Origin of the sequence: Oryzisolibacter sp. LB2S (assembly GCF_040732315.1) — a bacterium.
Taxonomy (GTDB): Bacteria; Pseudomonadota; Gammaproteobacteria; order Burkholderiales; family Burkholderiaceae_C; genus Alicycliphilus; species Alicycliphilus soli.
The window spans coordinates 1,327,501-1,440,400 of the sequence record NZ_CP160388.1 but is presented as its reverse complement, the minus strand read 5'-3'; the positions used below and the strand labels follow the sequence as shown (position 1 = coordinate 1,440,400).

Annotated in this window: 103 protein-coding genes, 6 tRNA genes, 2 rRNA genes and 1 other RNA gene (2 of these 112 running past the window's edge); 52 read left to right on the top strand and 60 right to left on the bottom strand. The window is 67.1% G+C overall.

The window, feature by feature from the left end; genetic code table 11:
- The 6 genes from ABUE11_RS06810 to ABUE11_RS06785 all read left to right on the top strand — a co-directional run.
- Positions 1-185, top strand: partial view of a hypothetical protein gene (locus tag ABUE11_RS06810; RefSeq protein ID WP_367068305.1) — the 3' portion only. The gene continues 130 nt to the left of window position 1, outside the view; only the last 185 of its 315 coding nucleotides appear in the window; its start codon lies off the left edge, out of view; its stop codon occupies positions 183-185.
- A gap of 25 nt (positions 186-210) precedes the next feature.
- Positions 211-1,056: a hypothetical protein gene (locus tag ABUE11_RS06805; RefSeq protein ID WP_367068304.1), complete on the top strand. Its 846-nt coding sequence runs from the start codon at positions 211-213 to the stop codon at positions 1,054-1,056.
- A gap of 184 nt (positions 1,057-1,240) precedes the next feature.
- Complete coding sequence (locus ABUE11_RS06800; protein WP_367068303.1) at positions 1,241-1,651, top strand: hypothetical protein; 411 nt, start codon at positions 1,241-1,243, stop codon at positions 1,649-1,651.
- A 129-nt stretch (positions 1,652-1,780) separates the two neighbouring features.
- Complete coding sequence (locus tag ABUE11_RS06795) at positions 1,781-2,182, top strand: DUF2924 domain-containing protein (RefSeq protein WP_367068770.1); 402 nt, start codon at positions 1,781-1,783, stop codon at positions 2,180-2,182.
- Complete coding sequence (locus tag ABUE11_RS06790; RefSeq protein ID WP_367068302.1) at positions 2,179-3,537, top strand: recombinase family protein; 1,359 nt, start codon at positions 2,179-2,181, stop codon at positions 3,535-3,537. The genes ABUE11_RS06795 and ABUE11_RS06790 overlap by 4 nt, the downstream gene beginning before the upstream one ends.
- Positions 3,534-3,986, top strand: coding sequence for a hypothetical protein (locus ABUE11_RS06785; RefSeq protein WP_367068301.1), 453 nt, complete (start codon positions 3,534-3,536; stop codon positions 3,984-3,986). The genes ABUE11_RS06790 and ABUE11_RS06785 overlap by 4 nt, the downstream gene beginning before the upstream one ends.
- Positions 3,987-3,991: 5 nt before the next feature.
- Here ABUE11_RS06785 and ABUE11_RS06780 read toward each other — a convergent pair whose 3' ends face one another.
- The 7 genes from ABUE11_RS06780 to ompA all read right to left on the bottom strand — a co-directional run bounded on the left by ABUE11_RS06780 (position 3,992) and on the right by ompA (position 7,832).
- Positions 3,992-4,219 carry a hypothetical protein gene (locus ABUE11_RS06780; RefSeq protein WP_367068300.1) on the bottom strand — a complete coding sequence of 76 codons (228 nt, stop codon included), beginning with the start codon at positions 4,217-4,219 and terminating at the stop codon, positions 3,992-3,994.
- Positions 4,220-4,222: 3 nt separating this feature from the next.
- Complete coding sequence (locus ABUE11_RS06775) at positions 4,223-4,723, bottom strand: GNAT family N-acetyltransferase (protein WP_367068299.1); 501 nt, start codon at positions 4,721-4,723, stop codon at positions 4,223-4,225.
- The gene (locus tag ABUE11_RS06770) at positions 4,720-5,013 is read right to left on the bottom strand and encodes a DUF1778 domain-containing protein (RefSeq protein WP_367068298.1); all 294 of its coding nucleotides are present in this window, start codon (positions 5,011-5,013) and stop codon (positions 4,720-4,722) included. Before ABUE11_RS06770 ends, ABUE11_RS06775 begins: the two co-directional genes overlap by 4 nt.
- Before the next feature lie 308 nt (positions 5,014-5,321).
- Positions 5,322-5,699, bottom strand: a transfer-messenger RNA (tmRNA) gene (gene ssrA / locus ABUE11_RS06765).
- 12 nt (positions 5,700-5,711) lie between these two features.
- The gene (locus ABUE11_RS06760; RefSeq protein WP_367068769.1) at positions 5,712-6,377 is read right to left on the bottom strand and encodes an HAD-IA family hydrolase; all 666 of its coding nucleotides are present in this window, start codon (positions 6,375-6,377) and stop codon (positions 5,712-5,714) included.
- 8 nt (positions 6,378-6,385) lie between these two features.
- Entirely contained in the window at positions 6,386-7,099 is a 714-nt protein-coding gene (ubiG, locus tag ABUE11_RS06755) for a bifunctional 2-polyprenyl-6-hydroxyphenol methylase/3-demethylubiquinol 3-O-methyltransferase UbiG (RefSeq protein WP_367068297.1), read from the bottom strand.
- A 79-nt stretch (positions 7,100-7,178) separates the two neighbouring features.
- A complete protein-coding gene (gene ompA / locus ABUE11_RS06750) occupies positions 7,179-7,832 on the bottom strand; it encodes an outer membrane protein OmpA (RefSeq protein ID WP_367068296.1) in 654 nt (217 codons plus the stop codon).
- A gap of 230 nt (positions 7,833-8,062) precedes the next feature.
- On the opposite strand from ompA, the gene gyrA reads away from it, so the two are divergent.
- The 26 genes from gyrA (at position 8,063) to tolA (ending at position 34,296) form a co-directional block, all read left to right on the top strand.
- Positions 8,063-10,693: a DNA gyrase subunit A gene (gene gyrA / locus ABUE11_RS06745; RefSeq protein ID WP_367068295.1), complete on the top strand. Its 2,631-nt coding sequence runs from the start codon at positions 8,063-8,065 to the stop codon at positions 10,691-10,693.
- Between the two features lie 64 nt (positions 10,694-10,757).
- Complete coding sequence (serC, locus tag ABUE11_RS06740; protein WP_367068294.1) at positions 10,758-11,867, top strand: 3-phosphoserine/phosphohydroxythreonine transaminase; 1,110 nt, start codon at positions 10,758-10,760, stop codon at positions 11,865-11,867.
- 116 nt (positions 11,868-11,983) lie between these two features.
- Positions 11,984-13,084 (top strand): prephenate dehydratase, encoded by a 1,101-nt coding sequence (pheA, locus tag ABUE11_RS06735; protein ID WP_367068293.1) that lies wholly within the window; start codon positions 11,984-11,986, stop codon positions 13,082-13,084.
- A gap of 3 nt (positions 13,085-13,087) precedes the next feature.
- On the top strand, positions 13,088-13,972 hold the full coding sequence (locus ABUE11_RS06730) for a prephenate dehydrogenase/arogenate dehydrogenase family protein (protein WP_367068292.1): 885 nt from the start codon (positions 13,088-13,090) through the stop codon (positions 13,970-13,972).
- Positions 13,973-13,983: 11 nt separating this feature from the next.
- Complete coding sequence (locus tag ABUE11_RS06725) at positions 13,984-16,002, top strand: bifunctional 3-phosphoshikimate 1-carboxyvinyltransferase/cytidylate kinase (protein ID WP_367068291.1); 2,019 nt, start codon at positions 13,984-13,986, stop codon at positions 16,000-16,002.
- A gap of 164 nt (positions 16,003-16,166) precedes the next feature.
- Positions 16,167-17,852, top strand: coding sequence for a 30S ribosomal protein S1 (gene rpsA / locus ABUE11_RS06720; protein ID WP_367068290.1), 1,686 nt, complete (start codon positions 16,167-16,169; stop codon positions 17,850-17,852).
- Positions 17,853-17,945: 93 nt separating this feature from the next.
- Entirely contained in the window at positions 17,946-18,242 is a 297-nt protein-coding gene (locus ABUE11_RS06715) for an integration host factor subunit beta (protein WP_367068289.1), read from the top strand.
- A 147-nt stretch (positions 18,243-18,389) separates the two neighbouring features.
- Positions 18,390-18,704 carry a LapA family protein gene (locus ABUE11_RS06710; RefSeq protein ID WP_367068288.1) on the top strand — a complete coding sequence of 105 codons (315 nt, stop codon included), beginning with the start codon at positions 18,390-18,392 and terminating at the stop codon, positions 18,702-18,704.
- Positions 18,694-19,851, top strand: a complete 1,158-nt coding sequence (lapB, locus tag ABUE11_RS06705; protein WP_367068287.1) for a lipopolysaccharide assembly protein LapB — start codon at positions 18,694-18,696, stop codon at positions 19,849-19,851. The genes ABUE11_RS06710 and lapB overlap by 11 nt, the downstream gene beginning before the upstream one ends.
- Positions 19,852-19,869: 18 nt before the next feature.
- Positions 19,870-20,217, top strand: a complete 348-nt coding sequence (locus ABUE11_RS06700) for a helix-hairpin-helix domain-containing protein (protein WP_367068286.1) — start codon at positions 19,870-19,872, stop codon at positions 20,215-20,217.
- An 87-nt stretch (positions 20,218-20,304) separates the two neighbouring features.
- Positions 20,305-23,262 (top strand): monovalent cation/H+ antiporter subunit A, encoded by a 2,958-nt coding sequence (locus ABUE11_RS06695; protein ID WP_367068285.1) that lies wholly within the window; start codon positions 20,305-20,307, stop codon positions 23,260-23,262.
- Positions 23,263-23,628, top strand: a complete 366-nt coding sequence (locus ABUE11_RS06690; RefSeq protein WP_367068284.1) for a Na+/H+ antiporter subunit C — start codon at positions 23,263-23,265, stop codon at positions 23,626-23,628.
- Positions 23,625-25,328 carry a monovalent cation/H+ antiporter subunit D gene (locus ABUE11_RS06685; protein ID WP_367068283.1) on the top strand — a complete coding sequence of 568 codons (1,704 nt, stop codon included), beginning with the start codon at positions 23,625-23,627 and terminating at the stop codon, positions 25,326-25,328. The genes ABUE11_RS06690 and ABUE11_RS06685 overlap by 4 nt, the downstream gene beginning before the upstream one ends.
- The gene (locus ABUE11_RS06680; RefSeq protein WP_367068282.1) at positions 25,325-25,816 is read left to right on the top strand and encodes a Na+/H+ antiporter subunit E; all 492 of its coding nucleotides are present in this window, start codon (positions 25,325-25,327) and stop codon (positions 25,814-25,816) included. Before ABUE11_RS06685 ends, ABUE11_RS06680 begins: the two co-directional genes overlap by 4 nt.
- Positions 25,813-26,094, top strand: coding sequence for a K+/H+ antiporter subunit F (locus ABUE11_RS06675; RefSeq protein WP_367068281.1), 282 nt, complete (start codon positions 25,813-25,815; stop codon positions 26,092-26,094). The genes ABUE11_RS06680 and ABUE11_RS06675 overlap by 4 nt, the downstream gene beginning before the upstream one ends.
- Complete coding sequence (locus ABUE11_RS06670; RefSeq protein ID WP_367068280.1) at positions 26,091-26,462, top strand: monovalent cation/H(+) antiporter subunit G; 372 nt, start codon at positions 26,091-26,093, stop codon at positions 26,460-26,462. The genes ABUE11_RS06675 and ABUE11_RS06670 overlap by 4 nt, the downstream gene beginning before the upstream one ends.
- Before the next feature lie 25 nt (positions 26,463-26,487).
- The gene (locus ABUE11_RS06665) at positions 26,488-27,369 is read left to right on the top strand and encodes an NUDIX hydrolase (RefSeq protein ID WP_367068279.1); all 882 of its coding nucleotides are present in this window, start codon (positions 26,488-26,490) and stop codon (positions 27,367-27,369) included.
- Positions 27,370-27,720: 351 nt separating this feature from the next.
- The gene (locus ABUE11_RS06660) at positions 27,721-28,017 is read left to right on the top strand and encodes a 2Fe-2S iron-sulfur cluster binding domain-containing protein (RefSeq protein ID WP_367068278.1); all 297 of its coding nucleotides are present in this window, start codon (positions 27,721-27,723) and stop codon (positions 28,015-28,017) included.
- 166 nt (positions 28,018-28,183) lie between these two features.
- Positions 28,184-29,305: a bifunctional 3,4-dihydroxy-2-butanone-4-phosphate synthase/GTP cyclohydrolase II gene (gene ribBA / locus ABUE11_RS06655; RefSeq protein WP_367068277.1), complete on the top strand. Its 1,122-nt coding sequence runs from the start codon at positions 28,184-28,186 to the stop codon at positions 29,303-29,305.
- Between the two features lie 2 nt (positions 29,306-29,307).
- Positions 29,308-29,772, top strand: a complete 465-nt coding sequence (gene ribH / locus ABUE11_RS06650) for a 6,7-dimethyl-8-ribityllumazine synthase (protein ID WP_367068276.1) — start codon at positions 29,308-29,310, stop codon at positions 29,770-29,772.
- Complete coding sequence (gene nusB, locus ABUE11_RS06645) at positions 29,769-30,299, top strand: transcription antitermination factor NusB (RefSeq protein ID WP_367068275.1); 531 nt, start codon at positions 29,769-29,771, stop codon at positions 30,297-30,299. The genes ribH and nusB overlap by 4 nt, the downstream gene beginning before the upstream one ends.
- A 60-nt stretch (positions 30,300-30,359) precedes the next feature.
- Positions 30,360-31,544 (top strand): pyridoxal phosphate-dependent aminotransferase, encoded by a 1,185-nt coding sequence (locus tag ABUE11_RS06640; protein WP_367068274.1) that lies wholly within the window; start codon positions 30,360-30,362, stop codon positions 31,542-31,544.
- Between the two features lie 6 nt (positions 31,545-31,550).
- Positions 31,551-31,976 (top strand): tol-pal system-associated acyl-CoA thioesterase, encoded by a 426-nt coding sequence (ybgC, locus tag ABUE11_RS06635; RefSeq protein WP_367068273.1) that lies wholly within the window; start codon positions 31,551-31,553, stop codon positions 31,974-31,976.
- Positions 31,973-32,674 (top strand): protein TolQ, encoded by a 702-nt coding sequence (tolQ, locus tag ABUE11_RS06630; RefSeq protein ID WP_367068272.1) that lies wholly within the window; start codon positions 31,973-31,975, stop codon positions 32,672-32,674. Before ybgC ends, tolQ begins: the two co-directional genes overlap by 4 nt.
- 176 nt (positions 32,675-32,850) lie before the next feature.
- A complete protein-coding gene (locus tag ABUE11_RS06625) occupies positions 32,851-33,276 on the top strand; it encodes an ExbD/TolR family protein (RefSeq protein WP_367068271.1) in 426 nt (141 codons plus the stop codon).
- 21 nt (positions 33,277-33,297) lie between these two features.
- Complete coding sequence (gene tolA / locus ABUE11_RS06620; protein ID WP_367068270.1) at positions 33,298-34,296, top strand: cell envelope integrity protein TolA; 999 nt, start codon at positions 33,298-33,300, stop codon at positions 34,294-34,296.
- A 102-nt stretch (positions 34,297-34,398) separates the two neighbouring features.
- Here tolA and ABUE11_RS06615 read toward each other — a convergent pair whose 3' ends face one another.
- Positions 34,399-35,730 (bottom strand): MFS transporter, encoded by a 1,332-nt coding sequence (locus ABUE11_RS06615; RefSeq protein ID WP_367068269.1) that lies wholly within the window; start codon positions 35,728-35,730, stop codon positions 34,399-34,401.
- A gap of 306 nt (positions 35,731-36,036) precedes the next feature.
- Between ABUE11_RS06615 and cyoA the strand changes: the two genes are divergently transcribed.
- The 7 genes from cyoA (at position 36,037) to ABUE11_RS06580 (ending at position 43,424) form a co-directional block, all read left to right on the top strand.
- A complete protein-coding gene (cyoA, locus tag ABUE11_RS06610; RefSeq protein ID WP_367068267.1) occupies positions 36,037-37,038 on the top strand; it encodes a ubiquinol oxidase subunit II in 1,002 nt (333 codons plus the stop codon).
- Positions 37,039-37,062: 24 nt separating this feature from the next.
- A complete protein-coding gene (cyoB, locus tag ABUE11_RS06605; protein WP_367068266.1) occupies positions 37,063-39,066 on the top strand; it encodes a cytochrome o ubiquinol oxidase subunit I in 2,004 nt (667 codons plus the stop codon).
- Positions 39,059-39,694, top strand: coding sequence for a cytochrome o ubiquinol oxidase subunit III (gene cyoC / locus ABUE11_RS06600; protein WP_367068264.1), 636 nt, complete (start codon positions 39,059-39,061; stop codon positions 39,692-39,694). Before cyoB ends, cyoC begins: the two co-directional genes overlap by 8 nt.
- Positions 39,695-40,054, top strand: a complete 360-nt coding sequence (gene cyoD, locus ABUE11_RS06595) for a cytochrome o ubiquinol oxidase subunit IV (protein WP_367068263.1) — start codon at positions 39,695-39,697, stop codon at positions 40,052-40,054. It abuts the gene before it with no gap.
- A gap of 65 nt (positions 40,055-40,119) precedes the next feature.
- Positions 40,120-40,887: an SURF1 family protein gene (locus ABUE11_RS06590; protein WP_367068768.1), complete on the top strand. Its 768-nt coding sequence runs from the start codon at positions 40,120-40,122 to the stop codon at positions 40,885-40,887.
- Positions 40,888-41,055: 168 nt separating this feature from the next.
- Positions 41,056-42,432 (top strand): tRNA 5-hydroxyuridine modification protein YegQ, encoded by a 1,377-nt coding sequence (yegQ, locus tag ABUE11_RS06585; protein ID WP_367068262.1) that lies wholly within the window; start codon positions 41,056-41,058, stop codon positions 42,430-42,432.
- Positions 42,433-42,533: 101 nt separating this feature from the next.
- Positions 42,534-43,424 carry a plasmid replication/partition related protein gene (locus ABUE11_RS06580; protein WP_367068261.1) on the top strand — a complete coding sequence of 297 codons (891 nt, stop codon included), beginning with the start codon at positions 42,534-42,536 and terminating at the stop codon, positions 43,422-43,424.
- Positions 43,425-43,951: 527 nt separating this feature from the next.
- Here the strand turns inward: ABUE11_RS06580 and ABUE11_RS06575 are convergent.
- From ABUE11_RS06575 to ABUE11_RS06525, 11 genes are all read right to left on the bottom strand, one after another.
- Entirely contained in the window at positions 43,952-44,614 is a 663-nt protein-coding gene (locus ABUE11_RS06575; RefSeq protein ID WP_367068260.1) for a nucleotidyltransferase family protein, read from the bottom strand.
- A complete protein-coding gene (locus ABUE11_RS06570) occupies positions 44,614-45,654 on the bottom strand; it encodes an XdhC family protein (protein WP_367068258.1) in 1,041 nt (346 codons plus the stop codon). The genes ABUE11_RS06575 and ABUE11_RS06570 overlap by 1 nt, the downstream gene beginning before the upstream one ends.
- A gap of 3 nt (positions 45,655-45,657) precedes the next feature.
- Positions 45,658-46,218 (bottom strand): carbon monoxide dehydrogenase subunit G, encoded by a 561-nt coding sequence (locus tag ABUE11_RS06565; RefSeq protein WP_367068257.1) that lies wholly within the window; start codon positions 46,216-46,218, stop codon positions 45,658-45,660.
- 15 nt (positions 46,219-46,233) lie between these two features.
- The gene (locus ABUE11_RS06560) at positions 46,234-47,481 is read right to left on the bottom strand and encodes a VWA domain-containing protein (protein WP_367068255.1); all 1,248 of its coding nucleotides are present in this window, start codon (positions 47,479-47,481) and stop codon (positions 46,234-46,236) included.
- 11 nt (positions 47,482-47,492) lie between these two features.
- Entirely contained in the window at positions 47,493-48,431 is a 939-nt protein-coding gene (locus tag ABUE11_RS06555; protein ID WP_367068254.1) for a MoxR family ATPase, read from the bottom strand.
- A gap of 64 nt (positions 48,432-48,495) precedes the next feature.
- Positions 48,496-49,287: a xanthine dehydrogenase family protein subunit M gene (locus ABUE11_RS06550; RefSeq protein ID WP_367068253.1), complete on the bottom strand. Its 792-nt coding sequence runs from the start codon at positions 49,285-49,287 to the stop codon at positions 48,496-48,498.
- Between the two features lie 186 nt (positions 49,288-49,473).
- Positions 49,474-51,846 (bottom strand): xanthine dehydrogenase family protein molybdopterin-binding subunit, encoded by a 2,373-nt coding sequence (locus ABUE11_RS06545; protein ID WP_367068251.1) that lies wholly within the window; start codon positions 51,844-51,846, stop codon positions 49,474-49,476.
- A gap of 27 nt (positions 51,847-51,873) precedes the next feature.
- Positions 51,874-52,341, bottom strand: a complete 468-nt coding sequence (locus tag ABUE11_RS06540) for a (2Fe-2S)-binding protein (RefSeq protein ID WP_367068250.1) — start codon at positions 52,339-52,341, stop codon at positions 51,874-51,876.
- A gap of 182 nt (positions 52,342-52,523) precedes the next feature.
- Positions 52,524-53,645 carry a CoA transferase gene (locus tag ABUE11_RS06535; RefSeq protein ID WP_367068249.1) on the bottom strand — a complete coding sequence of 374 codons (1,122 nt, stop codon included), beginning with the start codon at positions 53,643-53,645 and terminating at the stop codon, positions 52,524-52,526.
- An 11-nt stretch (positions 53,646-53,656) separates the two neighbouring features.
- Positions 53,657-54,640, bottom strand: coding sequence for a tripartite tricarboxylate transporter substrate binding protein (locus ABUE11_RS06530; RefSeq protein ID WP_367068247.1), 984 nt, complete (start codon positions 54,638-54,640; stop codon positions 53,657-53,659).
- Between the two features lie 142 nt (positions 54,641-54,782).
- Complete coding sequence (locus ABUE11_RS06525; protein ID WP_367068245.1) at positions 54,783-56,489, bottom strand: acyl-CoA dehydrogenase family protein; 1,707 nt, start codon at positions 56,487-56,489, stop codon at positions 54,783-54,785.
- 98 nt (positions 56,490-56,587) lie between these two features.
- Here ABUE11_RS06525 and ABUE11_RS06520 point away from each other — a divergent pair, with 98 nt between their 5' ends.
- Complete coding sequence (locus ABUE11_RS06520; protein WP_367068767.1) at positions 56,588-57,481, top strand: LysR family transcriptional regulator; 894 nt, start codon at positions 56,588-56,590, stop codon at positions 57,479-57,481.
- A gap of 84 nt (positions 57,482-57,565) precedes the next feature.
- On the opposite strand, the gene ABUE11_RS06515 is transcribed toward ABUE11_RS06520, so the two are convergent.
- The 16 genes from ABUE11_RS06515 to ABUE11_RS06440 form a co-directional block, all read right to left on the bottom strand.
- Positions 57,566-57,641, bottom strand: a tRNA-Val gene (locus tag ABUE11_RS06515).
- Between the two features lie 13 nt (positions 57,642-57,654).
- Positions 57,655-57,927, bottom strand: a complete 273-nt coding sequence (locus ABUE11_RS06510; protein ID WP_367068243.1) for an HU family DNA-binding protein — start codon at positions 57,925-57,927, stop codon at positions 57,655-57,657.
- A 336-nt stretch (positions 57,928-58,263) separates the two neighbouring features.
- Positions 58,264-58,833, bottom strand: a complete 570-nt coding sequence (gene pgsA / locus ABUE11_RS06505; protein WP_367068242.1) for a CDP-diacylglycerol--glycerol-3-phosphate 3-phosphatidyltransferase — start codon at positions 58,831-58,833, stop codon at positions 58,264-58,266.
- Positions 58,834-58,880: 47 nt separating this feature from the next.
- Positions 58,881-60,845, bottom strand: coding sequence for an excinuclease ABC subunit UvrC (uvrC, locus tag ABUE11_RS06500; protein ID WP_367068241.1), 1,965 nt, complete (start codon positions 60,843-60,845; stop codon positions 58,881-58,883).
- 108 nt (positions 60,846-60,953) lie between these two features.
- Entirely contained in the window at positions 60,954-61,583 is a 630-nt protein-coding gene (locus ABUE11_RS06495; RefSeq protein ID WP_367068240.1) for a DUF6806 family protein, read from the bottom strand.
- Between the two features lie 13 nt (positions 61,584-61,596).
- Positions 61,597-61,689 (bottom strand) — tRNA-Leu (locus ABUE11_RS06490).
- A 135-nt stretch (positions 61,690-61,824) separates the two neighbouring features.
- A tRNA-Gly gene (locus tag ABUE11_RS06485) sits at positions 61,825-61,900 on the bottom strand.
- A gap of 159 nt (positions 61,901-62,059) precedes the next feature.
- Positions 62,060-62,133: transfer RNA gene (locus tag ABUE11_RS06480), tRNA-Cys, on the bottom strand.
- 52 nt (positions 62,134-62,185) lie between these two features.
- A tRNA-Gly gene (locus ABUE11_RS06475) sits at positions 62,186-62,261 on the bottom strand.
- A gap of 97 nt (positions 62,262-62,358) precedes the next feature.
- Positions 62,359-64,779, bottom strand: coding sequence for an endopeptidase La (lon, locus tag ABUE11_RS06470; protein WP_367068239.1), 2,421 nt, complete (start codon positions 64,777-64,779; stop codon positions 62,359-62,361).
- A 116-nt stretch (positions 64,780-64,895) separates the two neighbouring features.
- Positions 64,896-66,161 carry an ATP-dependent Clp protease ATP-binding subunit ClpX gene (clpX, locus tag ABUE11_RS06465; RefSeq protein ID WP_367068237.1) on the bottom strand — a complete coding sequence of 422 codons (1,266 nt, stop codon included), beginning with the start codon at positions 66,159-66,161 and terminating at the stop codon, positions 64,896-64,898.
- Between the two features lie 98 nt (positions 66,162-66,259).
- Positions 66,260-66,868, bottom strand: a complete 609-nt coding sequence (clpP, locus tag ABUE11_RS06460; RefSeq protein ID WP_367068236.1) for an ATP-dependent Clp endopeptidase proteolytic subunit ClpP — start codon at positions 66,866-66,868, stop codon at positions 66,260-66,262.
- A 116-nt stretch (positions 66,869-66,984) separates the two neighbouring features.
- On the bottom strand, positions 66,985-68,295 hold the full coding sequence (gene tig / locus ABUE11_RS06455) for a trigger factor (protein ID WP_367068235.1): 1,311 nt from the start codon (positions 68,293-68,295) through the stop codon (positions 66,985-66,987).
- A gap of 50 nt (positions 68,296-68,345) precedes the next feature.
- Positions 68,346-68,432: transfer RNA gene (locus ABUE11_RS06450), tRNA-Leu, on the bottom strand.
- A 102-nt stretch (positions 68,433-68,534) separates the two neighbouring features.
- Positions 68,535-71,669, bottom strand: a complete 3,135-nt coding sequence (locus ABUE11_RS06445; protein ID WP_367068234.1) for an efflux RND transporter permease subunit — start codon at positions 71,667-71,669, stop codon at positions 68,535-68,537.
- 9 nt (positions 71,670-71,678) lie between these two features.
- On the bottom strand, positions 71,679-72,821 hold the full coding sequence (locus ABUE11_RS06440) for an efflux RND transporter periplasmic adaptor subunit (protein WP_367068766.1): 1,143 nt from the start codon (positions 72,819-72,821) through the stop codon (positions 71,679-71,681).
- A gap of 126 nt (positions 72,822-72,947) precedes the next feature.
- On the opposite strand from ABUE11_RS06440, the gene hpnC reads away from it, so the two are divergent.
- From hpnC to ABUE11_RS06415, 5 genes are all read left to right on the top strand, one after another.
- Positions 72,948-73,835 (top strand): squalene synthase HpnC, encoded by an 888-nt coding sequence (gene hpnC, locus ABUE11_RS06435; protein WP_367068233.1) that lies wholly within the window; start codon positions 72,948-72,950, stop codon positions 73,833-73,835.
- 2 nt (positions 73,836-73,837) lie between these two features.
- Entirely contained in the window at positions 73,838-74,776 is a 939-nt protein-coding gene (locus ABUE11_RS06430; RefSeq protein WP_367068232.1) for a prenyltransferase, read from the top strand.
- A gap of 62 nt (positions 74,777-74,838) precedes the next feature.
- On the top strand, positions 74,839-75,681 hold the full coding sequence (gene hpnD, locus ABUE11_RS06425) for a presqualene diphosphate synthase HpnD (protein WP_367068231.1): 843 nt from the start codon (positions 74,839-74,841) through the stop codon (positions 75,679-75,681).
- Positions 75,678-76,967: a hydroxysqualene dehydroxylase HpnE gene (hpnE, locus tag ABUE11_RS06420; protein ID WP_367068229.1), complete on the top strand. Its 1,290-nt coding sequence runs from the start codon at positions 75,678-75,680 to the stop codon at positions 76,965-76,967. The genes hpnD and hpnE overlap by 4 nt, the downstream gene beginning before the upstream one ends.
- 23 nt (positions 76,968-76,990) lie before the next feature.
- Positions 76,991-79,030, top strand: coding sequence for a DUF2868 domain-containing protein (locus ABUE11_RS06415; protein WP_367068228.1), 2,040 nt, complete (start codon positions 76,991-76,993; stop codon positions 79,028-79,030).
- A 308-nt stretch (positions 79,031-79,338) separates the two neighbouring features.
- Here the strand turns inward: ABUE11_RS06415 and ABUE11_RS06410 are convergent, their stop codons facing one another.
- Complete coding sequence (locus ABUE11_RS06410; protein ID WP_367068227.1) at positions 79,339-80,619, bottom strand: YihY family inner membrane protein; 1,281 nt, start codon at positions 80,617-80,619, stop codon at positions 79,339-79,341.
- A gap of 62 nt (positions 80,620-80,681) precedes the next feature.
- Here ABUE11_RS06410 and ABUE11_RS06405 point away from each other — a divergent pair, with 62 nt between their 5' ends.
- Together ABUE11_RS06405 and ABUE11_RS06400 are read left to right on the top strand one after the other, a co-directional pair.
- A complete protein-coding gene (locus tag ABUE11_RS06405) occupies positions 80,682-81,101 on the top strand; it encodes a DUF2069 domain-containing protein (protein WP_367068226.1) in 420 nt (139 codons plus the stop codon).
- Positions 81,098-82,525: an FAD-binding oxidoreductase gene (locus ABUE11_RS06400; RefSeq protein WP_367068225.1), complete on the top strand. Its 1,428-nt coding sequence runs from the start codon at positions 81,098-81,100 to the stop codon at positions 82,523-82,525. Before ABUE11_RS06405 ends, ABUE11_RS06400 begins: the two co-directional genes overlap by 4 nt.
- A 28-nt stretch (positions 82,526-82,553) precedes the next feature.
- On the opposite strand, the gene ABUE11_RS06395 is transcribed toward ABUE11_RS06400, so the two are convergent.
- Genes ABUE11_RS06395 through ABUE11_RS06385 form a run of 3 tightly spaced genes read right to left on the bottom strand, consistent with a single transcriptional unit; the run spans position 82,554 to position 84,719 of the window.
- The gene (locus ABUE11_RS06395; RefSeq protein WP_367068224.1) at positions 82,554-84,173 is read right to left on the bottom strand and encodes a PepSY-associated TM helix domain-containing protein; all 1,620 of its coding nucleotides are present in this window, start codon (positions 84,171-84,173) and stop codon (positions 82,554-82,556) included.
- Positions 84,170-84,466 carry a hypothetical protein gene (locus ABUE11_RS06390; RefSeq protein ID WP_367068223.1) on the bottom strand — a complete coding sequence of 99 codons (297 nt, stop codon included), beginning with the start codon at positions 84,464-84,466 and terminating at the stop codon, positions 84,170-84,172. The genes ABUE11_RS06395 and ABUE11_RS06390 overlap by 4 nt, the downstream gene beginning before the upstream one ends.
- A 1-nt stretch (position 84,467) precedes the next feature.
- On the bottom strand, positions 84,468-84,719 hold the full coding sequence (locus ABUE11_RS06385) for a hypothetical protein (protein ID WP_367068222.1): 252 nt from the start codon (positions 84,717-84,719) through the stop codon (positions 84,468-84,470).
- Positions 84,720-84,837: 118 nt separating this feature from the next.
- On the opposite strand from ABUE11_RS06385, the gene ABUE11_RS06380 reads away from it, so the two are divergent.
- Positions 84,838-85,601, top strand: a protein-coding gene (locus ABUE11_RS06380; protein WP_367065164.1) for an IS5 family transposase whose coding sequence is annotated in 2 segments (ribosomal slippage) — positions 84,838-85,153 and positions 85,153-85,601 — 765 coding nt in all. Because the reading frame shifts where the segments join, the coding sequence is not laid out codon by codon here.
- Positions 85,602-85,607: 6 nt separating this feature from the next.
- Here ABUE11_RS06380 and ABUE11_RS06375 read toward each other — a convergent pair.
- From ABUE11_RS06375 to ABUE11_RS06360, 4 genes are all read right to left on the bottom strand, one after another.
- Positions 85,608-88,055 carry a TonB-dependent receptor gene (locus tag ABUE11_RS06375; protein ID WP_367068221.1) on the bottom strand — a complete coding sequence of 816 codons (2,448 nt, stop codon included), beginning with the start codon at positions 88,053-88,055 and terminating at the stop codon, positions 85,608-85,610.
- Between the two features lie 191 nt (positions 88,056-88,246).
- Positions 88,247-90,694, bottom strand: a complete 2,448-nt coding sequence (locus ABUE11_RS06370) for a TonB-dependent receptor (RefSeq protein WP_367068220.1) — start codon at positions 90,692-90,694, stop codon at positions 88,247-88,249.
- Positions 90,695-90,897: 203 nt separating this feature from the next.
- Positions 90,898-91,917, bottom strand: coding sequence for a FecR domain-containing protein (locus tag ABUE11_RS06365; protein WP_367068219.1), 1,020 nt, complete (start codon positions 91,915-91,917; stop codon positions 90,898-90,900).
- The gene (locus tag ABUE11_RS06360; protein WP_367068218.1) at positions 91,914-92,426 is read right to left on the bottom strand and encodes a sigma-70 family RNA polymerase sigma factor; all 513 of its coding nucleotides are present in this window, start codon (positions 92,424-92,426) and stop codon (positions 91,914-91,916) included. The genes ABUE11_RS06365 and ABUE11_RS06360 overlap by 4 nt, the downstream gene beginning before the upstream one ends.
- Positions 92,427-92,533: 107 nt before the next feature.
- On the opposite strand from ABUE11_RS06360, the gene ABUE11_RS06355 reads away from it, so the two are divergent.
- From ABUE11_RS06355 to ABUE11_RS06340, 4 genes are read left to right on the top strand one after another with little or no spacing between them, the layout of a single operon-like run.
- Positions 92,534-92,806 carry a type II toxin-antitoxin system CcdA family antitoxin gene (locus tag ABUE11_RS06355; RefSeq protein ID WP_367068217.1) on the top strand — a complete coding sequence of 91 codons (273 nt, stop codon included), beginning with the start codon at positions 92,534-92,536 and terminating at the stop codon, positions 92,804-92,806.
- 5 nt (positions 92,807-92,811) lie between these two features.
- Positions 92,812-93,126 (top strand): CcdB family protein, encoded by a 315-nt coding sequence (locus tag ABUE11_RS06350; RefSeq protein ID WP_367068765.1) that lies wholly within the window; start codon positions 92,812-92,814, stop codon positions 93,124-93,126.
- 3 nt (positions 93,127-93,129) lie between these two features.
- Entirely contained in the window at positions 93,130-93,942 is an 813-nt protein-coding gene (locus tag ABUE11_RS06345) for a thymidylate synthase (RefSeq protein WP_367068216.1), read from the top strand.
- 8 nt (positions 93,943-93,950) lie between these two features.
- On the top strand, positions 93,951-94,448 hold the full coding sequence (locus ABUE11_RS06340) for a dihydrofolate reductase (protein WP_367068215.1): 498 nt from the start codon (positions 93,951-93,953) through the stop codon (positions 94,446-94,448).
- Here the strand turns inward: ABUE11_RS06340 and ABUE11_RS06335 are convergent.
- From ABUE11_RS06335 to ABUE11_RS06255, 17 genes are all read right to left on the bottom strand, one after another.
- On the bottom strand, positions 94,414-95,010 hold the full coding sequence (locus ABUE11_RS06335) for a DUF2894 domain-containing protein (RefSeq protein ID WP_367068214.1): 597 nt from the start codon (positions 95,008-95,010) through the stop codon (positions 94,414-94,416). The genes ABUE11_RS06340 and ABUE11_RS06335 overlap by 35 nt on opposite strands.
- Positions 95,011-95,019: 9 nt before the next feature.
- Positions 95,020-95,673, bottom strand: a complete 654-nt coding sequence (locus tag ABUE11_RS06330; protein ID WP_367068764.1) for an OmpA family protein — start codon at positions 95,671-95,673, stop codon at positions 95,020-95,022.
- A complete protein-coding gene (locus tag ABUE11_RS06325; RefSeq protein ID WP_367068213.1) occupies positions 95,673-98,240 on the bottom strand; it encodes a DUF802 domain-containing protein in 2,568 nt (855 codons plus the stop codon). Before ABUE11_RS06325 ends, ABUE11_RS06330 begins: the two co-directional genes overlap by 1 nt.
- Positions 98,237-98,908 carry a DUF3348 family protein gene (locus ABUE11_RS06320; RefSeq protein ID WP_367068212.1) on the bottom strand — a complete coding sequence of 224 codons (672 nt, stop codon included), beginning with the start codon at positions 98,906-98,908 and terminating at the stop codon, positions 98,237-98,239. Before ABUE11_RS06320 ends, ABUE11_RS06325 begins: the two co-directional genes overlap by 4 nt.
- A gap of 99 nt (positions 98,909-99,007) precedes the next feature.
- Positions 99,008-100,057, bottom strand: a complete 1,050-nt coding sequence (gene lipA / locus ABUE11_RS06315) for a lipoyl synthase (RefSeq protein WP_367068211.1) — start codon at positions 100,055-100,057, stop codon at positions 99,008-99,010.
- 172 nt (positions 100,058-100,229) lie between these two features.
- Positions 100,230-101,666, bottom strand: a complete 1,437-nt coding sequence (gene ntrC / locus ABUE11_RS06310) for a nitrogen regulation protein NR(I) (protein WP_367068210.1) — start codon at positions 101,664-101,666, stop codon at positions 100,230-100,232.
- A gap of 36 nt (positions 101,667-101,702) precedes the next feature.
- Entirely contained in the window at positions 101,703-102,683 is a 981-nt protein-coding gene (gene glnL, locus ABUE11_RS06305; RefSeq protein ID WP_367068209.1) for a nitrogen regulation protein NR(II), read from the bottom strand.
- 108 nt (positions 102,684-102,791) lie between these two features.
- Positions 102,792-103,289, bottom strand: a complete 498-nt coding sequence (locus ABUE11_RS06300; protein WP_367068208.1) for a hypothetical protein — start codon at positions 103,287-103,289, stop codon at positions 102,792-102,794.
- Positions 103,290-103,504: 215 nt separating this feature from the next.
- Positions 103,505-104,920 (bottom strand): type I glutamate--ammonia ligase, encoded by a 1,416-nt coding sequence (glnA, locus tag ABUE11_RS06295; protein WP_367068206.1) that lies wholly within the window; start codon positions 104,918-104,920, stop codon positions 103,505-103,507.
- Positions 104,921-105,105: 185 nt separating this feature from the next.
- Positions 105,106-105,927, bottom strand: a complete 822-nt coding sequence (locus tag ABUE11_RS06290; protein ID WP_367068205.1) for a molybdopterin-binding protein — start codon at positions 105,925-105,927, stop codon at positions 105,106-105,108.
- A complete protein-coding gene (locus tag ABUE11_RS06285) occupies positions 105,924-106,817 on the bottom strand; it encodes an EI24 domain-containing protein (protein ID WP_367068204.1) in 894 nt (297 codons plus the stop codon). Before ABUE11_RS06285 ends, ABUE11_RS06290 begins: the two co-directional genes overlap by 4 nt.
- A gap of 27 nt (positions 106,818-106,844) precedes the next feature.
- Complete coding sequence (locus ABUE11_RS06280; protein WP_367068763.1) at positions 106,845-107,843, bottom strand: sterol desaturase family protein; 999 nt, start codon at positions 107,841-107,843, stop codon at positions 106,845-106,847.
- A 60-nt stretch (positions 107,844-107,903) separates the two neighbouring features.
- Positions 107,904-108,713: a polysaccharide deacetylase family protein gene (locus tag ABUE11_RS06275; RefSeq protein WP_367068762.1), complete on the bottom strand. Its 810-nt coding sequence runs from the start codon at positions 108,711-108,713 to the stop codon at positions 107,904-107,906.
- Positions 108,700-109,644 (bottom strand): beta-propeller fold lactonase family protein, encoded by a 945-nt coding sequence (locus ABUE11_RS06270; RefSeq protein WP_367068203.1) that lies wholly within the window; start codon positions 109,642-109,644, stop codon positions 108,700-108,702. The genes ABUE11_RS06275 and ABUE11_RS06270 overlap by 14 nt, the downstream gene beginning before the upstream one ends.
- A 131-nt stretch (positions 109,645-109,775) precedes the next feature.
- Positions 109,776-110,513, bottom strand: a complete 738-nt coding sequence (locus ABUE11_RS06265) for a 16S rRNA pseudouridine(516) synthase (RefSeq protein WP_367068202.1) — start codon at positions 110,511-110,513, stop codon at positions 109,776-109,778.
- Positions 110,514-110,594: 81 nt separating this feature from the next.
- A 5S ribosomal RNA gene (gene rrf, locus ABUE11_RS06260) occupies positions 110,595-110,707 on the bottom strand.
- A 121-nt stretch (positions 110,708-110,828) separates the two neighbouring features.
- Positions 110,829-112,900: ribosomal RNA gene (locus ABUE11_RS06255) — 23S ribosomal RNA — on the bottom strand (it continues 805 nt past the right edge of the window).

Below are 112,900 nucleotides of genomic sequence, written 5' to 3'. Positions count from 1 at the left end.
CGGTGATGACCGCCGCATCGACAGCGCCATCCGGTACTCACCACGGCTGGCAGGCCACGAACCGTCCGCACCGCCCAGGCGCACCGGTAGGCATCAAGAAACAGCTTGGCCCTGGTCTGTGGGCAAGCACTGTGGCTCAGCCGAGCGATGCCCGCTATCGCGGCGAGGCCATCACTCATTCCTGATCCCCAACCACCGCAGCCCAAGACCATGAAACTCAACCCCTTCAGCAAAAAGTCCACCACCGGCTACTACGAGCGCATCAAGGCCGAGTGCGTCGAGGTCAAACAGCAGCTCGAAGAAGCACAGGCCGCAGCCGACGCAGCCAAGGCCGATGCCGATGCCAAGGCCAAATACGCCTTCGAACTGGAGCAGCGCGGCAACCAGCATTCCATCTCTGAACCGGAGCGCCGTGCGCGACTCGCAGCCAGCGAAGCCAAAAACCACGCCGACAACTTGCAGCGCAAGGCCAGCACCTTGACGGGCAAGTTCAATGACCTGCGCTCCATCGTCGAAGCGCCGGGCAAGCTGGAACAGCACCGCGCGGCCCTCATCGACCTGCTTCGGCGAAGGAGCAGCCTGCAGGCCGAGCGCGAACAGCAAGTCAAGCTCATCGCCAAGATCGAAACGCGCATCGGCGAGCTCGAGCACCGTATCGCTGCCGAAACCCAATCCGCCAGCGAGGCGATGGCGGCTGACCAGGGCGAGTTCGCCCTGCCCGAGGCGTTGACCAAACTGGATATCGAGCTACGTGTGGCCCGTACCACGCGGGAGAACCTCAGCAGCAGGGTGCAGGCCCTGGATTCCGAGATGGCCACCCTCCCCGGCCAGATCATAGACGCGGAGCGGGCCTTCAAGCATCGCCAGGCCAGCGTCGCGCAAATCGAGCTCAACGAGCAGTTACCACACATCTACAACGCGCTGGCCCGTGCTTCGGTCGCGGCACGCATCGCCGGGTTTCGCACAAGCGGCGAGCACAAGATCGAGATCGAGATTCCACACGAGTACCTCGAAGCTGCCCGCGCGAAGTTGGTGGCTGAGCGACCGAGCGCGTGACTGATGGGGCAGGCGGCGGGCAGTCGTGGCATATCCGCCGTCCGCCTCGGACTGGCGCTTGATCGCTTCCGCCAGTCCGGCTCCGCCCATGCCACGTGAGGCCCACCGGTGCCAAGCACGAAGGGCATCGCGCAAACCGGCTTTTCCCTCCTCCTGATCCCATTTTGAAACTGGAGTTCATCCGATGAGCCATCACATCATTCAACCTGTCGGCCCGCACGCCTTCGACATGCAGGCCGAAGTCCTGCTCTGGTTCGCTGCGGGTCACGAGGTGCTGTGGATTCCCATTGTTGAGGTCGGTGACGAATCCGACGCCATCGCGCGGGCGCAGGCCCAAGCCGAGGCACTCGGCAAGCCCTGCCTGCTGCACTGCATCGAGGAATTCGCCTACCTGCCCGATGGCGTGCGGGGCTGGGTGTTTCCGGCGCATCTGGACGATACCTGCGTCGTCGCCCAGCGCACCGGCAGCGAGGTGATGTTCGGCACGCTGTGCCACCCGGTCACAGGCAAGGCCATCAGCTACCGCACCGATACCGAGTCCGCCGTCGGATTGACGCCGCCGCCCTTGGCCGCGCAGCCACAGAGCACGGTTTGACCTTGGCTTTTGCCCGCCACAGCGCCTGAATGTGGATGTCTCAACCACTGGAGAATTTTCGATGAGCACCCCCCCCACACGGGCACCAGCACCGTGTCGGCGCAAATCGCGGCCTTGCCCTCACTGCCCATGGCCGAACTCTGGGCGCTGTGGGATCAGCACTTTCCCCGGCGGCCTAGCCACCGCAACCGCCACTACGTCGAATCGCGTCTGGCCTACCGCATCCAGGAGCAGGCCTACGGCGCGCTGCCCACTAACCTGCGCAAGATGCTGGTCGAGGCCGGGGCCAAGCATTCCAAGATCAAGAGCGCCGCCGGACGTAGCACGCAGACCTTGTTGATGCCCGGTACCACGCTGATCCGCGAATGGGACGAGCGCCAGTACCGCGTGACCGTCACGCCCGACGGTCTGTACGAACTCAACGGGCAGGTCTTCAAAAGCCTGTCGGCAGCGGCGCGCCACATCACCGGCACGCAGTGGAATGGACCGAAGTTCTTTGGCCTGCGCGGCGGCAAGGGGGCGACGCAATGAGTCGATCCGCGGCTTCACCAACTGTCCCACCCAAGCGCTGCGCGGTGTACTGCAGGGTTTCCAGCGATGAGCGTCTGGATCAGTCCTTCAACTCCATCGATGCCCAGAAGGAAGCTGGCCACGCCTTCATCAAGAGCCAAAGCCACGAGGGCTGGATTGCCGTGGCCGACGACTACGACGACGGCGGCTACTCCGGCGGCACTATGGAACGCCCTGCGCTGAAGCGCCTGATGGCGGACATCCAGATGGGCAAGGTCGACATCGTGGTGGTCTACAAGATCGACCGGCTATCCCGCTCGCTGGCGGATTTCGCGCGGATGGTCGATGTGTTTGATCGCCACCGCGTCAGCTTCAGTGCCGTCACCCAACAGATCAACTCGGCTACGTCGATGGGCAGGCTGATGCTCAACGTGCTGTTGTCCTTCGCCCAGTTCGAGCGCGAGGTCACCGGCGAGCGCATCCGCGACAAGATCGCCCTAGCCAAGGCCAAGGGGATGTGGATGGGCGGGCCGCTGCCGCTGGGCTACGACGTGCGCGACCGGATGTTGGTCATCAACGAGGCCGAGGCCGCTCTGGTGCGACGCATCTTTGACGACTTCATCACCCTACGCTCAGCCACGCTGATGGCCAAGGCCTACGGCGCTGAAGGCGTGCTCACCAAGGGCGGCAAGCCCTTCACCAAGCAGACCATCTACAAGATGCTGCACAACCGTATGTACCTGGGCGAGATCGTCCACAAGGGGCAGAGTTTCCCCGGCCAGCATCAGGCCCTCATCACGCAGGCGCAGTGGGACGCGGTGCACGCGCTGATCGCCACCGATGGCACCTTGCGGCGGCGCGAGACCAATGATCGCCAGAGCGAGCCAGTGTTGCTGCGCGGTCTGCTGTTCACGTCCGATGGCGAACGTCTGGTGCCCAGCTACACGAAGAAGAAGGGCAAGACCTACCGCTATTACAGCCCCGACAAACACCGGCGCTTGGGCGCGTGGGCCAGTCGGCACGGCTCGTTGCCTGCCGCGCCGATTGAGGATCTGGTGACGCAGCAGATCGTGGCGGCGCTCTCCACGCCGCATCAGGTGCAGGCGGTGTGGGATCGGATGCAGCACATCCGGCCTGACCTCACCGAACCGCAGGTCGTGCTGCCGATGCGCAACCTCGCGGGCCTGTGGCGGGAGCTGTTTCCCGCCGAACAGTGCCGTCTGGCAAAACTCCTGATCGAGCGCGTGGTGATGGCCGACGGCGGACTGGAAATCATCTGGCGCGCTCAGGGTTGGCAGGAACTGACCGGGGAATTGTTGCCCGGCACCATCGGCGCGGAATTGCAGGAATGGGAGCAGCAGGAGGTGCAGGCATGAAACCGAAAGTGCAGGCTTTGGGCGGCCCCATCGCCCGCGAGCGCCGGGATGGCGGGCAGGTGACACTCTCCACCTTCATCCCGCTGAAGATCAGGAGGCGCGGCGCCAGCAAGGTGGTTGTGCGGCCGGATGGCCAATTGGACGCGCCGGGCAAGGTCGCCAGCCAGATCGACCAGCCCTTGCTGGTGGCGCTCACCCGGGCGTTCTACTGGCAGCAGTTGCTCGACGACGGCGTGGTCGGCAGTGGCAGCGAGATTGCTAAAGCAGAAGGCCTGCACCACTCGACGGTCAACGAACTGCTGCGCCTGACGCTGCTGGAGCCCGCCATCATCCAGAGCATCCTGGCCGGGCAGCAGCCCCGGTGTATGAGTCTGCTGTGGTTCCAGCGCAATCCGCTGCCGGTGGATTGGGCGGCGCAGCGGGCGGTGGTGGCGGGGTTTGATGCGTGATCGGGTTACAAGCCCTCGATGACCCGGGCCACGTCACCTTGGCATTCGGCGCACTTGCCCACCAGCAGCAAGTCGCCTCCCTTGAGAGTGCCGGTGAAGTTGGTGATCGTTGTTTCGTGACGGCAGTGGCCGCACCAGACGTTGGACAGCAGCTGCTGACGGATGTCGGCGGGAATCGACTCCCAGCGCTGGCGGGCTGGCTTGGTGAAAGCGGGCAGTGATTCGACGGTCATGGTTCAACGTACCCAGCGACGGGCGTCCTTCAAGAGCAGCAGCAGTTGCTGCTCGCGCAGTGGTGACGCGATGAAGCCGAACCGGGTGTAGTACCTCGCCGCTTCTTCATCGATGGGGTGAGTCAGCATCGCCCGGATGCCGGCCTGCTCGGCAATCAGCATCGTCCGCCGGATGGCATCCTGCAACAAACCAAAGCCAATGCCGCGCCCCTGATCCTGCTGCGACACGGCCAGCCTTGCCAAGATCACTACCGGAACCGGATATTGACCCATCCCCTTGCGGATGCGCTCCGGTGCCTCCAGCGTGTCGACCTGCCCGACGGTCAGGCTGAAGTAGCCCGCCACACGACCATCCTCCTCGGCAACGACGAAGGTCTTGGCCGATCCACTGCCTTGTGCCTGGCGGGCGTGGCGCAGTAGCCAGTCGTTGAGGGCTGGCTTGCCGCAATCAAAGTCTTCCAGCCGATGCTGCGCAGCCAGTGGCTCCGGTGCGCGCAACGTCACTTCGTGTCCCAGGGCGCCTTGCGGGCAAACAGGTCGCGCAAACCGTCGTTGGCCTGTTCGGGGCGATCCAGCAGATCCATCAGGGCCTGGTACTGGCTGCCCGAGACCATGAACAATCGTTGGTCCAGCAGGGTTTGCTCGGCGGCCAGGCAGGCGCTGTCGAGGATGAAGTCGGTCAGCGACTTGTGGGCGACCTCAGCAGCCCGACGCAACACCACCTCCTGTTCGGAGGTGGCGCGCAGCCCGAGGCGGGCGGACCGTGCGGAAGGCGACGATGCAACAGCAGTCATAGCAGCACCTCTTTTGTTAGATCAACTGCCGCAATGTTAGTACAAATGACGCACATCGTCTAGTTGCGATGGGGACCGCTGGTCTTGATTGACGATGAACCGCCGCGCGTAAGTTGTTGATTTTGCAAGACCGCCATCTGCGCCTACCCGCAGGCCAAACAGAGAATAGAGACGGCTCTGGCCGAGAAAGTGGCTGATTTCGGGTGTTTGGGCCGGTGGTCACCCGCAGCACGGATGGCCGCAACCCGGCGTGGCGCGGGGATTTCAGGCAAGAAAAAGGGCCTGGAGACTATCCAGACCCTTGTGATTGGTGGAGCTGGCGGGAATTGAACCCGCGTCCGCAAGCCTTTATCGGGCAGATCTACATGTTTAGCGTTCTGATTTGAATCTCGTCGTTCAGGCCGCGCAGACGCACGCTGCCTGAACCACCAGCACCCTTGAATCTCGCCCGGTGTCAAGGTACCCGACACAAGGCCAGCTGATGTGAATTCCCTTGCAGCCGGGAGGTATTGCTACCCCCTTGCCCAGCCCATCAGCGTGCTGTTGCAAGGCTCGCCGGTTTTAGGCGGCGAGTGCGAAACGTTCGTCGTTTGCAGTTACTTTAGTGAATGGAGATTTACGAGCATCACTCAAGCTCGACATGCACCGCTCCAATTCCGAACCCACGTCGAAACCGGGACAGCCCCTTGGTAGGCATTTTAGACCGAAACAATGAATTTCAAGAGATCCAGCGGGGATTCGATCACGGCGTCAGCGCCCCAGTCGGTGGGTGATGCTCCTGCGCCCAGGTAGCCATACATGGCTGCGACAGTACCCATGCCCGCCGCGCGACCCGCAAGTATGTCGCGCTCATCGTCACCCACATAGATGCATTCCTGGGGCGTCAGGCCGAGTTGCTCGGCAGCCGCCAGCAAGGGCGCGGGGTGCGGCTTCATGTAAGGTGTGGTGTCGCCGCTCACGATGGCACCAGCCCCCTGGAACAGCGCCACCCGCTGGGCGATGAGCGAGGTAAAGCGCGCCATTTTGTTGGTGACGACGCCCCACCGCAGCGATCGCTCTGCCAGCGTCGCGACAAGTTCGGGAACGCCGGCAAACACTTCGGTCTGTTCATGGATACGCCGCTCATAGTTCGCAAAGAACTCTTCCCGCAGGCTGGGAAAGTCAGGATGCTCCGGCGTGATGCCAAAGGCCACCGACAACATGCCGCGCGCGCCGGCACCCGCCATGGGGCGGTAGGCCTGCATTGGCAGCGGGCCAAGACCACGGTCGGTTCGCAGTCGGTCTGCCGCGGCGCCGAGATCGGGAGCGCTGTCGATCAGGGTGCCATCAAGGTCGAACAGAACCGCGCGCACGTTTGCAAACATGGTCATGCTCACTCTGCCGGGCGTCGGGTGGCGACAAGATAGTTGACGCTGGTGTCATCGCTCAGCCAGTAACGCCCGGTCAACGGGTTGTACTGCATGCCACGTGCCTGCACCACGTCCAGCCCGGCGCTGCGACAGGCGGCCGCGAGTTCGCTCGGCTGAATGAACTTGGCATATTCGTGCGTGCCCTGCGGCAGCATCTTGAGGACGTACTCGGCCGCGACGATGGCCAGGGCATATGCCTTGGGGTTGCGGTTGATCGTCGAGAAGAACACCCAGCCCCCCGGCTTGACGAGTTGCGCGCAGGCGGCCACGACCGAGTGAGGATCCGGCACATGCTCGAGCATCTCCATGCAGGTGACCGTGTCAAACGCCGCGGGTATTTCCTGGGCGAGCGCCTCGACGCTGACCTCGCGATATTCAATGCCCGGCGTCTGCGCTTCCAGCGCGTGCAGGCGCGCCACGCGCAAGGCCTTGGTCGCCAGGTCAATGCCTGTCACGTGGGCACCCTTGCGCGCCATGGAGTCGGCCAGAATGCCGCCGCCACAGCCCACGTCGAGCACGCGCAAACCTTCCAGCGGTGACAGTTGCTGGATCCACGCGAGGCGCAGCGGGTTGATCTGGTGCAGAGGACGGAATTCGCTGTCGGGATCCCACCAGCGATGCGCCAGGTCCGAGAATTTGGCCAGTTCAGCCGGGTCGGCATTTACGGATTCACTCATGTCCCATTGTCCCATTGGAGTTGCGGTGGGCATAAAAAAAGCCCCGTTGCCGGGGCTTTTGTTGATCGATGGAGATCGATCAGTTGGCGCGCGTGCCAACGACCTCGATTTCCACGCGGCGGTTCTTGGCGCGGCCTTCCTTGGTCTTGTTGTCGGCGACGGGCTGCTTCTCGCCCTTGCCTTCGGTGTACACGCGGTTCTTCTCGATGCCCTTGGACACCAGATAGGCCTTCACGGCTTCGGCGCGGCGCACCGACAGCTTCTGGTTGTAGGCATCGGTACCGATGGAGTCGGTATGGCCAACGGCGATGATCACTTCGAGGTTGATGCCCTGGATCTTGGAGACCAGGTCGTCGAGCTTGGCCTTGCCTTCGGGCTTCAGCACGGACTTGTCGAAGTCGAAGAAGGCGTCAGCGGCGTAGGTCACCTTGCTGGCGGCAGCGGGAGCGGGCTTCGGAGCCGGCGGGGGAGCAACAACCGCGGGAGCGGGTGCAGGAGCGGGAGCAGCCTTCTTCACCAGAGCGCCGTCGCAGCCTTCGGCGGCCGTGGCGGGCGTCCAGTTGGCGTCGCGCCAGCACAGTTCGTTCGTGCCGTTCTTCCAGACCAGCTCGCCCGTGCCGTTTTGCCAGTTGTCAACGACATTGCCGCCGTCGGCAGCCTTCACTTGGGCGCCAGCCGAGGTTGCGATCACGGCAGAGGCCAACAACATAGCCACTTTGTTCAGTTTCTTCATGGTTCTCCTCTTGGGGAAATAAGCCGCAGCCGTGCTGCGAATCGGGGACGCAATCAGTGACCATCACCGAGAACGTTGAGATTGATTGTGCCATACGCGCTTGACGAAAACTTCCCGCCAACCGCCGCGAAACGTAAGACGAGCGCGCATTCGGCGCTATATGTTGCTCTGTTACCACAAGCGCTTGCGCCTAGAATGCCCGTTTCGCCCAGTCGCTTGTGCCTCCCCTTATGACCCAGTTTGCCAAGGAAACCCTGCCCATCAGCCTCGAGGAGGAGATGCGTCGCAGCTATCTGGATTACGCCATGAGCGTGATCGTGGGCCGCGCCCTGCCCGACGCGCGCGATGGCTTGAAGCCCGTGCACCGGCGTGTGCTCTACGCCATGCACGAGCTGAACAACGACTGGAATCGCCCGTACAAGAAGTCGGCGCGTATCGTCGGTGACGTGATCGGTAAGTACCACCCGCACGGCGACATCGCGGTGTACGACACCATCGTGCGCATGGCACAGGATTTTTCGCTGCGCCACATGCTGGTCGACGGCCAGGGCAACTTCGGCTCGGTCGATGGCGACAACGCCGCCGCCATGCGCTACACGGAAATCCGCCTGTCAAAGATCGCCCACGAAATGCTGGCCGACATCGACAAGGAGACGGTGGACTTCGGCCCCAACTACGACGGCAGCGAGAAGGAGCCCCTGGTGCTGCCCACACGCCTGCCGAACCTGCTGGTCAACGGCAGCGCCGGTATTGCCGTGGGCATGGCGACCAACATCCCGCCGCACAACCTCAACGAAGTGGTGGACGCCTGCCTGCACATGCTGCGCCACCCCGAGACCTCCATCGACGAGCTGATGGAGATCATCCCCGCGCCTGACTTCCCCACCGCCGGCATCATCTACGGCATCACCGGGGTCAAGGACGGCTACCGCACGGGCCGCGGCAAGGTGGTGATGCGCGCCAAGGTGCACTTCGAGGACATAGACCGCGGCCAGCGCCAGGCCATCATCGTCGACGAGCTGCCCTACCAGGTGAACAAGAAGACGCTGCAGGAGCGCATGGCCGAGCTGGTGCACGAGAAAAAGCTCGAGGGCATCAGCCACATCCAGGACGAGTCGGACAAGTCCGGCATGCGCCTGGTGATTGAATTGAAGCGCGGCGAAGTGCCCGAGGTAGTGCTCAACAACCTGTACAAGCAGACGCAGCTGCAGGACACCTTCGGCATGAACATGGTGGCGCTGGTCGATGGCCAGCCCAAGCTGTGCAACCTGAAGGACCTGATCGAGGTCTTCCTGCAGCACCGCCGCGAGGTGGTGACACGCCGCACGGTGTTCGAGCTGCGCAAGGCGCGCGAGCGCGGCCATGTGCTCGAAGGCCTGGCGGTGGCGCTGGCCAACATCGATGAGTTCATCCGCATCATCCGCGAGTCTCCCACGCCGCCCGTGGCCAAGGCCGAACTGATGGCGCGCAGTTGGGACAGCCAGCTTGTGCGCGAGATGCTGACACGCACGCGCGAGGACGGCGGCGTGGTCAACGCCGACGACTACCGCCCCGAAGGCCTGGAGCGCGCCTACGGCATGCAGGCAGATGGCCTGTACCGCCTGTCCGACACCCAGGCGCAGGAGATTCTGCAGATGCGCCTGCAGCGCCTCACGGGTCTGGAGCAGGACAAGATCGTCGCCGAGTACAAGGAAATCATGGCGCACATCGAGGACCTGCTGGACATCCTCGCCAAACCCGCGCGCGTCTCGACCATCATTGGCGAAGAACTCTCCGTGCTGCGCCAGGAGTTCGGCCAGACCAAGCTGGGCGCGCGCCGCTCCACCATCGAGCACAGCGCGCAGGACCTCTCCACCGAGGACCTCATCACCCCCACCGACATGGTGGTGACGCTCTCGCACACGGGCTACATCAAGAGCCAGCCCCTGTCCGAGTACCGCGCCCAGAAGCGCGGCGGGCGCGGCAAGCAGGCCACGGCGACCAAGGACGACGACTGGATCGACCAGCTCTTCATCGCCAACACGCACGACTGGATTCTGTGCTTCTCCAACCGCGGGCGCCTGTACTGGCTGAAAGTCTGGGAGGTGCCCGCCGGTTCGCGCAACTCGCGTGGCCGCCCCATCGTCAACATGTTCCCCCTGCAGGAGGGCGAGAAGATCAACGTGGTGCTGCCGCTCACGGGCGAGATGCGCAACTTCCCGGAGGACCACTACGTCTTCATGGCCACCAGCATGGGGACGGTGAAGAAGACGGCTTTGAGCGAGTTCTCCAACCCGCGCAAGGTGGGCATCATCGCTGTGGGACTCGATGAGGGCGACTTCCTGATCGGCGCCGCGCTGACCGACGGCGCGCACGACGTGATGCTGTTTTCCGATGGCGGCAAGGCCGTGCGCTTCGACGAGAACGACGTACGCCCCATGGGCCGCAACGCGCGCGGCGTCAAGGGTATGCAGCTCGAGGACGGCCAGAGCGTGATCGCCATGCTCGTGGCCGAGGACGAGCAGCAAAGCGTGCTCACCGCCACCGAGAACGGCTACGGCAAGCGCACCAGCATCGTCGAATACACGCGCCACGGCCGCGGCACCAAGGGCATGATCGCCATCCAGCAGAGCGAGCGCAACGGCAAGGTCGTCGCCGCCACGCTGGTGCATGCCGACGACGAGATCATGCTGATCACCGACACGGGCGTGCTGGTGCGCACGCGCGTGGCCGAGATCCGCGAGCTCGGCCGCGCAACGCAGGGCGTGACGCTCATCAACCTCGACGAAGGTGCCAAGCTCAGCGGCCTGCAGCGCATCGTGGAGAACGACGCCAACGCCGAGCCGGACGCCGCCGACGGCGCCGCACCGGCCGACTCCTGACCATCTAAAACGATAGCTGTCAGCGCCCCACAGACAAGCCTCAGAGCCGTTTTTTTGCAAGACCATGAACCGTCCCTACAACTTCTCGGCCGGCCCGGCCGCCATCCCTGAGGAAGTGCTGCATCAGGCGGCCAGCGAGATGCTCGACTGGCATGGCAGCGGCCTGGGTGTCATGGAGATGAGCCACCGCGGTAAGGAGTTCATCGCCATCTACGAGCAGGCGGAAAGCGACCTGCGCCAGCTGCTCGCGGTGCCGCCGGAGTTCAAGATCCTTTTCATGCAGGGCGGCGGCATTGCAGAGAACGCCATCGTGCCGCTGAACCTCTCGCGCGGGGCCACGGTGGACTTCGTGGTCACGGGCAGCTGGAGCCAGAAGTCGCACAAGGAGGCGCGCAAGTACGCGGCCGACGCCCATCTGGCCGCCAGCGGCGAGGCCAGCGGCTTCACCACCCTGCCCGCCCCCGCGGGCTGGCAACTCTCGCGCGGCGCGAGCTATGTGCACATCTGCAGCAACGAGACCATCCACGGCGTCGAATTCCACGAACTGCCCGACCTCAAGGCCCTGGGCAGCGACGCGCCGCTGGTGATCGACTTTTCCTCGCATGTGGCATCCCGCCCCGTCGACTGGAGCCGCGTGGGCCTGGCCTTTGGCGGCGCGCAGAAGAACATCGGCCCGGCAGGCCTCACCATCGTCATCGTGCGCGAAGACCTGCTGGGCCACGCCCTGCCGATCTGCCCCAGCGCCTTCGATTACAAGACCGTGGCCGACCACCAGTCCATGTACAACACGCCGCCGACCTGGGGCATCTACATGGCGGGCCTGACCTTCCAGTGGCTCAAGAAGCAGCGCGAGGGCGAGCACACCGGCGTGGCCGCGATGGAGCAGCGCAACATCGCCAAGGCCCGGCTGCTCTACGACTTCATCGACGCCTCGCCCTTCTACGTCAACAAGGTGGCGCACAACTGCCGCTCGCGCATGAACATTCCGTTCTTCCTGGCCGACGAGTCGCGCAACGACGCCTTCCTCGCCGGCGCCAAGGCGCGCGGCCTGTTGCAACTCAAGGGCCACAAGTCCGTGGGCGGCATGCGCGCCAGCATCTACAACGCCATGCCGCTGGCGGGCGTGCAGGCGCTGGTGGACTACATGCGCGACTTCGAGCGCGGCGCGGCATGATCCACTCAAAAAAATGAGCGCGTCGCGCTTGCCACACAAGGAATGCAGTCAATTTATCCACTGAAATCCTTATGAGACAAGCGCGAGCAGCTATCAAAACCATGGCAGACAAACCGATGAGCACCCCACCCCAGGCCAGCCCCGAGCTGGCGCAGCTGCGCATGCAGATCGACTCGCTGGACCACCAGCTGCTCGCGCTCGTGAACCAGCGCGCGCGTGTGGCCGAGCAGGTGGGCGAGCTCAAGAAACGCGAGGGCACGCCGTTCTTTCGCCCCGACCGCGTGGCCCAGGTCATCGAGAAGATCCAGTCCGCCAACCCCGGCCCGCTCAAGAACGCCCATGTGGCCGCCATCTGGCGCGAGATCATGTCCGCCTGCCTGGCGCTCGAATCGCCCCAGCGCGTGGCCGTGCTCGGCCCCGAGGGCACGTTCTGCGAGCAGGCCGCCATCGAGTACTTCGGCGGCGCGGCCGACCTGATGTACTGCGCGAGCTTCGACGAGGTGTTTCACGCCACGGCCGCGGGCAGCGCGCAGTACGGCGTGGTGGGCGTGGAAAACTCCAACGAGGGCGTGGTCGCACGCTCGCTGGACATGTTCCTGCACACGCCCTGCCATGTGGTGGGCGAGGTGAGTCTCCTGGTGCGCCACAACCTGCTGCGCCAGTCGCCCACGGTCGACGGCATCGAGGCCGTGCTGGCCCACCCCCAGGCCCTGGCGCAATGCCATGCCTGGCTGTCCAAGCACCTGCCGCATGCCGAACGCCGCCCTGTGTCGAGCAATGCCGAAGGCGCGCGCCTGGCCGCCACCAACCCGGCCTGGGCCGGCATCGCCAGCGAGCGCGCCGGCCAGCAATACGGCCTGCACGTGGTCGCCCACGCCATCCAGGACGACGCCTACAACCGCACCCGCTTTGCCATCATCTGCCTGCCGCACACGCTGGCCACGCCCGCGCCCACGGGCCGCGACTGCACCAGCCTGATCATCTCCGTGCCCAACCGTCCGGGCGCAGTGCACGACCTGCTCGTGCCGCTCAAGCGCCACGGCGTGTCCATGACGCGCTTCGAGTCGCGCCCGGCGCGCACCGGCCAGTGGGAGTACTACTTCTACATCGACATCGAAGGCCACCCCGCCCAGCCGCATGTCGCCGCGGCGCTGGCCGAGCTGCAGCAGCTGTGCGCCTTCTACAAGCTGCTGGGCACCTACCCGGTCGCAGGCTGAGCCATGTTTGAACAGCTCGGTCTGATCGGCTGCGGCCTCATGGGCGGATCGTTCGCGCTGGCGCTCAAGCAGGCCGGCCTGGTGCAGCGCGTGGTGGGCTACAGCAAGTCGCCCTCGACGACGGAGCGCGCGCGCCAGCTCGGCGTGATCGACGTCGAGGCGCCCTCGGCCCTGCTGGCCGCGGCCGGCGCCGACCTGGTGCTGCTGGCCGTGCCCGTGGCGGCGACGGAGGCCACGCTCAAGGCCATCAAGCATCTGGTCACGCCCCAGATGCTCATCATGGACGTGGGCTCGACCAAGGTCGACGTGGTCCAGGCCGCGCGCAGCGCGCTGCAGGGGCAGCTGGGCAGCTTCGTGCCCGCGCACCCGATCACGGGGCGCGAGGTCTCGGGCGTCGAGCATGCCGACGCCGAGCTCTACCGCGGCCGCCAGGTCATCCTCACGCCCACCGAGCGCACGCTCACGGCCCAGCTGCGCCGCGCCGAGGAGCTGTGGACCGCACTTGGCGCGCGCGTGAGCCACATGTCGCCCGAGTCGCACGACGCCTCGTTCGCTGCCGTCAGCCACCTGCCGCACCTGCTGGCCTTCGCCATGGTGTCCGGCATCCTGGCACAGCCCCAGGCCGACGAGCTGCTGGCACTGGCCGGCCCGGGCTTTCGCGACTTCACGCGCATCGCCGCCAGCGACCCCAAGATGTGGCGCGACATCCTGCGCGCCAACCGCGACGAGGTGCTCACGCAGTCGCAGCACTTCAAGCAGGCGCTGCACCAGTTCGAGGAGGCCATGCTTGCGAGCAGCGAGCAGCCGCTCGAAGACCTCATCACCCTGGCCAGCCACACCCGCGCGCATTGGCGCATGGGCGCGCAGCGCGGCCACAAGGACGCCTGACAGGACGCCTGATGTTTGCCACCGCCTTTCTCGACCTGCCCCCGCTTGCGGGCGCCGCCGGCAGCGTGCAGCTGCCCGGATCCAAGAGCATCTCCAACCGCGTGCTGCTGCTCGCCGCCCTGAGCGAGGGCACGACCGAGGTGCACGACCTGCTGGCCAGCGACGACACGCGCGTCATGCTCGACGCGCTGCGCCAGCTCGGCTGCGGCGTCGAGGAGCCCGCCTCCACCGGCCCGGTGCGCATCACAGGCCTGGGCGGGCGCGCGCCCCATTCGCATGTACAGCTGTTCCTGGGCAACGCCGGAACGGCCATGCGGCCGCTCACGGCGGCGCTCGCGCTGCTCGGCGGCGAGTTCGAGCTCTCGGGCGTGCCGCGCATGCACGAGCGCCCCATAGGCGACCTGGTCGACGCGCTGCGCCAGCTCGGCTGCCAGATCGACTATCTGGGCAACGACGGCTACCCGCCGCTGCGCATCGCCCATGCGGCCGGCCTGCCGGTGCTGGAGCTCGCGGCGCCGATTCGCGTGCGCGGCGATGTCTCGAGCCAGTTCCTCACGGCCCTGCTCATGGCGCTGCCGCTCGTCACGCAGGAGCAGGACATCGTCATCGAGGTCGTGGGCGAGCTGATCTCCAAACCCTACATCCACATCACCTTGGAGCTGCTGGCGCGCTTTGGCATTGCTGTGCACCACGAGGACTGGCAGCGCTTCACCATCCCCGCCGGCAGCCGCTACCAGTCGCCGGGCAGCATCCATGTCGAGGCAGACGCCTCATCGGCCAGTTATTTCATAGCGCTTGGCGCAATAGCGGCGGGCGCCGAGGGCCAAAACGGCATCAAAATCCTGGGCGTGGGCCTCGATTCCATTCAGGGCGACATCCGCTTCGTCGAGGCCGCTCGCGCCATGGGCGCGCAGATCGAGGGCGGCCCCAACTGGCTGCACATCCGGCGCGGCGCCTGGCCCCTGCAGGCCATAGACCTCGACTGCAACCACATCCCCGACGCGGCCATGACGCTGGCCGTGATGGCGCTCTACGCCGAGGGCACTACCGTTCTGCGCAACATCGCGAGCTGGCGCGTCAAGGAAACCGACCGCCTGGCCGCCATGGCCTGCGAGCTGCGCAAACTCGGCGCGAGCGTGGACGAAGGCGCGGACAGCCTGCGCATCACCCGACCCGCCAGCCGCGGCGACTGGCGCGCGGCCAGCATCCACACCTACGACGACCACCGCGTGGCCATGTGCTTCTCGCTCGCGGCCTTCAACCCCGCGGGCCTGCCGGTGCGCATCGAAGACCCCCAATGCGTGGCCAAGACCTTCCCCGACTATTTCGAGGCGCTGTTTGCCGTCGCGCGTGCCGACGCGGCCCAGGTGCCCGTGATCTGCATCGACGGCCCCACGGCCTCGGGCAAGGGCACGGTGGCGGCCATCGTGGCCGAGCAGCTCGGCTACCAGTTCCTCGACTCGGGGGCGCTCTACCGCGTCACGGCACTCGCAGCCGGGCGGGCGGGCATCCCCATCGAGCCTGCATCCGAGGCGCATATCGCGGCGCTGGCGCGTACCTTGCCGGTGCGCTTCGAGGGCGCGCGCATCTGGCTCGGGGCGGACGACGTGAGCGACGCCATCCGCACCGAGGAGGCCGGCATGAACGCCTCGCGCGTGTCCGCCCTGCCCGCCGTGCGCCGCGCACTGATCGCGCTGCAGCACGGCTTTCGCCGGCTGCCGGGCCTGGTGGCCGACGGGCGCGACATGGGCACGGTGATCTTCCCGGACGCGCCGCTCAAGGTGTTTCTCACCGCCACGGCCGAATGCCGCGCCGAGCGGCGTTACAAGCAATTGATTTCCAAGGGAATTTCGGCTAATATCTCCGACCTTCGCGCGGACCTTGAGGCGCGCGACGCGCGGGATCAGTCCCGCACCGTCGCACCGCTCAAACCCGCGCAGGACGCCCTGCTGCTCGAGAGCTCGGCGCTCACGGTTCAACAGGCCGTGGCGCAGGTGCTCGACTGGTGGCAGGCACGCCGCCCCTTCTGAGGCGGTTTCCTGGCCCGCCAAGGCTCCCTCCGCGCCCTGACAGCGCATCGGCCCTGGCGGTTTTGCAACCCTGACCGCGGTTTCACACCGCAACCCCTCCGCAGGCAGTCTTAGAAACGGTGGCAATGGTGCCGCCGGAAACCCGTCTGCGGGCAAGGAACTACATGTCTGAATCTTTTGCCGCCCTGTTTGAAGAATCGCTGCAACGCACCGAAATGCGCCCCGGCGAGGTCATCACCGCCGAAGTCGTCGCCGTCGAGCACAACTTCGTCGTCGTGAACGCTGGCCTGAAGTCCGAGGCCTATGTGCCGATCGACGAATTCAAGAACGACCAGGGCGAGATCGAAGTCCAGGTGGGCGACTTCGTGTCCGTGGCCATCGGCTCCATCGAGAACGGCTACGGCGACACCATCCTGAGCCGCGACACCGCCAAGCGCCTGGCCTCCTGGCTGGCGCTGGAGAAGGCTCTGGAATCCGGTGAGTTCGTCACCGGCACGACCAGCGGCAAGGTCAAGGGTGGCCTGACCGTGCTGGTCAACGGCATCCGCGCCTTCCTGCCCGGCTCGCTGGTCGACACGCGCCCGGTCAAGGACCTGACGCCGTACGAGAACAAGACCCTGGAATTCAAGGTCATCAAGCTCGACCGCAAGCGCAACAACGTGGTGCTCTCGCGCCGCGCCGTGGTCGAGGCCTCCATGGGCGAAGAGCGCGCCAAGCTGATGGAAACGCTCAAGGAAGGCGCGATCGTCAATGGCGTGGTCAAGAACATCACCGAATACGGTGCGTTCGTGGACCTGGGCGGCATCGACGGCCTGCTGCACATCACCGACATGGCCTGGCGCCGCGTGCGCCACCCCTCCGAGGTGGTGCAGGCCGGTCAGGAAATCACGGCCAAGATCCTCAAGTTCGACACCGAGAAGAACCGTGTCTCCCTGGGCCTCAAGCAGATGGGCGACGACCCCTGGATGGGCGTTTCGCGCCGCTACCCCTCGGGCACGCGCCTGTTCGGCAAGGTGACCAACATTGCCGACTACGGTGCCTTCGTCGAGCTCGAGCCCGGCATCGAAGGCCTGGTGCACGTCTCCGAGATGGACTGGACCAACAAGAACGTGGCCCCGAACAAGCTCGTGTCCCTGGGCGACGAGGTCGAGGTCATGGTCCTGGAGATCGACGAGGACAAGCGCCGCATCTCCCTGGGCATGAAGCAGTGCCGCGCCAACCCCTGGCAGGAGTTCGCCCAGAACACCAAGCGTGGCGACCGAGTCAAGGGCCCGATCAAGTCCATCACCGACTTCGGCGTGTTCGTGGGCCTGGCTGCCGGCATCGACGGCCTGGTGCACCTGTCCGACCTGTCCTGGAACGAGCCCGGCGAAGCCGCCGTGCGCAACTACAAGAAGGGCCAGGAAGTCGAGGCCATCGTGCTGGCCGTGGACGTGGACCGCGAGCGCATCAGCCTGGGCATCAAGCAGCTTGACCAGGACCCCTTCACCACCTTCGTGACGGTGAACGACAAGGGCCAGTCGGTGACCGGCAAGGTCAAGACCGTGGACGCCCGTGGCGCCGAGATCGACCTGGGCAACGACATCGTGGGCTACCTGCGCGCCTCGGAAATCTCCCGCGACCGCGTGGAAGATGCCCGCAACGTGCTCAAGGAAGGCGACGAAGTGACGGCCGTGGTCGTGAACGTGGACCGCAAGACGCGCAACATCCAGCTGTCCATCAAGGCCAAGGATGCTGCCGACCAGCAGGAAGCCATGGCCCAGCTGTCGGCCCAGTCGGCCAAGGAAAACGCCGGCACCACCAGCCTGGGCGCACTGCTGCGCGCCAAGCTGGACGGCGCCGACAAGTAAACCCTGGCGAAGCAGCCGCCGGCACCCGTGCCGGTGGCCATCATGGCGGGCGCCCTCCAGCGCCCGCTGTTGTTTGACCCCTGCACCGACACCATGACCCGATCCGATCTCGTCGAAGACCTGGCCGCACGCTTCGAGCAGCTGACCCAGCGCGATGCCGAACATGCCGTCAAGACCATTCTGGATGCCGTGAGCGATGCCCTGGTGCGTGGACACCGCATCGAAATCCGGGGCTTCGGCAGTTTCTCGGTCAGCCATCGCCCCCCGCGCCTGGGCCGCAACCCGCGCAGCGGCGAGGCCGTGCACATCCCCGAAAAGCGTGTCCCGCACTTCAAGCCCGGCAAGGCCCTGCGCGAAGCCGTGGACCAGCAGCGCCCGCAAGAGGCATGAGCGCCGTCTTCAGCACGCAAAAACCATAGCTGCCCGCGCCCGCGGGACGGGCGCAAAGCCCGATTTTCCCGTGAATGCCGGTGGCGCATGACAGTCCTGCGGCGCCAGGACGCTGCCGTAGAATCTCGCCCATCACCGGGGAGACGCATGAAATACCTCCTGTGGCTGCTCAAGGCAGCCATTTTTTTCACCCTGTTTGCCTTCGCGCTGAACAATCAGCAGGACGCCACGGTGCACTTCTTCTTCGGCACGCGCTGGACGGCGCCCGCGGTGCTCATCGTGCTCACGGCGTTTGCGCTGGGCGTGGTCGTCGGCGTGCTCGGCATGGTGCCGCGCTGGTGGCGCCACCGCAGCGCCGCGCGCCGGGCGCAGGTGTCAAGCGCCCCCACGTCCCCCGATCCCGCGGCTGCACCGGCAACGCCCGCGCCCGCCACACCACCTCTGCCCATCGATGGAATTTGATCTCACCTGGCTGCTGCTGGGCCTGCCGCTGGCCTTCGGCCTGGGCTGGCTGGCCTCGCGCCTGGACCTGCGCCAGCTGCGCGAGGACAACCGGCGCGCACCCAAGGCCTACTTCAAGGGCCTGAACTACCTGCTCAACGAGCAGCAGGACCAGGCCATCGACGTCTTCATCGAGGCCGTGCAGAACGACCCCGACACCACCGAGCTGCACTTCGCCCTGGGCAACCTGTTCAGGCGCCGCGGCGAATACAACCGCGCGGTGCGCGTGCACGAGCATCTGCTCTCGCGCGGCGATCTCTCGCGCTCCGACCGCGAGCGCGCCCAGCATGCGCTGGCGCAGGACTTCCTCAAGGCCGGCCTGCTCGACCGCGCCGAGGACGCGCTGCGCCGCCTCGAGGGCACGCCCTACGAGGCCCAGGCACGCATGGCGCTGCTGGCCATCTACGAGCGCTCGCGCGACTGGGGCCAGGCCTCCGACATCGCGCAGCGCATGCAGGCCTCGGGCCAGGGCGACTTCAGCACGCGCCAGGCCCATTACCTGTGCGAACAGGCCCTGACGCTGGCTACGCGCGGCGAGCTGCCCGCAGCCCGGTCGCTTCTCGAGCAGGCCATCACCGCCGCGCCGCAGGCGGCGCGCGCGCGCATCGAGCTGGCCCATCTGCAGCAGCGCCAGGGTCAGGCCGATGCGGCCCTCGCCACGCTGCAGGCCGTCGCCGACACCACTCCCGCGGCCCTGGCCCTGGCCGCACCGCTGCTGGTGGAGGCGGCCGTGGCTGGTGGACGCACGCAGCAGGTGGGCGCGCTGCTGCGCCAGCATTACGCGGACATGCCCTCGCTCGACCTGCTCGACGCCGTGGTGGCACTCGAGGGTGCGGGCGGCGCATCCCCCGAGGCCGCTCGCCAGTGGTATGTGCGCCACCTCGAGAAGGAGGCCTCGCTCGTGGCCGCCACCAAGTGGCTCGCGGGCGAGCGACTCGAGCATGAGCAGTACCACCCGCAGATCCAGCGCGCACTGGAGCAGGCGAGCAAGCCACTCACGCGCTATCGCTGCGCGGCCTGCGGCTTCGAGGCACGCCAGCATTTCTGGCAATGCCCCGGCTGCCAGAGCTGGGACAGCTACCCCGCGCGCCGCGTGGAAGAGCTGTAGCGGAACATGGCCATGCGCATGCACCCCACCAGAGCCTGGCGCGCCGTTGCCATGGGCATGGCGGGCCTGGCGGCACTGCTGCATGGCGCCGCGGCGCTGGCCACGCTGGCAACGGTGGACGTCAACACCGCACGCGAAGCCGATCTCGATGGCATCAAGGGCATTGGACCGGCGCTGTCGGCACGCATCCTGGCCGAGCGCGCCAAGGGCCGCTTTCAGGACTGGCCGGACCTGATGCGCCGCGTCAAGGGCATAGGCCCGACCGCGGCGGCCCGGCTGTCGGACAACGGTCTGACCCTCGACGGTGCGGCCTACGGGCCCGCCATGCCAGCACCGGCACCCGCACCAGGGCCCAGGACACAGTGATTGCGGGGCACAGGGCCAGCCTGCCCCGGCATTCACTCTGGTTTTGCTAGCAGGCCCTGCGGCGCTACGCCCTAGAATCGGGCGCAGATGCCCCTTGTCTATCTCATACTCCTGCCCTTTGCGGCCAGCCTGCTGGCCGCCCTGCTGCCCGCCAACGCGCGCAACACCGAGTCCACGCTGGCCGGCGTGGTCGCACTCGTCTGCTGCGTGCAGGCTGCGCTGCTCTTTCCCGAGATTGCCGACGGCGACGTGCTGCGCCAGGAGATTGCCTGGCTGCCCTCGCTGGGCCTGAACCTGGTCATCCGCATGGATGGCTTTGCCTGGATGTTCTGCATGCTGGTCTTCGGCATCGGGGCGCTGGTGGTGCTGTATGCGCGCTACTACATGTCTCCGCAGGACCCCGTGCCGCGCTTCTTCTCGTTCTTCATGGCTTTCATGGGCGCCATGGCCGGCGTGGTGCTGTCGGGCAACCTCATCCAGCTGGTGTTCTTCTGGGAGCTCACGAGCCTGTTCTCCTTCCTGCTCATCGGCTACTGGCACCACCGCGAGGACGCGCGCCGCGGCGCACGCATGGCGCTCACCGTGACGGGCACGGGCGGCCTGGCGCTGCTCGCCGGCGTGCTCATCCTGGGCCATATCGTGGGCAGCTATGACCTCGATCATGTGCTGGCCGCGGCCGAGCTCGTGCGCGCGCACCCGCTCTATCTCTGGGCGCTGGTACTCGTGCTGCTGGGGGCGTTCACCAAGAGCGCGCAGTTTCCGTTCCAGTTCTGGCTGCCCAATGCCATGGCCGCGCCCACGCCGGTGTCGAGCTATCTGCATTCGGCCACCATGGTCAAGGCGGGCGTGTTTCTGCTGGCGCGCCTGTGGCCCGTGCTGGGCGACACCGAGCCCTGGTTCTGGCTCGTCGGCGGCACGGGTCTGGCGACGCTGCTGGTGGGCGGCTATGCGGCCATGTTCCAGAACGACCTCAAGGGTCTGCTGGCCTACTCCACGATCTCGCACCTGGGCCTGATCACGCTGCTCTTGGGCCTGAACAGCCCGCTGGCGGCCGTGGCCGCAGTCTTTCACATCATGAACCACGCGACCTTCAAGGCCTCGCTGTTCATGGCCGCGGGCATCATCGACCACGAAAGCGGCACGCGCGACATCACGCGCCTGTCGGGCTTGCGTCACATGATGCCCATCACCGCCACGCTGGCCACGGTGGCCAGCGCGGCCATGGCCGGCGTGCCGCTGCTCAACGGATTCCTGTCCAAGGAAATGTTCTTCGCCGAGACCGTGTTCCTGGATACCACACCCATGGTGGCCACCGTGCTGCCCGTGGCCGCCACCGTGGCCGGCGTGTTCAGCGTGGCGTACTCGCTGCGCTTCATCGTCGACGTGTTCTGGGGTCCGCCGGCGACCGATCTGCCGCTCACCCCCCACGAGCCGCCGCACTGGATGCGCGTGCCCGTCGAGCTGCTGGTCTGCGCCTGCCTGGTCGTGGGCGTGGTGCCGGCCTGGTCCATCGGGCGCTTTCTCGATGCCGCGGCGCTGCCGGTCGTGGGCGGGACGCTGCCGGCCTTCAGCCTGGCGGTCTGGCATGGCCTGAACACGCCGCTGGTGATGAGCTTCGTGGCGCTGATTGGTGGCGCTGCGCTCTACCAGGCGCTGCGTACCCAGCGCAGGCTCGGGCGCATCGAGGATCCACCGCTCATGCGCCACATCAGCGGACGGCGCATCTTCGAAGTGCTGCTGACGCTGCTGACACGCGCGGCACGTGGCGGCCGGCGGCTGCTGTCCACGCACCGCCTGCAGTGGCAGATGCTGTGGCTGCTGCTGTTCACGCTGGCGGCGGGCACGCTGCCGCTGCTCATGGGCGGCATGCGCCTGGGCGGGCGCGGCACGCTGGCGCTGTCGCCGACCTTCGTGCTGGTCTGGCTGCTGGGCAATACCTGCGCCGTCGCCGCGGCCTGGCAGGCCAAATACCACCGGCTGGCGGCCCTGGCGCTCATGGGTGGCGCGGGCCTGTGCACGAGCATCACCTTTCTGTGGTTCTCGGCGCCCGACCTGGCGCTCACGCAGCTCACCGTGGAGGTGGTGACCACCATCCTCATCCTGCTGGGCCTGCGCTGGCTGCCCAAGCGCGACGAAAACCTGCCACCGGCCCCCGCCAGCGCCACCCTGGCGCGCGCGCGGCGCCTGCGCGACATGGTGCTGTCCATCGCCGCGGGCGGCGGCATGGCCTGGCTGGCCTTTGCCATGATGAGCCGGCCGTTTGCCGAGAGCACCTCCACCTTCTTCCTCGAGCGCGCGCTCACCGAGGGCGGCGGCACCAACGTGGTCAACGTCATGCTCGTGGACTTCCGCGGCTTCGACACCTTTGGCGAGATCGTCGTGCTGGGCATCGTCGCACTCACCGTGTATGCGCTGCTGCGGCGCTTTCGCCCGGCCGGCGAGGCCATGGACCTGCCCGAGCAGCAGCGCGCGCTGCCGGCCGATCTGCAGACCGACCTGCTGAACCCGCGCCACGCCCAGGACACGGCCGTGGGCTATCTGATGGTGCCCGCCGTGCTGGTGCGCCTGCTGCTGCCCGCCACGGCCCTGGTGGCCTGCTACCTGTTCCTGCGCGGCCATGACCAGCCCGGTGGCGGCTTCGTCGCGGGGCTGGTGTTCTCCGTGGGGCTGGTGCTGCAGTACATGATCTCCGGCACCGAATGGGTGGAGGCGCATCTGCCGGTGTTTCCGCGCCGCTGGATCGCCACGGGACTGCTGCTGGCGCTGGGCACGGGCCTGGGCGCGCTGGCCTGGGGCTACCCCTTTCTCACGAGCCACATGATGCACATCGACCTGCCCCTGGTGGGCCAGGTGCATGTGGCCAGCGCCATGTTCTTCGACTCCGGCGTGTTCGCGCTGGTCGTGGGCTCGACACTCATGATTCTCACTGCCATCGCGCACCAGTCGGTGCGCAGCCACCGCTACCACGCACGCCTGCAGGAAGAGCAGGAACTGGCCATGGCCGCCGTGGTCAGCTATGACGACGACGCACAGGAGGCGCGCTGAATGGAAATCGTACTGGCCATCTCCATCGGCGTGCTCACGGGCTCGGGCGTCTGGCTGCTGCTGCGCCCGCGCACCTTCCAGGTGATCATGGGGCTGTCGCTGCTGTCCTACGCCGTGAACCTGTTCATCTTCAGCATGGGGCGGCTGGGCCTGGCCGTGGCCAAGGAGCCCGTGCTCATCCCGGGCGTGCCGCAGGATCTGCAGCATTACGCCGATCCCATGCCCCAGGCGCTGGTGCTCACGGCCATCGTCATCGGCTTTGCCATGACCGCGCTGTTCCTCGTGGTACTGCTGGCCTCGCGCGGCATATCGGGCACCGACCATGTGGACGGCACGCACGCGCGTGAGTCGCAGGAGATGCCATGAGCCGCCTGCCCGAATTCACCGCGGCGCTCATGCCGCATCTGATGCTGGTGCCCATCGTCCTGCCCATGCTCACCGCGGCGCTGGTGCTCCTGATGCGCGAGGAGCGCCAGCGCCTGAAGTTCACCATCAGCCTGGTGTCGACCTTCATCGGGCTGCTCGTGGCCATTGCGCTGCTGCAATGGGCGCACCGCGCAGGCACGGCCGCGGGCATGGGCGTGTATCTGCCGGGCAACTGGCCCGCGCCGTTTGGCATCGTGCTGGTGCTCGACCGGCTCAGCGCCCTCATGCTGGTGCTCACCAGCTTGGTCGGCCTGTGCTCGGTGCTGTTTGCAGGGGCACGCTGGCAGCGCGCCGGCGTGCTCTACCAGGCGCTGTTCCAGTTCCAGCTCATGGGTCTGTCGGGCGCCTTCCTCACGGGCGACCTGTTCAACCTGTTCGTGTTCTTCGAGATCATGCTCGCGGCCTCCTATGGCCTGCTGCTGCATGGATCGGGGCGTGCGCGCGTGCAGTCGGGCCTGCACTACATCGCCATCAATCTGGCCGCGTCGTCGCTGTTCCTCGTGGGCGCGGCCATGCTCTACGGCCTCACGGGCACGCTGAACATGGCCGACCTGGCGCAGGCCGTGCCCCAGGTCTCGGAGGCCGACCGCGGCCTGCTGCACACGGCCGCAGCCATCCTGGCCACGGCCTTTCTGATCAAGGCAGCCTGCTGGCCGCTGAACTTCTGGCTGGTGCCCGCCTACAGCGCCGCCACGGCGCCCGTGGGCGCACTGTTCGCGCTCATGACCAAGGTCGGCCTGTATGCGCTGCTGCGTCTGTGGTCGCTGATGTTCGGCGCCGAGGCCGGACCGTCGGAGCAGTTCGGCAGCCTGTGGCTGATCGTCGGCGGCATGGTCACCATGGGCTTTGGCGCCATCGGCATGCTGGGCTCGCAGCGCATGACGCATCTGGCAAGCCATGCGGCCGTGCTGTCCTCGGGCACGCTGCTGGCCGCGGCCGGCTTCGGGCAGAACCTGCTCACCGCTGGGCTGCTGTACTACCTGCCCAGCTCGACGCTGGCCGTGAGCGCGCTGTTCCTGCTGGCCGACCTGACCGAACGCTGGCGCAACGGCGGCTCCACGCTCGCGCCCTATGAGAGCGACGAGGATGCGCCATTTCTCTCGCCGGAGCTCGTGCCCACGCCGGGCGTCAACCTCGACGACGACGAAGAGGTGCTCGTCGGCCGCGTCATCCCCGCGGCCACGGCCTTCATGGGTCTGGCCTATATGCTGGGCACGCTGGTGATCGCGGGCCTGCCGCCGCTGTCGGGCTTTGTGGGCAAGTTCGCCATGCTCACCGCCCTGCTCAACCCGCTGGGCCTGGGCTCGTCCGCGGGCCAGCAGCCGGGCATCGCCGGCTGGGCGCTGCTGGCCCTCATGATAGGCACGGGCCTGATGGCGCTGCTCGCGCTCACGCGCTCGGGCATCCGCCATTTCTGGGCCGCACCGGAGCGGCCCGCACCGCAGCTGCGCGTGCTCGAAGGCCTGCCCATCGCCCTGCTGCTGGGCGCCTGCGTGACGCTGACCGTGCAGGCCGAGGGCGTGATGCGCTTCACCACGGCCACGGCCCAGGCCCTGCACGCCCCGGCCAACTATGTCAGGGCGGTGCTCGAGACCGCCCCGCGGCCCGCGCCCGCAGCCCCCGTCGAGGCCGCACCATGATGAAGAAGATATTCCCCGCCCCCCTGGTCTCGCTCGGACTGTTCGTGGTCTGGCTGCTGCTCAACCAGTCGATGAGCCGCGGCCACCTGCTGCTGGCCCTGGCGCTGGCCCTGGGCCTGCCCGTGATGTTCAGCGAACTGCGCCCGCAGAAGGTGCGCGTGCGCCACTTGGGCACGGTGCTGCGGCTGTGCCTGACGGTGATGGTGGACACCACGCTGTCCAACATCGCCGTGCTGCGCCTGCTGGTGCTGCCGGGCACGAGGCGCCACGCCCCCGACTTCGTGAAGATTCCGCTCGAGCTGCGCGACCCCAATGGCCTCGCCGTGCTCGCCATGATCGTCTGCATCACGCCCGGCACGGTCTGGGCCGAGCTCTCGCGCGACCGCTCCATGCTGATGCTGCATGTGCTCGAGGTGCATGACGCCCAGGCCATCGTGCGGCATGTGCAGACACGCTATGAACGCCCCTTGATGGAGATCTTCGAATGACCCCCTCCATGCTCGGCTGGGCCCTGCCCGGCGCGCTGTTCCTGCTCGTTGCCGCGATGGCGCTGTGCCTGGCACGCCTGCTCAAGGGGCCCGCGGCGCAGGACCGCGTGCTGGCGCTCGACTGCTTCTACCTCAACGGTATGCTGCTCATGCTGGTGCTGGGCATCTACTACGACAGCGATCACTACTTCGAGGCCGCCATGCTCATCGCCCTGCTGGGCTTTGCGAGCACCACGGCCATGGCCAAGTTCCTGCTGCGCGGCGAGGTGATCGAATGAACGCCCAGAACCTGCCCCTGTGGCTTGACATCACCCTCTCGGTGCTCGTGCTCGCCGGTGCCGGCATCGCCCTGGTGGGCTCGCTCGGGCTGCTGCGGCTCAAGACCTACTTCGAACGCGTGCATGCCCCGGCCATCATCGCCACCATGGCCTGCTGGTGCATCATGCATGCCTCGGTGCTGTATTTCTCGATGAAGGGCGACGGTCTCGGTGTGCATGCGCTGCTCATTGCCCTGTTCGTGGCCATCACCGTGCCCGTGACCAACGTCTTTCTGATGCGCGCGGCCTTGTTCCGCGCGCGCCGCATGGGCAAGGACGTGCCGCCCACCCTGAGCCGCACCGACAGCGACGCCGCACGCGACGCCTGAACCACGCTGCACCCGGAGCCCCACCATGCAAGCCATGCCCCAGTCCGCCACACCCGAGACCCCGCGCGACGCCGCCACCGTGGTGCTGCTGCGCGACACGCCGCGGGGGCTCGAGACCCTGCTGCTGCGCCGCCACGCGCAAATGGCCAACATGGGCGGCGTCCATGTATTCCCGGGCGGCAAGCTCGACGCCGCGGATCGCGACAATGCCGCACTGCTCGACCAACCGGCCGAGCAGTTGCACGGCAACCTGGCCGAGCACAACCTGGACGCCGCCACCGCCGCCGGCCTGCATGTGGCGGCCCTGCGCGAGGCGCTGGAGGAATGTGGCCTGCTGCTGGCCGAGCCGCTCGAACCCCAGGCGCGGCTCGATGCCGCGCGCGCCCGCGCCATGCTGCGCGACGGCCAGGGGCTGGCACAGGTACTGGCGGCGCTGCGGCTGCGCCTGGCCACGCGCCAACTGTGCGCGTGGTCGCGCTGGATCACGCCGCTGGCCCCTGCCATGGCCACGCGGCGCTTTGACACGCGCTTCTTCGTCGCCCGCGCGCCCGAGGGCCAGGCCGCGCTCCACGACGACGAGGAGACCACCGCCAGCGTCTGGATCACCCCGCGCGGCGCGCTCGAGCAATACCGTGACGGCTTGATCGACCTGGCGCCGCCACAGATCATGAGCCTGGCCCAGCTCGCGCGCCACACGAGCGTGGACGGCGTGCTCGAGCAGGCAAGGCGCCAGCGACCACCCACCATCCTGCCCGAGACCTTCGAGGATCAGGGCCGGCGCGTCATCTGCTACCCCGGCGACCCGCTGCATTCGGTGCGCGAGCGCGCCCTGCCCGGCCCCACGCGCCTGTATCAGCACGAGCGCCGCTTTCTGCCCGAGGCAGGCTTCGACGCCCTGTTCGATTGACCAAGGGTTATCCCTGATTGCACTGGACAATCATGTGGATAACCACGGACAAACAATGTATGACACATTTAAGTCATTGATTCATAAGCACATTCATTGCAATGCCTCATTTTTGGGCAGCGACCACACGCTTATCCCACGCCCAATTGGACAAACATGTGGATAAGTTTTGACAACCGCTGTATGGCGCATGCAAGCCCTTGATTCGCAAGGGTTGCACCTGGATTGATGAAAAAACAGGCAGCAAGCAAACCTTGCCGCAGTCCCGCAGAAACTATTCTTTTGATAGCTTCCAGCGCTTGTACAGCAAGCCCTGGAGCATGATTTGGCACAAAGCCATCGATGGTCCGTATGAGCAACTCCCCCGCAGCCCCCTTCTTCACCGCCCGCGTGGGCCATGACGGCACGCAATGCGACGCCTGGCCTGACCAGCCTCTGCTGATGTCCCTCGAGCAAGGCGGCATAGACTGGCCCAGCTCCTGCCGCAACGGCACCTGCCGCACCTGCATGTGCCTGCTCACCGAGGGCCAGGTGCGCTACGAGATCGACTGGCCGGGCCTGACGCCAGAGGAAAAGGCCGAAGGCTGGGTTCTGCCCTGTGTGGCCCGACCGGCAAGCGACCTGACGCTCGAACTCCCGTCCGTCTAGCCCGTCATCTAGCCGGCACCCGCGCAGGCGGCGCGCTAAAATCCACCGCTTTACCGGATCCACGCATCCCACACCCGTGCGGCCCGCGGCTGCCACGCATGTTCTTTGGGCCCTACCCGCCGGGGAACTGCCGCCGCATCGGCGCACTGCCCATCGAAAGCACTGCATGAACACCCCCCTGACGCCCGTGCCGATCTCGCCCGTGCAAGACATCGTGGCCGAGCTCGCCGCCGGCCGCATGGTCATCCTCGTGGACGAGGAAGACCGCGAGAACGAAGGCGATCTGGTCATCGCCGCCGATCATGTGACGCCCGAGGCCATCAACTTCATGGCGCGCTTTGGCCGCGGCCTGATCTGTCTGACGCTCACGCGCGAGCGCTGCGAACGACTGAACCTTCCGCCCATGGTGGCGCGCAACGGCACCAAGATGGGCACGGCCTTCACCGTTTCCATCGAGGCGGCCGAGGGCGTGACCACGGGGATTTCCGCCGCCGACCGCGCGCGCACCGTGCAGGCCGCGGTCGCTCCCAACGCGCAGGCGGCCGATCTGGTGCAGCCCGGCCACATCTTCCCGCTGCAGGCCGTCGACGGCGGCGTGCTCATGCGCGCGGGCCACACCGAGGCCGGCTGCGACCTGGCCGCCATGGCCGGCTGCAGCCCCACCGCCGTGATCTGCGAGGTCATGAAGGACGACGGCACCATGGCCCGCCTGCCCGACCTGCAGCTGTTCGCGGCCGAGCATGGCATCAAGATCGGCACCATTGCCGACCTCATCGAGCACCGCAGCCGCACCGAGTCGCTGGTGCACAAGGTGGGCTCGCGCGCCATGCAGACCACGTTCGGCGACTTCACCGCCCATGCGTTTCGCGACGAGCCCAGCCAGGCCGTGCACCTGGCACTGGTCAAGGGCCAGTGGGAGGCGGGCGACAGCGTGCCGGTGCGCGTGCACGAGCCGCTGTCGGTCCTCGACACGCTGGAGATCCGCCGCTCCATGCATTCCTGGAGCCTGGACGCCAGCCTGCGCTACATCGCCGAGCAGGGCCGCGGTGTCGCCGTGCTGCTCAACTGCGGCGAGACCGGCGAGCAGCTGCTCGAGCAGTTCGAGGGCACGGCCCGTGCGGCCCAGGCGCCCGAGCGCGGCCGCATGGACCTGCGCACCTATGGCGTGGGCGCGCAAATCCTGCGCGAGGTGGGCGTGACCCGCATGCAGCTCATGGGCCAGCCGCGGCGCATGCCCAGCATGACTGGCTACGGCCTGGAAATCACCGGCTACATCCCCAAGGAATAAGCATGTTTGGCGCAAACAAAGGCACGGCCGATCAACTCGACGGCAGCAAGCTGCACATAGGCATCGTGCAGGCCCGCTTCAACGAAGACATCACCAACGCCCTGGCCGCGGCCTGCCGCGCCGAGCTGCTCAGGCTCGGCGTGCAGGAAGACCGCATCCAGCATGTGTTCGTGCCCGGCGCGCTGGAGGTGCCGCTTGCGCTGCAGGCCATGGCCGACCGCGACGAGTTCGACGCGCTGATCGCCCTGGGCTGCATCATCCGCGGTGAGACCTATCACTTCGAGCTCGTCGCCAACGAGTCGGGCGCGGGCGTCACGCGCGTGGGTCTGGACTACCAGATCCCGATCGCCAACGCCATCCTGACCACCGAGAACCTGGAGCAGGCCATCGCGCGCCAGACCGAGAAGGGACAGGACGCGGCCCGCGTGGCCGTGGAGATGGCCAACCTGCTGGGAGAGCTGTCGTGAGCGATACCGCAGCAGACCAGCCCAAGCGCCCGCGCCAGTCGCGCACCGGCCTCACGGCCACGGGTGCGCGCAAGGCCAGTGCCAAGTCGGCACGCTCGCGCGCGCGTGAATTCGCGCTGCAGGCGCTCTACCAGCACCTGGTGGGCCGCAACGACGCGACGTCCATCGACCTGTTCACGCGCGACCTGTCGGGCTTTCACAAGGCCGACGCCGCGCACTACGACGCCCTCCTGCACGGCTGCATTACCACGGCCCAGTACATGGACGACCTGATCACGCCGCAGCTCGACCGCAAGATGGCCGAGATCTCGCCCATCGAGCACGCCGTGATGTGGATAGGCGTGTACGAGTTCCAGCATTGCCCCGATGTGCCCTGGCGCGTGGTCATCAACGAATGCATCGAACTGGCCAAGGAGTTCGGCGGCACCGATGGCCACAAGTACGTCAACGGCGTGCTGAACGGCCTGGCACCGCAGCTGCGCGCCGCCGAGGTGGAGGCCGACAAGGCCGCAGGCAAGGCCGGCTGAGCCGCTTATTTCCGCTTCTTCCCGCCCGCGCGCCGCTGGCCGCGGGCCAGACTTTCTGCCATGAAGTTTTCCACCCGCGCCGAGCGCATCGAACCCTTTTACGTCATGGAAGTGGCCAAGGCCGCGCAGCAGCTCGCGCAAGAGGTTGCGGGCACACGCGAGCCCATGATCTTCCTGAACATCGGCGAGCCCGACTTCACCGCCCCGCCGCTCGTGCAGCAGGCGGCCGACCGCGCCGTGCGCGACGGCCTCACGCAGTACACCAACGCCCTGGGCCTGGATGCGCTGCGCGAGCGCATCAGCGGCTGGTATGCGACGCGCTTTGGCGTCGACGTGCCGGCCCGGCGCATCGTGGTCACGGCCGGTGCCTCGGCCGCGCTGCAGCTCGCCTGCCTGGCGCTGATCGACGCGGGCGACGAAATCCTCATGCCCGACCCGAGCTACCCCTGCAACCGCCACTTCGTGAGCGCGGCAGAAGGCAAGGCAGTGCTGATCCCGACCACGGCCGTGGAGCGCTTTCAACTGAGCAGCGCCAAGGTCGAGGCGGCCTGGGGGCCAAAGACGCGTGGCGTGCTGCTGGCCTCGCCCTCCAACCCCACGGGCACCTCGATCGCGCCCGATGAGCTGCGCCGCATCCATGAGGTGGTGCGCGCACGCGGCGGCCTGACCATCATCGACGAGATCTACCTGGGCCTGTCCTACGAAGAGGAGTTCGGCCACACGGCGCTGGCTCTCGGCGAGGACATCATCAGCATCAACAGCTTCAGCAAGTACTTCAACATGACGGGCTGGCGCCTGGGCTGGATGGTCGTGCCCGAGGCCATGGTGCCGGTGGTCGAGCGCCTGGCGCAAAACCTGTTCATCTGCGCCTCCACCATCTCGCAGCACGCGGCCCTCGCCTGCTTCGAGCCCGAGAGCATTGCCGAGTACGAACGCCGTCGCATGGAATTCAAGGCCCGGCGTGACTTCTTCATCCCGGCATTGAACGCGCTTGGATTGAGCGTCCCCGTCATGCCCGACGGCGCCTTCTACGCCTGGGCCGACTGCGGCGCGGCAGCGCAAAAGCTCGGTGTTGCGGGCAGCTGGGACTTTGCCTTCGAACTCATGCGCCGAGCCCATCTGGCGATCACACCGGGCCGCGACTTCGGCAGCTTTGATACCGGGCGCTTCGTGCGCTTTTCCACGGCCAACTCCATGGCGCAGCTGCAGGAAGCCGTGGCGCGCCTCAAGAACCTGCTGGGCTGAGGCGCCATGGCGTTCGAGTGGCCGATACGCATCTACTGGGAGGACACCGATGCCGGCGGCATCGTGTTCTACGCCAACTACCTCAAGTTCTTCGAGCGCGCGCGAACCGAGTGGCTGCGCTCGCTCGACCTCGGCCAGCAGAAACTGCGGGAACTCACGGGCGGCATGTTTGTCGTAACCGACGCGCGTCTGCGCTATCTGCGCCCGGCGCGCCTCGATGATGAGCTCATCGTCACGGCCAGCCTGCAGGAATGCGGACGGGCGTCGATCACATTGGCACAGCAGGCACTCCTCAAACCGCAGCAGATGAACCCCGACAACCCCTCGCCGCTTCTGTGCGAAGGCAGCATACGCATAGGCTGGGTGGATGCTGCCAGCCTGCGCCCGGCGCGCATACCGGGCACGATTCTGGAACGACTCTCCTCATCATGAACTCACACGACATGTCGATACTGAGCCTGGTGCTCAATGCCAGCTGGGTGGTGCAGCTGGTCATGCTGCTGCTGCTCGCCGTCTCGGTGGCCAGCTGGGCCGCCATCTTCCGCAAGCTGTTTGCCCTGAAGCGCGTGAAGGCGCTCAACGAGGACTTCGAGCGCGACTTCTGGTCCGGCACCAGCCTGAACGACCTCTACGCCAGCGCCACACACAACGCCAAGAGCGCCGGCCCCATGGAGCGCATCTTCGCCAGCGGCATGCGCGAATACCAGAAGCTGCGCGAGCGCCGCATCGCCGACCCCGGCACGCTCCTCGACGGCGCGCGCCGCGCCATGCGCGCGAGCTTCCAGCGCGAGATGGACGTGATCGAATCAAGCCTGTCCTTCCTCGGCTCTGTGGCCTCGGTGTCGCCCTATGTGGGCCTGTTTGGCACCGTCTGGGGCATCATGCACGCCTTCACGGGCTTTGCCGGCATGGAGCAGGTGACGCTGGCCACCGTGGCGCCCGGCATCGCCGAGGCCCTGGTGGCCACCGCCATCGGCCTGTTCGCCGCCATTCCGGCCGTGATCGCCTACAACCGCTTCGCGCGCGACATCGACCGCGTGGCCATCCACCAGGAGACCTTCATCGAGGAGTTCTCCAACATCCTGCAGCGCAACCTGGGCGCCCAGCCCGGCTCACCCTCAGGCCACTGACATGAAGTACATCCCCCTGAGCCGCTTTGCGGCTTCCCCCTTCTCTCGCAGCGCTGCGCACTGCGGGAAGGGGGACGGCGCCAGCGCGGCGGGGCGGCCCTTGCGCGGCGCCCGCGGGCACAGGGCGCGCCGGTGCTATCCGCTGAGTGCGCTGCGATACACGATGGAGAATTGAAATGCCTGCCATGGCCTCACGCGGCGGATCGCGCCGCCGCTCCATGAACGAGATCAACATGGTGCCCTTCATCGACGTGATGCTGGTGCTGCTCATCATCTTCATGGTGACGGCGCCCATGCTCACGCCCAGCTCGGTGAATCTGCCCTCGGTCGGCAAGGGCAGCAAGCTGCCCCAGACACGTGCCGACGTCATAGTGGACAAGGATGGCGGCGTGCGCTTCAAGGCCGACGGCAACGAGCGCAGCGTGCCCCTGGCCCAGCTGGGCAGTACCGCCACCAATTGGCTCAAGGACCAGCCCGAGGACACGCCCGTGCTCATCAGCGCCGACAAGGATGTGTCGTACGACATGGTCATGAAGGCCATGTCCGCGCTGCAGAAGGACGGCGTCAAGCGCGTCGCACTGGCCGTCAAGAGCGGCGGCTGAGTCCGGGAGGTCCACAAGCACATGCACGCCATCGACGACCGCGACCTGCTGGCCCCGCCGCGCCCGCCCGGGCGCATGCGCGCGATTGCGCTGGCGGTGCTGGCCCACGCCATCCTGATCGGCGCGCTGACCTGGGGCGTGAACTGGAAGAGCAGCAGCGACGAGCCGGCCGTGGAGGCCGAGCTCTGGGCCGCCGTGCCCCAGCAGGCAGCGCCGCGCGCGCCCGAACCGCCCCCGCCGCCCCCCACGCCCGAACCCCAACCCGAGCCCCGCCCCGCCCCGCCGCCGCCCCCGCCGCCTCGCCAGGTCGATGACGACCAGCACGAGGCCGACATCGCCCTGCAAAAGAAGAAGCAGCGCGAGGAAGAGGCGAAGAAGAAGCAGCAACAGCTCGAGCAGGAGAAGAAGGACAGGGAGCGCCGCGAACGCCTCGAAGAGGAGCGCAAGGAGCGCGAGAAGGCCGAGCGCGAAAAGGAACGCCGCGAGAAGCAGCTGGCCGAGCAGAAGAAGCAGAAGCTCGAGCAGGAAAAGGCCGAGCAGGAGAAGCTGGAGAAGCAGAAGAAGCTCGCCGAGGACAAGCGCCGCAAGGCCGAACAGGCCGCGCGCGAAGCCAAGGAGGCCAAGGAAGCCGAGGCGCGCCACCAGGCCAACATCCGCCGCATGCAGCAGATGGCCGGCACGGGTGGCACGGGCACGGCTGCCGCATCGGCCGGGCCATCCAAGGGCCAGGGCAGCGGCTCCGGCAACTCGCCGTCGGCGGGCTATGGCGGAAAGGTCGCGGCCAAGGTCAGGCCCAACATCGTCTATCCGGACCTGGGCGAGGGCAACCCGCGCGCCGAGGTCGAGGTGCGCGCCGCACCCGACGGCACCATCGTCGGCGTGCGCATCACGCACTCGAGCGGCAACAAGGCCTGGGACGACGCCGTGATGCGCGCGCTGCAGCGCACCGAGACCCTGCCGCGCGACGTGGACGGGCGCGTGCCCTCCTCGCTGGTGATCGGCTTCCGCCCGAAGGACTAATAAAAAAACATAGCTGCCTGCGCCTGTCAGTGCTTGACTTCATGCCGAAAACGGCATGAAAGTCATGCAGACAGGGCGCAGGCAGCTATCGTTTTTTGGTCGTCAGGAGCGCTGCTCGATCATGCGGTTGATGCGCAGCGCCGCCAGCGTGCACGCCACGCCCGACAGCAGATACAGCGTCACCGTACCCAGGCCGAAGTGGGCCGACAGTCCCAGCGCCACGAGCGGCGCAAACGCCGCCCCGATGAGCCAGGCCAGGTCGGCCGACAGCGCCGCGCCCGTGTAGCGGTACTGGGTGGAGAAGTTGGCCGTCACCGTGCCCGAGGCCTGGCCGTAGGACAGGCCAAGCAGCACAAAGCCCCCGAGCAGGAACACATTGCCACCGAACTCGCCGCCGCCCAGCAGCCAGGGCGTGGCGAGGCTGAACAGGCCGATCAGCACGGCCATGCCGCCCAGGAGGTTGCGCCGGCCCAGGCGATCGGCGAGCCGGCCCGAGAGCGCGACCGCCGCCACGGCCAGCAGGGCGCCGACGATCTGCACGCACAGCACTTCTGTCATGGAGCGATCGGAGTACAGCGCCATCCACGACAGCGGAAACACCGTCACCACATGGAACAGCGCAAAGCTGGCGAGCGCCGCGAACGCGCCCAGCAGCACGTTGCCGCCCTCGTCTCGCATCAGGCGCGCAACGCCCACGGGCGCCAGCTCCTTTTCCTCGAGCAGCTCGGCGTAGGACTGGCCCACCACCAGGCGCAGGCGCGCAAACAGCGCCACGACGTTGATCGCAAAGGCCACGCAGAAGGGGTAGCGCCAGCCCCAGTCGAGAAACTCGGCCTGGGACAGGCTGCCGTACAGGTACGCGAACAGGCTTGCCGCGAGCACGAAGCCCAGGGGCGCGCCGAGCTGGCCCAGCATGGCGTACCAGCCGCGGCGCTCGGGCGGCGCCGCCATGGCCAGCAGCGAGGGCAGGCCATCCCAGGAGCCGCCGAGCGCCACGCCCTGCCCCATGCGCAGGGCGACGAGGACGACGATGGCCAGCGCGCCCGCGCTCTGGTAGCTCGGCAGAAAGGCCATGCCCACGGTGCACACGCCCAGCAGGAACAGCGCCAGCGTCAGCTTGGTGCCGCGCCCCCAGCGCCGCTGCACGGCCATGGAGATCGCCGTGCCGAAGGGGCGCGCGATGAAGGCCAGGGCAAACACGGCAAAGGCCGCCAGCGTGCCGTTGAGGTGCGAGAGGAAGGGAAACAGCAGCGACGGAAACACCAGCACGCAGGCGATGCCGAAGACGAAGAAGTCGAAATACTCCGATGCCCGCCCTATGACCACGCCCACGGCGATCTCGCCCGGGGTGACATCCTCATCGGTGTGGGCCTGCGACAGCGCGGCCGCACCCTCATGGCCATGGACGGGGAAGACGATGGACGCATTGCTCATGATTCGGGACTTCCTGCGATGAACACGAATCCGTTCTACACGCAAGCATGGCGATCAACAAGTGCGCTTCTACCGAGCCCGATCCAGGGAAAACCACTACATCAAGTCGGGTATGCGATTTCGTGACAAACGTCAAAAACCTATGTTTTTCACGACCTTAGACGCGATTGATTGATGTTTTGCAAGGTGGCTCGCGGGCCAATGTGCCAGTCAGATTACATTTGCGCCCGTCCAGTAATTCGCGTTTACACCTAGGGCGCACCACCCGCCGGGCGCGTCCGTAGACGCCTTCGTCACTCTCCTCTCATGATCCACATGAAGAAACACCGCGGGCCGGCCTGGCTCGCCGCGGTCGCGGCCGCCGGTCTGTCCGGCTGCAGCAAGACCGTCGTACTCAACCCCGCGGGCGACGTTGCCGCCCAGCAAGGCGACCTGGTCATCACCGCCACGCTGCTGATGCTCATCATCATCGTGCCGGTCATCCTGCTCACGCTGCTGTTTGCATGGAAGTACCGCAAGGGCAACGCCAACGCCAAGTACGACCCGGACTGGCACCACTCCACGGTGCTCGAGCTCGTGATCTGGAGCGTGCCGCTCATGATCATCATCGCCCTGGGGGCGCTGACCTGGATTGCCACGCACAAGCTCGACCCCTATCGCCCGCTCGACCGCATCGACGCCCAGCGCGCGCTGCCTGCGGACGTCAAGCCGCTGGAGGTGCAGGTCGTGGCCATGGACTGGAAATGGCTGTTCTTCTACCCCGAGCAGGGCATCGCCACTGTCAACGAGCTGGCCGCGCCGGTGGACCGCCCCATTCTCTTCAAGCTCACCGCGACCTCGACCATGAACGCGTTCTACGTGCCCGACCTGGCCGGCATGATCTACGCCATGCCCGGCATGCAGACCGAGCTCAACGCCGTGATCAACAAGCCCGGTGTGTTCCCGGGCCTGGCCTCGCACTACAGCGGCAAGGGCTTCTCGGGCATGACGTTCAAGTTCCACGGCCTGTCCGATGCCGAGTTCGAGCAATGGATCGCCAAGGCCAAGACCGAGGGCAAGCCGCTGGACAAGGCGCGCTACCTGGCCCTGGCCGAGCCCAGCGAGCGCGACCCCGTGCAGCGCTTCTCCAGCGTCGCCGAGGGCCTCTATGACCGGGTGCTCAACCGCTGCGTGCAAGAGGGCCAGCCCTGCATGCACGAGGTCATGGCCGCGGACGCGCGCCGCGCCAAGGCCGGCAAGGCAGCCGCCAAGGCCGAACCGCAGGCCGCGGAGCATGCCCACCACGAGGCCGGCGGCCACCACCAGTGAAATTGACGAGCCAGAAGATCCGATATGTCTGAACAACCTACTCCGACCCACTGGCTGCTGGGCCGCATCACCTGGGACTCCATCCCCATGGCGCACGAGCCCATCGTGCTGTGGACCTTCATTGCCGTGGTCCTGGGGGGCCTGGCCGTCGTGGCTGCCCTCACCAAGTTCCGCCTCTGGGGCCCGCTGTGGCGCGACTGGTTCTGCAGCATCGACCACAAGAAGATCGGCATCATGTACATGGTGCTGGGCCTGATCATGTTCCTGCGCGGCTTTGCCGACGCGGCCATGATGCGCCTGCAGCAGTCCATGGCCTTTGGCGAGAACATGGGCTATCTGCCGCCGCACCACTACGACCAGATCTTCACGGCCCACGGCGTGATCATGATCTTCTTCGTGGCCATGCCCTTCGTCACCGGGCTCATGAACTACCTGGTGCCGCTGCAGATCGGCGCGCGCGACGTGTCGTTCCCGTTCCTGAACAACTTCAGCTTCTGGATGACCACCGGCGGCGCCGTGCTGGTCATGGTGTCGCTGTTCCTGGGCGAGTTCTCCACCTCGGGCTGGCTCGCGCTGTCCAACCTGGGGGCGCAGGATCCGGGCGTGGGGCTGGACTACTACATCTGGGGCCTGCAGGTCGCGGGGGTGGGCACGACGCTGTCGGGCATCAACCTGATCGTGACCATCATCAAGATGCGCGCGCCGGGCATGCAGCTCATGAAGATGCCCGTGTTCAGCTGGACCGCGCTGTGCACCAACGCCCTGATCGTGGCGACCTTCCCCATCCTCACGGCGGCGCTGCTGCTCATGAGCCTGGACCGCTACGCCGGCACCAACTTCTTCAGCAACGACCTGGGCGGCAACGCCATGCTGTACGTGAACCTGATCTGGATCTGGGGCCACCCCGAGGTCTACATCCTGGTGCTGCCCGCGTTCGGCGTGTTCTCCGAGGTCGTGGCCACCTTCAGCGGCAAGCGCCTGTTCGGCTACACCTCCATGGTCTACGCCACGGTGTGCATCACGGTGCTGTCCTACCTGGTGTGGCTGCACCACTTCTTCACCATGGGCTCGGGCGCGACGGTGAACACCTTCTTCGGCATCACGACGATGATCATCTCGATCCCGACGGGCGCCAAGATCTTCAACTGGCTGTTCACCATGTACCGCGGCCGCATCCGCTTCAACGTGCCCATGCTGTGGACGGTGGGCTTCATGTGCACCTTCGCCATCGGCGGCATGACCGGCGTGCTGCTGGCCGTGCCCCCGGCCGACTTCGTGCTGCACAACTCGCTGTTCCTGATCGCGCATTTCCACAACGTCATCATCGGCGGCGTGGTGTTCGCCGTGTTCGCCGGCATCAACTACTGGTTCCCCAAGGCCTTCGGCTACAAGCTCGACGAGTTCTGGGGCAAATGCTCGTTCTGGTTCTGGCTCGTGGGCTTCTGGGTCGCGTTCACCCCGCTCTACATCGTGGGCCTGATGGGTGTGACGCGCCGCGTGAACCACTTCGAGGACCCGTCGCTGCAGATCTGGTTCGTCATCGCCGCCTGTGGCGCCGCGCTGATCGCGCTGGGCATCGCCAGCTTCCTGATCCAGATCGGCGTGAGCTACCTGCGCCGCGAGCAGTTGCGCGACCACACGGGCGACCCCTGGGACGCGCGCACGCTGGAATGGGCCACCTCCTCGCCGCCGCCGCAGTACAACTTCGCCTTCACCCCCGTGGCGCACGAGATCGACGCCTGGTGGGACATGAAGAAGCATGGCTACAAGCGTCCGCTGACGGGCTTCCAACCCATCCACATGCCCGCCAACACCGGCGCCGGCGTGGTGATCGCGGGCCTGTCGACGCTGTTTGGCTTCGCCATGATCTGGCACATGTGGCCGCTGGCGATCGCCTCGTTCGCCGCCACCGTGCTGGCCTCCATCATCCACACCTTCAACTACAAGCGTGACTACTACATCCCGGCCGCCGAAGTCGCTGCCACGGAACACGCACGCACCCAGCAGCTTGCCGCAGCCCATGTCTGAGACGCACACCCTCCCCGCCGGCGGCGCCGCCGCCCTGACGACGCGCGAGTACCACCTCGCGCATGAGCCCCACCCGGAGAACGGCACCTCGCTGGGCTTCTGGCTCTACCTGATGAGCGACTGCCTCATCTTCGCCGTGCTCTTCGCCACCTATGGCGTGCTCGGCCGCAACTACGCGGGCGGCCCCACGGGCGCCGAGCTGTTCGACCTCAAGCTCGTCGCCGTCAACACGGCCTTCCTGCTGCTGTCGTCCATCACCTTCGGCTTTGCCATGCTGCACAAGCAGCAGCGCGACGTGCGCGGCACGCTCGGCTGGCTGGCCGTCACCGGCGTGCTCGGCCTGGCCTTCCTGGGCGTGGAGCTCTACGAGTTCGCGCACATGATCCACCAGGGCGCGGGCCCGCAGCGCAGCGCCTTCCTGTCCTCCTTCTTCACGCTGGTGGGCACGCACGGCCTGCACGTGACCTTCGGCCTGATCTGGCTCGTCACGGTGATGCTGCAGATCGGCAAGCACGGCCTGATCCACGAGAACACGCGCCGCCTGAACTGCCTGTCGATGTTCTGGCACTTCCTGGACGTGGTCTGGATCGGCGTCTTCACCTTTGTGTACCTGATGGGGGTGCTGTAAATGAGCACGCATGAACTTCACGCCGGTCACCACGACGACCACCATGACGACCTGCACGTCAGCCGGGGCGACTATGTCAAGGGCTTCATCCTGGCCGTCATCCTCACGGCCATCCCGTTCTGGCTGGTGATGAGCGGCACCATCGCCGACCGCGCCACGGCGGCGCTGGTGCTGGGCCTGTTCGCGGCGGTGCAGATCGTCGTGCACATGGTCTACTTCCTGCACATGAACGGCAAGATGCAGGGCGGCTGGACCATGCTGTCCACGATCTTCACCATCGTCTTCCTGGCCGTCACCATCGTCGGCACGCTGTGGGTCATGTTCCACATGAACGCGGCCATGATGCCCGCCCATCCTTGACCAGTCCCGATTGCGTCGCAACGCCGGCCACGGGCGGCCGGCCGCGCTCGCGCCGCGCCCTGGCGCTGCTCGCCCTCGCGGGCATCGCCCTGTTCCTGCTGTTCGTCGCGCTGGGCAGCTGGCAGGTGGAGCGCCGCGGCTGGAAGCTCGCGCTGATGCAGCGCGTGGAGCAGCGCCTGCACGCCGCGCCCCAGCCCCTGCCCCCGCGCGCCGACTGGCCACGCGTGGACGCCGCGGGCCACGAATACCTGGCCGTCAAGGCCAGCGGCCGCTGGCTGCCGGCCAAGACGGTGCTGACCCAGGCCACGACGACGCTGGGCGCGGGCTTCTGGGTGTTGTCGGCACTGCAGCTCGACGACGGCGGGCAGGTACTCGTCAACCGCGGCTTCATTCCAGAGGCCCAGCGCGGCGCCTGGGCCGCGGGCACGGCCGACACGCCGGCCGACACGCCCGTGCAGATCGAGGGCCTGATGCGCATGAGCGAGCCCGGCGGCGGCTTTCTGCGCCGCAACGACCCTGCGCAGCAGCGCTGGCATTCGCGCGACGTGGCCGCCATCACCCAGGCGCTGGGCCTGCAGGACGCGGCGCCGTTCTTCATCGACGCCGGCCTTCCCGACGCGCGTGCCCCCACTGCGGCGGACGTCGGCCCAGCCTATGCGGGCCCCTGGCCCAGGCCCGGCATGACCGTGGTGCGCTTTCACAACAGCCACCTCGTCTACGCCATCACCTGGTACGGCCTTGCGGCCATGGTGGTGGCCGCGGCGGTCTTCGTGGTCCGGCACGAGCGGCGCTCACCGGCAGGCGGCCAGGCCCTCGATCGCCCAGGGCCATGATGGCCGTCCCGCAGGGCGCTGAGCGCTATCACCTGCATAGCTGCCAGCGCTTTGTGGGCAAGGCCTGAAGGCCGATTTTTATCCAATTCACCTGACTCGTACCCACCCTGCCCCGCGTGAAAGCGCGCGCCTCGCAGGGTTGGTGCGCATCGGCGAAAATCACGCCCCATGACCCTCAGAGCCCCCGAACTGCTGCTGCCCGCGGGCAGCCTCGACAAGATGCGCGCCGCCTATGACTTTGGCGCCGACGCCGTCTATGCGGGCCAGCCGCGCTACTCCTTGCGCGCACGCAACAACGAATTTCGCCTCGAGCAGATCGCCCAGGGCATTCAAGAGGCGCACGCGCGCGGCAAGAAGTTCTTCGTCACCAGCAACCTGATCGCGCACAACGACAAGGTGCGCACCTATCTGCGCGACATCGAGCCCGTCATCGACTGCAGGCCCGACGCCCTCATCATGGCCGACCCCGGCCTCATCATGATGGTCAAGGACAAGTGGCCCGAGACGGAAATCCACCTCTCCGTGCAGGCCAACACCACCAACTCGGCCACGGTGAAGTTCTGGCAGAAGGCGGGCGTGTCGCGCATCATCCTCTCGCGCGAGCTGTCTCTGGACGAGATCGAGAAGATCCGCCAGGACTGCCCCGACATGGAGATCGAGGTCTTCGTGCACGGCGCGCTGTGCATCGCCTACTCGGGCCGCTGCCTGCTCAGCGGTTACTTCAACCACCGCGACCCCAACCAGGGCACCTGCACCAACGCCTGCCGCTGGGAATACAAGACGCACGAGGCGGCCGTGGACCCGAACACCGGCGAGGCCCTGGCCACGGCCATGGACAAGGCTTTCAGCTTCGACAAGGCGCGCCAGGACGCCGACAGTCAGTTCACCAGCACCTGTGGTGGCGGCCAGCGTCATCCCAAGGCCGACCAGGTCTACCTGATCGAGGAAATCGGCCGCCCCGGCGAGCTCATGCCCATCATGGAGGACGAGCACGGCACCTACATCATGAACAGCCGCGACCTGCGCGCCGTCGAGCATGTGGAGCGGCTGGTCAAAATTGGCGTGGATTCGCTCAAGATCGAAGGCCGCACCAAGAGCCTGTACTACGTGGCGCGCACGGCCCAGGTCTACCGCCGCGCCATCGACGACGCCGTGGCCGGCCGCCCGTTCAACCCGCACCTGATCACCGAGCTCGAGGGCCTGGCCAACCGCGGCTACACCGGCGGCCTCCTGGAGCGCCGCCCCGCCAACGACTACCAGAACTACGAGACCGGCCACAGCGTGCTGCAGCGCAGCCACTTTGTGGGCGAGGTGCGCGGCTATGCCGACGGCATGGCCGAGGTCGAGACCAAGAACCGCTTTGCCGTGGGCGATACGCTCGAGATCATCCACCCCCAGGGCAACCGGCAGATGCTGCTCGAGAAGATGTTCAACCTGGACGGCGAGCCCGTGCAGGTCGCCCAGGGCAGCCCGGTGCGCGTGCGCATTCCGCTCGACGGCCCGGTGGAGGGTGCGCTGATCGCGCGCTTGCTGCAGACATCTTAAAAACCATAGCTGGCCGCGCTTTACAGGCAAGCGCTGCAACCCATTTTCACTCAAAGGCCCCGCCGGGGCCTTTGCCTTTTTCCTGCGTTGACCGACTCCCTATGAATCCCGAAGACATCGTCGTCCTGCCCGAACTGAAGGCCTATATCGACCCGCTCACGCCCGACGAGCATGACGCGCTCGAGCGCAGCATCCTCGCCGAGGGCTGCCGCGACGCGCTGGTGCTGTGGGGCAACGTCCTCGTCGACGGCCACAACCGCTTCGGCATCTGCCAGAAGCACGGCCTGCCGTTCCAGACCGTGCAGAACCAGCGCTTTCAGAGCATGGAGGACGTGCACCTGTGGATGATCGACCAGCACCTGGGCCGGCGCAGCGTGTCGGAGTTCCAGCGCGGCGTGCTGGCGCTGCGCAAGCGCGAGATCATTGCCGAGCGGCGCGCGGCGGCCGCCGCCGCAGTCGTCGCCGCCAAGGCCGAGGCCGCGCAATCGCCCGAGGCCCAGGCCCCCTGGGAGGGCGACACCGACTCGGTCGTCGCCAAGGCTCTCGCCAGCGTGCCCAGGGTGCCCGATGAGGCCCTGGACACGCGCGAGGCCCTGGCCCGCGCCGCGCGCCTGACGGCCGCGCAGGTCAAGGCCATCGAGACCATCCACCAGAACGCAGCGCCCGAGGTGGTCGCCGCCGTGAAGGCGGGCGAGCTGTCGCTCAACGCCGCGGCCGTCGTCGCCACGCTGCCGGTGGAGGAACAGCAGGCCGCGGCCGCGGGCGGCGCGCAAGACCTCAAGCAGGCCGCCAAGCGCGTGCGCGAGGCAAAGAAGAAGCCCAAGGCCGTGGCCACGGAAGGCGCCGAGAGCGGCAGCGATGCCGCCCAGCAGGCCCAGTCCGTCCCCGACGCGGCCGCACTGCAACAGCGCGTGACCGAGCTCGAGGCCGAGAACGAGCGCCTGCGCCAGCAGGTCAAGGCGCTGCAGGATCTGCTGGCCGAGGCGGCCTGAGCGGCCTGACCGGCCAGATCTGCGTGGCGGATTCCCCGCCCGGCACGCTCACACCCATCATCCCTGCGAAAGCAGGGATCCAGGCGCCCGTCCAGTCGCCACTGCGTCACCGCGGCTGTGGATCCCCGCCTTCACGGGGATGACGGCCGTGGGGAGTCGACAGGTCATCCACTCCGCGACCGGCGGCCAGGGCGCCAATTCGGGCGGCCTCACAACCGCTCCCGTAATCCCTGCGAACGCAGGGATCCAGGTGCCCGCCGAATCGTCACCGCATTTCCGCTGCTGTGGATCCCCGCCTTCGCGGGGATGACGGTCGTCGGGAATCGCCAAGTGATCCGTTCTGCGACCTACGGCCAGAGAGCCGATTCGTGCGGCCGCGCAACCACACCCGTCATCCCTGCGAACGCAGGGATCCAGGCGCCCGCGCCATCGCACGCCTAATCGCCACTGCGTCACCGCGGCTGTGGATCCCCGCCTTCGCGGGGATGACGGCCGTCGGGAGTCGACATGTGATCTGAGACCTGCGGTCAGCGCGCCGATTCGGACGGCCGCTGGAGCCACACGCCGAAGCGCTCGCCCAAGGACTGCAAATCCTCGGGCGTGTCCACGTCGGTGGTACAGCGCTCGTGCCGCAGGGGCACGGCCTGCACCTGTTCCGGATGGGCGCGGCGCCATTCGCGCACGCCCTGCCCGCCCGTGGCCTGCATCACGGCCCGGCGCAGCACGGGGCCGAAGACGATGGGGTGGCCGGGCTGGCCCGCGTGCTGGGGCAGGACCAGCTCCACCCCGGCGCCGCGCGCGCGCCAGGCGGCGCGCATGGCCTGTATGTCCTCAAGCTCCAAAAGCGGCTGGTCGGCCAGCAGCACGAGCAGCTCATCGGCCTCGGCCGGCAGCGCCGCGAGGCCGCAGCGCAGCGACGAGCCCGGCCCCTCATCGGGCGTGGCGTTGACCACCGCACGCAGTGACAGCGCGGGCGGCAGTTGCGCCTGCGCCAACATGGCCTCAAGCGCCCGCGCGTGGTGGCCCAGCACCACGGCGACATGGGCCACGCCGGCCTGCGCCAGCAGACGAATCTGGCGCAGCAGCAGCGGCTCGCCATCGCGCAGCAGCAGGGACTTGGGGCAATGGCCCATGCGCCGGCCCGCGCCCGCGGCCATGAGCACGGCGGCGACGCTGGGCGGCAGCTCCATCAGCCCACCTTGCAGGCCGAGCCCGCGGCGGCCAGGCCCTGGGCGTCCTTGACATGGGCCACGTCCATGTCGCGCGGCAGGGGTGCGCCGTTCTTCACGGCCAGCACCTCGGCCATGACGCTCACGGCGATCTCGGGCGGGGTCTTGCTGGCTATGTAGATGCCTATGGGCCCACGCAGGCGCGCCAGGCCCGCCTCGGTCTGGCCCAGGTGCTCGATCATGCGCTGGCGCCGGGCCTGGTTGTTGCGGCGGCTCCCAATGGCGCCGATGTAGAAGGCCGGGGTCTCGAGCGCCTGCAGCAGTGCCAGGTCGTCGAGCTTGGGGTCGTGCGTGAGGGCCACGACGCAGCTGCGCGCATCGGGCGCAAACGCGGCCACGGTGTCGTCGGGCATGGTGGTGAGCAGCTGCACGCCGGGCACGCTCCAGGCGCCGCGGTATTCCTCGCGTGGATCACAGACGGTGACGGCAAAGCCGCAGAACTGTGCCATGGTGGCCAGGTATTCGCTCATCTGCCCGGCGCCGATGATGAGCATGCGGTACTCTGGGCCGAAGGTGTTGGTGAGCTGCGCCGCATCGAGCTGCAGATCGGCCGGTGTCTCTGCCGGCTGCAGCGAGACCACGCCGTCGCCCAGACGCACGCTGCGCCGCATCAGGCGCCCGGCATCGAGCGCCTGCACCAGGGCGGCCAAGCTCGCGGCGTCGGGGCTGAACTCCAGCAGCAGCTCCAGCGTGCCGCCGCAGGGCAGGCCGAAGCGGAAGGCCTCCTCGGCCGTCACGCCGTACTTGGCGAACTGCGGCGCGCCGCTGCGCGGCAGGGCGTCGGCGCCCTGGGCATGGGCGTAGCGCGCGATCAGGTCGTCCTCTATGCAGCCCCCCGAGACCGAGCCCACCACCGCCCCGTCCTCGCACAGGGCCATGATGGAGCCCACGGGCCGGGGCGACGAGCCCCAGGTGCGCACCACGGTGACCAGCAGCGCCTGGCGGCCGGCCAGGCGCCAGTCGCGCAGCGCGCGCAGCACGGTGACGTCAAGGTTTTCCATGGCCTATGTCTCCCCATCGCCGTCGGTGGCGGCATCAGCGTCCTTCGCGCCGCCCTTGAGCCTGGACCACATCTTCTTGAGAGCGCCGGGCCTGGCCTCGGGTTCCTCCTCGGCCGGGCCGTGGCGGCGCTGCATCTCCTCGTCGAAGCGCTTGAAGAAGCTCTCGGCCATGGACTTGGCCACGCCGTCGATCAGCCTCTGGCCCACCTGGGCGATCTTGCCGCCCACGCTGGCGCTCACGGTGTAGGCGAGCTCGCAGCCCTCGTCCCGCGGCGCGAGCGACACCTGGGCACTGCCCTTGCCAAAGCCGGCCACGCCGCCATTGCCCTCGAAGTTCAGCGTGTAGCTGTGCGGCGCGTTGACGTCGGCCAGCTGGATGCTGCCCTTGAACTTGGCCGCCACGGGGCCGACCTTGATGGCGTTGACCAGGTCGTAGGCGTTGTCGCCCGTGGACTCGATGCTGTCGCAGCCGGGGATGCAGAGCTTCAGGACCTCGGGGTCGTTCAGGGCCTCCCAGGCCTGCTGCTGGGTGATGGCCAGTTGGCGCGCGCCTTGCATTTCCATGCTTGTCTCCTTGGGTTATTGCCTCATCAGGTCGGCGATGGCCCCGGCCAGCTGCTGCAGCCGGGTGACGTTGTGCACGGCCAGCATGGCGTCGGCCGCGCGGTGCAGCACGGCGGCGCCGCGCGCGCTGGGCTCGTAGCCGTCAAAGCGCAGCAGCGGGTTGAGCCAGAGCAGGCGCCGGCAGTGGAGCTTGAGCCAGGCTAGCTCACGCGCGAGCAGCTCGGGCTCGCCCGTGTCCAGCCCGTCGCTGACCAGCAGCACCAGCGTGCGCCGCCCCACGAGCCGGTGCGCATGCGCGCGGCGCAGGCTGGCGAGACTCTCGCCCAGGCGCGTGCCGCCGGCATAGTCCTGTATGGCCTGGCCGGCGCGCTCGAGCATGCGGTCGGTGTCTGCCTCCTTGAAGGCCGCGCTCAGGTCGGTCAGACCCGTGCCAAAGGCGAACACGTCGCGGCGCAGCGCGTGGGCCTGTCCGTCCATGCGCACGCGCGCCGTGGCCGCATGGACAAAGGCCAGCAGCAGGCGCGCATAGCGCTCCATGGAGCCTGACACATCGACCAGCACCAGCAGCGGCAGCGGCTCGCGGCGCCGCTGCTGGCGCTGCAGCATGGCGAGGTCCCCGCCATGGCGCGCGCCGTGGCGCAGCGTGCGCGCCCAGTGGATGCGCGCGCCACGGCTGCCCACCTGGCTGCGGCGCGAGGCCACACCCGGCAGCGGCAGGGGGATAGCGCGCACCAGGCGCTCGACGAGCTGGTATTCGCTCGCGCTGAGCTGGTTGAAGTCCGCCTGGCGCAGGCGCTGCAGGTGGCTCGCGCTCATGGCGGCGTCCAGGTCGACGGCCTGCTCGGGCGCGGCCTGGGGCTGGGGCCTGGGCGGCTGCAGGGCCTCGCGCACGCGCGGGCGCTGGCGCGGGGGCTCGGCGCGGCCATCGGCGCGCGGCAGCATCTGCGCGAGCAGCTTGTGGGCGAGGTCGGGGTCGCGAAAGAACGCCTCGAACAGCTCGCGGAACACCTGGCGGTCCTGCGCGCGACTGACCAGCACGGCCTCTAGCGCGGCGGCCATGTCGTCCCTGCGCGCCACGCCCACGAGCTGCATGGCCTGCTGCGCCAGGGCCATGCGCGCCGCGTCCACGGGCACGCCGGCGCGGCGCAGCGCACGGCCAAACGCGGTGAGGTTGCCGGCCAGCTTGCCGCTGCGCGCGTCGCCCAGTTGCGACACGCGCCGCGGCTCTGTGACCGAAGGTGGCCCTGCGGGCGTGGTGGACATGGCAAGGCCTATCAGGCGCCGGCCTGCCCGACCTGGCTGGCCTGGCTGGCCAGAAGGGCCTGCTCTGCCAGCGCACGGTCGAGCGCGGCCACGTCGTCGCGCTGCTTGAACAGAATGCCCGCGGTGTCGGTGACGACCTCGGGGTCGAGCACCACGGTGTCGAGCGCCACAAGCGCGCGCGCCCATTCCACCGTCTCGGCAATGCCCGGCGCGCGCTGGAAATGCGCGCCATGGGGGCTGGCGCGCAGCTGCTGCACAAAGGCCGCCACCTGGTCGGCCAGCTGCGCGGGCGCCTGGGGCACGAGGGCGCGCACGATGGCGAGCTCGCGCTCGCGCTCGGGGTAGTCCAGCCAGTGGTAGAGGCAGCGGCGCTTGATCGCGTCGCTGAGCTCGCGCGTGCGGTTGCTGGTCAGTATGGTCACGGGCGGCACGGCCGCGCGCAGCGTGCCCAGCTCGGGGATGCTGACCTGATACTCGCCCAGGTATTCGAGCAAAAAGGCCTCGAAGGGCTCGTCGGCGCGGTCCACCTCGTCGATGAGCAGCAGCGCGCCGGGCGTCGGCGCTTCGAGCGCCTGCAACAGCGGGCGGCGCACCAGATAGCGCGGCTGGTAGAGCTCCTGCTCCAGCGCGCTGGCCGTCTGCGTGCCTTCGTGGGCGCGCAGGTGCAAGAGCTGGGCCGTGTAGTTCCACTCGTACAGCGCCTCGCGCTGCTCCAGCCCGTCAAAGCATTGCAGGCGCAGCAGCTGGCGCGCCAGCACGCGCGCCAGCGCCTTGGCCAGCTCGGTCTTGCCGACGCCGGGCTCGCCCTCGAGCAGCAGCGGGCGCTGCAGCCTGAGCGCCAGGAACACGGCCGTGGCCAGGCGCCGGTCGGCAAAGTAGCCCTCGGCCTGCAGGGCCGCGGCCAGCGCATCGATGGAGTTGCAGGCGCCGGGGGGCACAGGGTCGTTCATTGAATCAAGTTTGATAGCTGCTCACGCTTGCATGTCAAGCGATACAGCCATTTTTGATTACAAATCACGCCAGCGCCTGCGCCACCGCACGCTGGGCCATCACGCCCGCGAGGTGGGCACGGTATTCGGCGCTGCCGTGCAGGTCGCTGGACATCTCGCCCGCATCCGTGGCGATGGCGGCGATGGCCTCGGGTCGGAAGTCGGCCGACAGCGCCTGCTCGAACGCGCCCTGGCGGAACACGCCGTTGCCCCCGCCGGTGACGGCCGCGCGCACGCCCGCATCGGTCTGCGCGACGAACACGCCGATGAGCGCAAAACGCGACGCCGGCTGGACGAACTTCACGTAGGCCGCGCGCTTTGGAATGGGAAAGCGCACGGCCGTGATCAGCTCGCCCTCCTCCAGCGCCGTGGCGAACAGGCCCTGGAAGAAATCGTCGGCGGCGATCTCGCGCCGGTCGGTCAGCACCGTCGCGCCCAGCGCCAGCAGCGCCGCGGGGTAGTCGGCCGCGGGGTCGTTGTTGGCCACCGAGCCGCCCAGCGTGCCGCGCGCGCGCACCTGGCGGTCGCCAATACCGCCGGCCAGCCGGGCCAGCGCGGGAATGGCGGCGCCCAGCTCGGCGCTCTCGGCCACGTCGCAGTGGCGCGTCATGGCGCCGATCATGACGGCGTTGCCCTCGCGGCGTATGCCCTTGAGTGCGGCGATGGCGCCCAGGTCCACGATCTGCTCGGGCGCGGCCAGGCGCAGCTTCATCGAGGCCAGCAGGGTCTGGCCGCCGGCCAGCAGCTTGCCGCCCGCCTGTGCGAGTTTCAGCGCGTCGGCCTGGGTGGCGGGGCGCTCATAGGTGAATGCGTACATGACAAAGTCCTTTCAGTAACCCGGAGGCATCGCTGCGTTCACAACGCCCGCTGCGGGCGCAACCCAGGCGCGGGCCACCGCGCAAGGGCCGCCCCGCCGCGCTGGTGGCGTCCCCCTGCCCGCATTGCGCAGCAATGCGAGAGCGGGGGGAAGGCGCGAAGCGACTCAGGGGGGTGTCGTTTCATTTCAAGGCTTGGCGGATTGGATGGCCTGCCACACGCGGTGCGGCGTGGCGGGCATGTCGAGCTCGGTCACGCCCAGGGGCCTGAGCGCGTCCAGCACGGCGTTGATGACGGCCGGCGGCGAGCCTATGGCGCCGGCCTCACCGCAGCCCTTGCTGCCTATCGGGTTGTGCGTGCAGGGCGTGCAGACATGGCCGAGCCGGAACTCGGGGAAGTCGTCGGCGCGCGGCATGGTGTAGTCCATGTAGCTGCCGGTGAGCAGCTGGCCGCTGTCCGGGTCGTACACGCCCTGCTCCATGAGCGCCTGGCCCATGCCCTGCACCACGCCACCATGCACCTGGCCCTCGACGATCATCGGGTTGACGATAACGCCGAAGTCGTCCACCGTGGTGAAGCGGTCCACGCGCACCACGCCGGTCTGCGGGTCCACCTCCACCTCGCAGATGTAGGTGCCTGCCGGGTAGGTGAAGTTGGTGGGGTCGTAGAAGGCGGTCTCGTTCAGCCCGGGTTCGAGCTTGTCGAGCGGGTAGTTGTGCGGCACGTAGGCGGTGAGCGCCACCTGGGCGAACGGCACCTTCTTGTCCGTGCCCTTGACGGTGAATTCGCCATTGGCAAATTCGATGTCGGCGTCCGAGGCCTCCATCAAATGCGCGGCGATCTTCTTGGCCTTGGCCTCGATCTTGTCCAGCGCCTTCATGATGGCCGTGCCGCCCACCGACAGCGAGCGGCTGCCATAGGTGCCCATGCCAAACGGCACCCGGCCGGTGTCGCCATGCACGATGTCCACCTGGTCGGGCGAGAGGCCCAGGCGCGCGGCGACGAGCTGGGCGAACGTGGTCTCGTGCCCCTGGCCGTGGCTGTGCGAGCCGGTGAACACCGTCACGCTGCCCGTGGGGTGTACGCGCACCTCGCCGGCCTCGAACAGGCCGGCGCGGGCTCCAAGAGCCCCGGCGATGTTGGACGGCGCCAGGCCGCAGGCCTCGATGTAGCTCGAGTAGCCTATGCCGCGCTTCAAGCCCTTGGCCTCGCTGGCCTTGCGCCGCGCGTCGAAGCCGGCCACGTCGGCGAGCTTTTGCGCCTCGTTCATGCAGGCGTGGAAGTCACCCGTGTCGTACTGCAGGGCCACCGGCGTCTGGTAGGGGAACTGGGTGACGAAGTTGCGCTTGCGGATTTCGTCCTGCGAGAGGCCCAGGTCCCAGGCGCAGCGCGTGACCAGGCGCTCGATGAGGTAGGCCGCCTCGGGCCGGCCCGCGCCGCGGTAGGCGTCAACGGGCGCCGTGCTGGTGAACCAGCCGTCCACCTCCACATAGACCTGCGGCGTGGTGTATTGGCCCGCGAGCAGCGTGCCGTAGAGGATGGTGGGCACGGCCGAGGCAAAGGTGGACAGGTAGGCGCCCAGGTTGGCGTGGGTGTGCACGCGCATGGCGAGGAACTTGCCATCCTTGTCCATGGCCATCTCGGCATGGGTGATGTGGTCGCGCCCGTGCGCGTCGCTGACAAACGATTCACTCCTCTCGGCCGTCCACTTGATGGCGCAACTGAGCTGTTTGGCGGCCCAGGTCAGCGCCACGTCCTCGGCATAAAGAAAGATCTTGGAGCCAAAGCCACCGCCCACATCTGGCGCGATGACGCGCACCTTGTGCTCGGGCAGGCCGAGCACGAAGGCGGTCATCAGGAGGCGCTCCACATGCGGGTTCTGGTTGGCCACGTAGAGCTGGTATTCGTCGCTCGCGCGGTTGTAGCTGGCGTTGGCCGCGCGCGGCTCCATGGCGTTGGGGATGAGGCGGTTGTTCGTCAGGTCTATCTTGGTGACATGGGCGGCGCCGGCAAAGGCGGCATCGACCGCGGCCTTGTCGCCCAGGGTCCATGTGTAGCAATGGTTGTCGGGTGCCTCGGCGTGCAGCGCCGGGCCCTGGGCGGCCTTGCGCATGTCGATGACCGGGGCCAGTTCCTCGTAGTCCACCACCACGGCCTCGGCGGCGTTCCTGGCCTGCTCCAGCGTGTCGGCGACAACCATGGCCACATGGTCGCCCACGTAGCGCACCTTGGAGATGGCGAGCACCGGGTGCGGCGGCTCCTTCATGGGGCTGCCATCGGGGTTGGAGATGAGCCAGCCGCAGGGCAGGCCACCCACCTTGCCCTCCATGTCCTTGCCCGTGAAGACGGCGGCCACGCCTGGCATGGCGGCGGCCGCGGCCGTGTCCACGGCCTTGATATTGGCGTGCGCGTAGGGCGAGCGCACGAAGACGGCGTACTTCTGGCCCGGTTGCACGATGTCGTCGGTGTAGTTGCCCGCGCCGGTCAGAAAGCGCAGATCCTCCTTGCGCCTGACGGATTCGCCGATGTGCGGCAGCTTGGCAAAGTCGGTGGCACCCATGGTGGTCTCCTTGTGCTGACGGCGCCCTCAGGCGGCCATGGTCTGCTGCGCCGTCTGCACGGCCCGGACGATGTTCTGGTAGCCCGTGCAGCGGCACAGGTTGCCCTCGAGATGCGCGCGGATCTCGGCCTCGCTGGCCTTGGGGTGGTGGGCCAGCAGGTCGACTGCGCTCATCACCATGCCGGGTGTGCAGAAGCCGCATTGCAGGCCATGGCACTCCTTGAATGCCGCCTGCATGGGGTGCAGCGTGCCGTCGGCCGCGGCCAGACCCTCTATGGTGGTGATGTCCGCCCCCTGCATCTGCAGCGCCAGCGCGTTGCAGGCCTTGATGGCGCGACCGTCGGCGATCACCGTGCAGGCGCCACATTGCGCGGTGTCGCAGCCCTGGTGGGTGCCCGTCAGGCGCAGATGCTCGCGCAGAAACTGCACCAGCAGGGTATTGGGTGCCACGTCGGCCGAGACGGCGCGGCCATTGACCTTGAGCTCTACTTGCATCGCGGGTATCTCCTGGTTGTTGTGGTGAAAACGGGGGCAGCAAAGCCCTCTCATTCTTGGAGCCTGCCACCGCGGCATGCTCGGGTAAAACCCTTGGAACAGCCACAAAACGAAGGCGCCCGCCATGCTTTGGATCATGGCGGGCGCCTGCGGAGCGGGGAAAGCGCGATGCTCGTTGCCGTTCAGTCCGGCAGAAAGTCCACCCCCTCGCTCAGCGGCGCGTGGCGGTAGCTCGCCGGCGTGCGGCTGAGCTTGACCGGCGTACCCAGGCCCCGGTAGCCGCCGGGCATGGTCACCACCATCTCGCGGTGCGCGGTGTGCGGGTGCTCAAGGGCTTGGGCCACGTCCAGCACCGGCGCGGCCGGCACGCCTATGGCCATGAGTGCGTCGGCCAGCTCCTGCCCGTCGCGGCGGGCGAAGGCCTGCGTGAGCAGGGGCTTGAGCGCGGCGCGGTGCACCGAGCGCTGCCCCGCCGTGACAAAGCGCGCGTCCTCGGCCAGGGCGGGCTGGCCGATGTAGTCGCACAGCAGGCGGAACTGGCGGTCGTTGCCCACGGCCAGGAAGATGGGCGCGCCGCCCGTGTGGATCACGTCATACGGGTAGATGTTGGGGTGGGCGTTGCCCGTGCGCACAGGCACCTTGCCGCTCATGAACCAGTTGGCCGCGTGTGGGTGCAAGAGCGACAGGCCACTGTCGTACAGCGCGGCGTCGACCAGCTGGCCCAGGCCGCTACGGGTGCGCTCGTGCAGCGCCAGCAGCACGCCCAGGGCCGCGTTCATACCCGTGACCATGTCCACCACGGGCAGGCCTACGCGCAGCGGGTCGCCGTCGGCATCGCCGTTGATGCTCATGAGGCCGGCCATGGCCTGGACGGCCGCGTCGTAGCCCGGCAGCGCGCCCAGCGGGCCGTCGCTGCCAAAGCCCGTGACGCGGCACCAGATCAAATGCGGCAAGGCCTCGCGCATCTGCTCGTAGCCTATGCCCCATTTCTCCATGGTGCCGACCTTGAAGTTCTCCACCACCACGTCGGACTGGGCCATCAGTTCACGCACGCGCTGCTGGCCCTCGGCTGTCGAGAGATCGAGAAACTGGATGCGCTTGTTGCGATTCAGGCCGAAGTAGTAGGACGCCACGCCGTCCCTGAACGGCGGCCCCCAGGCGCGCGTGTCGTCGCCCTGGGGTGGCTCGACCTTGAGCACATCGGCCCCATGGTCACCGAGGATCTGGCCGCACAGCGGCCCGCCCAGGATGCGCGACAGATCCAGCACCTTGATGCCCGCCAGGGCTCCTGCTTGTGCTTGCATGGCCTTGCCTTTCAATCGAGCTGCACGCCAGCCTGTTTGACCACCTTGGCCCATTTGTCGACCTCGGAGTGAATGAACTTGCCCAGGTAGGCCGGCGAATGGTCGGGCGCCGATTCCAGCCCCTGGGCGGCAAAGGTCTGCCTGACCTTGTCCGCCGCCAGCGCACGCGCAAACGCCTGGTTGAGCAGCTTGACGCGGTCGGCCGGCGTGCCCTTGGGGGCGACGACGCCGAAGAACACGCTCACGTCATAGCCCTTGACGCCCTGCTCGGCAATGGTGGGAATGTCGGGCAGCGCGCTGGAGCGCCTGGCCGTGGCCACGCCCAGGGCCTTGACCTTGTCGCTCTTGATGTAGGGCATGGCGGTGAGGATGTCAGTGAACGTCATGTCCACCTGCCCGCCGAGCAGGTCGTTGAGCGCCGGGCCCGTGCCCTTGTAGGGCACGTGCAGCAGCTTGGTGCCGGTCAGCTCGTTGAACAGCACGCCCGCCAGGTGCGACGAGGCGCCGTTGCCCGAGGAGGCAAAGCTCAGCGTGCCGGGCCTGGCCTTTTCCTTGGCGATGAGCTCCTGCACGTTGTTCACGCCCAGGCCGGGGCGCACCACGAGGATGTTGGGCAGGTAGCCCACGTAGATCACGGGCTCGAAGCTGGTGCGCGGGTCGTACTTGAGGCCCTTGTACAGGCTGTGGTTGATGGCCAGCGGCCCCGAGGTGCCGAACATGATGGTGTAGCCGTCGGGCGTGGCGCGTGCCACGGCCTCCGCGCCGATGTTGCCGCCGGCGCCGGCCTTGTTGTCCACGATCACGCTCTGGCCCAGCTCCTTGGTGAGCTCGGTGGCCAGGATGCGCGCCATGGCGTCCGTGGGCCCGCCCGGGGGGAAGGGCACGACGAACATGATGGGGCGCTCGGGGAATTTGTCCTGCGCCTGGACGGGCAAGGCGGCCAACATGGCCGCGCCGGCAATCAGGCCGAGCAGATGGCGTTTGGATGGGGTCATGGTTTGTCTCATGGTATTGATTTGATAGCTGCTAGCGCTTGCCTGTCGTGCGCTAGAGGCCATTTTTCTATGATTTCAGCCGCCATGCGGCACGGGCCTCGCGCCACCGCCGCCTGGCGGCCAGAGGCTGCGCCCATATCGCCTACGCCTGCCACTCCACCGGCACCACACTCTCGTCCAGCGGATCACGCGGCAACACGCGGTGCGCCAGGGCCAGCTGCGACAGGCGCAGGCGCTCGGCCGATCCGGTCTTGCGCGCCTCCCACGCCATGGCAATCGCCGTGGTGCAGTGGTAGAGGCCGCTCGCGACCTGGCGCGCGAGCCTCTCGCCGCCTTCGGCGGCGGCGCGCTCGGCCAGCCGCACGGCGCGCGCCAATGCGTCGGTGAGCGCCTGGCGGTAGGCGGCGGTGATTCCGGCGGTGTCGGCCAGCAGGGCCTGCAGGTGCTCCTGCAGCACGGGCAGCGAGCCTTCGCGCTTGATGGCGCGCACCACGTCGAGCGCGACGATGTTGCTCGTGCCCTCCCAGATCGAGCCCAGGTGGGCGTCGCGCACCAGGCGTGGGTCGGCCCATTCCTCGATGTAGCCGCAGCCGCCGCGCACCTCCATGGCGTCGCCCGTCACCTTGCGCGCGTCGCGGCAGGCGCGGAACTTGATCATGGGCGTGAGGATGCGCAGCAGTGCGTAGGCCTTCTTGTCGCCCGCGTCCGAGCGCGCCAGCGTGGCCGCGGTCTGAAACACCATGGTGCGCGCCTGCTCGGCGGGCACGCGCAGCTTGTCGAGCTGCACCTGCATCAAGGGCAGGTCCTGCAGCTGCTTGCCGAAGGCCCAGCGCTCACGGGCAATGTATTCGGCCTCGGCCACGGCGCGGCGCATCATGCCGGCCGAGCGCATGCCGTTCGAGAGGCGCGAGTTGTTCACCATGTCCGCGATCTGGACGAAGCCCCTGCCCTGCTCGCCCACGAGCCAGGCGACGGCGCCCTCCATGCGGATCTCGCCGCTGGCCATGGACCGCGTGCCCATCTTGTCCTTCAGGCGCACGATGTGGTACGCGTTGGTGCTGCCATCGTCCAGGTAGCGCGGCAGCAGAAAGAGCGAGATGCCCTTCATGCCGGGCGGGCCGCCCTCGACACGCGCGAGCACCATGCCAAAGCCCGCGTCGGGGTTGGAGCAGAACCATTTCTCACCATACAGGCGCCAGCTGCCGTCCTCCTGCGGGTAGGCCATGGTCAGGGTGTTGGCGATGTCCGAGCCCGCGGCCTGCTCGGTCATGAACATCGAGCCCTGCACGCTGTGGTCGAAGTCCATGGCCAGGAGCTTGGGCAGGTATTTGTCCACCAGCCTTTGCTCGCCGTATTTCTTGAGCGTGCGCGTGAGCGAGTCGGTCATGGACAGCGGGCAGCACAGGCCAAACTCGGACTGCACGAACAGATAGGTCAGCGCGTACTTGACGATGGGCGGCAGCTTGCCCTTCCAGCCCAGCATGTCCTCGCGGTGCGAGATCGCGGCCAGGCCGAACTGCTGGTAGGCGACCTTTTCCATCTCGACATAGGCAGGGTGCTTGACGATGCGCTGTTCCTCCTTGCCGCTGCGGCTGCGCATCTGCAGCGTGGGCGGGTTGCGGTCGGCCTCCAGCGCCCAGTCGTCCACGGCGCCGCCGGCGAGCTCACCCATGCGCTCGAAGTACGGCTGCAGATGGGCATACAGGTCGGCGGGCAGGTAGAGCGCCAGCAGCTGCTGCAGCTCCTTGTCCTCAAGGTAGTTGTTCACATGGCCCCGGTCGGGCACGGGGTGGGCGCTGGCGCTGGCCTGGGCCAGGGCGGTCATCTGGGTGATATCGGTGGCGGACATGCGGATCTCCTTGGCTGTGGACCCCGATTGAATCCCGTTTGATCATTCGAGTCCAATATCATTAAAATCTTTATCCATACTCACCTCATATGGATACCATGGAGCTGCGCCTGCTGCACTATTTCGCGACCCTGGCCGAGGAGCTGCACTTTGGTCGCGCGGCCCAGCGGCTGTGCATCTCCCAGCCGCCGCTCAGCGTGGCCATCAAGCAGCTGGAGCAGGAGCTCGACGCTCAGCTGTTCGAGCGCAGCAGCAAGGGCGTGCGCCTCACGGCCGCGGGAGAGCATCTGCTCATCAAGGCGCGCCAGTTGCTCGCCCTGAGCCACCAGGCCGCGCAGGAAACACGCGACGTGGCGCGCGGCACCGTCGGCCATCTGCGCCTGGGTTTTGTGGGATCGAGCCTGTACCGTGGCCTGCCCCAGGCACTGGAGCGGATGCAGCAGTCCCACCCCCAGGTGCGCGTGGACATGCTCGAGGCCAACAGCGCCGAGCAGATCCTGGGTCTGCAACAGATGCGGCTGGATGTGGCCCTGGTGCACTCCATTCAGCCGCCTGAGGGCATCGCGAGCCAGCTCATCGTCGACGAGCCCTTCGTCGTCTGCCTGCCCGACAGCCACCCCCTGTGCGCCGAGACCAGCATCGACCTGGCCCGGCTCAAGGACGAACGGCTGATCCTGTTCTCCAACCTGGTCTCGCCCACCTACCACCAGCGCATCTACGAGATGTGCCTGGCCCATGGCTTTGCGCCCGAGGTGCGCCACGAGGTGCGCCACTGGCTATCCGTGATTTCGCTGGTATCCCTGGGCCAGGGCGTCGCCCTGGTGCCAGCCGCCATGGAGCGCGTGGGTCTGCCGCGCCTGGCGTTCCGGCCCCTCCGGGGCGAACACCCGCGCTCCGAAATGCTGGCCATGTGGCGCAGCACGCCGGCCAATCCGCTGGTGCAGGCACTGCTAGCGCATTTGCAGCAGGCCGCGCGGACCTTGGATATGTAGGCCGCGTCCGCATGAGGGCGCGCGCGCCCAAAGAAAAAGGGCTTAGATTTCTCTAAGCCCTGTGCTTGCAATCTGCGACCGGGTTGGTGGGTGCTAACGGGCTCGAACCGCTGACCTACGCCTTGTAAGGGCGCCGCTCTACCAACTGAGCTAAGCACCCCCGGATCATTGACTCAGTTCAACGCATCCCGCAGCGCCTTGCCCGGACGGAACTTCGGCACCTTGGCGGCCTTGATCTTGATCGTGGCACCCGTCCGCGGATTACGCCCTGTGCGCGCTGCACGCTTGCCCACGGCAAACGTTCCGAAACCGACCAACGACACCGTACCGCCCTTCTTCAGAGTCTTCTTGACCGCATCAATCGTCGATTCCAGTGCGCGCGCTGCCGCTGCCTTCGAGATATCTGCGTTGTTGGCAATGTGCTCAATCAGTTCGGTTTTATTCACAAGAGGCCTCTTGGGACAGAAGTGGATGAATGTCTTATGTAAATCCAGCACTCTCGGCTATGTGTCGACGGCCCTCACCCCGACAGACAACCTGAGATGAACCAGCAAAAGCAACCTGAATTGCTCGTGCAGATTAAAACCATCGCTCGCCAGGGTGTCAACCAGACGTACCATGTGGGCGACATGCACCGCCGGGAATTCTAGACGTATTTGAGCCCCGCTCAGGGAATTGCTGCGCATTTTTGTAGCAGCCATTGCCCTCGGCTGGTCGCATGCGGGCCCTGCGACCCGCGAGCATAGCCGTCACCCTGCAGCGCTGCCGAGCCGACCCTGGCCCTACTTGGCGACACGTGCACGTATCTCGGGCAGCGCCTTCTGCAGGTAGTACACCATGGACCAAATGGTCAACACTGCGGCGAGCCAGATCAGCCATGTTCCCCAGACGCTGGTGTCAACAGAGCCAAAGAGCCTTCCGTCATAGAGCAAGAACGGAATGGCGACCATCTGCACCGTGGTCTTGAGCTTGCCGAGCATGTGCACCGCGACGCTCTTGCTGGCCCCAATCTGTGCCATCCATTCTCGCAACGCGCTGATGGCGATCTCCCGGCCAATGATGATGAGGGCCACGAATACATCTGCCCGTTGCAGGTGCACAAGCACCAGCAGCGAAGCGCAGACGAGAAACTTGTCTGCGACGGGATCGAGGAAGGCACCGAACGCAGAGGTCTGATTGAGCTTGCGCGCAAGGAACCCGTCCAGCCAATCCGTCGCGGCGAACACCATGAACATGATGGCGGCAATGAGATTGCATGTCGCCGGATCCAGCGGCGCATAGAACACGCCCACGATCAAGGGAATCGCGACGATGCGCGTCCAGGTCATGACCGTGGGAATCGTGAAGAACATGGGTAGCGATTGTGGCACGTGCCGCGCTAGCGCACGGCAAAGCGCCCCTAGCGCAAGGCGCGATAGATTTCCTCGGCCAGGCCGTGCGAGATACCGTCCACGGTTGCGAGATCGGCAACACTGGCGTCTGCCACCCCGCGCACCCCGCCAAAGCGCTGCAACAGGCGCGCACGCTTCTTGGGGCCAACACCAGGGATGTCTTCCAGCCGGCTTGCGCCGACCCTGACCCTGGCTCTTGCGGCACGCATGCCCGTAATGGCGAAACGATGGGCCTCGTCGCGAATTTGAGCAACCAGCATCAGCGCAGCGGAATCGCGGCCAAGATAGACTTTGTCACGGCCATCGGCGAACACCAGCTCCTCCAGGCCCACCTTGCGGCCTTCTCCCTTTTCCACACCCACGATGCGCGATATGTCCAACCCCAGTTCGATGAACACCTCCCGCGCCATGGCCACCTGCCCCTTGCCGCCATCGACGAGCACCAGATCAGGCAGACGCGCACGCGCATTGGACACCTCGGCACCACCTGCCTCGCGCTGCGCCTCGGCCACCTTGCTGTAGCGCCGCATGAGTACCTGGCGCATCGCCGCGTAGTCATCGCCTCCTGTGATACCGTCGATCTTGAAACGGCGGTAGTCGCTGTTTTGCATCTTGTGGTCGCGAAACACCACGCATGAGGCTTGCGTGGACTCTCCCGCGGTGTGCGATATGTCGAAGCACTCGATTGTGAGTTGTTCCAGGTTCTCGGTATCCAGATCCAGCGCCTCGGCGAGCGCGCGCGTACGCGCCTGCTGAGACCCTTCCTCGGCGAGCATGCGGGACAGTTGGATTCCTGCATTCTGCTGCGCCATGTCCAGCCATGCACGACCTTGGCCCCGAGGCTGGGTCACCATGTTGACGCGCACTCCCGTCTGCTCCGACAAGCCATCGAGCAGCCCGCGATCCACCGGCTCACTCGCAATCACTGTGTGTGGCAGGGGCACGCTCAAGTAATGCTGCGCCATGAAGGCTGCGAGAACCTGACCCGCAACGGAATGTTCGCGTGGCGAGCCCCCGTCCCCCGCGTCGCCATCGGCCTCCTCGATACCGAAAACGCCAGCGGCATCCTCGACATGCGATGGGAAGTAGGCCCGATCACCAAGGTGCCGACCGCCTCGCACCATGGCCAGATTGACACAGGCTCGACCACCGGCCACCGTCACCGCAAGAATGTCCACGTCGCGATCCGACGTCGTCTCCATCGCCTGCTGGTGCAGTACGCGTGACAGCGCCGTGATCTGGTTTCGCACCACGGCGGCCTGCTCGAATTCGAGGCGTTCAGCATGTGCCAGCATGCGCTGCTCGAGCAACTGCAACAGCTCCTGGGTCTCGCCACGCAACAGCGCCTCGGCCCCCTGTACATCACTGGCATAGGCATCGCGCGTGATGAACTCGACGCAGGGCGCCGAGCAACGCTTGATCTGGTAGAGCAGGCATGGACGCGTACGGTTCGCAAACACCGTGTCTTCACAGGTACGCAGGCGAAACACCTTCTGCAGCAGCTGAATGGTTTCCTTGACCGCCCATGCGCCTGGATACGGCCCGAAATACCTGTGGTGCTTGTCCACCGCACCGCGGTAGTACGTCACGCGCGGGTAACACTGCCCCGCACTGTCACCCTGACCATCCTTTGCTGCCACACCCGTGATCTTGAGATAGGGGTAGCTCTTGTCGTCCCGAAACAGGATGTTGTACTTCGGGTTCTGGGATTTGATCAGATTGTTTTCGAGCAGCAGGGCCTCGGCCTCGGAGCGTACGACCGTTGTCTCCAGCCGTACGATCTTGCCCACCATGTGACCGATGCGCGTGCCACCATGCTGCTTGTTGAAATAGCTGCTGACGCGCTTTTTCAGGTTTCGCGCCTTGCCGACATACAGCAACACCCCCTGCGCATCGAAATACCGATACACCCCCGGCAGCGGTGGCAATGCCGCAACCTGGGCCAACAACTCTTCGGAATGCGCTACGGACATGACTCCATTGTGGGGGCTCGCGCATCAGTCAGCACGAGCTGCGGCAAGCCCCCCTGCCACACGACGCCCAACGTTTGAGCAGCGGTCGTTCTGCCGGCTCGGACCAGATCAATGCAGATGGCGTGGACGTCGGCCACCACCATGGCCGGCACTGCCGGGCCCGCCCAGACCGCGCGGCGGCTTGCCTATTTCAAGCGAGTTCACCAGGGCATCGAACCGCTGCGCAAACAGCTTGTCGATCTCAGCGACCACCCCGCCAAGCTCTGCCCCGTCAAAGTGGCGCTCCATGAGATTGACCACATCCTGCACAAGCAGATCGCGCTGCACCTGCATGATGGCTGCAGGAGTCGGCCCGACGAACAGCATCACGAAGTCGTCGCGTGCCTCCTCATCCTCGGCAGCCTCCTCCTCGTCGAACTCGGCATCGTAGAAGGTCACCTCGATAGCGGCGCCGAGCTCGGCCAGCTCATTGAGGCTCATGCACATTTCATCGAGCGACTGACGGAAGTTTTCGTCACCGCGCACGGTCCAGCACATCTGCAGCACATGACTCTTGACATCAAACTGGATGCCGGGCTCCTCCTCATATGCGCTGGCTGCACCATCGGCAAGCGAGCGCGCGCCGGCGTACTTCCACAGCGGACGAAGCGCATCCTGAAGCTGGCCGAAGGTCACATCGGATCGCAGCTGCACCTGGCCGTGAACGTGGATTTCAAAGGGAGCGTTGTAGTGTGACATATCAAACTCTTTGTGGTGCCCCGAGCCGGGGTCGAACCGGCACGCCCCTTTGCAGGAAAGCGGCGGATTTTAAGTCCGCAGTGTCTACCAATTTCACCATCGGGGCGTCTGCCGTACGGCAGATCCTATTGCCGCAGGGTAGCGGGAGCACGATGCGGGCGCAATGCCCAAGCACATGGTCACGAGACACCAGCAACCAATGAGCCAACAAAAAAGGGAGCCTTGGCTCCCCTTTGAAAACTGGAGCGGGAAATCGGTCTCGAACCGACGACCTCAACCTTGGCAAGGTTGCGCTCTACCAACTGAGCTATTCCCGCAAAACCGAAACACCACATCAGCAGTACTTCGGAAAGATTTGAATTCTAGCATCAAATTTCAGCCACATCTTCCAAACAACTGAAATTTGCACTCCAATCACATCAAGCATTGCAACACGCCGAGCATGAAGCTCACAACCTGTCACCCAGCCCGAGAACTGGAGGCGCGGGCCGGAGTCGAACCGGCCTCAACGGATTTGCAATCCGGTGCATAACCGCTTTGCTACCGCGCCAAACCTGCCCTTGGCAAAAAAGGGAGGCTGCGCCTCCCTTTTTACCTGCAACTGGAGCGGGAAATCGGTCTCGAACCGACGACCTCAACCTTGGCAAGGTTGCGCTCTACCAACTGAGCTATTCCCGCATTTTACCTAAGCCTCACATTCTACAACGTTTGGCATCGATGGTATGAATTGTAGCCTATTTTTTTCGACCCACTGAGAAACTGCCCAACTTTTTCATCAATGCTTCACCGAGCCCGTTGCGGCACCAGCAGCGCTGGAGACGGGAAGAGGCGCAGCCACCTCCTCATCGACCAGCGCCACGGGCTTGCTCTCGAGCGCGAGTTCGAGCACCTGATCGATCCACTTGACAGGCACGATCTCCAGCCCGCTCTTCACGTTGTCGGGAATCTCCTGCAGATCCTTGACATTGGATTCCGGAATCAGCACCGTCTTGATGCCACCGCGCAATGCGGCCAGCAGCTTTTCCTTCAGCCCACCGATCTCCGTGACCTCGCCACGCAGCGTGATCTCACCGGTCATGGCAACGTCTGCCCGCACGGGAATGCCCGTCAATGCAGAGACTATTGCGGTGGTCATGGCTATGCCGGCGCTCGGCCCATCCTTGGGCGTCGCGCCATCGGGCACATGCATGTGCAGGTCGCGCTTCTCGAAGGCATCATCGCGAATGCCCAGCGCACGCGCACGACTGCGCACCACCGTGCGTGCGGCCTCGACCGATTCCTTCATCACATCGCCCAGCGAGCCCGTCCGCGTGATGTTGCCCTTGCCCGGCATGGTGGCCACCTCGATCGTCAACAGATCGCCCCCCACCTCGGTCCAGGCCAGGCCCGCAACCAAGCCCACCTGGTTTTGCTTTTCCGCCAACCCATAGCTGAATCTGCGCACGCCCAGATAGTCGGACAGATTCTCGGCGGTCACCTCCACCCGCGGCTCCAGCTTCTTGAGCTGCAGGCCCTTGACCACCTTGCGACAAATCTTGGACAGCTCGCGTTCGAGCGAGCGCACGCCCGCCTCCCGCGTGTAGTAGCGAACAATGTCACGCACGGCCGACTCGGTCACGAGCAGTTCGTCATCCTTCACGCCGTTGTTGGCCATCTGCTTGGGCAGCAGATACTTGATGGCGATGTTGGTCTTCTCATCCTCCGTGTAGCCGGAAAGACGAATCACCTCCATGCGATCGAGCAGCGCCGGGGGGATGTTCATGGAATTGGAGGTCGCGACGAACATCACGTCCGATAGGTCGAAGTCCACCTCGACATAGTGGTCGCCAAACTTGTGGTTCTGCTCGGGATCGAGAACCTCGAGCAATGCACTCGATGGATCGCCACGGAAGTCCGTGCCAAGCTTGTCGATCTCATCGAGCAGGAACAATGGGTTGCGCGTTCCGACCTTGTTCAGACTTTGCAGCACCTTGCCCGGCATGGCGCCGATGTACGTGCGGCGATGGCCACGAATTTCCGCCTCATCGCGCATACCACCCAAGGCCATGCGCACATATTTGCGCCCCGTCGCCTTGGCGACGGATTGGCCGAGCGAGGTCTTGCCCACGCCCGGCGGGCCGACCAGACAGAGGATGGGGGCCTTGACCTTGTCCACGCGCTGCTGCACGGCAAGATATTCAAGGATGCGGTCCTTGACCCTGTCCAGACCGTAGTGATCCTCGTTGAGTACGGCCTCGGCATAGGCAAGGTCGTGCTTGACCTTGGTCTTCTTGCTCCAAGGCAGGCCGGTCAGCACATCTATGTAGTTGCGCACCACCGTCGCCTCGGCCGACATCGGAGACATGAGCTTGAGCTTCTTTAGCTCGCCTTCGACCTTCTTGCGCGCCTCGGCAGGCATCTTGGCGGCCTTGATCTTCTTCTCGATCTCGTCGATGTCGGCCCCGTCGTCGCCCTCGCCAAGCTCCTTCTGTATGGCCTTGACCTGCTCATTGAGGTAGAAGTCGCGCTGGCTCTTCTCCATCTGACGCTTGACGCGACCACGAATGCGCTTGTCCACATTCAGTATGTCCACCTCGCGCTCGAGCTGCTCGAAGAGATCCTCCAGCCTGGCCTTCACGCTCGCAAGATCGAGCACGCGCTGCTTGCTCTCCAGTTTCAGCGGGAGGTGCGCGGCAATGGTGTCGGCCAATCGCCCCGGGTCATCGATGCTGGCGATCGAGGTCAGGATTTCCGGCGGAATCTTCTTGTTGAGCTTGACGTACTGATCAAACTGCTGCATCACCGCGCGGCGCAGCGCCTCGATCTCACTCGAGCCGCCCTCTTCCTCATCCATGGCAACGGGAATGACGGAGGCGGTGAAATGGGTTTCCTCCTCGTGCACCACATCAACCTGGGCGCGTTGCTGCCCCTCCACCAGCACCTTCACGGTGCCATCGGGCAGCTTGAGCATCTGCAGGATGGTGGAGATGCATCCCATCTCGAACATGTCGGACACCCTGGGCTCGTCCTTCGCGGCGGCCTTCTGGGCAACGAGCATGATGCTGCGGTCCGCATCCATGGCCAGCTCCAGGGCCTTGATGCTTTTGGGGCGCCCCACAAACAGCGGAATCACCATATGTGGAAAGACCACCACATCGCGCAACGGCAGCAAGGGCAGGTCGATGGGGGTAGCGGGCAGGGATGTATGTCCGGACATGGGCATTTCTCAGATAAGTCCATGGCATATGGCTCACGGACAGTGATTTTTCAACCCGGCGCCCAATGCGCAAATGCAGGGCGCCAGGTGGTCACCGCAACAAGCGGCCCACCCGATCAGGCCGTCTTGGCCGCTTCGCGGTAGAGCAGCAAAGGAGCCTTGTTTTCTTCAATGGTGGCCTCGTCAACGACCACCTTTTCCACGTTGGACACATTGGGCAGATCGAACATGGTTCCGATCAGCGCCTGCTCCATGATGGAGCGCAGGCCACGCGCGCCCGTCTTGCGGGCAATGGCCTTGCGCGCAATGGCCTTGAGCGCGGCAGGTCGAATCTCCAGATCAACGCCCTCCATCGCAAGCAGCTTGCTGTACTGCTTGACCAGCGCGTTCTTGGGCTCGGTAAGAATCTGCACCAGAGCATCCTCGCCGAGCTCCGCCAGGGCCGTGACCACGGGCATGCGCCCGACGAGCTCGGGAATCAGGCCAAACTTGATCAGATCCTCGGGCTCGATGTCCTGAAACACCTCGGTGAGCGAGCGCTGCTTCTTGCTGCGCACCGCGGCGCCAAAGCCGATTCCGGACGCCTCGGTGCGGTTCTCGATGACCTTCTCCAGGCCCGCGAATGCACCGCCACAGATGAACAGAATGTTCGTGGTGTCGATCTGCAGGAAATCCTGGTTCGGGTGCTTGCGTCCGCCCTGCGGTGGCACGCTGGCCATCGTGCCTTCGATGAGCTTGAGCAGTGCCTGCTGCACGCCCTCGCCCGACACGTCGCGCGTGATGCTCGGGTTGTCGGACTTGCGCGAGATCTTGTCGATCTCGTCGATGTAGACGATGCCGCGCTGGGCCCGCTCGACATCGTAGTTGCAGCTTTGCAGCAGCTTCTGGACGATGTTCTCCACGTCCTCGCCCACATAGCCGGCCTCGGTCAACGTGGTCGCATCGGCCATCACGAAGGGCACGTCGAGCTGGCGCGCAAGGGTCTGGGCCAGCAGGGTCTTGCCCGAACCCGTGGGGCCTATGAGCAGGATGTTGCTCTTGGACAGCTCCACATCGTCCTTGCCTGCCTTGTCCTTGTGGCGCAGACGCTTGTAATGGTTGTAGACGGCCACGGCCAGCGTGCGCTTGGCCTTCTCCTGGCCAATGACGTAGCTGTCGAGATTGGCCTTGATCTCCGCCGGCGTGGGCAGGTCGCCGCGCGCCTCGCGCGCGGCCTCACCCGCGGGCTGCTCGTCACGGATGATTTCGTTGCACAGGTCAATGCACTCGTCGCAAATAAAGACGGACGGGCCGGCGATCAACTTCTTTACCTCGTGCTGACTCTTGCCGCAGAACGAGCAGTAAAGGGTCTTTTCGCTGGAAGTGCCTTTTTTATCGGCCATGGAAGCAATGCCTTATGACAGGGGAAGTTGTCAAGATGATAACGAAATAAAAACGGCGCTTCCCATGTGGGAAACGCCGGGCCCAGTGAGCCGGACGATCAGGCCCGCTTGGAGATCACCTGATCCACGATGCCATAGTCCCTGGCCTCATCGGCGGTCATGAAGTAGTCGCGCTCGGTGTCGGCCTTGACCTTCTCCACGGGCTGCCCCGTGCGCTCGGCCAGGATGCGGTTCATCTGCTCCTTGGTACGCAGAATGTCGCGTGCATGGATCTCGATGTCGGTCGCCTGACCGCGTGCGCCGCCCAGCACCTGGTGGATCATGATCTTGGAGTTGGGCAGAGAGAAACGCTTGCCCTTGGCACCGGCAGCCAGCAGGAAGGCGCCCATGCTCGCGGCAAAGCCGCAGCAGAGCGTGGACACATCGGGCTTGATGAACTGCATGGTGTCGTAGATGGCCATGCCGGCCGTCACGCTGCCACCGGGCGAGTTGATGTAGAAGGAGATGTCCTTGTCCGGGTTCTCGCTCTCGAGGAACAGCAGCTGCGCGACCACCAGATTGGCTGTCTGATCGTTGACCTCTCCCACGAGGAAGATCACGCGCTCCTTGAGCAGGCGCGAATAAATGTCGTAGGACCGCTCGCCACGGCCCGATTGCTCGATGACCATGGGGATCATGCCCAAGGCCTGCGTTTCCAGTGCACTCATGTATTTCTCCAGTCAGGCGGATACTGTACCCAGAAAATGAATTGGGGCTTGTGCAGCAAAGCACAAGCCCCGCTAGCCGCGGCGCGCCGCCAGCGGCGGCGTGCCAGCTCAATGGGTCAGGCCTGGCCCATCAGCTCATCGAAGGACACGGCCTTTTCGTTGACCTTGGCCTGGCTCAGCACGTAGTCGGTGACGTTGTTCTCAACGACGACGGCCTCGACCTCGGCCAGGCGCTGGCGGTCGCTGAAGTACCAGCGCACCACGTCCTCAGGCTTCTCGTAGCTGGCGGCCAGCTCGTCCACATGGGCCTTGAGCTGCTCGGGCTTGGCCTGCAGGTCGTTGGCACGCACGAGTTCTGCCACCACGAGGCCCAGGCGCACGCGGCGTTCGGCCTGGGGACGGAACACATCCTCGGGGATGTCCGCCTTGTCGGCATCCTTGAGGCCACGGGCCTTCAGATCGGCGCGCGCGGCGTCGCGCAGACGGGCAATCTCGGCCTGCACGCTGGCGTTGGGCAGGTCCAGCTCGGCCTTGGCCACGAGTGCATCCATCACGGCAGCCTTGTTGCGGGCCAGCAGACGGAACTTGACCTCACGCTCGAGGTTCTTCTTGATGTCGGCGCGCAGGCCCTCGACGGTGCCGTCGGTGATGCCCAGCGACTTGGCCAGCTGCTCGTTGACTTCGGGCAGGTGCGCGGCCTCGATCTTCTTAATGGTGACCAGGAAGTCAGCGGTCTTGCCGGCCACATCCTTGCCATGGTAGTCCTCGGGGAAGGCCAGCGGGAAGGTCTTGCTCTCGCCCGACTTCATGCCGCGCACGGCGTCCTCGAACTCCTTGAGCATCTGGCCTTCGCCGACCAGGAACTGGAAGTCCTCCGCCTTGCCGCCCTGAAAGGGCTCGCCGTCGATCTTGCCCTCGAAGTCCACGGTCACACGGTCGCCGTCCTCGGCCGCCGCATCCTGCGCGCGCTGGGCAAACGTGCGGCGCTGCTTGCGCAGAATGTCCACGGTCTTGTCGATGGCGGACTCGGTGACCTCCGCCGAGAGCTTCTCGACTTCGGCGGTGCTCAGGTCGCCGATCTTGACCTCGGGGAACACCTCGAACACGGCGTCGAAGCTCATCTGACCTTCGGGCGCGCCTTCCTTTTCCGTGATGCGCGGCTGACCCGCGACGCGCAGCTGGGCCTCGTTGGCGGCCTGGGCAAAGGCCTCGCCGACCTTGTCGTTCAGCACCTCGTACTGCACCGAGTAGCCATAGCGCTGGGCAACAACGCTCAGCGGCACCTTGCCGGGACGGAAGCCATCCATCTTCACGGAGCGGGCCAGGCGCTTGAGGCGCGCATCCACTTCGTTCTGGATGGTGGCGACGGGCAGGCTCAGCGTGATCTTGCGCTCGAGTTTTTCAAGGGTCTCAACAGTGACGGCCATAGATGTTCCTATCAGGGATGGGTGCCGGGCTGTGCCGCGGTCTTCACTTGTGGTGCGCGGGGGGGGACTCGAACCCCCACACCATTGCTGGCGTCAGGACCTAAACCTGGTGCGTCTACCAATTTCGCCACCCGCGCGGTTCTTGTGCCACCCGGACCGCCTCGGCAAAGACCGCCCGGGTGAAATAGGTCAAACGGCAGATTTTACTCTGTCGCGAAGAGCTTGCGATTCACGGCGCCTCATTTGTCCTCAGCGTCGGGCCTCTGAACCCGGAACCAGGCGGCATACATGGCGGGCAAGGCCAGCAACGTGAGCACGGTAGCCACGATCAGTCCGCCCATGATGGCCACGGCCATCGGCCCCCAGAACACGTTGCGCGACAGCGGGATCATGGCCAGCACGGCGGCGGCTGCCGTCAGCACGATGGGCCGCAGGCGCCACACGGCCGCGGTGACGATGGAGTCCCAGGTCGACACCCCGGCCCTGCGGTTGAGCTCGATCTGGTCGATCAGGATGACCGCATTGCGCTGGATCATGCCCATCAGCGCAATCACACCGAGCAGCGCCACGAAGCCGAACGGCCGCCCCGACAGCAGCAGCGCCGCCGCCACGCCGGCAATGCCCAGCGGCCCGGTCAGGAACACGAGCACCGACCGGCCAAAGCTGTGCAGCTGCAGCATGAGCAGCGTGAACACAATGAACAGCATGATGGGCACGCCGGCAACGATGGAGGACGAGCCCTTGCTGCTTTCCTCGACGGCGCCCGCGACCTCGATGCGCACGCCGCTGCCCGCGGCCTGCCACCCGGCCTCGAGCTTGCGCAGGGCCGGCAGCAATTGCTCGGTGACCGTGGCCCCCTGCATGCCCTCGACCAGGTCGCCCTGGACGGTGATGGCGTAGTCGCGGTTCCTGCGCCACATCACGCCCGGCTCCCAGGTGAAGACCGGCTTGGCAATCTGCGTGAGCGCAATGCTGCGCCCCGAGGCCGTGGGCAGATAGGCGTTGGCAATGCCGGAGATGGTGTCGCGCTCCTCGGGCGTCTGGCGCAGCACGATATCGATGAGCCGGTCGCCCTCGCGGTACTGGCCCACGACGGTGCCGTTGAACATGGTGCGCGCCGCCTGGGCGATGGACTGGCTGCTCACGCCCAGCGCGCGCGCCTTGTCCTGGTCCACCTCCAGGCGCACGGCCTTCACCGATTCGTTCCAGTTGTCGTTCACGCCGACCATGTGGACATTGGTGCGCATCACGGCCTTGACCTCGTCGGCGCGCTGACGCAGCTCGGCCGGGTCGGTGCCCATGACGCGGAACTGCACCGGATAGGGCACTGGCGGGCCGTTGGGCAGCAGCTTCACGCGTCCGCGCACCTCAGGAAACTCCTCGATCAGCATGGCCGGCAACTGGCGACGCAATGCCTCGCGTTCGGTCAGGCTCTTGGCCACCACGATGAACTGCGAGACATTGCTCTGCGGAAAGATCTGGTCCAGCGGCAGGTAAAAGCGCGGCGTGCCCGAGCCCACCCAGGTGGCCACCGTATCCACGCCCGCCTGCTCGCGCAGGCGCTGCTCCACGCGCACCGTTACCTCCTCGTTGGCGGCAAACGACGTGCCCTCGGGGAACCACAGCTCCACCATCACCTCGGGACGGCTCGAGTCGGGGAAGAACTGCTGCTGCACCCGCCCCATGCCGGCGATGCCCAGCGCAAAGACCGCGAGCGTCGCACCTATGGTCAGCCAGCGGTGCTGCACGCACCAGTCCACCGTCTTGCGAAAGCGCGCGTAGAACGGGGTGTCGAAGACCTCGTGCGGCGGCATGTCGGGGTCGTGCGGCTTGACCTTGAGCAGCAGCGTGCCCAGGTAGGGGACGAAATAGACGGAGACGATCCACGAGAGCACCAGCGCGATCACCGTCACCGCGAAGATGGCGAAGGTGTATTCGCCCGTGACCGACTTGGCGATGCCGATGGGCAGAAAGCCCGCGGCCGTGATGAGGGTGCCCGTGAGCATGGGCATGGCCGTGATGTCGTAGGCAAAGGTGGCCGCGCGCATCTTGTCATAGCCCTCCTCCATCTTGCGCACCATCATCTCCACGGCAATGATGGCGTCGTCGACCAGCAGGCCAAGGGCGATGATGAGGGAGCCGAGCGACACCTTGTGCAGCCCGATGCCGAAGTAGTGCATGGCCAGAAAGGTCACGGCCAGCACCAGCGGAATGGTGATGGCCACGACGAGGCCCGGGCGCCAGTCCACATACCAGCCAAGGCGCCCGCCCTTGTGCAGGCCCAGCGAGATGAAGCTCACGCCCAGCACGATGACCACGGCCTCGATGAGCACCTTGACGAAGTCGTTGACCGAGCCTGCCACGGCCGCCGGCTGGTCCTGTACCTGCGCCAGCTGCACGCCCGCTGGCAGCTGCTTCTGGATGTCGGCGACGGCGGCATGCAAGGCCTTGCCCAGCGCGATGATGTCCCCGCCCTTGGTCATGGAAATGCCCAGCGCGATCACCTCCTGGCCCTGAAAGCGCACCTTGACCTCCGCCGGGTCCACATAGCCGCGATACACCTCGGCGATGTCGCCCAGGCGCAGCTGGGCCGCGGACTGCGCGCCGCGTATGGGCATGGCGCGCAACTGCTCCACGCTGGTGAACTGGCCCGCGACGCGCACCTGCACCACGTCCTGCGGCGTATCGATGGCGCCTGCACTCTCCACCGCGTTCTGGCCGCCGAGCTGCTGCAGCACGGACTGCAGCTCCAACCCCATCTGCGCCAGGCGCTTTTGCGAAACCTCGACCCAGATGCGCTCGTCCTGCACGCCGAACAGGTCGACCTTGGCCACGTCCTTGACACGCAGCAACTGCTGGCGGGCCTCGTCGGCAAAGTCCTTGAGCTCGGCATAGCTGAAGCCCTTGCCCTGCAGCGCGTAGATCACGCCATACACGTCGCCGAACTCGTCGTTGAAGAACGGGCCCTGGATGTTGCCGGGCAGCTGATGGCGCATGTCGCCGATCTTCTTGCGCACCTGGTACCAGGTGTTCGCCACCTCGGCCGGCTTGGAGAAATCCTTGAGCTCGAAGATCACCTGCGACTCGCCGGGCTTGCTGTAGCTGCTGATCTTGTCGGCGAACGGCACCTCCTGCAGCGTGCGCTCGATCTTGTCAGTGACCTGCTCGGCCACCTGCTGGGCCGTGGCGCCCGGCCAGTAGGTGCGCACCACCATGGCGCGGAAGGTGAACGGCGGGTCCTCGTCCTGCCCGAGCTGAAAGTAGGAGGCAAAGCCCAGCAGCATCAGCACCACCATCAGGTAGCGCGTGAGCGGCCCATGCTCCAGGGCCCAGCGCGAGAGGTTGAAGCCCTTCTTGGGTTCTATCAATGCCATGGCCCCCCCTCAACGCGTCGCCGCCGGCGCCGCAGGGACTTCATTATTTGTAGCTGCTTGCGCTTTATCCGCGGGCGCTGGAGCCCATTTTTGCTTGTAAACCAGCACCTTTTGCCCGGACGTGAGCACATGCACGCCCGTGGACACCACCTGCATGCCCGGCGTCAGGCCCGCGGCGATCACGGCCTCGTTGCCGTCGGCCGTGGCCACCTGCACCACCTGCGAGCGCACGGTGCCGGCGTCGCCCTCGCCGGGCTCGAACACCCACACCACCGTCTCGCCCCCCTCCTGGCGCAGGCTGCTCGTGGGCAGCTTGATGAGCTCCGCGCCCACACCGGCCGGCCACTGGGGCGTGACATAGACGGTCGCGCCCAGCGGCGGCACGGCCTCGCCCGAGACCGCCACCTTCACCAGAAACGTGCGCGTCACCGGGTCGGCACTCGCGGCCACCTCACGCACCTGGCCCGGCATCAGGGCATTCTCGGCCCAGGCGCGCACCTGTACGGGCTGGCCCACACGCAGCAGGCCCACCCGGTCCTCGGGCACGTAGAACACGGCATCGCGCGGGCCGTCGCGCGCAATGCGCACCACGGGCGTGCCGGCGGCAACCACCTGGCCCGGCTCGGCCTCGATGGCCGTGACCACGCCCGCGGCATCGGCCAGCAGGCGCGTGTAGTCGGTCTGATGGCCTTGCGTGCTGAGCTGTGCACGCGCCTGATCCAGCGTCGCCTGGGCCGCCTTGAGCTGCGCCTCGCGCCGGTCGAGCTCGGCGCCGCTGATGAAGTTCTGCGCCTTCAGCTTGGAAAAGCGCTCGAAGTCCGCCGCCGCCAGGTCACGCTGCGTGGTGGCCGCGGCCACCTGCGCGCGTGCGGCCTGGGTCGCCAGCTCATAGTCGCGCGCGTCGAGCTGCGCCAGCACCTGGCCCGCGCGCACGCGCTGGCCCAGCTCGGCCTGGCGCTGCACGATCTTGCCCGGCACGCGAAACCCCAGGCGCGACTCCACGCGTGCGCGCACCTCGCCCGCATACTCGAGCTGCATCTGCCGGGGCGAGACCCCCACCGTCAGCAGCTTGACGGAGCGCAGCGGCTCGGCCACGGGCTCGGGGCGCGAACAACCCACCAGCAGGGCCGCACAGGTCGCAAGACCGCACAAAAAAAGCCCCGATCGGGGCCGCGCAAGGACTGAAAAGCTGGACATGGGCGAAGTGACGCCAGCGTGGCGCTTAATGACTCGTTGGTTAGTAATCTATGTGAAACCCATTTTCACTGTCAAGCGACAATGCCGGCCGTGACCTCGACACCCCCCTCCCCCAGCGCCGGCGCGCCCACCCTGGCCGCGCCGGTCACGCATTACGAAAACTTCCCCGTCGCCTCGCTGCTGTGCCCGCCGCGGCTGCGCCAGCCGATTGCCGCCATTTACGCCTTTGCGCGCACGGCCGACGACATCGCCGACGAGGGCCAGGCCTCGGCCGCCGAGCGCCTGGCCGACCTGGCCGCCTACCGCGCCGAGCTGCGCGCCGTGGCCGGCGGACATCCCCCGGGCGCGCGCTGGGCCGCCGTGTTCGGGCCCCTGCAGCGGGCGCTGCACGACCACGGGTTGCCGGTGCCTCTGCTCAAGGACCTGCTCGACGCCTTCGCCCAGGACGTGGCCATGACGGAAAGCCACGCGAGCTACGCCGACCGCACGCAGCTGCTCGACTACTGCCGGCGCTCGGCCAACCCCGTGGGCCGCCTGCTGCTGCACCTGTACGGCCTGCGGGACGAGGCCGCCCTCGCCGAGAGCGACGCCATCTGCAGCGCGCTGCAGCTCATCAACTTCTGGCAGGACCTGAGCGTGGACCTGCCGCGCGGGCGCCACTACCTGACGGATGCCGACTGCGCCGCCCACGGCGTGGCGCGCGCCGACCTGGCCGCACTGCGGCGCACGCCCGGAAGCGACCGTCTGATCCTGGACTGCGCCACCTGGGCGCGGGAGCTCATGCTGCAGGGCGCGCCCCTGGTGCATCGCCTGAGCGGGCGCGCGGGCTGGGAGCTGCGCCTGGTCGTGCAGGGCGGCCTGTGCGTACTCGACAAGGTCGAGGCCCTGGGCGGCGCCAGCCTGTGCAGCCGTCCCACGCTCAAACCTTTTGACTGGCTGCGCATGGCCGGCCGCGCCGTCGGGATGTGACCATGCCAATCGAGGCTCACGACACCACCCCGTCGCTCGCCACGCTGTGGCGCATGACGCGCCCGGCCTTTCTGCTGCTCACCGTCGTCGCCTGCGTGCTGGGCACGGCCACGGCCGCCGCCTGCGGCTGCGGGCTCGACCTGCCGCTGGCCGGCGCCACCATGCTGCTGGCCGTGCTGGCACATGCGGCCGGCAACGTGCTCAACGACCTGCATGACGCAAGAAGCGGCGCCGACGCCGGCAACACCCAGGGCATCCACCCGTTCACGGGCGGCTCGCGCCTGATCCAGAACGGCGTGGTCACCGAGGCCCAGACCGACGCCCTGGCCAAGGCCCTGCTGCTGGTGCTGGTGCCCGCGGGCCTGCTGCTCGCCGTCAAGACCGCGGGCGGCGTGCTGCTGCTGGGCCTGGCCGGCCTGCTGCTGGCCTGGGGTTATTCGGCCCCGCCGCTGCGGCTGATGGCGCGCGGCCTGGGCGAGCCGGTCGTCGCCGGGGCCTGGTTTCTGGTCGTCATCGGCAGCGACTACGTGCAGCGGCGCCAGTTCTTCGTGATTCCGGCCAGCGCCGCCCTGAGCCTTGCGCTGCTCGTCGCCGCGCTCCTGCTCATCAACGGCGTTCCCGACGCCGAGGCCGACGCCCGCGCGGGCAAGCGCACGCTGGCCGTGCGCCTGGGCCCCCGAGGCGCGGCCTGGGCCTACCTGGGCCTGGTACTCGCCGCACATGGCTGGCTCGCGGCCAGCGCCTGGCTGCTGATCCCCCCGGTCAGCGCACTGTGGGGCCTGGTGTCGCTGCCACTGTCGCTGGCCGCGGCCGCCTTGCTGCTGCGCCATGCGCGCGCGCCGCAGCGCCTCCGGCCCGCGCTCGCGCTCACCGTGGCCGCCACGCTGCTGCACGGCCTGGCCATGGCCGCGGGGTTTGCCCAGGTCGCGGCGCAGCACTGACCCACCCTCGGCGGCCATTCGAGCCCATGGGACAATCGCCGCCCAGTCAACCCCACGCCCCGATGAGTACCCCCGAGCATTACGTACAAGACAAGGCCGCAGCCTCGGGCAGCAGCTTCTACTACGCCTTTCTGTTCCTGCCGCGCGAGAGGCGTGCGGCCATCACTGCCTTCTACGCCTTCTGCCGCGAGGTCGACGACGTGGTGGACGATGTCTCGGACCCGGGCGTGGCCCAGGCCAAGCTGGCCTGGTGGCAGGGCGAGGTCGCCCAGGCCTTTGCCGGTCGGCCCAGCCACCCCGTGATGCAGGCGCTGATGCCCCATGTGCCCGTCTATGGCATCGAGGAGCGCCAGCTGCAGGCCGTCATCGAGGGCTGCCAGATGGACCTGGAACAGCAGCGCCACCCCGACTTTCGCAGCCTGCAGCGCTACTGCTATCTGGTGGCCGGCGTGGTGGGTGAGGTGGCGGCGCGCATCTTCGGCCAGCGCGACGAGCGCACCACGGAATACGCGCACAAGCTGGGCCTGGCCTTCCAGCTCACCAACATCATCCGCGACGTGGGCGAGGACGCCATGCGCGGGCGCATCTACCTGCCCGTGAGCGAGCTGCAGCAGTTCGACGTCAAGGCCCAGGAAATCACCGGGCGCGAGTATTCCGAGCGCTTCACCATGCTGATGCGCTTTCAGGCCCAGCGTGCCCACCTGTTCTATGACGAGGCCCTGGCCCTGCTGCCCGCCGTGGACCGGCGCGCGCAAAAGCCCGGCCTGATGATGGCCAGCATCTACCGCACGCTGCTCACCGAGATCGAGGCCGACGGCTTTCAGGTGCTGCATCAACGCACCAGCCTCACGCCGCTGCGCAAGTTCTGGCTCGCCTGGAAGATGCAGGCTCTGGGGCGGTTTTGAGGCTGGCCATCGTCGGCGCGGGCTGGGGTGGCATGGCGGCGGCCGTGCGGGCGGCGCAGGCCGGCCACGCCGTCACCGTGTTCGAGGCCAGCCGCAGCGCGGGCGGGCGCGCGCGCGCCGTCCATGCGCAGCGCGCCGACGGCAGCGCCCTGCGGCTGGACAACGGCCAGCACATCTTGATTGGCGCCTATGGCGAATGCCTGCGCCTGATGCGTACCGTGGGCGTGGACCCCGAGCACGCCCTGCTGAGGCTGCCGCTGGCCCTGGTGTTTGCCGACGGCTCCGGCCTGGCCCTGCCCGATGCGCCGCCGCCCTGGGACGCGCTGGTGGGCATCGCCCGCGCGCGCGGCTGGAGCGCGCACGAGCGCTGGGCGCTGCTCAAGCGCGCGGCGCGCTGGCGCCTCACGGGCTTTGCCTGCGCACCCGGTACCAGCGTGGCCGAGCTCTGCGCCGGCCTGCCCGAACGGCTGCTGCACGAGTTCATCGACCCGCTGTGCGTCTCGGCCCTGAACACTCCCGCGCACGAGGCCTGCGGCCAGGTGTTTCTGCGCGTGCTGCACGACGGCCTGTTTGCCGGCCGCGGCGGCTCTAACCTGCTGTTGCCGCGCATCGACCTGGGCACGCTGTTTCCCGAGGCGGCAGCGCATTGGCTGCAGGCCCGAGGCCATCGCGTGCACCTGGGCCGGCGCGTGCAGCGGCTCGCCCAGCCCGGCACCCAGTGGCGGGTGGACGACGAGCCCTTTGACGCCGTGCTGCTGGCCACCGGCAGCCACGAGGCCGCGCGCCTGGCGGCCATGGCGCAAAGCCCCCATGCCCCGGCCCTTCAGGCCTGGGCGAGCACGGCGCAGGCACTGGCATTTCGCGCCATTGCCACCGTCTATGCCGAGCTGCCCGGCGCCCACGGGCCGCTGCTTGCCCGCCCCATGCTGGCGCTGCGCGCGCGTGCGGGCCGGCCGGCGCAGTTCGTCTTCGACCGTGCGCGGCTCAGCGGCAACGCCGGCCTGCTGGCCTTCGTCGTCAGCGCCTTCGAGGGCGAGCGCGAGCCGCTCGAGCGCGAGGTGCTGGCCCAGGCCGCCGAGGATCTGGGCCTGTCTGGCCTGCGCGTGCTGCAGACCGTGGTGGAAAAGCGCGCCACCTTTGCCTGCACGCCGGCGCTCGCGCGGCCGCCGCGCGCCATCGCGCCGGGCCTGCAGGCCTGCGGCGACTATGTGGCCGGCCCCTACCCCGCCACGCTGGAAGGGGCCGTGCTGCACGGCGTGGCGGCGGTGCAGAATCTCGCCCAATAACCACCCCCGCCATACCGCCCCCCATGCACATTAGCCTGCAGGAACTGCGCGACATCACCCTGGCCCAGGCCCTCGCCCATGCAGATACGGAACGCGCCCTGGTCAGCCAGACCGAGTGGGACGAGATCACGCACCGCGCCGTGGAGGCCGCACGCGAGCGCGGCGTGCCGCGCGTGGGCGTGGCCGACGTGGTGCGCGAGCGCGCCGCCGCAGTCGTCGCCCGCGCCGCGGGGCGCGACGCCACCGTGGCCGCGCTGCGCCACGCGGGCGCGCAGGGCGCCTGGCTCGCGCGCGGCCTGCCGCTGCTGGCGCTGCTGCTGGGCCTGGTACTCGACCGCGTGGCCAACGCGCACCGGGTGGACCTGCTCTCGCCGCCGCTGCTGCTGGTGCTGGGCTGGAACCTCGTGGTCTACGCGCTGCTGCTCTGGCAGGGCTTGCGCGCGCGGCGCGGCGCCGCGGCCGGCGGGCCCCTGCCACCGTCCGCCCTGCACCAGTGGCTGCTGCGCCGCCAGGCCCATGCCGGCCGGGGTCTGCCCGCACGCATTGCGGCGGACTTCGTGCTGCGCTGGGCGCGCCTGATGCAGGCGCGCTTTGCCCAGCAGACGGCCGCCGTGCTGCACCTGTGCGCGGCCGCCTGGGCCGCGGGCATTGCGCTGTCGCTGCTGCTGCGCGGCCTGGTGGTGAGCTACCGCTTCGGCTGGGAGAGCACCTTTCTCGATGCCAACCAGGTGCACGCCATCGTCAGCCTGCTGTTTGCGCCGCTCACGCTGCTGTTTGGCCTCGCGCCGTTCTCGCTGCAGGAGGTGGCGGCCACGCAGAACTTTGCCGGCGAGGGCGCGGCCGGCGCGCGCTGGGTGTGGATGTACGTGGGGCTGCTGGCGCTCTTCGTGGTGCTGCCGCGGCTGCTGCTGGCGGCCTGGGCCGGCTGGCGCCAGGCGCGGCTGGCGGGCCCATGCCGGCTGGACCCCGAGGCCGGCGAGTTCGACGAGCTGCGCCAGGCCCTGCCGGGCGATCTGCTCATAGGCCTGGCCTGCACCACGCCCGCGCTGCGCCAGCCGCTGGCCACGCTGCTCGCGCTGCACGCCGAGCATGGCGCCCTGCTCAGCCCCCAGGGCGACAGGCTGCGCCTGTTGGAGCCGGCCGAGCAGGCCGCGCCCGTCGACGCCGTGGTGGCCTGGGGCGACGCCCCCACGCCGCCGCTGCCGCCCGCCTGGCAGGGCGCCCCGCTGCTGCACCTGGCCAGCACCGACTGGGGCCGCAGCTGGCCGCAGGACGGCGCGCTGACCGAGCGCCTGGCCACGCTGCTGCCCGCACGCCAGCAGGCCCTGGCGCGCATCACCCAGGCCCTGCAGGCGCGCAACGAGGCCACGTTCACCGACGCGCTGCGGCTGCTCGGCCAGCACCTGCATGGCTGCGCCGCGCTGGTGCAAGCCCCCGAGGGCGCGGCGCGCTACGCCGAGCTGCTGCAGACGCTGGACGGCGCGCTGCAGGTCCTGCACGGCCACGCCCTGCCGCCGGCCGATGCCAGCCGCCGGCTGCCGCCGCCCGCGGCCGCCCTGCCGGCCCAGGGCAGTGACGGCAAGGACGGCACGGCCCTGGCCCTGGGCACCTCGGCCGGCGCCGCCGCCGGGGCCGCGGCCGGCGCCAAGGTGGGCGCCATGATCGACGTGGGCACAGGCGGGCTGACCCTGGGCGTGGGCACGGCCCTGGGCGCGCTGCTGGGCGGCACCACGGCCTGGGCCATGCGCGCGCTGCAGAAGAAGGACGCGCAAAAGACCGGCAGCGACGAGCTGCTGCGCCACATGGTGGAGACCGCCTGCACGCATTACCTGGTGCTGGCCCACGTGGGGCGCGTGCCGGCCGCCGAGGCCAGCGAGCTGGCCACGACACTGGCAGCGGACTGGCAGGCGGAGGTCACGGGCACGGTCGCCGCCCACTGGGACGCCCTGGCCGCGGCGCTGGCGGCCCCGCCCGCCCCCACCGACGCCCTGCAGCCGCTGCTACGCACCATGCTGCGCGGGATTCTGCAAAGAAACATGGGCGCCGGTGATGGCCCGCCTTGAAGGCTTGGCCATGGCATTCGTCGCCTGCAAGGCCCTCGATCCCGGCAAGGGCTAAATGGCCTGCAATAGCCTCAAGGCCTCAAATATCCGCGGGGCCTGAAGTACCCGTCATCCCCGCGAAAGCGGGGATCCACAGCCGCGACCAATCAACGCCTTGGGCCTCTCCTGGATCCCCGCTTTCGCGGGGATGACGGTCCAAAGCGACCGGTGGCCCTCCGCGTGCGCAGGGATCAGCGGGATGTGCTTGCGCACAGAATTCCCATATTGAACAAATCGACCTCAAACCCTTTGCAAGCAAGCGCCAACAGCTATTTTTTCAATAGCGATTGCGGCACACTGGGCGCCGGCGGACGCTCGAGCACATCGGCCAGGCGCAGCATCTCCATGCCCGTGTGCGCCCAGAAGCGCTCCAGCGCCTCGGTGCGCGTGAGCAGCAGGCGCCGCACCAGGGGCTCCATGTGCGTGGTGGGCGGATCGGCGAGCAGCACATAGCGCGCATCGGCCGAGGCGCCCGCGGCCACCTCGTTGACCTGCACCACCCAGTCCAGCCCCGTGAGGGCATCCAGCACGGGCTCGAGCTGCAGCACGTCCACGCGCAGGCGCTGCGCCAGCTGCACGGCCGTCATGCCATGCTCCGCCTGGGCGCGCGCGGCGTGCAGCTGCTGCAGCGTCTCCACGGCCAGCAGAAACGGCCAGCCCTGCCCGCCCCCGTGGCGCGCCACGCCGGCCAGCAGGCTGGGCAGGTAGGCGGCGACCACGGCGCCCAGCAGCACGATGACCCAGGCCACATAGATCCACAGCAGCAGGATGGGCAGCGTGGCAAAGGTGCCGTAGATCACCGAATAGGTGGGCACAGACGCGAGGTAGAGCGCCAGGCCCTTCTTGGCCAGCTCCATGCCCACGGAGACGAACAGGCTGCCGGCCCAGGCGTCGCGCCAGTGCACCTGGGTGTTGGGCACGTAGCGGTACATGGCGGCCACGCCCGCGGCGAGCAGCAGGAACTCGATGCCATCGAGCAGCAGCCGCGCGCCGCCCGGCAGCGCCGTGCCCAGCCCGCGCGAGGCCGCGCCGGCGATCGAGGCCGTGAGCGCCAGGCTCACGGCCAGCACCAGCGGGCCCAGCGTCATCGCGGCCCAGTAGATCAGCACGCGCTGGCCCAGCGGGCGCAGGCTGCGCACGCGCCAGATGGTGTTGAGCGTGCGGTCAATGGTCAGGATCAGCGCCAGCGCCGTGATCATGAGCACGGAAAAGCCCGCCACGCCCAGGCCGCTGGCCTTGGCCGAAAACTGCGTGAGATAGCCGAGCACCGGGCGCGAGATGCTGTCGGGCACCAGGCTGTCGACAAGCCAGCGCTGCAGCATCTTCTCCATCTTGCCGAAGATGGGAAAGGCCGTGAACGCCGCCAGCGCCACGGTGAAGAAGGGCACCAGCGCCAGCAGCGTGGTAAACGTCAGGCTGCTGGCCGTGATGCCCAGCCTGTCCTCGCGAAAGCGCTCGCGCAGCATTTGCGCCGTGGTGCGCCAGGGAAAGTGGGAAAGCTGCGCCAGCCAGATTTCGAGACGCTGCGCGAGGCGTGGGGACAAGGACATGGCCGATATGATCCCAGATTCCGTCCCCGGCCCTTGCCGCAAATCTGGGATGATGCCTGCCCATGCAATCCGAATTTACCCCTAACCATCCCGGCGTGAGCACCGACGTCGCCGCCACGCGCTGGTTGGCCGTGGGCAGCCTGCTGGGCCTGATCGTGCTCAGCCTGGCCTGGGAGCTGTGGCTGGCGCCCCTGCGCCCCGGCGGCTCCTGGCTTGCGCTCAAGGCCCTGCCGCTGGCCTGGCCGCTGGCCGGGCTCCTGAAGCGCCGCATGTACACCTACCGCTGGGTCAGCCTGCTGGTGTGGCTGTACTTCACCGAGGGCGTGGTGCGCGCCTGGAGCGACCCGGCGCCCGGCAACTGGCTGGCCGCCATCGAGATTCTGCTGTGCCTGCTGCTGTTCACGGCCTGCGCCCTGCATGTGCGCCTGCGCCTGGCCGCCGCCAAGGCACGTTCCTCCACCCCTGCTGCCGACCCGACATGACCTCTGCCCTGCTCGATCGCCTGCGCCACATCGTCGGCGCCGCCCATGTGCTCACCGAGGGTGACCTCACCGCCTATGAACAGGACTGGCGCAAGCGCGTCCACGGCAAGGCCCTGGCCGTGGTGCGGCCCGCCTCCACGCAGGAGGTGGCCGCCGTGGTCAAGGCCTGCGCCGAGGCCGGCACATCCATCGTGCCCCAGGGCGGCAATACCGGCCTGTCCGTGGGCAGCACGCCCGACGAGAGCGGCACCCAGGTGGTGCTGAGCCTGACGCGCATGAACGCCGTGCGCGCCATCGACCGCGACAACCTGACCATGACGGTGGAGGCCGGCTGCATCCTGCAAAGCCTGCAGGAGCTGGCCGACAAGGAGGGCCTGCTGTTCCCCCTGAGCCTTGCGGCCGAGGGCAGCTGCACCATTGGCGGCAACCTCGGCACCAACGCGGGCGGCACGCAGGTCGTGCGCTACGGCAACACGCGCGAGCTGTGCCTGGGGCTGGAGGTGGTCACACCCCAGGGCGAGGTGTGGGACGGCCTGTCGGGCCTGCGCAAGGACAACACTGGCTACGACCTGCGCAACCTGTTCATAGGCAGCGAAGGGACGCTGGGCGTGATCACCGCGGCCACCATGAAGCTCTTTCCGCAGCCCGCGGCCAGCCTCACGGCCTGGGCCGCCGTGGCGGACATGGAGGCCGCCGTGCGTCTCCTGGGCCTGGCGCACCAGCACCTGGGCGCGGGGCTCACGGGCTTCGAGGTCATGGGCCGGTTTGCGCTGCAGCTCGTGATCAAGCACATGCCGCAGCTGCGCGTGCCCTTTGCCGGGCAGGACGACGCCCCGCCCTACTGCGTGCTGCTGGAAAACTCCGACAGCGAGTCCGAGGCGCACGCGCGCGAGCGCTTCGAGACGCTCTTGGAGCTGGCCTTCGAGGACGGCTGCGTGCAGGACGCCGTGGTCGCCGAGAGCCTGGCCCAGGCGCACGAGCTCTGGCATATCCGCGAGAGCATCCCGCTGGCCCAGGCCGAGGAAGGCCTGAACATCAAGCACGACATCTCGATCGCCGCCTCGCGCATCCCGGCCTTCGTGGCGCACACGGACGCGCTGCTCGCACGCAAGATCGACGGCGTGCGCCTGGTCAACTTCGGCCACCTGGGCGACGGCAACCTGCACTACAACGTGCAGGCGCCCGAGGGTGGCGACGCGCGCGAGTTCCTGCGCACACAGGAGGCGCGCGTGAACGACCTGGTCTACGACGCCGTCGCGCAATTCGGCGGCAGCTTCTCGGCCGAGCATGGCGTGGGCCAGCTCAAGACCGACAAGCTCGCTCTCTACAAGTCGCCCGTGGCGCTGTCCATGATGCGCGCCATCAAGCAGGCGCTGGACCCGCAGGGCATCATGAATCCGGGTTGTGTGCTGACGCGACCGTAGCGGCGGACCGTCCGGGCCAGGGCCGGCCTCAGGCCCGCCCGGACCACACGCTGTCCGCGGCCCCATGCCGCACGCGCCGCGCCGTGGCGCGCGCCATCCACGCGAAGCACAGCGCGCCGACCAAGGCCGTCGCGTCCACGCCCAGTGTGGCCGTACTGGTGTGCGCCCACAGGCCCGTGGACGGGACCAGCCAGGCCAGCAGCGTGGTCAGCGGAATCGCCAGCGTGCAGGCGGCCGACAGCCACAGCAGATGCACCGCCGCGCGCGCCGCGCCGCGCGCGAAGGCCCAGGCCATGGCGCCGAAGAACACCGCAAAGTAGACGTACTGGTGCCAGGCATGCAGGTCCTGCACCTGCGTATGCAGCCACTTGCCCGCCACCATGGTCAGCGACAGCCCGGCCACGCAGCCCAGGCACACGCCCACGGTGGCGGCTGCCAGCCAGTGCGTGTCGCGGCGCTGCGTGGGTGGCGCCTCGCCCTCCTTGCGCGCGCGCCTGCGCCGCGTCTCCACCCACAGCAGGTTGCCGCCATAGAACAGCCACGCACCCGCCAGGCCGAGCAGAAAGTAGCTCCAGCGCACCACCGCGCCGCCATACTGGCCGAAGTGCAGCCCGGCCAGCGTCATGGTGGTGCGCCACCAGGGTTCCTGCGTGGAGGGGCGCATGTGGTCATTGACAGTGTCGCCCGTCACCGCGCTGAGCATGACGGCGGCGTAGCGATGCTCCATGACGTAGCCCGGCTCGATCCCGGTAAAGCGCACCACGGCGGCCTTGTCGCCCACGCGCTCGTACTTCATGGCATCGGGCACGAAGCCAGGGGCCTGCGCCTGCAGCCGATCGAGCAGCTGCGCGGGCGCCAGCATGGGCGCGGCCTCGCCCGTGGGTCTGGGTGCGCGGAACTGCGCCTGAAAGCGCTGCATGCTGGCCTGGTGCTGGTCGCCAAAGATGAGCATGCCCTGGGCACCGAACAGCAGCGCGCCCAGACTGAAGGCCACGCTGGTGGTGGCGATGACGATGTGAAACGGCAGGCTGGCGATGCCCACCACGTTGTGCGCGTCCAACCACATGCGCTTCTTGTTCTTGCCCACGCGCAGCGCGAAGAAGTCCTTGACCAGCGAGGGCAGCAGCACGATCACGCCCGAGACCAGCGCCACGCCGTACAGCAGCGAGACCACACCCATGAAGCGCGCCCCCCATCGCCCCGGTATGCCGGCGCGCATGTGGATCTCGTTGATGAACATGCCCAGCTCCGACGGCTCCTCCTGCCGCGCCAGCAGCTCGCCGCCCTCGCCCAGCGCGGCCCACCAGTGCACATGCTCATGCTCGTGATCCGGGTCGCTCTCGTCGTGCGGCAGCTCCACCTCCCAGGTGACGCGCGCGGCCAGGTCCTCGCGCGCAGACAGATGCACGGTGAAGCCATGCTCGCGCACCTCGGGGTGGGCCACGAGCAGCTTGTCGATCAGCACGGGCACGTCGGCCAGCGGCGTCTGCGCCACGCCGGCCGCGGGCGGCGAGGCCCAGCGCGTGATGGGCTCCATGAACATGGTCAGCGCCCCGGCGTAGAACGCGATGAACAGCGCAAAGCCGCAGGTGATGCCGGTCCAGGTATGGACGGTCTTGTAGATCTTGACGATGGGTGCGGGAATCATGCGAACCACCAGAAGCGGCAGGCGAACAGCAGCGCGAACGCCAGCAGGTTGGCGCCACCCAGCCACAGCCACGCGGCCCGGCCACTGCGAAACAGGTAGCACAGGCTGAACACTGCGATCCATACGAAGGGCATCAGAAAGCGCAGCGTGGTGAAGCGCCCGTCCGGCGCGGCAATGCCGCCGGACACCAGGTAGGCCGGAAGGCCAACCAGCGCCATCGCCAGCCCGAAGCCCAGAAGCAGCCCGGCGCTGGTCTTGGCCCACCAGTCCGGGCGAATGTCGCGTGCCGCCATGTCAGTCTTTCTTCTTGAGTACGGCAATGTAGGGAAAGGCGAACAGGCAGACCATGGCCACATGCAGCGCCACGAAGAAGCCCGCCAGCGGCTGCAGCGCCATGGCCCACAGCCCGATGCCCGCAGCCAGCAGCACAAGTCCCGCCGCCAGGAACGGCCGCGGCAGCGCCCGCGCCCGCCAGCGCTGGTTGGGGCTGACGAGGTAGAGGCACACGCACGCGGCGATGGTGAGGGCCAGGGCGGCAACGGTCATGGAGAACTATAAAAAAGTGAGCTGCCAGCGCTTGCTGTGCAATCGCTGGATGCCAATTTGGCTTAGGGCGTGTTAACACTAATTGTTTTTGCGCCCGCCATGGCACAGACTGGCAGCCATGGAGATAACGCCAGAACAATTCGCCAAGATCGAGCACTGCCTTCCCACGCAGCGAGGAAACGTCAGCCTGAGCAACTTGCAGGTCGTCAACGCCATCCTCTACGTAGCCGAGCATGGCTGCAAGTGGCGTGGACTGCCCAAGCGCTTCGGTAACTGGCACACGATCTACACGCGCATGAACCGCTGGACCAAGGCTGGGGTCCTCGACAGAATGTTCGAGGAACTGCAGAAGGCTCAGGTTGTGCGCATCAAGATCGAGGCGGTGTCACTGGACTCCACAAGCATCAAGGTGCACCCAGACGGCACGGGCGCGCTAAAAAAAACGGCCCCCAATCCATCGGCAAGTCTCGAGGTGGATGGACAACCAAGATTCATATGGTTGCCGCGGATGCTCGAACGGCCATAACGTTCTCACTGTCGCCGGGCCAGGCCGGCGATGCCCCACAAGGGCGCGAACTGCTCGCCAGCCTGGGCGCCCCGAACCGGCCGCTGCACCTGCTCATGGACAAGGCCTACGAGGGCAACGAGACGCGCCAGTTGGCGCTCGATTTGGGCTACATCCCCGTCGTGCCACCGCTGCGTACCCGCGTCGAGCCTTGGGAGTACGACCGCGAGATGTACAAGCGCCGCAACGAGGTTGAGCGTCTATTCCGCCGCCTCAAGGGCTTCCGGCGCATCTTCACGCGGTTCGAGAAACTCGACATCATGTTCCTCGGCTTCATCAGCTTTGTACTCGTCGCTGATGGGCTTCGGATGTGTTAACAGGCCCTAGAAGTCCACGGTGAGTGAGGCCGACACGGTGCGCGGTGCGCCCAGGGTGCCAATGGGCGCGCCTTCGCGGAAGATGCCCGAGTAGTAGTTGCGGTCGGCCACGTTATTCACGTTCAGGCGCAGCACGGCCTGCCTACCCGCCAGCCGGGTGGCGTAGCGCGCGCCCAGGTCAAACACCGACCAGCCAGGCAACTTGAGCGTGTGATTGTTGGTCAGCCACTGGCTGGCGCTGGACTGCACGCGGCCGGTCAGCGTCAGCCCGGGCGCGCCGGGCACATCCCATTCCGCGCCCAGGTTGGCCTGCCAATGCGGCGAGCCCACGGCGGCGTAGCCGTCGAGCAGCCCGCCCTGCGTCTTGCTCTGGATGCTCTGCGCATAGACCACACCACCGAGCACGCGCACGCCGCGTGTGACCTCACCGAAGGTGCTCCACTCCAGGCCACGCACGCGTTTTTCGCCGCCGTCGATGGCGTCCAGGCCCGCGCCGCTGGCAAAGGTGATGAGCTCGGGTTTGGTGATCTGGTAGAGCGCTGCCGTGTGCGTGAAGCTGCCCGCATTCCACTTCACGCCCAGCTCGGTCTGCTTGGTCTTGTAGGGCGCGAAGGTGTGGTTGCGCACGTAGCCGTTGTCGGTGGAGATGCGCCCACCCTGGCTCAGCCCCTGCACATAGCTGGCGTACAGCGACACGTTCGGCCCCCAGGGCTTGAACACCACGGCGGCGGCAGGAGTGACCACGCTCTTGTCGTAGGCCACTTCGCCACCGATGGCGATGCCGTCGGAGGTGGGCACAACCTGGTAGCTCTGATGGCGCAGACCCAGCGTCAGCCTGAGCCGCTCGTCCAGCAGGGACAGGGTGTCCACCACGGCCAGGCTGTCGAAGGTCTTGTCGGACCATTTCCTGGCCGCGCCGGGCAGCGCGGGCATGGCCACATAGGAGGGGGCATAGATGTTGGTGGTACCGCCGTTCGAGTTGGCGTCATAGCCATAGTCCATCTTCAGACGCGATGCCTGCAGCGTCATCTCGTGTCCGATGCCGCCGGTGCGGAAGTTCAGGCGCAGGCCCGCCTCGGTGTTCACGTTCTTCTCGTACATGCGCTGGCCGGACATGGACACCGTGCCGGCACCGTCCGCCCCGGTGACAACCACCCATGTTCCCGTGAAGAAGCCCGCGACCTTGCCGTGGCGCACGCCGACATTGGCAAAGGCGGTCACCGCGTCATTGAAGGCATATTCGGTGCGCAGGATGGCGGCCTTGTTCTCGGACTCGCCGTAGGCTGCGGGAAATAGGCCCAGCGAGGCGTCCGGCGCAGCGAGCACGCCCAGCGCAGGGTTGCGGAACATCACGCCGGCGGGCGTGCCCCCGTCGAACTTCTCCTTGGTGTAGTAGGCGTCCAGCGACCCCTTGAAGCCGCCCTGCCGGTAGTCGAGCGCGGCGGACAGGAGCTGGCGCTGGCGCGACTGGCCATCGAGTGCCGTGTCGCCATCGGCAAACGAGCCGTTGAGACGCAGGCCCCATTCCTTGTCGTTGCCAAAGCGCCGGCTCAGGTCGAACCTGGTGCCCAGCTGGCCTTCGGACACATAGTCCAGCGACACGCGCGACAGCGGCGCTTCACCGGCGCGCTTGGGCACCAGGTTGATCGTGCCGCCCAGGGCGCCCGCGGGCGCCATGCCGGTGAACAACGCGCTCGGGCCACGCAGCAGCTCGACACGCTCGAACATCTCCACCGGTGTGCGGCCATAGGGAATCAGGCCGTACATGCCATCGACCACCAGCTCGTTCTGGTTGACGGCGAAGTTGCGCACGCGGAAGTTCTCGAACGGGTGGCCGTCCGAGGTGGAATAGCGCACCGCCGGGTCGTTCTTGAGCACATCGGCGATGGTGCGTGCGCCCTGGTTCTCCATGAGTTCTGCCGTGTAGCTGGTGACACTGAAGGGAATGTCCATCACGTCGGCATTGCCCAACAGACCCAGGCGTGCACCCTTGGCCACCTGGCCACCCGCATAGGCCGCCGGCAGGCCGGTGGCGGAATCGGCCTGTGCCGTCACCGTGACCGGCGCGAGCACGCTGCCGCTTCCTGCGGCGCCAGGCGCTGGCTGCGCAGCCGCCCGCAGCGTGTAGCCGCCGCCCGTGGTCCCCAGCAGCTCCAGACCCGATCCGGCCAGCGCGCGCCGCATGGCCTCGCTCGCCTCGAATCGGCCGCGCACCGGCGCGGCGCTGCGCCCTTGCATCAGCTGCGCATCGGTGCTGAAGGCCAGCCCGGCCTCGCGCGCGATGCGGTTGAGCGTGGCCGCCAGCGGGCCGGCCGGCAGGTCATACTCGCGCACGGCCGCGGCGGCGGCCGTCTGCGCCGCGGCCGGCGCGGCGGCGACCAGCATGCCTGTCGTCAGGGCCAGGAGCAGCGCGGCGGCGCAGGGTTTGAGGGAAAAGGGCAAGGCATGGGACATGGGCATGGCACTCCAGGGCAGATCGGAAAAGGGAAAGCGGAAGGCGCTTCTTTCCTGCTTGCCGAACGAGCGCAAGAAAGTGAGAGGGGGTGGCGCCACTTTTTTTACCGGCTTCTCCCCATTCTCGACAAAGCGCTCCACTGTTGATAGCTGCCAGCGCTTGCTGTGCAATCGCTGGATGCCAATTTGGCTTAGAAGTCCACGGTGAGCGAGGCCGACACGGTGCGCGGTGCGCCCAGGTACAGGCCGCTGCCCCAGATCGACGTGCCCGCCCAATAGTCCTTGCCCGTCACGTTGTGCACGTACATGCGCAGCGTGGTGGCCTTGCCGGCGATCTGGGTCCGGTAGCGGGCACCCAGGTCCCAGCGCGTCCACCCCGGTATGGACTGCGTGTTGGCTGCATTCACGTATTGCTTGCTGGTCCGGACCGCCTGGGCCGACAGCGTGAGGCCGGGCAGCTGGGGCACATCCCACTCACCGCTCAGGTTGAGCTGCAGCCGGGGTGCGCCGGTGGCAGTGTTGCCCTGGTTCACCCCCGTGGCCGTGCGCACCAGGCGCGCCTGGTTGTACATCGCCCCACCATGCAGACGCACGCCGCGCGCGAGCTCGCCGAAGACGTTGACTTCCAGGCCCCGGTTGCGCTGCTCGTTGCCCTGCGCATAGGTGTTGGTGCCAGGCAGGTAGCCGCCGGTGGGCTTGCTCAGCTGGAACAGGCTGACCGTGGTGGCCAGGCGGCCATGGTCGATCTTCGCGCCCACCTCGTACTGCTTGGACTTGTAGGGGGCGAACACTTCGCCGCCGTTGTCGGCATCGATCGGCGCGGTCTCGCCCTGCGACAACCCTTCGATGTAGTTGCCGTACAGCGATACCTTCTCCCACGGCTTGACCACCAGGCCGACCATGGGCGTGAGCGCATCTTCGTCATACGGCGTGCCCGTGGGCTGGCCGGTCAGATAGCTGAAGCTCTCGGTGCGCACGCGCTGGTGGCGCAGGCCGAGCGTGAGCAGCACGCGCTCGTCCATGAAGGACAGGGTGTCGGACAGCGACACGCTGTCCAGGCGGATGTCGGCCTCCTTCCACGGCGCGCGGTCCACGAAGGTGGGCTGTGCATGCACCTGCGGGGCATAGAGGTTGGAGAACTGCGGCGTGGTGCGCTTGATGTCCATGTAGCGGCTGGCGATCTGCTGGTAGGACGTCAGGCCCAGGCTCACGCGGTGATGCACCGCCCCGGTGGCGAACTGGCCGCGCAGGCCCGTGTCCACGGAGTCGGTCTTGTAGCGGAACCGGACCAGCGAATCGAGCATGCGCGTGTTCCCGCTGGCATCGAGCAGCGTGAAGCCACCGCCCGCGCCGATGACGTGGTTCTTGGTGGTGGCCTGCCCGGCGCGCAGCCATGCCGTCCAATGCGCGTTCAGGTCGAACTCGCCAGAGACCATGGCCGATTGGGCGCGGCGATTGCCGACATACCAGGGCTGGCCAAGGTTGTGGGTCGCATCCGGTGCGCTCGGAACCACGATGCCGGACGCCACGTTCAGGACATGCTGGATGCCGTGCAGGTCCTCGCTCTGCGAGATCAGATCGGCCGACAGTCGCAGGCGCTCGCCCCGGTAGTCCAGGCCGAGGGAGCCCAGATCGACCTCCTGCTTCTGGTAGTCGATGGCCTTGTCGCCTCGGCGCACCACGGCATTGGCGCGAATGCCGAATTCCTTCTTCTCGCCAAAGCGCCGCCCCACGTCCAGGTGCAGCGCGCCCTGGCTCTTCGAGGCGTACGAGGCCGTCACCCGCGTGAGCGGATCATCCCCCGCGCGCTTGGGCACGATGTTGATGTTGCCGCCGATGCTGCCAATCGGCGCCATGCCGTTCAGAAAGGCCGTCGCCCCCTTGCTGATCTCGATGCGCTCGACGAACTCCAGCGAGGTGCGGTAGGCCGGCAGCACGCCGTAGAGGCCATTGAAGGTCGCGTCCTTGTTGTCCACGGGAAAGCCGCGGATGACGAACTCGTCGGACAGGGCGCCATTGCCCCCGGACACACGCACCGAGGGGTCGTTGACCACGGCCTCGGCGATGCTCGTCGTCTGCTGGTTCTCTATCGTCTCGCTGGTGTAGGCGGAGATGTTGAAAGGCGTATCGAGAAAGTCCAGATTGCCCAGCACACCCGCACGTGCGCCGCGCGCCACGGCACCGCCCGCATAGACCGGCGGCAGGCCGGTGGCGGAATCGGCCTGCGCCGTCACCGTGACCGGCGCGAGCACCGCCCCGCTGCCTGCGGCGCCAGGCGCTGGCTGCGCAGCCGCCCGCAGCGTGTAGCCGCCGCCCGTGGTCCCCAGCAGCTCCAGACCCGATCCGGCCAGCGCGCGCCGCATGGCCTCGCTCGCCTCGAAACGGCCGCGCACCGGCGCGGCGCTGCGCCCTTGCATCAGCTGCGCATCGGTGCTGAAGGCCAGCCCGGCCTCGCGCGCGATGCGGTTGAGCGTGGCCGCCAGCGGGCCGGCCGGCAGGTCATAGTCGCGCACGGCCGCGGCGGCGGTCGTCTGCGCCGCGGCCGGCGCGGCGGCGACCAACATGCCCGTCGTCAGGGCCAGGAGCAGCGCGGCGGCGCAGGGTTTGAGGGAAAAGGGCAAGGCATTGGGCATGGGCATGAAACTCCAAGAAAGATCAAGAGGTGGAATCGGAAAACCTTCTTCCTTGCATGCCGAACGAGCGCGAAAAAGCGAGAGGGGGTGGCGCCACTTTTTTTTCTGCTTACGCCCTCGCCCTCGCCCGTACCCGGACCCAAACACTCTCATACTGATAGCTTCCAGCGCCCACCTGCAAAGGACTGGCGGCACATTTGATGCCGAACTCAGCGTCGAGGCTCGAGCGTCACCCACCAGCGCGTGGTGTAGGCCACCTCCACTGGCACGGCGGCCGTGAGGGCCAGCAGGGCCTGGTCGGTGTCGCGCAGCGGCAGCGTGCCCGTTACCCGCAGGCTGGCCACGCGCGGATCGACGGCCAGGCGCCCCGGGCGGTAGCGCGCGAGCTGCTCCACCACGTCGGCCAGGGGCTGGTTCTCGACGACGAGCAGGCCGTCCTTCCAGGCGTCGGGTTCGGGCGGTGCGGGCTTGGGCAGGTCCACTCGGCCGCCGTGCAGCAGCGCGGTCTGGCCGGTCTGGACGATGCGCTCGCCCGCGCAGTCATCGTCGGGCGCGGCCGTGCAGCCGGGCGGACGCGCGGCCACGGCGGACTGGGTGACGGTGACTCTCGTGGCGCCGGCCTGCCCAGGCAGCGCCTGGACCGTAAAGCGCGTGCCCAGCGCGCGCAGGCTGCCCCCGTCCGTCAGCACGACAAAGGGGCGCCGCTCTGCACTGCCATGCGCGGTCTCGACCGCCACCTGGCCCGCACGCAGCACGATGGCGCGGCGCGAGGCATCGAACGCCACATCCACGGCGCTGCGCGTGTCCAGGTGCAGCACGGTGCCATCGGGCAATGTGATGCTGCGGCGCTCGCCGGTGCCGGTATGGTGGTCGGCCAGCAGCTCTGTGACGGGCTGGAAGCGGTCGAGCACGCCACAGCCCACCACCACCGCCAGGGCGACGGCCAGCACGGCGGCGGCACGCCGCGGGCGCCGCGCCGCGGGCCGCACCAGCGCCTGGCGCACCGCGGGGCCGCGCGCCACTGCCAGGCTCGCAGCCATCTCGGCGCCCAGCCGATGCAGCTGGCGCCAGGCACGCGCGTGGTCGGGGTGGGCAGCCAGCCAGCGCTGCAGCGCACCGCCCTCTGCGTCCGCACCGCCCTCGCCCTCCTCCATGCGCAGCTGCCAGGCGATGGCCTCGTCGAGCACCTGCGCGGACACCGGCGCGTCGTCTGCAGTCACGCTCGTCATGAGGCGGCGCCAAATCGCAGTTGATACGCGTGGCGCATGGCGCCCGCCAGGTACTGGCGCACACGCGGCACAGACACCTGCAGCTGCGTGGCGATCTCGGCATGCGTGAGGCCGTCGAGCCGGCTCATGAGCCAGGCCGCGCGCGTCTTGGGCGTGAGCCCCTGCAGCAGCGCATCGACGGCCTGCAGCATCTGCACGGCGGCCAGGCGCTCCTCGGGCGAGGGCTGCAGCGCCTCGGGCTGATGGGCCAGGTCGTCGAGATAGGCACGCTCGAGCGCGCCGCGGCGCCAGAAGTCCACCAGCAACCCGTGGGCAACGGTGGTCAGGTACGCGCGCGGCTCGCGCAGCACGTCGGCCTCCAGCGCCTGCACGGGCCGCGCGAGCAGGCGCGCGAAGGTGTCCTGCGCCAGATCCGCCGCGTCGTCCAGGCACCCCAGGCGCCGCCGCAACCAGGCCTGCAACCAGCCATGGTGGTCGCTGTAGAGCGTGTGCAGGGGGTGAACGGACATGGTGCGACGCTTATTTGCGAATGATTCTCGATTATAGAGATGCATACTCCCGAGCGCCGGCACCGGGCGATGCGCATAAAATCTGCGCATTCCTCTTGGAGGATCACATGCTCGACTTCGACAACGCCCCCAAGAAAGCCACCAACCTCAGCCTCAACAGCAAGGTGCTGGAGCTGGCGCGCGAACTCGGGCTGAATATCTCGCAGACCGTGGACGAGCTGCTGGCCGAGGAGGTCAGGCGGCGCTACCGCGCGCAGTGGAACGAAGACAACAAGGAGGCCGTGGCCGCCTACAACGCGCGCGTTGCGCAATATGGCCTGCCGCTGGCACGCTACCGCAGCTTTGGCAGGCGGCTGGGTGACGGCAAGGCCGACACGTGAATGGCATGGCCCGCTTCGACGTCTATGCCAACCCCGATCCCGAGGAGCAGCCGCGCATCCCGTTCTTCTTGGACATCCAGAGCGACTTCATAGAGGGGCTGCACACGCGCATCGTGGTGCCCCTCTGGGCCGAGGGCCTTCTGAGCCCACGCGCGCAGGATCTGCACCCCACCCTGGACGTCAGCGGCCAACGCGTGGTGATGGATACCGCCGCGCTGGGCGCCGTACCCGACAGTTTTCTGCGCCGCAAGGTCGACAACCTGTCAGCGCAGCAGCTGGACATTCAAAATGCCTTGGACCTCCTGTTTGGAGGCTATTGACCGATGCCCCACCCCATCCGCACCCAATACGAAGACTTCATGCGCCATGTGTTCGAGCATGGCACGCCCAAGGGCGACCGCACCGGTACCGGAACGAAGAGCGTCTTCGGCCACCAGATGCGCTTTGACCTCTCAGAGGGCTTTCCGCTCGTCACCACCAAGAAGGTGCATCTCAAAAGCATCATCCTGGAGCTGCTGTGGTTTCTGCAGGGCAGCGGCAACGCGCGCTGGCTGCAGGAGCGCGGCGTGACGATCTGGGACGAATGGGCGGACCCACAAACCGGCGACCTCGGCCCGGTCTACGGCGTGCAGTGGCGCAGCTGGCCCACGCCCGGCGGCGGGCATATCGACCAGATCGCCCAGGTGGTCGAGCAGCTCAAGACCAACCCGGACAGCCGCCGCATCATCGTCAGCAGCTGGAACGTGGCCGAGCTCGACAAGATGGCGCTCATGCCCTGCCACGCGTTCTTTCAGTTCTACGTCGCGGACAAAAAACTGTCGTGCCAGCTCTACCAGCGCAGCGCCGACATCTTCCTCGGCGTGCCGTTCAACATTGCCAGCTACGCCCTGCTCACCCACATGCTCGCGCAGCAGTGCGACCTGGCCGTGGGCGACTTCATCTGGACGGGCGGCGACTGCCACATCTACAACAACCATTTCGAGCAGGTGCAGACCCAGCTCGCGCGCCAGCCCTACGCCTACCCCACGCTGAACATCAAGCGCCGGCCGGCCTCCATCTTCGACTACGCCTACGAGGACTTCGAGGTCGTGGGCTACGAGCACCACCCGGCCATCAAGGCGCCGGTGGCCGTGTGAGGCAGGCCATGGAAATCGCCCTCATCTACGCGCGCGCCGCCAATGGCGTCATTGGCCGGGACGGCGCCATGCCCTGGCATCTGCCCGAAGACCTCGCGCATTTCAAGGCGCTGACCCAGGGCCACCCGGTCATCATGGGGCGCAAGACCTGGGACTCGCTGCCCGCGCGCTTTCGGCCGCTGCCGGGGCGCGCCAACATCGTCGTCACGCGCCAGGAAGATTGGAATGAAATCGGTGCCAAGCGCGCATCCAGCCTGCGCGAGGCGCTCTCGTTTGCAGAGCAAACCGGCAGCGACACGGCCTGGATCATGGGCGGTGCGCAGATCTACGCCCAGGCCCTGCCGCTGGCCGGCCGCGTCGAGGTGACGGAGATCGCACGCGACTTCGACGGCGACGCCCATGCGCCCGTGCTCGGCCCCGAATGGCAGGAGCTGGCGCGCACGCGCCATGTGGGCAGCGGCGGCCTGCCCTTCAGCTTCGTGACTTACGTGCGGCGCCACGGCTAGCGCCGGCCGGTGCGCGGCGCGCGCGTGTCGGGGCCGCCGGCGCGGGCGGCGCCTGCATCTGCTCGAGCGCGAGCAGCGCATCCACATAGGGCACGAAGCGCTGCAGGTATTCGGGCGAGGCGGCCTGCATCAGCATCAACGCACGGTGCACCAGATGGTGCGAGTTGAGCGGCCCGGCCTGTGCCGGCACCTGGGCCAGCGCCTGACGCAGGCGCTCCTCGGCGGACAGGCGCGTCCAGGTGGCCCGGTGGCGCTGTAACACCTGCAGCTCGCGCTGCGGCGGCGCCGTCAATCCTTCGGACGTGGGCGCCGCATGAGCGCGGGCCAGTTCCCGGGCCAGCCAGCCCAGGGGGCCCGGACCGTCGGTGGCACGCGCTGCGGGGATGGCATCACCAGAAGCATCACCATGGGCATCACCTGGGGCGGCAACGGCGTCCGCGGCCCCGCCCTGCGCGGCCGACAGCTCGGCGAGGCGCGCATCCAGCAGGCGGCGCACCGGGCCGCTGTGCGTGGCGGCGCGGCGCGCGAGCGCCTGCATGAGAAGCTGCTGCACAGGGATCATGCCCGGCACCTATGGCTTGCGCGCGGGGCGTGGCATGGGCGCCATCTCCACGCGGCGGTTGCGCGCGCGGCCCTCGGCGTCGGCATTCGATGCCACGGCCTGCTCCGATCCGAACGCCGCGGCGAACACCTGGGACGAGGGAATGCCCTCGTCGATGAGCGTGCGCGTCACGGTGAGGGCACGCTGGGCCGAGAGCTCCCAGTTGTCGGCAAAGCGCGCGCCCGTGCTGCGCATGGGCCGGTCGTCGGTAAAGCCGCTGACCATGAGGATCTCGCCGCGCTCGCGCAGATAGGTGGCCAGCGGCGCCGAGATGCTGCGCAGCAGCTGCCGCCCCTCGGGCTGGAGCTCGGCGGAATTGAAGTCGAAGAGCACGCTGCCGCTGATGCCTATGCGCCCGTCCTGCAGCGTGACGCGGCCCGCGGCCAGCGGCCCGGCCAGGGCCTGCTCCAGCGTCATGAGGCGGCGCGCCTGCTCGGCGCGCTGCTGCTGCGCGGTCTTCAGGCGCTCGGCCAGCTCCATCTGCATGCCCAGGGCGCAGACGAGGATGAGCGCAAACGCGCCCAGGGCGCCGGCCATCAGGTCGCCGAACACGGCCCAGACCGGGGCCGCGCCGTCCAGGCCGTCGTCGAGCTCGCCGCCCGTATCCATGCCGGCATCGGCCATCATGCAACGGGCTCCTCGGCGCGCTGGGCCGCCACCTGCTGCAGGCCGTCGATGATCTGCTTTTGCGCGCCCACGCTGAGCTCTATGACCTCGCGCGCCTGGGCCACGTAGTAGTCCAGCTGCTCGTCGCTGCGCGTGAGCGAGCGGGCCATGGCCTCCTCGATGCGCTGCAGCTGGGCGAGCATCTGCTCGCTGGCCTGGCCAAAGAGCTGCACGGCGCCGCCAAAGGCCTCGCCCAGGCTGGCGACCTCGGTGGCGCCGGCCGTGAGCTGCGCGGCCAGGCCTTCCAGGTGCTCTGCCTGGGCATCGAGCGTCTGGGCAAACTGCCCGCCCGTGCGCTCCATCGAGGCTGCGGCCTGGGCCACCAGGGTGTCGATGGCGCCGCGCTGCTCGTCGGCCGCGCGGCCCGCGGCGTCGAGCAGGGTGGACAGGGTTTCGACCAGGCGTGCGCGCTCGTCGAGCATGGCGTTGTCGCGCGCGATGCTGTCGCTGATCTGCTGGCGCAGCGCACCCATGGCCTCGGCGGCGGCGCGCGGCGCCTCGGCCGCGGCATGCACGAGGCGCTGCACCTCGGCGAGCGTGCCCTGGGCCTGGGCCTGCATCTGGCGCGCGATCTCGCCCGCGGCGCTGGCCAGCGCGTCACTGGTGCGCTGCTGCTGGACTGCGGCCTGCGCGCCCGCGGCCTGCCATTCCTCGGTCAGCGTGGCTGCCACCGTCTGCAGGGCCTGCGTCCATTGCGCGAGGCGCTCGCCTTCCTGCGCTGCCAGGCGGCCCTGGAGTTCATCGTGCGCCTGCTGCACCGTGGACTGCAGCGCGGCCGCATGGCCGGCCAGGCCGTCGGTCGCGCATTGCAGGGACTGCTGCTGGCGCTCGGCCAGCAGCGCAAGCGCGCTGCCCTGCTGCTGCAGGGCCGCATCCCAGCGCGCGGCCTGGGCGTCGGACTGCTGCGCCAGACGCGCTGCCATGTCGTCGGCCAGCGCGGCCGTGCGCTGCTCGAAGCCCTGGGTGAAGCGCGCGAGAGACGCCTCCAGCGCCTGGGCCGTGGCCTCGCCCGTCGCGCGGTGTTCCTGCAGCGCGCTGGTCCACTGGCCGCTCACGGCGCTCGCGGCCTCGGCAAAGCCTGCGGCCATGGCCGTCTGGCGCTCGAGCGCCTGGTCCCAGCGCGCGGCCTGGCTGTCGGAATGGCGGCTCAGGCGCTCGGCCAGGTCGTCGGCCAGCGCGGCCGTGCGTTGCTCAAAGCCCTGGGTAAAGCGCGTGAGAGACGCCTCCAAGGCCTGGGCCGTGGCCTCGCCCGTCGCGCGGTGTTCCTGCAGCGCATCAGTCCACTGCCCGCTCACGGCGCTCGCGGCTTCGGCAAAGCCTGCGGCCATGGCCGTCTGGCGCTCGAGCGCCTGGTCCCAGCGCGCGGCCTGGGTGTCGGAGTGTTGCGTCAGTCGCGCGGCCAGATCGTCGGCCAGCGCGGTCGTGCGTTGCTCAAAGCCCTGGGTGAAGCGCGCGAGAGACGCCTCCAGCGCCTGGGCCGTGGCCTCGCCCGTCGCGCGGTGCTCGTGCAGTGCATCGGTCCATTGCGTGCTCACGGCGCTCGTGGCCTCGGCAAATCGCGCGGCCATGGCGTCGAGCTGGTCGCCCACCTGCTGCGCCATGGCCTGCTGCAGGCGCGCGCTCTCGCGCGCCAGGGCGGCCAGGGTGGCCTCGGTCACGGGCTGGATGGCGGCGCCGGCCTGGGCGGCGCTCTGCGCGGCTGTGTCGGCCAGGGTGCGCTGTACGGTGGCGGCGAGAGCCGTGTAGGCGGTCTCGGTCTCGCGGTAGAAGCGCTGCTGCTCGGCCGCGAGGCGCTCGGCGAGGGCCTGCTGCTGGCGCTCGAGCGCGGCCATGCAGTCCTTGAGGCCGGTGACCACCTGGGGCATGACGCCGGTCTGCTGCTCCAAAAGACGCAGCGAGGCCTCGCGCTGGTGCTGGCTGGAGAACGGCCGCAGCGCTCCGGCCATGGCGGCGTCGAGCGTGCGCGCCACGCGTATGCGCTCGCGCCGGCACAGCGCCGTCATCAGCCCGAGCATGGCCGAGGCGGCCACGCCCGCCATCGAGCTACCGAACGCCAGCGCCAGGCCGCGCACGGGGGCCGACAGCGCGTCGCGCATGGCGTCCAGCCCCTCGGCGCCGGCGAGTGCCGCGCCCGTGCCGTTCAAGGCCAGCACCATGCCACCGAAGGTGCCCAGCATGCCCAGCAGCACCAGCAGCCCCGTGAGGTAGGACGCGAGCAAAGGCCCCGGCAGACTGGTGCGTCCGCCCTCCACGCGCTGGCGCACGGCGTTGCGCAGGCCCGCGGGCAATGCGCTCAGCCAGTCGTCGAGCCGCTGGGGCGCCTCGGACAGGCCGGCCAGCGCCGCCGCCAGGGCGCGGCTGGCGCGGGCAAAGCGCAGCAACTCCCAGCTGCCAAGCAGGTAAAAGGCCGTGATCAGCACGATGATGGCCAGCGCCAGCGGCTGGGCATGCAGATAGCCCGCGCCCACCCAGCCTATGGCGGCCAGGCCGGCGGCAAAGGCCGCGAGGGAAAACAAGGTCGTCATGTCGTATCCGTTGGTCGTCGAAGCGCCGCCAGCAGCCCTTCGACCGGTTGCAATCTCAAGTCCAGCTCGGCCAGCAGCACGGCCTGCAGCTCGGCGCGAAATGCGTCGCGCGCGGCCTCGGCGGCCCCGTCCGGGCATTGCCGCTGGTAGCGCTTTTCAAGCCGCGCGGGCACGGCGGCGAACAGGCGCTGCTCCTGCGCCGCCAGCGCCTGGGCGAGCACCGCGTCCACGGCGGCCAGCCGGGCGAGCTCGCCACCTGCGGCGGCCACGGCCGCGCGCACGCGCTCGCGCAGCGCGCCCACGGCCACCTCCATGGCCTGCTGGCGTGCCAGGCAGCATTGGCGGTACGGGGCGAAGCCCATGCCGGCCTCCAGGGTCGATCGCCCGGCGGACTGCGCCTCGCGCGCGATGGCCTGGGCCAGCGTAGTGCGCACGCGCTCGTATTCGGCGCATTCCTGGGCATGGCGGTCCTGCGCGCGGGCGGCGGTGGCGGGGCGCTCCAGGGCCGAGGACAGCGCGATCGCGTCCGTCCAGCCCACCCATTGCACCAGGCCGTCGGCAAATGCGCTGCGTGTCTCGCCCATGCGCGCAGGCGCGTCGGCCATGTCGGCCAGCAGACGCACGAGCGTCGCCCCCGTAAGGCCGGCGCGCCCGGTATACGGGGCCATAGTGCGGCTCATGCGGTTCAAAAAACCCGGCAGTCTACACTGCCATGCCGACAGACCCCCGTGGACTTTTGTATCGAAGGGGTCAGGGCCGCCACGACCTCAGCAGCGCAGCGATGCACCGGCCGAGTCGCGTATGCCTTCTAGGATGGCGGGATCGACGGTGTCGAGCCCCAGGTTGTTGCCCTCGAGCACACGCTCGGCGCGGTAGCTCGAGCGCACGAAGGGGCCGGCCACGGCCTCGACAAAGCCCAGGCCGAGCGCGAGCTCGCGGTACTTCTTGAACTCGTCGGGAGTCACATAGCGCTGCACGGGCAGGTGGTTCTTGGTCGGGCGCATGTACTGGCCCATGGTCACCACATCCACATCGGCGGCGCGCATGTCGCTCAGGGCGCGCTCGATCTCGTCGTCGGTCTCGCCCAGGCCCAGCATCAGGCTGGTCTTGGTGATGGTCTGGGGCGCGTAGCCCTTGGCGAACTTGAGGATGGCCAGCGTCTGCGCATAGCCCGCGCGCGCATCGCGCACGGGGTGGGTCAGGCGCTCGACGGTCTCCAGGTTCTGCGCGTAGGTCGCCAGGCCCGCATCGAGGATCTGCGCGACGCAGTCGTGGCGCCCCTGGAAGTCGGGCGTGAGGGCCTCCACGGCCGTGTCGGGCGTGCGCTCGTGGATGGCGCGCACGCAGGCCGCGTAATGCGCCGCGCCACCATCGGCGAGGTCGTCGCGGTCGACGGAGGTCAACACCACGTACTTCAGGCCCATGAGCGCCACGGCGTCGGCCACCTTGGCGGGCTCGTCGCGGTCCAGCCAGCCCTGGGGGTTGCCGGTGGAGACCGAGCAGAACTTGCACGCGCGCGTGCACACCGAGCCCATGAGCATCAGCGTGGCCGTGCCGCGGCCCCAGCATTCGGAGATGTTGGGGCATTTGGATTCGGCGCACACGGTGGACAGCTGGCGGCTGCGCACGATGTCCATCACCTCCTGGTACTTGGCGCCCGAGGGCAGGCGCATGCGCAGCCATTCGGGCTTGCCCTGGCGGTCGGGCACCAGGGTGATGGGGCTGACCTTCACACCGTCCTTGATGGCGCGCGTGCCCTGCGGGCTGACAAACTTGGCGCCCGGCGTGGGGCGTGGATGGTTCTGGGTTTCACTCATGGTCTGACGGTCCTTGCACCGCGCATCGGCCGGCATCGGCGGCGACAGCGATGAAAACGGCACCCGGACCGGTCAGCGCCGGCCGGGGCAAGGGGCACATTATCGGCGGTCGTGCAATTCACGGCCCGGTCAAGGGCTCATGGAGACCGGGATGGGTCCGTGCCCCGCCAGCTCAGGGCTGTTCGTCATCCAGCCCCAGCTCCTGGATCTTGCGCGTGATGGTGTTGCGGCCAATGCCCAGGCGCTGGGCCGCATCGACACGCCGGCCCTGCGTGGCGTGCAGGCCGGCCCGGATCAGGCGCGTCTCGAAGCGCCGCGTGAGCTGGTCCCACAGGTGCGGCTCGCCGGCCTGCAGCAGCTGCTGCGCCTCGGTCTCGAGCGCCAGCTCCCATCCGGCGTCCGTGGCGACCGGGGACGCCGCAGCTTCTGCGCCTCCCTGCAGCACCTCGGGCGGCAGGTCGCGCGCCGAGATGACCTGCGCGGGCGCCATGACGGCGAGCCAGTGGCAGATATTCTCCAGCTGGCGCACATTGCCGGGGAAGTCAAAGCGCTGCAACACTTGCAGTGCGGCATCGGAGATGCGCTTGGGCTCCACGCCCAACTGGAGCGCGCTGCGCTGCAGGAAATGGCGCGTGAGCATGGGCACGTCCTCACTGCGTTCGCGCAATGCCGGCAGGCGCAGGCGAATGACGTTGAGGCGGTGAAACAGGTCTTCGCGAAACACACCCTCCCGCACGCGCTGCTCCAAGTTCTGGTGCGTGGCGGCGATCACGCGCACATGGGACTTGACGGCGGCGTGGCCACCCACGCGGTAGAACTGGCCGTCCGAGAGCACACGCAACAGACGCGTCTGCAGGTCGAGCGGCATGTCGCCGATTTCGTCGAGGAACAGCGTGCCGCCCTCGGCCTGCTCGAAGCGCCCGCGCCGCTGCGCCTGTGCGCCCGTGAAGGCTCCACGCTCGTGGCCGAACAGCTCGCTCTCGAGCAGGTCCTTGGGGATGGCGGCGGTGTTGATGGCCACGAAGGGCCCGTCCGCCACCGGCGAATGCTTGTGCAATGCGCGCGCGACGAGCTCCTTTCCGGTCCCGGACTCGCCCGTGACCAGCACCGTGACCACGCTTTGCGACAGACGCCCGATGGCGCGGAACACGTCCTGCATGGCGCTCGCCTGGCCCAGCATCTCGGGCGCATCGGCCTGCTGCTGCTCGGCCACCTCTTCGCGCTGGCTCTCTTCGACGGCCCGCCGGATCAGCTCCACGGCCTTGGGCACGTCAAAGGGCTTTGGCAGGTATTCAAAGGCGCCGCCCTGGAAGGCAGAGACGGCGCTGTCCAGGTCGGAGAAGGCCGTCATCACGATGACCGGCAGGGCCGGCTGCTGCGCGCGCACCTGCTCCAGCAGCTGCAGGCCCGAGGTGCCGGGCATGCGTATGTCGCTCACCAGCACCTGGGGGCCCTGATGCGCAGCGTCGGCGCCGCCGAGGTCGGCCAGTGCATCCAGCACCTCCCGTGCCTGCGTGAAGCTGCGCGTGGGCAGGTTCTCGCGCGCCAACGCGCGCTCGAGGACGAAGCGAATCGACGGGTCGTCATCCACTATCCAGATCGGCTTCATGTGTTTGTGCTCCCTTTCCTGTCGACAAGGCCAGGTTCAGGGCAACGGGATGAGTACGCGAAAATCCGTGCGACCCGGCTCGCTCTCGCAGTCGATCAGGCCCTGGTGCTGCTGCACGAAAGTCTGCGCCAGCGTCAGGCCCAGACCCGATCCCCCATCCCGGCCCGTCACCAGCGGATAAAAGATCCGCTCCCTGATGGCCTCGGGCACACCCGGCCCGTTGTCGATGACATGCAATTCCAATGCCAGGCGGTAGCGCTGGCGCCCGAACGTGACCTGCCGGGCCACGCGCGTGCGCAGGGTGATCTGGGCATCACCGGCGGCGATGCGCTCGGCGAGCGCCTGCGCTGCGTTCTGCACGATGTTGAGCAGCGCCTGCAGGAGCTGGGCACGGTCGCCGCGGAACTCGGGGATGGAGGTGTCGTAGTCGCGCAGCACGGCCAGGCCATGCGGGTATTCGGCCAGCACCAGCGAACGCACGCGCTCGCACACCTCGTGGATGTTCACATCGCCCACCTGATGCGGCTGGCGGTGCGGAGCCAGCAGCCGGTCGACCAGCGCCTGCAGGCGGTCGGCCTCGTGGATGATGACCTCGGTGTATTCCGCCAGCTCCGGGCTGGGCAGTTCCATCTGCAGCAGCTGTGCGGCGCCGCGTATGCCGCCCAGAGGGTTCTTGATCTCGTGGGCCAGGTTGCGGATCAGCTCCTTGTGCGCCTGGGCCTGCTCCCGCAGGCGCTCTTCGCGGTCCTGGCGCGCCTGTGCCTCGAGCTGCCACAGCTCCACGATGACCTCGGCGCCGGACTCGGTCAGCGCCACGTTGGCATGCACGGGCAAGGGGTCATGGAGCGGGCGGCGCAGCGCCGCCTCGAAGCGCAAGGCCGCGAAGTCGCGCCCCTGCGTCCCCATCAACGCGGTCTGCAGGGTGGCCGGTTCGGTGAGCAGGGAACAGAAGTCGACGCCCTCGAGCATGCGACGCGACAGGCCCAGGGCGCCCTCGAGGGCGGCATTGACAAACATCACTGCACCACTTGGGTGCAGAACTGCAATCAGCGTGGAAACCAGATCCAGCGCCTGGTAGCGCTGAGCGAGCCCTGATCCTTCGGTGACGTTTGTGTTGCTCAAGATTTATTTCAGCCTGGCGAGCTCGCGCTTGATGCCCGCGACATCGGCCTCGGCCCGGGCCACGGCGGCCTTGAGCTCGGCCGTGCGCTCGATGTAGCCCTGCGGGTTGCGCATTTCCAGCGCCGTGCGCTGGGGGTTTCCGTCGTTGTATTCCTTGCGCAGATCTTCCAGGCGCGCCTCTGCCTTGCGCAGTTCCGCGTCGAGGATGGCGCGGGCATCGGCGTCACGCGCGCGCTGATCGGCGGCATCCACGCGCGGCGCATTCGCGGGCGAGGCGCTGCCGGAAGACGAGGCACGGGAAGCGGCGGCCGGCGCCGGTGCCGCCGGGCGCGAGCCCTGGAGCACCGTCACGTTGCCCCCCTCGACGAGCTTGCAGCCACGTTCCTTGGCCTGGGTGGCATTGTTCGTGTATTCGTTGCCGCAGCGGTAGATGCGGTCCTGCGCCCATGCGGGCTGCAGCATCAGGGCCAAAGCGGGCAGGATCAACAGGCGGTATGTCATTGCACTCCTCATATGGCTCACATCATGCCCCGTGTTCTCGGCCATGTGGGCATGGGCAGTAGCGACAAGTATCTTCGATTCACCAGTGCTTACGAATTGTGCCGCCCTCGTGCGAGCGTTGGGAGCCGAAAAAGCCACCGTTGTTCCTCTTGCCGGCGCATACCCCGCAATGACAAGGGCGGCCGAAGCCGCCCCGTTCATGCGCCTTCGGTCACTCAGAGCGAGTAGTACATGTCGTACTCGACCGGATGCGGTGCCATGCGGAAGCGCTGCACCTCGTTCATCTTGAGGTCGATGTAGGCGTCGAGCATGCTGTCGGAGAACACGCCGCCCTTGGTCAGGAAGCCGCGGTCCTTGTCCAGCGCCTCCAGGGCCTGGTCGAGGCTGTGGCAGACGGTGGGCACCAGCTTGTCCTCCTCGGGCGGCAGGTGGTACAGGTCCTTGGTGGCGGCCTCGCCCGGGTGGATCTTGTTTTCCACGCCATCGAGACCGGCCATCATCAGTGCCGAGAAGCACAGGTAGGGATTCGCCGAGGGATCGGGGAAGCGCGCCTCGATGCGGCGGCCCTTGGGGTTGGCCACATAGGGGATGCGGATCGAGGCCGAGCGGTTGCGCGAGCTGTAGGCGAGCTTCACGGGCGCCTCGAAGCCGGGTACCAGGCGCTTGTAGCTGTTGGTGCCGGGGTTGGTGATGGCGTTGAGCGCGCGGGCGTGCTTGATGATGCCGCCGATGTAGTACAGCGCGAAGTCGGACAGGCCGGCGTAGCCGTCACCCGCGAACAGGTTCTTGCCGTCCTTCCAGATCGACTGGTGCACATGCATGCCCGAGCCGTTGTCGCCCGCATAGGGCTTGGGCATGAAGGTCGCCGTCTTGCCATAGGCGTTGGCCACGTTCCAGACCACGTACTTGAGCACCTGGGTCCAGTCGGCGCGCTCGACGAGGGTGGAGAACTTGGTACCGATCTCGTTCTGGCCAGCGCCTGCCACCTCGTGGTGGAACACCTCGACGGGGATGCCCAGGGATTCGAGGATCAGCACCATCTCGGCGCGCATGTCCTGGGTGCTGTCCACGGGCGGCACGGGGAAGTAGCCGCCCTTGGTCGTGGGACGGTGGCCGCGGTTGCCGCTGTCGAACTTGGTGCCGCTGTTCCAGGGCGCCTCGTACTCCTCGATCTCGAAGAACACCTTGCCGGGCTCGTTGCTCCAGCGCACGCCGTCGAAGATGAAGAACTCGGGCTCGGGGCCGAAGTAGGCCGTGTCGCCCAGGCCGGAGGCCTTCAGATAGGCCTCGGCACGCTTGGCGATGGAGCGCGGGTCACGGTCATAGGCCTTGCCGTCGCCGGGCTCGACCACGTCGCACTGCAGGAACAGCGTGGTTTCCTCAAAGAACGGGTCGATGTTGGCCGTATTCGGGTCGGGCATGAGTTGCATGTCCGAGGCCTCGATGCCCTTCCAGCCGGCAACCGAGGAGCCATCGAAGGCGTGGCCCGAGGTGAACTTGTCCTCGTCGAAATGCGAAACAGGCACGGTCACGTGCTGCTCCTTGCCGCGGGTGTCCGTAAAGCGCAGGTCCACGAACTTGACTTCGTTTTCCTCCACCATCTTCATCACGTCTGCAACGGTCTTGGCCATCAGGTTTCTCCAGGGATAGAAAGCGCATCGAAAAATTGATGCACAAGGGAAAGCAGTTTGCGTGCCAGGCTACGGGACACCGACACGGCATCGTGGTGCACCATCGAAATCACCCCGAGGACGCCCGCTGGGACGCCACAAGCACATGCACCGAATGCGAGCGCGATTCTAAGAGGCCCGCCTCATCACAAATTTCGCACCATCTCGGGGCCCATGGATGCACCGGTTTGGTGCAAAGCCTGATAGAGCTCCTGCCATGCAGCGGGAACCAGGTCGGCCGCTCCCTTGACCCCCAGTTCCACATGGCGGCCATGGACGGGATGGTCGACGCTGGGCAGACTGAATACCTTGATGCCGGGATACGCGGCCTCGATGCGCTCCATCAACGGCGTGAGCGCGGCCTCCATGGCGCCATAGAGCACGATGGAATGCTCGGTCTGCGGCTGGCGGTTGAACCAGGCGGCGCAGTAATGCTCGAGCACCCACTCCACCATGGGCCAGGCCATGACCGGGAAGCCCGGCACGAAATGCACCATGCCACCACCCGGCCCGTCACAACTGAAGCCCGGAATCTTGTTGTAGGGGTTGGGGATGATGCGCGCGCCTTCAGGAAACACGCCCATGTTCAGGCGATGCAGGTTGTCCGCACGGTCCGGATCGAACACCTCGCCCTGCTCGCGCGCCACGTCCTGCATGCGCGCGCGGATCAGGGCTGCCGCTTCGGGGTGCAGCAGCAGCGGCCGGCCGAGCGCCGCCGCGGCGCATTGACGCGTGTGGTCGTCGGGCGTCGCGCCTATGCCACCACAGCTGAACACGACATCGCTGGAGGCAAAGGCACGCTCGAGCGCCGCCGTGATACGCGGACGATCGTCCCCCACATAGTCCGCATAGGAGAGCGACAGGCCGCGGGCCGCAAGCAGTTCTATGACCTTGGCGAGATGTTTGTCCGCGCGTTTGCCGGAGAGGATTTCGTCACCGACGATGATGAGACCGAAGCAAGGTGTCATGGGCGAGGCAGATCGGTAGTGTCTGGTGCGGCAAGTGCCGGCGGGGAAGGCTGCGGGTCACCTGGGATCGGTTCGGCGGGCTCCAGGACGTTTGCGCCCCGCTCCCGCAGGCGCTGCAACGCAGCCAGGCAATAGTGGGTGAACCACAGGGATGAAAAGGCAAACACCAGCGTGTAAATCCAGATGGCCACGGGCACAAGCACGACGAACGCCGCCGCGAACACCACGCCCGAGGCCCAGACAATACCCGGCGCCGCTCCCAGAAAGCCGCACAGTACGCCGATGACCAGCAGGTTCAGCCTGTGCTGCCTGAAGATTTCCTGCCGCTCCGGTCGGCTCGCATGCTCGGCCAGGGCGTCGAAGGCCATCACACGGTAGGTCAGCCAGCCCCAGACCAGCGGCGGCAGCACCAGCACGAGGGGCGGGATGAGCCACAGCGGCATGGAGACCACGAGCGCCAGGAGCGCGGCAATGGTTGCGCCCAGCGACCACAGCACACTGCTCACGAAGCTCCCTCCGCGTTTGCGCTCCAGCTGTGCGAAGCGCCGCTCGGCCACCAGAGACACGATGGCCGGTGCCATGAGCACGGCCACCACCAGCACACAGACGATGACGATCACCGGCGTCGCCAGTATCAGCACGAGCAGCGGCGCGAGCAGCACCGGAAGGTTGTCCACACCGAAACGCTGCAGCCAGTCCCACACCAGGGCCAGCCAGTGCGAGCCCTCGAGCATCGCCTGCATCCAAGCCACGGCCGGCTGCCAATAAAAATGGGCCGCCCCCCAGGCCGCCAGCGTGATCAACAGCAGCGGCAGCAGCGACAGCGCCACGACGCGCGGCATCAGGCAGTAGCCTGCTGCGCGCCAGAATGAGTCAAACAAGGGCCCCATGCGCGCAAGCATAGCGCCAATACCGCATCAGCCGCGCCCCACCAGGCGCTGCAATCCGCGCCATTGCTGGGCCCAGAAGCCACGGCCGTAGTCGCGCACGAGCCCGTCCGGGCCGGGCTCGACCTGGTCACGCACGCCCGTCGGCTCGTAGCGCAGCTCGAAGTTGGCCGTGCCAAACAGCATGTCCCACCAGGGCAACAACACGCCAAAGTTGTGCCCGCCAAGCACCGCGGCCCCGGGGCGCCGCGCAGGCTGCGACTCATACCCTATGCCAATGGCATGGTGCAAACGATGAAAGCGCGGGCTGACCCACAGCCGTTCGCCGATGCGCCCAAACCACAGGCGCAGGTTGGCGTGGTGCAGGTTCTCGCTGAGCTGGGTGAGCGCCACGATGGCCACGAACTGGCCCGGTGCCACGCCTATGCACTGCGCCACGACGACGATGATGATGTCGCGCAACAGGTCGTCGAGCAGATGATTGCGGCTGTCGCTCCACATGGTCATCTGCCGCTGCGAGTGATGCAGGGAATGCAGGCGCCACCACCAGCCGAACCGGTGCTGGCCGCGATGGATCCAGTAGTCGATGAAGTCGAACGCGAGCAGATACAGCAGCAGACTTGCCAGCGGCCGGTCGGTCACCCCGGGCAGCAGCGCGTCGAGTTGCACGCCGTGCCAGCCATGCGCGCGCAGCGACCCGAACAGCGCGTCACACAGCGGCGTGGCCGTGAAGAACAGCACCAGGCGAAACAGCCCCAGGCGATGGACGAGGGTATAGATCACATCGACACGCACGGCGGCCCGGTCACGCACCGGCTCCACCGGACGCCAGCGCTCCAGCGGTTTAATGACCACCACCATGACCAGCAACTGCAATAGCCCGACGAGCAACCAGCCCGTCGCGTCGTAGCCATCCTCGAGCACGTTCGCCAGGCCGAGCGAGAACAACCCGGGCTGCACCACGGCCTCGAACAGCCATTGCTGAGCGGCATCGAACAGCTGGCTGGGCCAGGAAAGGAAGTTCGCCATCACCGCACTCGCATCAACATTGGTCATGGCCAGCGGCCTGGAGCCTATGGTCCATGGTGGCTACCTGACACGCGGACCGTAGTCGGGATGCTCGCGCAATGTGCGAAAGCAAAGTCCATGCGCCTTGAGTCCCTTGATCAGCGGCTCGAGCACGGCCGGCGCCCATGGATCGCGGCGCGACCAGATGCCCAGATGGGCCAGCAAGATATCGCCATCGCCGATGTTGCGCAGTGCCTGCGCCAGGAGCATGCGGTTGCTGTAGCGTGCGCTCGGCAGCTCATCACCGAGGAAGCCGGCCGGCGTCCAGCCGACATGCGCGTAGCCGCAGTCGCGCGCCACTTGCAGCAGGCGCGGTGATGTCTTTCCACCCGGCGCACGGAACAGCGGCAACGGCTCCTTGCCTGTCACGGCGCGCAGCCGGCTGGCTGCGCCATCGATCTGCGCGCAGTACTGGTCCGCACTCATGAAGAACGTCTTGTCCGCCTGGGGGCCGGCCGACGGTCTGACAAGAAAGCCCGCCCCGTCGTCGGCGCGCCAGTACACATGGTGCAAGGTGTGCGAGGCAAACTCATGACCCTCGGCCGCCCTGGCCCGCCACCAGGGCGCCCATTGCGCATCCAGGCTGCTGCCGCCATCCTGGGTACGCTCATCGGCCGCGAAGAAGGTCACACGGACTTGCTGACGCCGCAACACTTCGGCCACCAATGGGGCAACGCCCATATGGCCCGTGTCAAAGGTCAGGTAGACCAATCCCTTGCAGTCATTTTGGGCTCCAGCGCCCGACGGTAGAGCGCAAACAGCTGCTATTTTTATAGCAACAACAATCGAGCGGAGCCGCAGTGCCCCGGCAACCCGGCTAGCGCTTGGCATGTTGGAGCGTCCAGACTCCATGGGGCGACTTGCCAACGCTGATGGCCTGCGCCACCCTGCGCTCCACGGTATCGATCACCAGCAACTTGCGCGACCAGCGTGCGCTGACATAGAGCCAGCGACCATCGGGCGACACGTCCATGCAGTCCGGCCCGCCGGGAGCCGGATAGGAATCCACCACGCGCAGCTCCCGCATGTCGATCCTGGCGATGGTGTTGGCCACCCGGTTGCTCACGAACAGGTGGCGACCGTCTCCAGCGGAGCGAAAGGCATGAGCGCCCTTGCCCGTCTTGATGCGCTGCACACTGCGCGGCGGTGCGCCCGAGATGTCGATCACCTCCACACTGTCGCTGCCGGTCAAGCCCACAAAGAGTTGGCGTCCATCCGGGCTCCCATAGACATCGGCCGGCATGGGCCCCGTCTTGAGTCGCCATTTGATGGTCTGCGTCGCGATATCAATCGCCACCAGCTCATCACTGTCCTGCATGGTGCAGTACACGGTACGGCTTGCGCTGTCGATCCACAGATGGCTGGGCGTCTTGCCCGTCGGTACGCGCCGGACCAGGGTCAGGTCCTTGCCATCCCAGCGGTAGAAATCCACATGATTGAGGCGGTTTGCAGCGGTCACCAGCCATTGCATGTCCGGCGAGAAGCGCAGGTGGTACGGATCGACGATATCGCGTACCGTGCGCTGCACCTGGGCCGTGCGCGGGTCGACAAATGTCAGGCTGTCACCAAGGGCGTTGGCGACGATGAGCGATTTCTCATCGGGCGTGAGATAGAGGTGGTGCGGCTCCTTGCCCGTGGGAATGCGCGCCGTCTCCGTCCAGGTCACGGGGTCAATGACGCTGATGTCGGCCTGCAGGGAATTGAGCACAAACACGGGCGGTTGCGCGGCATGGGCGCCGACTGCCAGCCCGACCGCTGCCATCGCGGCGAGCAAACGCCCCAACAACCTTGTATTCACCTGCTACCCCTCAAGAGTTTGCCCGCAGCGCGAGCGTCCACGGACAACGTATTCACAGCATATGAGGTTGACCCCGTCACCGTCGTCGTGGCAGGCTATTTCAGCAACGCCAGTTCCTCTGGGCCCAGCCAACGCCATTCACCCGGCGCCAGATCGGCCGGCAGATCCAGGCCACCGATGCGAGCCCTGTGCAGCGCCTGCACCCGATTGCCAACCGCCGCGATCATCCGTTTGACCTGGTGATACTTGCCCTCCGTCAGGGTCAGGTCGATTCGGCAGGTGTCCGGCTGCACGCATGCCGCAGCGCGCACGGGAGCGGGGCTATCGTCGAGCAGCACGCCGGCCAACAGCTGCTCGATCTGCCTGCGATCGACGGGATGCTTGGTCGTCACCTGATAAAGCTTTGGAACATGTTTCTTCGGCGAACTCATGCGATGAATGAATTGGCCGTCATCACTCAGCAGCAGCAAGCCGGTAGTGTCCTGATCCAGCCGCCCCACGGCCTGTACGCCGTTCACAGCACCCTTGACCGGCCGCTGCCGCAGCGGCGCTGGCAACAGGGTGTATACGCTGGGGTAAGTTGACGGCTTTTGGGAACATTCGATCCCCGCGGGCTTGTGGAGCATTAGGTAGGCCTTGGACTGATACGGCCAATCCTGCCCCTGTACACGCACCATCAAGCCGTCCTCAGCAAAGTCCTGCAATGGATCCTGGCAAACCACCGGAGCCTGGGATCCCGCCTGACGCACTGCCACCCAGCCCTGCTGAATCAGGCCTGCACAAATGCGGCGAGTTCCAAAGCCTTGAGAGTACAGAATATCTTGGAGATTCATGAGTACGGAGAATCTGGTACCGCTTCCAAAGCAAAACGCCCTCCCACTCGTAGGAGCGGGAGGGCGGTTTGGGCTGTAAGAGCCTGACGATGACCTACTTTCACACGGGGACCCGCACTATCATCGGCGCGAAGTCGTTTCACTGTCCTGTTCGGGATGGGAAGGAGTGGGACCGACTTGCTATGGTCATCAGGCATAACTTGGTGCTGGGCAGTCGATGGGACTGCCTGGCGAATTCATAGAGTCAGGAATCAGGGGTAATTTGATTGCGTGCTTGGCACAACAGTCCTTGTTCGTTGGAACGATCAAAGTTATAGGGTCAAGCCGCACGGGCAATTAGTACTGGTTAGCTTAATGCATTGCTGCACTTCCACACCCAGCCTATCAACGTCGTGGTCTACAACGACCCTTCAGGGGGCTCGAGGCCCCGGCAGATCTCATCTTGAAACGAGTTTCCCGCTTAGATGCTTTCAGCGGTTATCTCTTCCACACTTAGCTACCCTGCGATGCCACTGGCGTGACAACAGGTACACCAGAGGTGTGTCCACTCCGGTCCTCTCGTACTAGGAGCAGGCTTCCTCAAATCTGCAGCGCCCACGGAAGATAGGGACAAAACTGTCTCACGACGTTTTAAACCCAGCTCACGTACCTCTTTAAATGGCGAACAGCCATACCCTTGGGACCGACTACAGCCCCAGGATGAGATGAGCCGACATCGAGGTGCCAAACACCGCCGTCGATATGAACTCTTGGGCGGTATCAGCCTGTTATCCCCAGAGTACCTTTTATCCGTTGAGCGATGGCCCTTCCATACAGAACCACCGGATCACTATGTCCTGCTTTCGCATCTGCTCGACTTGTCAGTCTCGCAGTTAAGCACGCTTATGCCATTGCACTATCGTCACGATGTCCGACCGTAACTAGCGTACCTTCGAACTCCTCCGTTACGCTTTGGGAGGAGACCGCCCCAGTCAAACTGCCTACCATGCACTGTCCCCGATCCCGATAAGGGACCTGGGTTAGAACCTCAAACGCACCAGGGTGGTATTTCAACGTCGGCTCCATGAGATCTAGCGACCTCACTTCAAAGCCTCCCACCTATCCTACACAGATCCGTTCAAAGTCCAATACAAAGCTACAGTAAAGGTTCATGGGGTCTTTCCGTCTTTCCGCGGGGAGATTGCATCATCACAAACATTTCAACTTCGCTGAGTCTCAGGAGGAGACAGTGTGGCCATCGTTACGCCATTCGTGCAGGTCGGAACTTACCCGACAAGGAATTTCGCTACCTTAGGACCGTTATAGTTACGGCCGCCGTTTACTGGGACTTCAATCAAGAGCTTGCACCCCATCATTTAATCTTCCAGCACCGGGCAGGCGTCACACCCTATACGTCCACTTTCGTGTTTGCAGAGTGCTGTGTTTTTATTAAACAGTCGCAGCCACCGATTTTTTGCAACCGCTTTGGGCTCCCTTTGTACAAGTTCACCTACTTGCGGCATACCTTCTCCCGAAGTTACGGTATCAATTTGCCGAGTTCCTTCTCCTGAGTTCTCTCAAGCGCCTTAGAATACTCATCTCGCGCACCAGTGTCGGTTTGCGGTACGGTCGTCAATAGCTGAAGCTTAGTGGCTTTTCCTGGAAGCAGGGTATCACTCACTTCAGGTGCAAGCACCCTCGTTATCACCTCTCATCTCAGCCCGGCGGATTTGCCTACCAGGCACGACTACAGGCTTGAACCAACATATCCAACAGTTGGCTGAGCTAACCTTCTCCGTCCCCACATCGCACTATTGATCGGTACAGGAATATTGACCTGTTTCCCATCAGCTACGCATCTCTGCCTCGCCTTAGGGGCCGACTCACCCTACGCCGATGAACGTTGCGTAGGAAACCTTGCGCTTACGGCGAGCGGGCTTTTCACCCGCTTTAACGCTACTCATGTCAGCATTCGCACTTGTGATACCTCCAGCATCCGTTACCAGACACCTTCACAGGCTTACACAACGCTCTCCTACCACGTGCAATAAATTGCACATCCGCAGCTTCGGTAACTGGCTTAGCCCCGTTACATCTTCCGCGCAGGACGACTCGATCAGTGAGCTATTACGCTTTCTTTAAATGATGGCTGCTTCTAAGCCAACATCCTGACTGTTTTAGCCTTCCCACTTCGTTTCCCACTTAGCCAATTTTAGGGACCTTAGCTGGCGGTCTGGGTTGTTTCCCTCTTGAGTCCGGACGTTAGCACCCGGTGCTCTGTCTCCCAAGCTGTACTCTGCAGTATTCGGAGTTTGCCTTGGTTTGGTAAGTCGCCATGACCCCCTAGCCAAAACAGTGCTCTACCCCCGCAGGTAATACTTGAGGCACTACCTAAATAGTTTTCGGAG

Bases quoted from the DNA above. Each gene is read 5' to 3' on its own strand.
- ABUE11_RS06805 (WP_367068304.1), top strand. From the start codon at position 211: ATGAAACTCAACCCCTTCAGCAAAAAGTCCACCACCGGCTACTACGAG.
- ABUE11_RS06800 (WP_367068303.1), top strand. From the start codon at position 1,241: ATGAGCCATCACATCATTCAACCTGTCGGCCCGCACGCCTTCGACATG.
- ABUE11_RS06795 (WP_367068770.1), top strand. From the start codon at position 1,781: ATGGCCGAACTCTGGGCGCTGTGGGATCAGCACTTTCCCCGGCGGCCT.
- ABUE11_RS06790 (WP_367068302.1), top strand. From the start codon at position 2,179: ATGAGTCGATCCGCGGCTTCACCAACTGTCCCACCCAAGCGCTGCGCG.
- ABUE11_RS06785 (WP_367068301.1), top strand. From the start codon at position 3,534: ATGAAACCGAAAGTGCAGGCTTTGGGCGGCCCCATCGCCCGCGAGCGC.
- ABUE11_RS06780 (WP_367068300.1), bottom strand. From the start codon at position 4,219: ATGACCGTCGAATCACTGCCCGCTTTCACCAAGCCAGCCCGCCAGCGC.
- ABUE11_RS06770 (WP_367068298.1), bottom strand. From the start codon at position 5,013: ATGACTGCTGTTGCATCGTCGCCTTCCGCACGGTCCGCCCGCCTCGGG.
- ABUE11_RS06760 (WP_367068769.1), bottom strand. From the start codon at position 6,377: ATGTTTGCAAACGTGCGCGCGGTTCTGTTCGACCTTGATGGCACCCTG.
- ubiG (WP_367068297.1), bottom strand. From the start codon at position 7,099: ATGAGTGAATCCGTAAATGCCGACCCGGCTGAACTGGCCAAATTCTCG.
- ompA (WP_367068296.1), bottom strand. From the start codon at position 7,832: ATGAAGAAACTGAACAAAGTGGCTATGTTGTTGGCCTCTGCCGTGATC.
- gyrA (WP_367068295.1), top strand. From the start codon at position 8,063: ATGACCCAGTTTGCCAAGGAAACCCTGCCCATCAGCCTCGAGGAGGAG.
- serC (WP_367068294.1), top strand. From the start codon at position 10,758: ATGAACCGTCCCTACAACTTCTCGGCCGGCCCGGCCGCCATCCCTGAG.
- pheA (WP_367068293.1), top strand. From the start codon at position 11,984: ATGAGCACCCCACCCCAGGCCAGCCCCGAGCTGGCGCAGCTGCGCATG.
- ABUE11_RS06730 (WP_367068292.1), top strand. From the start codon at position 13,088: ATGTTTGAACAGCTCGGTCTGATCGGCTGCGGCCTCATGGGCGGATCG.
- ABUE11_RS06725 (WP_367068291.1), top strand. From the start codon at position 13,984: ATGTTTGCCACCGCCTTTCTCGACCTGCCCCCGCTTGCGGGCGCCGCC.
- rpsA (WP_367068290.1), top strand. From the start codon at position 16,167: ATGTCTGAATCTTTTGCCGCCCTGTTTGAAGAATCGCTGCAACGCACC.
- ABUE11_RS06715 (WP_367068289.1), top strand. From the start codon at position 17,946: ATGACCCGATCCGATCTCGTCGAAGACCTGGCCGCACGCTTCGAGCAG.
- ABUE11_RS06710 (WP_367068288.1), top strand. From the start codon at position 18,390: ATGAAATACCTCCTGTGGCTGCTCAAGGCAGCCATTTTTTTCACCCTG.
- lapB (WP_367068287.1), top strand. From the start codon at position 18,694: ATGGAATTTGATCTCACCTGGCTGCTGCTGGGCCTGCCGCTGGCCTTC.
- ABUE11_RS06700 (WP_367068286.1), top strand. From the start codon at position 19,870: ATGCACCCCACCAGAGCCTGGCGCGCCGTTGCCATGGGCATGGCGGGC.
- ABUE11_RS06695 (WP_367068285.1), top strand. From the start codon at position 20,305: ATGCCCCTTGTCTATCTCATACTCCTGCCCTTTGCGGCCAGCCTGCTG.
- ABUE11_RS06690 (WP_367068284.1), top strand. From the start codon at position 23,263: ATGGAAATCGTACTGGCCATCTCCATCGGCGTGCTCACGGGCTCGGGC.
- ABUE11_RS06685 (WP_367068283.1), top strand. From the start codon at position 23,625: ATGAGCCGCCTGCCCGAATTCACCGCGGCGCTCATGCCGCATCTGATG.
- ABUE11_RS06680 (WP_367068282.1), top strand. From the start codon at position 25,325: ATGATGAAGAAGATATTCCCCGCCCCCCTGGTCTCGCTCGGACTGTTC.
- ABUE11_RS06675 (WP_367068281.1), top strand. From the start codon at position 25,813: ATGACCCCCTCCATGCTCGGCTGGGCCCTGCCCGGCGCGCTGTTCCTG.
- ABUE11_RS06670 (WP_367068280.1), top strand. From the start codon at position 26,091: ATGAACGCCCAGAACCTGCCCCTGTGGCTTGACATCACCCTCTCGGTG.
- ABUE11_RS06665 (WP_367068279.1), top strand. From the start codon at position 26,488: ATGCAAGCCATGCCCCAGTCCGCCACACCCGAGACCCCGCGCGACGCC.
- ABUE11_RS06660 (WP_367068278.1), top strand. From the start codon at position 27,721: ATGAGCAACTCCCCCGCAGCCCCCTTCTTCACCGCCCGCGTGGGCCAT.
- ribBA (WP_367068277.1), top strand. From the start codon at position 28,184: ATGAACACCCCCCTGACGCCCGTGCCGATCTCGCCCGTGCAAGACATC.
- ribH (WP_367068276.1), top strand. From the start codon at position 29,308: ATGTTTGGCGCAAACAAAGGCACGGCCGATCAACTCGACGGCAGCAAG.
- ABUE11_RS06640 (WP_367068274.1), top strand. From the start codon at position 30,360: ATGAAGTTTTCCACCCGCGCCGAGCGCATCGAACCCTTTTACGTCATG.
- ybgC (WP_367068273.1), top strand. From the start codon at position 31,551: ATGGCGTTCGAGTGGCCGATACGCATCTACTGGGAGGACACCGATGCC.
- tolQ (WP_367068272.1), top strand. From the start codon at position 31,973: ATGAACTCACACGACATGTCGATACTGAGCCTGGTGCTCAATGCCAGC.
- ABUE11_RS06625 (WP_367068271.1), top strand. From the start codon at position 32,851: ATGCCTGCCATGGCCTCACGCGGCGGATCGCGCCGCCGCTCCATGAAC.
- tolA (WP_367068270.1), top strand. From the start codon at position 33,298: ATGCACGCCATCGACGACCGCGACCTGCTGGCCCCGCCGCGCCCGCCC.
- ABUE11_RS06615 (WP_367068269.1), bottom strand. From the start codon at position 35,730: ATGAGCAATGCGTCCATCGTCTTCCCCGTCCATGGCCATGAGGGTGCG.
- cyoA (WP_367068267.1), top strand. From the start codon at position 36,037: ATGATCCACATGAAGAAACACCGCGGGCCGGCCTGGCTCGCCGCGGTC.
- cyoB (WP_367068266.1), top strand. From the start codon at position 37,063: ATGTCTGAACAACCTACTCCGACCCACTGGCTGCTGGGCCGCATCACC.
- cyoC (WP_367068264.1), top strand. From the start codon at position 39,059: ATGTCTGAGACGCACACCCTCCCCGCCGGCGGCGCCGCCGCCCTGACG.
- cyoD (WP_367068263.1), top strand. From the start codon at position 39,695: ATGAGCACGCATGAACTTCACGCCGGTCACCACGACGACCACCATGAC.
- yegQ (WP_367068262.1), top strand. From the start codon at position 41,056: ATGACCCTCAGAGCCCCCGAACTGCTGCTGCCCGCGGGCAGCCTCGAC.
- ABUE11_RS06580 (WP_367068261.1), top strand. From the start codon at position 42,534: ATGAATCCCGAAGACATCGTCGTCCTGCCCGAACTGAAGGCCTATATC.
- ABUE11_RS06575 (WP_367068260.1), bottom strand. From the start codon at position 44,614: ATGGAGCTGCCGCCCAGCGTCGCCGCCGTGCTCATGGCCGCGGGCGCG.
- ABUE11_RS06570 (WP_367068258.1), bottom strand. From the start codon at position 45,654: ATGGAAAACCTTGACGTCACCGTGCTGCGCGCGCTGCGCGACTGGCGC.
- ABUE11_RS06565 (WP_367068257.1), bottom strand. From the start codon at position 46,218: ATGGAAATGCAAGGCGCGCGCCAACTGGCCATCACCCAGCAGCAGGCC.
- ABUE11_RS06560 (WP_367068255.1), bottom strand. From the start codon at position 47,481: ATGTCCACCACGCCCGCAGGGCCACCTTCGGTCACAGAGCCGCGGCGC.
- ABUE11_RS06555 (WP_367068254.1), bottom strand. From the start codon at position 48,431: ATGAACGACCCTGTGCCCCCCGGCGCCTGCAACTCCATCGATGCGCTG.
- ABUE11_RS06550 (WP_367068253.1), bottom strand. From the start codon at position 49,287: ATGTACGCATTCACCTATGAGCGCCCCGCCACCCAGGCCGACGCGCTG.
- ABUE11_RS06545 (WP_367068251.1), bottom strand. From the start codon at position 51,846: ATGGGTGCCACCGACTTTGCCAAGCTGCCGCACATCGGCGAATCCGTC.
- ABUE11_RS06540 (WP_367068250.1), bottom strand. From the start codon at position 52,341: ATGCAAGTAGAGCTCAAGGTCAATGGCCGCGCCGTCTCGGCCGACGTG.
- ABUE11_RS06535 (WP_367068249.1), bottom strand. From the start codon at position 53,645: ATGCAAGCACAAGCAGGAGCCCTGGCGGGCATCAAGGTGCTGGATCTG.
- ABUE11_RS06530 (WP_367068247.1), bottom strand. From the start codon at position 54,640: ATGACCCCATCCAAACGCCATCTGCTCGGCCTGATTGCCGGCGCGGCC.
- ABUE11_RS06525 (WP_367068245.1), bottom strand. From the start codon at position 56,489: ATGTCCGCCACCGATATCACCCAGATGACCGCCCTGGCCCAGGCCAGC.
- ABUE11_RS06520 (WP_367068767.1), top strand. From the start codon at position 56,588: ATGGAGCTGCGCCTGCTGCACTATTTCGCGACCCTGGCCGAGGAGCTG.
- pgsA (WP_367068242.1), bottom strand. From the start codon at position 58,833: ATGTTCTTCACGATTCCCACGGTCATGACCTGGACGCGCATCGTCGCG.
- uvrC (WP_367068241.1), bottom strand. From the start codon at position 60,845: ATGTCCGTAGCGCATTCCGAAGAGTTGTTGGCCCAGGTTGCGGCATTG.
- ABUE11_RS06495 (WP_367068240.1), bottom strand. From the start codon at position 61,583: ATGTCACACTACAACGCTCCCTTTGAAATCCACGTTCACGGCCAGGTG.
- lon (WP_367068239.1), bottom strand. From the start codon at position 64,779: ATGTCCGGACATACATCCCTGCCCGCTACCCCCATCGACCTGCCCTTG.
- clpX (WP_367068237.1), bottom strand. From the start codon at position 66,161: ATGGCCGATAAAAAAGGCACTTCCAGCGAAAAGACCCTTTACTGCTCG.
- clpP (WP_367068236.1), bottom strand. From the start codon at position 66,868: ATGAGTGCACTGGAAACGCAGGCCTTGGGCATGATCCCCATGGTCATC.
- tig (WP_367068235.1), bottom strand. From the start codon at position 68,295: ATGGCCGTCACTGTTGAGACCCTTGAAAAACTCGAGCGCAAGATCACG.
- ABUE11_RS06445 (WP_367068234.1), bottom strand. From the start codon at position 71,669: ATGGCATTGATAGAACCCAAGAAGGGCTTCAACCTCTCGCGCTGGGCC.
- hpnC (WP_367068233.1), top strand. From the start codon at position 72,948: ATGCCGGCCGTGACCTCGACACCCCCCTCCCCCAGCGCCGGCGCGCCC.
- ABUE11_RS06430 (WP_367068232.1), top strand. From the start codon at position 73,838: ATGCCAATCGAGGCTCACGACACCACCCCGTCGCTCGCCACGCTGTGG.
- hpnD (WP_367068231.1), top strand. From the start codon at position 74,839: ATGAGTACCCCCGAGCATTACGTACAAGACAAGGCCGCAGCCTCGGGC.
- ABUE11_RS06415 (WP_367068228.1), top strand. From the start codon at position 76,991: ATGCACATTAGCCTGCAGGAACTGCGCGACATCACCCTGGCCCAGGCC.
- ABUE11_RS06410 (WP_367068227.1), bottom strand. From the start codon at position 80,619: ATGTCCTTGTCCCCACGCCTCGCGCAGCGTCTCGAAATCTGGCTGGCG.
- ABUE11_RS06405 (WP_367068226.1), top strand. From the start codon at position 80,682: ATGCAATCCGAATTTACCCCTAACCATCCCGGCGTGAGCACCGACGTC.
- ABUE11_RS06400 (WP_367068225.1), top strand. From the start codon at position 81,098: ATGACCTCTGCCCTGCTCGATCGCCTGCGCCACATCGTCGGCGCCGCC.
- ABUE11_RS06395 (WP_367068224.1), bottom strand. From the start codon at position 84,173: ATGATTCCCGCACCCATCGTCAAGATCTACAAGACCGTCCATACCTGG.
- ABUE11_RS06390 (WP_367068223.1), bottom strand. From the start codon at position 84,466: ATGGCGGCACGCGACATTCGCCCGGACTGGTGGGCCAAGACCAGCGCC.
- ABUE11_RS06385 (WP_367068222.1), bottom strand. From the start codon at position 84,719: ATGACCGTTGCCGCCCTGGCCCTCACCATCGCCGCGTGCGTGTGCCTC.
- ABUE11_RS06375 (WP_367068221.1), bottom strand. From the start codon at position 88,055: ATGTCCCATGCCTTGCCCTTTTCCCTCAAACCCTGCGCCGCCGCGCTG.
- ABUE11_RS06370 (WP_367068220.1), bottom strand. From the start codon at position 90,694: ATGCCCATGCCCAATGCCTTGCCCTTTTCCCTCAAACCCTGCGCCGCC.
- ABUE11_RS06365 (WP_367068219.1), bottom strand. From the start codon at position 91,917: ATGACGAGCGTGACTGCAGACGACGCGCCGGTGTCCGCGCAGGTGCTC.
- ABUE11_RS06360 (WP_367068218.1), bottom strand. From the start codon at position 92,426: ATGTCCGTTCACCCCCTGCACACGCTCTACAGCGACCACCATGGCTGG.
- ABUE11_RS06355 (WP_367068217.1), top strand. From the start codon at position 92,534: ATGCTCGACTTCGACAACGCCCCCAAGAAAGCCACCAACCTCAGCCTC.
- ABUE11_RS06350 (WP_367068765.1), top strand. From the start codon at position 92,812: ATGGCCCGCTTCGACGTCTATGCCAACCCCGATCCCGAGGAGCAGCCG.
- ABUE11_RS06345 (WP_367068216.1), top strand. From the start codon at position 93,130: ATGCCCCACCCCATCCGCACCCAATACGAAGACTTCATGCGCCATGTG.
- ABUE11_RS06340 (WP_367068215.1), top strand. From the start codon at position 93,951: ATGGAAATCGCCCTCATCTACGCGCGCGCCGCCAATGGCGTCATTGGC.
- ABUE11_RS06335 (WP_367068214.1), bottom strand. From the start codon at position 95,010: ATGATCCCTGTGCAGCAGCTTCTCATGCAGGCGCTCGCGCGCCGCGCC.
- ABUE11_RS06330 (WP_367068764.1), bottom strand. From the start codon at position 95,673: ATGGCCGATGCCGGCATGGATACGGGCGGCGAGCTCGACGACGGCCTG.
- ABUE11_RS06325 (WP_367068213.1), bottom strand. From the start codon at position 98,240: ATGACGACCTTGTTTTCCCTCGCGGCCTTTGCCGCCGGCCTGGCCGCC.
- ABUE11_RS06320 (WP_367068212.1), bottom strand. From the start codon at position 98,908: ATGGCCCCGTATACCGGGCGCGCCGGCCTTACGGGGGCGACGCTCGTG.
- lipA (WP_367068211.1), bottom strand. From the start codon at position 100,057: ATGAGTGAAACCCAGAACCATCCACGCCCCACGCCGGGCGCCAAGTTT.
- ntrC (WP_367068210.1), bottom strand. From the start codon at position 101,666: ATGAAGCCGATCTGGATAGTGGATGACGACCCGTCGATTCGCTTCGTC.
- glnL (WP_367068209.1), bottom strand. From the start codon at position 102,683: ATGTTTGTCAATGCCGCCCTCGAGGGCGCCCTGGGCCTGTCGCGTCGC.
- ABUE11_RS06300 (WP_367068208.1), bottom strand. From the start codon at position 103,289: ATGACATACCGCCTGTTGATCCTGCCCGCTTTGGCCCTGATGCTGCAG.
- glnA (WP_367068206.1), bottom strand. From the start codon at position 104,920: ATGGCCAAGACCGTTGCAGACGTGATGAAGATGGTGGAGGAAAACGAA.
- ABUE11_RS06290 (WP_367068205.1), bottom strand. From the start codon at position 105,927: ATGACACCTTGCTTCGGTCTCATCATCGTCGGTGACGAAATCCTCTCC.
- ABUE11_RS06285 (WP_367068204.1), bottom strand. From the start codon at position 106,817: ATGGGGCCCTTGTTTGACTCATTCTGGCGCGCAGCAGGCTACTGCCTG.
- ABUE11_RS06280 (WP_367068763.1), bottom strand. From the start codon at position 107,843: ATGGCGAACTTCCTTTCCTGGCCCAGCCAGCTGTTCGATGCCGCTCAG.
- ABUE11_RS06275 (WP_367068762.1), bottom strand. From the start codon at position 108,713: ATGCCAAGCGCTAGCCGGGTTGCCGGGGCACTGCGGCTCCGCTCGATT.
- ABUE11_RS06270 (WP_367068203.1), bottom strand. From the start codon at position 109,644: ATGGCAGCGGTCGGGCTGGCAGTCGGCGCCCATGCCGCGCAACCGCCC.
- ABUE11_RS06265 (WP_367068202.1), bottom strand. From the start codon at position 110,513: ATGAATCTCCAAGATATTCTGTACTCTCAAGGCTTTGGAACTCGCCGC.